We start from the raw sequence: 114824 nt of genomic DNA on the forward strand, positions 1-114824 counted from the left end.
GCGGGAAAGTCCCTAGTTGAATGACAACCGGCGCCTGAGGCGCCGGTCGGGGACTTGCAAGAGGCGCCTGGCCGGCTCCGGAGGAAGCGGCCAGGGCGGCGCTCAACGTTTGAGCTTGGCGAAGGCGTCGGCCATGGCGCTGTTCATCGCGCCACCGCCGCCGCCATTGCCGCGGCCGCTGTCGCCCTGCGGACGACGGCCCGGGCGGTCGCCGCCCTTGGGCGCGTCGGCGCCGCGGCGGGCTGGCACGGCGGCGTCGTTCATGCGCATGGTCAGCGCCACGCGCTTGCGCGCCACATCCACTTCCAGCACCTTCACGCTGACGGTCTGGCCCACGCGCACCACGTCGCGCGGATCCTTCACGAACTTCTCGGCCAGCGCGGAAATGTGGACCAGGCCGTCCTGGTGCACGCCGATGTCGACGAACGCGCCGAAGTTGGCGACGTTGGTCACCACGCCTTCGAGCACCATGCCGGGGTACAGGTCGTTGAGCGTCTCGACGCCTTCCTTGAACTGCGCCGTCTTGAACTCGGGACGCGGATCGCGGCCGGGCTTTTCCAGTTCGGCGAAGATGTCGCGCACCGTCGGCAGGCCGAAGCGTTCGTCCGTGAAATCAGACGGCGACACGCCCTTGAGCGCGTCGCGCTGGCCGATGATCTGCTTCACCTCGGCCTTGATCTTGGCGACGATGCGCTCGACCACCGGATAGGCTTCGGGGTGCACCGACGAGGCATCCAGCGGGTTGTCGCCGTTGGGAATGCGCAGGAAGCCGGCGGCCTGCTCGAAAGCCTTGTCGCCGAAGCGCGGCACCTTGCGCAGTTGCTCGCGGGTGGGGAAGGCGCCGTTCTCGTCGCGCCAGGCCACGATGTTCTTGGCCAGCAGCGAGTTCAGGCCCGACACGCGCGCCAGCAGCGCGGCGGAGGCGGTGTTGACGTCCACGCCGACCGCGTTCACGCAGTCCTCGACCACCGCGTCCAGCGAACGCGCCAGCTCGCGCTGGTTGACGTCGTGCTGGTACTGGCCCACGCCGATGGCCTTGGGATCGATCTTGACCAGCTCGGCCAGCGGATCCTGCAGGCGGCGCGCGATCGACACGGCGCCGCGCAGCGTCACGTCGAGGTCGGGGAATTCCTGCGCGGCGGTCTCGGAGGCCGAATACACCGACGCGCCGGCCTCGGACACCACCACGCGGGTCACCTTCAGGTCGGGGAAGCGTTCCTGCATGTCGCCCACCAGCTTCTCGCTTTCGCGCGAGGCGGTGCCGTTGCCGATGGCGATCAGGTCGACCTTGTGGCGCGCCACCAGCGCGGCCAGGGTGTTGATGGTGCCGTCGCGGTCGCGGCGCGGCTCGAACGGGTAGACGGTGGTGGTGTCGACGACCTTGCCGGTGCGGTCGATCACGGCCACCTTGCAGCCCGTGCGGATGCCAGGGTCCAGGCCCAGCACGGCCTTGGGGCCGGCCGGCGCGGCCAGCAGCAGGTCTTTCAGGTTGGCGGCGAACACGCGGATGGCCTCGGCCTCGGCGGTTTCGCGCAGGCGGCCGATCAGTTCGCTCTCGAAGGCCGTCACCAGCTTGACGCGCCAGGTCCAGCGGCACACTTCGCCCAGCCAGCGCGCGCGCGGCGAGGCATCCAGCGCGAACAGGCCGTTGCCCAGCTTGAGGAAGCTGGCGATGCGCGCGACGCAGGGGTGCGGGGTCTGCGCCTCCAGTTCGGCTTCCAGGCCCAGGCGGATTTCCAGCACGCCTTGCTGGCGGCCGCGCAGCAGCGCCAGGATGCGGTGCGACGGCAGCGTGCGCAGCGGTTCGTTGAAGTCGAACCAGTCGCGGAAGTTGGCGCCTTCGGTCTCCTTGCCGTCGACCATCTTGGAATACAGATAGCCGGTGGACCAGAGGTGCTCGCGCATGTCGGCCAGCAGGTCGGCGTTCTCGGCGTAGCGCTCGGCCAGGATGTCGCGGGCGCCGTCCAGCGCCGCCTTGGCGTCGTTGATCGAGGCTTCGGGATTCAGGTACTGCGCGGCCAGCGCGGCCGGGTCGCAGGCGGCGTCGGCCAGGATGGCGTCGGCCAGCGGCTCCAGGCCCGCCTCGCGGGCGATCTGGGCGCGCGTGCGGCGCTTCGGTTTGTAGGGCGCGTACAGGTCTTCCAGGCGCTGCTTGGTGTCGGCGGTGGCGATTTCCTGCTGCAGTTCGGGCGTCAGCTTGCCTTGCTGCGAGATCGATTCGAGGATCGCGCCGCGGCGTTCTTCGAGTTCGCGCAGGTAACCCAGGCGCACTTCCAGGTTGCGCAGGACGGTGTCGTCCAGGCCGCCGGTGGCTTCCTTGCGGTAGCGCGCAATGAACGGCACGGTGGCGCCATCATCGAGCAGTTCCACCGCCGAGGCGATCTGGGAGGCGCGGGCGCCAAGCTCGGTGGCGAGCTGGGCCACGATACGGGCATTGTCGACGCCGGCGGCGACGTTCGTGATAACGGAAGTTTCAGACATCTCGATACGACGGCAAAAAGGAAAAACAAGGGGCGGATTGTGCCATAAGCCGCTGTTACAAAAAGTGCCAACCGGGATGCATCCGTCCCCATCGACTGTGCCGTTTGCGACGCGTTCGCCGTAAAAGGGCAGCGCCAGCGGGTATCATTTGATCCTTTCCCACCCTATCAGGGCCTGGCGCCCCCGCCGTCGACCCGCGCGGTCGATCGCGACGCCCGGCTGTTTCCATGCTGGACCTGGACATCTCCGAATTCTTCGCCGAGGACGGCCCGCTCGCGTCGGCCTTGCCCGGCTACAAGCCGCGCCCTTCCCAAGTGGAACTGGCCCAGGCCATCGGCCAGGCCATCCAGGACCGCGCCACGCTGGTGGCCGAGGCCGGCACCGGCATCGGCAAGACCTGGGCCTATCTTGTACCCGCCTTCATCCAGGGCGGCAAGGTGCTGATCTCCACCGGTACCCGCACCCTGCAGGACCAGTTGTTCACGCGCGACCTGCCGCGCGTGCGGGCGGCGCTGGCCGCGCCGGTGACGGCCGCCTTGCTCAAGGGCCGCGGCAACTACGTCTGCCATTACCACCTGGAACGCCTGCAGGGCGACGAACGCGCCTTGAAGTCGCGCACCGAGATCCAGCAGTTGCGCCAGATCCAGGTGTTCGCCGGCATTTCCAAGACCGGCGACCGTGGCGATCTGGCGCAGGTGCCCGAAGACGCCGACATCTGGCAGCGCGTCACCTCGACCCGCGAAAACTGCCTGGGCCAGGAATGCCCCCGCATTCGCGACTGCTTCGTGGTCAAGGCCCGCCGCCAGGCCCAGGAGGCCGACGTGGTGGTGGTCAACCACGCCCTGTTCATGGCCGACCTGGTGCTGCGCGAAGAAGGCGTCACCGACCTGCTGCCCGAGGCCGACACCGTCATCTTCGACGAAGCCCATCAGTTGCCCGACACCGCCACCCGCTTCCTGGGCAGCAGCGTGTCGACCCACCAATTGCTGGACTTCGGCCGGGCGCTGGAGGCCGCCGGCCTGGCCTATGCGCGCGAAGCGACCAAATGGAGCGACGTGGCGCGTCACCTGGAAACGGCGGCGCGCGAATTGCGCCTGGTCTGTGCGCCGCTGGACCGCATGCCGGGCCGCAAGGCCACCTTCGAGGCCATTCCCAATCCCGAGGAATTCGATGCCGCGCTGGCGGTGCTGCGCGAAGCGATCGACGTCGCCACCAACGCGCTAGGCTCGGTAGCCGAACGCCATCCCGACCTGGTGGCCGCCGCGCGCAGCGGCGCCGAAATCGCCGTGCGCCTGAAGCGCTGGGCCACGCCGGCGCGCGATGCATCGGGTGTCGACGATGAAGGCTGGGGCCGCGACGACCAGGCGCCCGGGCTGCCCGCGGCGCTGGGCGATGGCCTGTCGACGCCGGTCGCGATCCTTGAAGGCGCGGCGGCGGCGGGCGAATGGACCGGCCCGGCCGTGCGTTGGGTCGAACACGGCCAGCACCACGTGCGCCTGCACTCCGCGCCGCTGTCGGTGGCGCAGGCCTTCTCCAAGTACCGCAAGCCGGGCCAGGCCTGGATCATGACCTCGGCCACCCTGTCGGTGAATGGCGAATTCACCCACTTCACCGGCCAGTTGGGCCTGGATCAGGCCCGCACCGGCAAGTGGGAGTCGCCGTTCGATTATCCCGAGCAGGCGCTGCTGTTCGTGCCGCGCGGCATGCCCGAACCGCAATCGCCGCAGTTCCTGGACCGCTTCGTGCAGACGCTGCTGCCGCTGCTGGAGGCCAGTCCGGGCGGCACGCTGGTGCTGTGTACGACGCTGCGCGCCGTGGACAAGGTCGCCAACCTGCTGGCCGACGCGTTCGATGACGCCGGCCACGACTGGCCGCTGCTCAAGCAGGGCGAAGGCACGCGCCGCGACCTGCTGGACCGCTTCTGCAAGTTGACCCATCCGGTGCTGGTGGGCAGCGCCAGTTTCTGGGAGGGCATCGACCTGCCCGGCGACGTGCTGACGCTGGTGGCGATCGACAAGCTGCCGTTCGCGCCGCCGGACGATCCGGTGATCGAGGCTCGCCTGCGGGCCTGTCGCGCCCAGGGCGGCAATCCGTTCTCGGAATACCAGCTGCCCGAGGCCGCCATTTCGCTCAAGCAGGGCGCCGGCCGCCTGATCCGCACGGAATCGGACTGGGGCGTGCTGATGGTGGGCGATGCGCGCCTGGTCGAAAAGCCCTACGGCAAGCGCCTGTGGCGCGGCCTGCCGCCGTTCGCGCGCACGCGCGAACTGGAGGAAGTGCTGGCGTTCTACCGTCGCAAGCAGGCATAGCGCCGCCAGTCGCCACCACGACCGCCAGCCAACAAAAAGCCCCTCGATTGCTCGAGGGGCTTTTTCCCATGCGGTGGCCGGTCAGGTCAGTTGAACGGATTCCACCAGCTCTTGTCGGCCTTCAGGCCCTTGTTCTTGAACGTGCTGTTGGGGAAGTTCTTGTCGAGCACGCGTTCCGAGTCGTTCTTCAGCTCGGTCATGCCGAGCTTGTCGTACGAGGCGACCATCAGGTACAGCGCTTCCTCGGTGGCGGGCGCGCCTTCGAAGTCGGTGATGACCGTCTGCGCCCGGTTGGCCGCGGCCACGTAGGCGCCGCGCTCGAAGTAGTAGCGGGCCACGTGCACTTCGTTCATGGCGATGGTGTTGACCAGCCAGGCCACGCGCTTTTCGGCGTCCGGGGTGTACTTGCTGTCCGGGTAGCGCTTGATCAGCTCGTTGAAGGCGTCGTACGACGCGCGCAGGCCCTTGGGATCGCGCTCGGCGGGATCCTGGCCGGTGATGCTGCTCATGAAGGCGCTGGCCGGCGTGAAATTGATCAGGCCCTTCAGGTACAGCGCGTAGTCGGTTCCCGGATGGTTGGGATAGAGCTGCTGGAAGCGGTCGATCGCGGCCAGCGCCTGTTCGTTTTCGCCGTCCTTCCAGTTGACGTAGGCCAGTTCGAGCAGGGCTTGCTGGGCGTAGACGCCGAACGGATAGCGGCTTTCGATGGCGGTCAGGCGCTCGCGGGCTTCCTTCCAGCCCCCCGAGGAGATTTCGGCCTTGGCGTCGGCGTAGAGCTGTTCGGCGCTCCAGTTGGCGGTCTTGTCGTATTTGCTGTTGGTCGAACCGCAACCGGCGATCGCGATGACGGCAAATAGCGCGATAACCACGCGCAAGACCGACCCGCTTCGGGAGGCGGGGTTCGTGGGAGCTGCGGGGTGGTGAATCACGAGAATCGTATCCTTGGTGGTAGCATGGCAGGCTGATTATATGATTTGTCTCCATGTCCGCTACAGCCTTCAGCGCAGATCTCGTTTCCGACGATGAACTCCTGGACCTTTCCGATGGTGATTCCGGCGAAAACCCAGGTGGAAAATCGCGCGGCGGGTCGCTTGAAAACGCGCAACTTGTAACGGTGCCCGTGGGCACCCGGGCCGACCGGCTCGACAAGGTGCTGGCCGGCCTATTGCCAGACCACTCCCGCAGCCGTCTGCAGGGCTGGATCGAAGCCGGCAACGTCCATGTCAACGGCGCGCCCGGCAAGGTGCGCCAGACGGTCGGCCCGGGCGACGAGATCGCCGTCTGGCCCCAGCCCGCGCCGGAATCGCTGGCATTCGCGCCCGAACCCATCGACTTTCCGGTGGTGGACGAAAGCCCCGACTGGATCGTGGTGAACAAACCCGCCGGCCTGGTGGTGCATCCGGGCGCCGGCAACTGGCGCGGCACGCTGCTCAACGGCCTGTTGCACCGCTACCCGGAATTGGCCCAGGTGGCGCGCGCCGGCATCGTTCACCGGCTGGACAAGGACACCTCCGGCCTGATGGTGGTGGCGCGCAACGAAATCGCGCAGACCCACCTGGTGCGCCAGTTGCAGGCCCGCAGCATGGGCCGCGAATACGTGGCGCTGGCGCACGGCTGGCTGCCCGCCGCCGGCCGGGTCGACCGCGCCATCGGCCGCGATCCGCGCGTGCCGGTGCGCATGAGCGTCGAGCGTCCCGTGGCGCCCAAGCCGGCCGTCACCCACTACGCTCCCGCGCGGCGCGGCCAGGTCGACCCCGGCGGCCGCGTCAGCGAGGTGGTCTGTCGCCTGGAAACCGGCCGCACCCACCAGATCCGGGTGCACCTGGCCAGCCTGGGGCACCCACTGCTGGCCGACACCCTCTATGGCGGCAAGAACATCGCGGGCGCGCAGCGGCAGATGCTGCACGCCCGCGCCCTGCATTTCGACGATCCGGGCGGGCGTGGCGAGGTCCAGTTCGCCGCGCCGGTGCCGGCCGACATGACCCTGGTCCAGGAAGCGATCGCATGGAACGCGTGACGCAAGGCTTGCCCGTGGTGACCGGTCCCGCGTGGCCGGGCGTCAACTATTTCTGCACCACCCGCGCCGGTGGCGTGGGCGTGGCCCCGCACGACACGCTGAATCTCGGCCGCCGCGCCGGCGATAATCCCGACGCCGTGGCAGAGAACCGCCGCCGCCTGCGCGCGGCGCTGCCGGCCGAACCGCTGTGGCTGCGCCAGGTGCACGGCAGCGAGGTGGTCGACGCCGATGCCGCCGACCTGCCGGACGAGCCCGCGCTGGACGCCAGTGTCACCGCGCGTCCCGGCCGGGTGCTGGCGGTGATGGTGGCCGACTGCCTGCCGGTGGTCATTGCCGACGCCGACGGCCGGGTCCTGGGCGCCGCGCACGCCGGCTGGCGCGGCCTGTCCGGCGGCGTGCTGGAACACACCCTGGCGGCGATGCGCGCCAAGGCGCCGCAGGCCACCGCCTGGCGCGCCTGGGTCGGTCCCGGCATCGGGCCGGACGCCTTCGAGGTCGGGCGCGACGTGCTGGACGCCTTCCTGGGCGACGATCCCGCCGCCGAACGTTATTTCCGGCCGCGGCCCGGCGTGCCCGGAAAATGGCTGGCCGACCTGGCCGGCCTGGCCGAATTCCGCCTGCGCCGCGCCGGGGTGGAGGACGTCACCCTGAGTCGCCTGTGCACGGTCACGGACGCGGCGCGCTTCTTTTCCTACCGCCGCGACGGTGAAACCGGGCGGATGGCATTGCTGGCCTGGCTGGATCCGGCTTGATCCCGCGCAAGGCGGCCGCAAATGCCTTGCGCCCCTCATTGAATACCCGCATTGACAGCCCTTAACCCGACATGCAACATCAATCGGGAAGTCTCGATAACAAGGTGTCGAAGTGAATGCCAATCTCTCCGCTTCAGGGCCCCATCCGGTGAGCGTGGCTCCGGACGTCCTGGCCGATATCCAGGCTGAATTCTCGCGCGAATGGCAACGGCTGTGCGACGACGCCCGCCGTGGCGCGCTGGCTCCGCCGGCCGACCGCCGCTTCGCCGGCGCGGCCTGGGCCGCCAATGGCCAGCATCTGCTGATGGCGCACACCTACCTGCTGTCGGCCCGCGCCATGTCGCGCATGGTCGACGCGGCGCAGGTCAGCGAGCCGATGCGCGACCGCCTGCGGTTCTCGATCATGCAATGGGTCGACGCGCTGTCGCCGTCGAACTTCCTGGCGCTCAACCCCGATGCCCAGCAATCCATCGTCGAAAGCGCCGGCCGCGCCCTGAACGAAGGGCTGGCCAATCTGCTGGGCGACGTCAAGAAAGGCCGCATCACCCAGACCGACGAGACCCAGTTCGAGATCGGCCGCAACGTGGCGGTGACGCCCGGCGACGTGGTGTTCGAAAATGCGCTGTTCCAGCTGATCCAGTACAAGCCCGCCACCGCCACGGTGCACGAGCGGCCGCTGGTGATCGTGCCGCCGAACATCAACAAGTTCTATATCCTCGACCTGCAACCCGACAACTCGTTCGTGCGCCACGCGGTCGAGCAGGGCTTCACGGTGTTCCTGATCTCCTGGCGCAACCCGCTGGCCAGCGATACCGACGGCATCGATCGCGCGACCTGGTCCGACTACCTCGACGACGCGGTGCTGCAGGCCCTGCGCGTGGCCAGCGACATCTCCGGCCAGCCGCAGGTCAACGCGCTCGGCTTCTGTGTCGGCGGCACCATGCTGGCCTCGGCGCTGGCGCTGGCCGAAGCGCGCGGCGAGCATCCGGTGGCGGCGCTGACGCTGCTGACCTCGCTGCTCGATTTCCACGATACCGGCATCCTCAACGTCTTCGTCGACGAGGCCCACGCGCTGCTGCGCGACCATCAACTGGGCAACGGCGGCCTGATGCCCGGACGCGACCTTGCCACCACTTTCTCGTTCCTGCGGCCTAATGAACTGGTCTGGAACTACGTCGTCGGCAACTACCTGAAAGGCCAGAAGCCGCCAGCCTTCGACCTGCTGTTCTGGAACGGCGACAGCACCAATCTGCCGGGCCCGTTCTTTTCCTGGTACTTCCGCAACACGTATCTCGAAAACAACCTGAAGGTGCCCGGCCGCGCCCAGGCCGCCGGCCTGCCGCTGGACCTGACGCGCCTGTCGATGCCGGCGTATATTTTCGGTTCACGCGAAGACCATATCGTGCCGTGGGTGTCGGCCTATGCTTCCACCCAGGTGCTGCGCGGTCCGCAGCGCTTCGTGCTGGGCGCCTCGGGCCATATCGCCGGCGTGGTGAATCCGCCCGCCAAGAAGCGCCGCAGCTACTGGGTGGCGGACAATCTGGGCGGCGCCGGCCAGCCGCTGCCGGGCGACCCCAACGCCTGGCTGGAGCAGGCGCAGGAAATACCGGGCAGCTGGTGGCCCGATTGGGCCGCCTGGCTGGCGGGGCATTCCGGCAAGCAGGTCAAGGCGCGTGCAAAATCAGGTAACGCCCGGTATCGGCCGATAGAGCCGGCGCCGGGCAGGTATGTGAAGGTCAGGGCTGCCTGAAGCCGCGCACGCGGTGGGCCCAGGCCAATAAGAAGTCAATCAACGAGGCGTCCGTCGCACACAGGAGGAAGTCCAATGAGCGGAAAACTGGCTTACGTTACAGGCGGGATGGGCGGGATCGGCACCTCTATTTGCCAACGCCTGGCCAAAGAAGGCTTTCGCGTCGTGGCAGGCTGCGGCCCGAGCCGCAATTACCAGCAATGGCTGGATGAGCAGGCGGCGCAGGGATATACCTTCCATGCTTCCGTCGGCAATGTGTCCGACTGGGATTCCACCGTGGCCGCGTTCGAGCGCGTCACGGCGGAACTCGGCCCGGTCGACGTGCTGGTCAATAATGCGGGCATCACCCGCGACGGGCTGTTCCGCAAGATGACCGCCGACGATTGGCGCGCGGTCATCGACACCAACCTGAACAGCCTGTTCAACGTAACCAAGCAGGTCATCGACGGCATGGTCGAGCGCCAGTGGGGGCGCATCATCAACATCAGCTCGGTGAACGGGCAGAAAGGCCAGTTCGGCCAGACCAACTACTCCACCGCCAAGGCCGGCATCCACGGCTTCACCATGGCGCTGGCGCAGGAAGTCGCCAGCAAGGGCGTCACCGTCAACACCATCTCGCCCGGCTACATCGGGACCGACATGGTGCGCGCCATCCGTCCGGACGTGCTGGAAAAGATCGTCGCCACCATCCCGGTGCGCCGCCTGGGCACGCCCGAGGAAATCGCGTCGATGACGGCGTGGCTGGCTTCGGATGAATCCGGTTTTTCCACCGGGGCGGATTTCTCGCTCAACGGCGGCCTGCACATGGGCTGACGCCTCGCGGGCCGCCCGGCGGGCGGCCCTTCCGCGCCGCGGTGCCTCGGGGAGACGGCGTCGCGGCATTACACTTCACCCTATTCGAAGTCTTAGAGATCGCCCGATCCGGGGACAACCATGACGCAAGCACAAACCGGCGCCAGCCTGCGCCTGATTAAAAAGTACCCCAACCGTCGTCTGTACGACACCCGGACCAGCACCTACATCACCCTGGCGGATGTCAAGCAACTGGTTCTGGCCAACGAAGAATTCCAGGTGGTCGACGCCAAGAGCGCCGAAGACCTCACGCGCAGCATCCTGCTGCAGATCATTCTTGAAGAAGAAAGCGGCGGCATGCCCATGTTTTCGTCGAACATGCTGTCGCAGATCATCCGTTTCTACGGCCACGCGATGCAGGGCATCATGGGCTCGTACCTGGAAAAGAACATCCAGGCCTTCATGGAGATCCAGCAGCGCATGGCCGAGCAGTCCAAGGGCCTGTATGGCAGCCAGTTCGGTCCCGAAGCCTGGGCCCAGTTCATGAACGTGCAGACGCCGATGCTGCAGAACATGATGAACAACTACATCGACCAGAGCAAAAACCTGTTCGTGCAGATGCAGGACCAGATGCAGGACCAGACGCGCGCCATGTTCTCGAACTTCCCCTTCAACCCCGGGGGCGTGCAAGGCGGCGGACGCAAGTCGTAAAAAGGGAAGCGCGGCATTGCCGCGGATCCCACCTTAGTCAGCCGGCGTGGCATTGCCCGCCGGCTTTTGTTTGGCTTGATGGGACGCAAAAAACAGAGAATTTCAGACTGATGTGATTCAGGGAGATGTCAGATTTTTTCGTTACATTAATGCAAACGGTTCTTGTTTATGTTTTTAGAATCCGTCGTTTCAATCGAGCTTCGAGGATACCCAATGATGAAGAAAGCCTTGGCCCTGGCCATTGTCGCTTTGAGCGTGTCCGCCGCCCAAGCGGCTGAATACCCCATCGGCAAGCCGGTGGAAAAGGGCGGCATGGAGATCGGCGCGGTCTACCTGCAGCCGATCGAAATGGACCCGCCGGGCATGATGCGTCCCGCCAAGGATTCCGACATCCACCTCGAAGCCGACATCCACGCCACGGCCGGCAATCCCACCGGTTTTCCCGAAGGCGAGTGGATGCCCTACCTGGTCGTGAAATACGAAATCCAGAAGGTCGGCAGCCAGAACGTGCAGAAGGGCACCTTCATGCCCATGGTCGCCAATGATGGCCCGCATTATGGCGAGAACATCAAGCTCGAAGGCCCGGGCAAGTACAAGCTGAAGTACACCATCCTGCCGCCGACCGCCGACAAGATGAGCCACTTCGGTCGTCACATCGACAAAGAAACCGGCGTGGGCGACTGGTTCCAGCCGTTCGACCTCGAATATGAATTCGTCTATGCCGGCACCGGCAAGAAGGGCGGCTACTGATCGTGCATAGCATGCGTCCCCTGCGCCGCCTCTGCGTAGCGCTGCTGATCGGCCTGGCGGGCATGGCCGGCGCGCCCGCGCAGGCGGACGAACTGCCCACGTTCACGCTGACGTTCAAGCCCAATGGCACGTTTGAACCGGCCACGCTGGAAGTCCCGGCTGGCCGCTTCAAGATCGAACTGATCAACGAAAGCAACGAGCCGGTCGAATTCGAAAGCATTCCGCTGCGCAAGGAAAAAGTCCTGGGCCCCGGGGTCAAGTCGTTCGTGGTCATCACCATCTCGCGTCCGGGCGAGTATCCCTTCTTCGATGACTTTCACCAATCGGTGAAAGGCACGCTGATCGTCAAGCCCAAGGAATAGGCAGCCGCATTTCATGGAACAGGTTCTTTTCATCGTCTGGCGCGAAAGCGTCGAAGCCATGCTGGTGGTGGGCATTCTGTACACCTGGCTGCGCTCGACGCCGGAAGGCAAACGCGGACTGAAGTATCTGTGGGGTGGGGTGGGCGCCGGCCTGGCGCTGGCGATCGCGCTGGCGCTGGTGCTGCTGGGCGTGTCCACCTGGCTCAGCGACGAGGGCCAGGAATGGTTCCAGGCCATCATGTCGCTGGCGGCGTGCGCGCTGGTGGTGCAGATGGTCGTGTGGATGAAAAAGCACGGCCGCACGCTCAAGGGCGAGCTTGAAAGCGGCGCCCGCTCGTCGGTGGCCAACGACAACTGGTGGGGCCTGTTCTTGCTGGTGGCCATCGCGGTGGCCCGCGAAGGCAGCGAAACCGTGGTGTTCCTGTACGGCACAGTGGCGGCGGGCGAAGGCGGCAGCAACATGCTGATGCTGGCGCTGGCCGGCGTGGCGGGTTTCGTGGTGGCCCTGCTGACCTTCTGGCTGCTGCAGCTGGGCGGAAAGCTCATCACCTGGCGCCGTTTTTTCCGCGTCACCGAAATCCTGCTGCTGCTGCTGGCCGGTTCGCTGCTGGTGGGCGGGCTGGATCACCTGATCTCGCTGGACGTGCTGCCGACCATCATCGATCCGGTCTGGGACAGCTCGTGGCTGCTGAGCGACAGCACGGGCGTGGGCAAGATTCTGGCTGATTTCGCTGGCTATCGCGCCCTGCCGGCCCTGATCTCGGTACTGTTGTGGGTTGCTTACTGGATCGTGGTGTGGGCGATGCTGCGCTGGGTGGGCGGCAAGCCCGCTCCGGCGGCGGCGCGCGCCACGTCCTGATCGCGAAAACCGACGCATTCATCGGATTGAATTAATGAAGGTTTGACCATGGCAGCTGCACTCGGGAGGGCAACCTCCCGTATCGCCGACTTTCTCCGAGACCATGCCCCGCTGTTGCGCAAGCTGCAGTGGGGCATTGTTGCGATATACGCTTTCCTCCTGATCGTGCCGGCCATCATGCCGCTGCCGGACAATTCGGCCTCGGTATTCAACAACCTGACCATCGTGGCGCAGTTCGCGTTCTGGGGCGTGTGGTGGCCGTTCGTGCTGGTCTCCATGCCCATTCTGGGACGGGCATGGTGCGGTTGGTTCTGTCCGGAGGGCATGCTCACCGAGTGGGCCAGCGAACGCGGTCAGGGGCATGCCATTCCCAAATGGATGCGCTGGGGCGGCTGGCCCTTCGTGGCCTTCGCGCTGACTACCATCTATGGCCAGTTGGTCAGCGTCTACCAGTATCCGTTGGCGGTGCTCGCCGTGCTGGGCGGCTCCACGGTGGCGGCCATGATCGTCGGCTGGCGCTACGGCCGCAGCAAGCGGGTCTGGTGCAAGTACCTGTGTCCGGTCAATGGCGTGTTCAACCTGCTGGCCAAGCTGGCGCCCTGGCACTTCAAAGTGGACGAGGAAAAGTGGCGTCACCCGGTCATCCGCATCGAACCCATCAACTGTGCGCCGCTGGTGCCCTTGCGACACATGAAGGGCGCCGGCGACTGTCACGTATGCGGCCGTTGCAGCGGCTATCGCGGTGCCATTGCCTTGACGCCGCGCTCGCCCGAGGAAGAAGTCGTCAGCGTCACCGACGGCGAACCGTGGCAGACCGTGCTGCTGTGCTTTGGCCTGATGGGCATCGCCATGGGGGCCTTCCTGTGGAGCGCCAGTCCGTGGTACGTGACCGCCAAGCAATGGGCGGCGACCTGGCTGGTCGAGCACGACATCATGTGGCCGCTGCTGGACAATGCGCCGTGGTTCATCCTGACGCATTATCCGGAAGTGAACGACAGCTTCTCGTGGCTGGATGGCGCGGGCATCCTGATGTTCGTGGTCGGCGCCACCGTGTGCGTGGGCGGTGCCACTTTCCTGTCCTTGTGGATCGCCGACCGGCTGGCGCCGGCGGCCCCGGTGGACGGGCAGCCTGCGGGCGGTTGGTTCCGTCCAGGCCTGCACAAGCTGGCCCAGGGGCTGATTCCTTCGGCCGGCATCGGCGTATTCCTGGGCCTGTCCGCCACCACCATCAACCTGCTCAAGCACGAAGGCGTGCGCGCCGCGTGGGCCACGCCAGTGCGTTTCACGCTGCTGACGCTGGCGGTGCTGTGGACCCTGCGCCTGTTCGCGCGCCTGTTGAACCAGCGTCCGGTCGGCATGGTCAGGAAGACCACCGCATGGCTGGTGCTGGCGGCCGGCCTGGTGCCTTTCTGTTGGTCCTGGGTGCTGTTCTTCGCCATCTGGTAACGCCCGCGAGATAACAAGATCGCAGGCGAAAGCTACGTCCACACGGGTGATGGCGCACGAGCAGCATCTGACGCGTGGTGGTCCTGGCATCTAGAGGCGAGGCCTCTTTCCCGAGGGATCAGGCCGCCATCAAGCTGCTATGGCTGGCGCGACTCAACGTGCTGGCCAAGTCCGCCAGAGCGACCTTCGACTGGAAAGTCGCCATGAACCAGTTTGCTATTCTGTTCGGCGAACGATTTACCGCGGCGCGGAAATAACAACTTTTAGAATGCCTCATCCACAAAAATGCGGACAGGCTCGATGCGTTGGGTAGAAACGTTGGGTAGAAACAGACGATAGACCGTGCAGCACTGGGAGCGCCTCTTGCCCCGCCCATTGCGATAAAGTAATGGCCTTCCTCCCCACGGCAACTCCCCCCCCAGCCCATGGCCACCTACGCATTCCGTCTTCTCAACGTCTTCGCCTCCAGCACCTTCACCGGCAACCCCCTCTGTGTATTCGAAGACGCGCGTGGCATGGACGACGCCACCATGCGCGAGCTGGCGGCGCAGTTCAATCTTTCCGAAACCACTTTCATCCTGCCGTCCGACGTGGCCGATGCGCGGGTGCGCATTTTCACGCCTGGCTTCGAGATGGGTTTCGCGGGCCATCCGACCATCGGCACGTCGCAGGTGGTGCGCGACCTGCTCAAGCGCGGCGATGCGTTGACGCTGGAATTCAAGGCCGGCGTCGTGCCGGTCACCGCGCAGGGTGACGCCTGGACTTTCACCGCGCCTTGCCCGAATGGCGTGCGCACGGCGGCGCCGACGCTGCCGGCCACTGATATTGCCGCACTGATGGGGCTGGACCTGGATGACCTGGCGGATGATCCCCTCTGGGTGGATACGGGCGCGGACCAGCTACTGGTGCCGCTCAAGAATGTCGACGCGTTGCGGCGCGCGAATCCGGATGCCTCGCGGCTGGATCGCTGGCAGGCCAACAGCCTGGGGCGCAAGGTCTGCTATCTGTTCGCCTTCGACCCGAACCGCCGGCAGGACGGGCGCGATGTCGTGGTGACGCGTTATTTCTACGCCAAGCCCGGCGGCGGGGTGCAGGAAGATGCCGGCACCGGATCGGCCTGCGCCAACCTGGGCGGCTGGCTGCGGCATCGGCAGCATGCGCTGCCCGCCAGTTTCCTGGTGGAGCAGGGCGACCAGATGGGCCGTCCTTGCCGGTTGCTGCTGGATGTGCAGGCCGATGGCCGCATCCAGGTGGGCGGCCGCGCGCTGGAGATCGGGCGCGGCACGGTGGACGTCTGAGTGTGCGCGCGGGTCCGGCATGACCGGGCTGTGCCTGTCACGCGGGCCGCGGCGCCGCTGGCGGCAGAGCGGTCCGGTGCGGACTCTGGGCTGTCGGCTTCCCGCGCGCAATGAAAAACGGCGCCTGTGTGTGAGCACAGGCGCCGTTTTTCATTGCATGGCCATCAAGGCCCGGCGGGTTACTTCTTGTTCTTGGCCGGGTCGACCTTGATGTTGTTCATCACCTGCTTCACGCCCTCGACGCCGCGGGCGACGGTGGCGGCGTGGTCGGCTTCGGCGGCGGTGCCGACGGTGCCGGTCAGCTTGGCCACGCCATCGGTGGTTTCAACGGCGATGTCCAGCGCGCTCAGTTGCTTGTCGGCCACAAAGGCGGCCTTGACCTTGGTGGTCACGGTCGCGTCGGAGGCGTATTCGCCCACGGATTGCTTGGGCTTGCCGTCATTGGCGGCAAAGGCCATGGAAGTGAAGACAGCGCCCGTACCCAGTGCGGCGGCGGCGATCAGCTTGCGAAATTCCATAGTTGTGCTCCTTATGTATGTGGTTTTCAGCGCGTTCAGGACGCAACGGCTAAGCGAAAGTTCTTTGGGTGCGATGTTCTTCTTCTATTTCTTGCGGAATGCGCCGCCCAGAATGGACAGCAGCGCCAGAACCAGGAAGACGAAGAACAGGATCTTGGCGATGCCCGCGGCGCCGGCGGCGATGCCGCCGAAGCCCAGGACCGCCGCGATGATCGCAATGACGAAGAAAACTACGGCGTAGTGCAACATGTCGGCTTCTCCTGGTGGCTCGGGATCAGGGGTTGCGATCGAAGAAATCGCGCACTTCCTTTTCCGCCTGTTCCTTGGTCTTGCCGTAGCGCTCCTGGATCAGGCCAGCGAGGCGTTCGGCGTTGCCTTCGGTACGGGTCAATTCGTCGTCGGTGAGTTCACCCCAGGCCGCCTTGGCCTTACCGGTCAGTTGCTTCCACTTGCCAGCGATGATGTCGTTATTCATGGTGACCTCTCTTCTGTGGGGCGAATGCCGGGGCTTATGGCCGATAAGCTTGTGCATTCGCGGTTGAGTTGGACACTGATCAGCTTGGGTTCAAGGTACAGGGCGGCCGCGAGCCCTGTCAAAGGACGCTGTGGGTAAATGTAACTGCCGGGGACGGGGCAAATCGCGCGTCCTTCGACGAGGGGTAGCGCAGGCGTACCAAGAGCGGGAGTTACATCTGAGCAACGTATTGAGGCGTTTTGAGCGGGGCTGGTAACGGGACCTATACGCGTTTGGCGAGGCGGATCGTGAAGCCGTGCCGCGCATCGCGCCGCTGGTTGCGTGGCGGGCGCAACGGTATAGTCGAGGCACGTGCCGGCCATGGTCTCGTGGCCCGCGCGGCCAGGCGATTTCACTCAAAGGACAGGCATGACGCAACGATTCCTCGGCACGATCCTGCTGGCGCTGGCGTTGGTGGCCGCGCAGGGATGCACGCACGTGACGGACCGCTACCAGGCAGCCGCGCCGGACGCCCCGGCCCACGGCTAGGCGTTATCGGCGGGCAGAAAAAAACGGGGAGCTTGCGCGCCCCGTTTTCACATTCGAGCCGCTGACGGACTCAGGCTTCGCGGATGCGTTGGGCGATGTGTTCCAGCGCCTCTTCCACCTGGTCGACCAGGATCAGGCAGAGATCGCCCGCATTCAGGCGCGCCAATGCCTTGTCGATCGCCAGGAATTCGCCGTGGATCTCTTCGATGTGGCGGGCGCGGCTGGCGTTGACCAGGCCTTGCTGCAGCAGCGCCAGCACTTCGCCGTCGGCGCGGCCGCGCTGGCATTGGTCCTGGTACAGCAGCACGTCGTCGAAGGCCTCGCCGAGGATCTCGGTCTGCATGCGGATGTCTTCATCGCGCCGGTCGCCGGCGCCGCTGATGACCACCGAGCGGCGCTTGGCGGGCATGGCATCGACCGCGCGCACCAGGGCCTGGATGGCATCGGGGTTGTGGCCGTAGTCCGCGATCACGGTGGCGCCGCGGTAGTCGAACACGTTGAAGCGGCCGGGCGCGGTCTGGGCGTCGTTGACGAAAGTCGCCAGGGCCCGGCGGACGATGCTCCAGTCCAGGTTCAGCGCCCAGGCCGCGGCGATCGAGGCCATGGCGTTTTCGACCTGGAAGACGATGGTGCCATTGCGCGTGAGCGGAATCTCGGCCAGCGGGAACCGGGTTTCCTCGCTGCCCTGGGCCGCGACGATGGCGTCGCCATCACGATAGACCACGCGCAGCCCCTGGGCCCGGTGCGTCGCCATGATCGGATGGTTGCGATCCTCGGCGAAGTAGGTGACTGAACCGGGGCAGCTGGAGGCCATCTCCGCCACGATGGGGTCGGCGGCGTTGAGCACGGCGGTGCCGCTCGGATGCACGTGTTGCACGATGACGCGCTTGACCACGGCCAGGTCCTCGACGGTGCTGATGTAGCCCAGGCCGAGGTGGTCGCCCATGCCGATGTTGGTGACGATGGCGACGTTGCAGCGATCGAAGGCGAGGCCTTCGCGCAGGATGCCGCCCCGCGCGGTTTCGAACACCGCCGCATCGACGTCCGGATGCATCAGCACGCTGCGGGCGCTGCGCGGGCCGCTGCAGTCGCCGGTGTCGATGCGCAGGTTGTCGACGTAGACGCCGTCGGAGTTGGTCATGCCGACGCGGTTGCCGGCCACGCCGAGGATATGGGCGGTCAGGCGCACGGTGGTGGTCTTGCCGTTGGTGCCGGCCACCGCCACCAGCGGAATGCGGCCGTCCTCGCCGTCGGCGAACATGTTGGCGATGATGGCTTCGCCCACGGCGCGGCCCTTGCCGAACGAGGGGTTCAGGTGCATGCGCAGGCCGGGCGCGGCGTTGACTTCGACCACGCCGCCGTTCTGCTCTTCGAGCGGGTAGTGCACGCTTTCGGCCACCACGTCTACGCCGCAGATGTCCAGGCCGATCATGCGCGCGGCCGAAACGGCGCGCGCCGCCATCTCCGGATGGACCTCGTCCGTGACGTCCGTTGCCGATCCGCCCGTGCTGAGGTTGGCGTTGTTGCGCAGGAAGATCAGGGTGCCCGGCGCGGGCACGGACTCGGCATCGAAGCCTTGTTTTTTCAGCGTCGCGAGCGCGATGTCGTCGAAGCGGATCTTGGTCAGCGAGGTGGCGTGGCCATCGCCCCGCAGCGGGTCGGCGTTGACCTGCTCGACCAGCTGGCGGATGGTGTGCACGCCGTCGCCGGTGACCTGCGGCGGATCGCGGCGCGAGGCCGCGACCAGCGCGCCGCCTACCACCAGCAGGCGGAAGTCGTGGCCGGGAATGTAGCGCTCGACGATGACTTCGGAACTGATTTCCTCGGCCACTTCAAAAGCCTGGATCACGCGTTCACGCGTCTCGATATTGACCGCCACCCCGCGGCCCTGGCTGCCATCGCGCGGCTTGACCACGACCGGGCCGCCCAGTTCCTGGGCCGCGGCCCAGGCGTCTTCTGCGGTGGTGACCGAGCGGCCCAGCGGCACCGGCACGCCGGCGGCGTCCAGCAGCATCTTGGTCAGGTCCTTGTCCTGCGCGATCGATTCGGAGATGGCGCTGGTCAGGTCGGTCTCGGCGGCCTGGATGCGGCGCTGCTTGCTGCCCCAGCCGAACTGCACCATGCTGCCTTGTGTCAGGCGGCGGTACGGGATGTTGCGGGCGGTGGCGGCGTTGACGATGGCGCCGGTGCTGGGGCCCAGGCGCACGTCTTCGTCCAGTTCGCGCAGGCGCTTGAGGGCGTCGGCCAGGTCGAACGGCGTGTCGTCCAGCGCGGCCTGCACCAGCTGCTGCGCCAGATCCATGGCGAGACGGCCGACTTCTTCTTCGCTGTATTCCACCACCACCTGGAACACGCCGGGTTCGATGGTGGACGAGGCGCGGCCGAAGGTGACGGGGCAGCCGGCGTAGGCCTGCAGCGTCAACGCGACGATCTGCAGCACGTGCGCGATGGACACCGCGCCCTGGTGGCCCTCGGGGCGCAGCAGGCCGGTCTGGGGCAGGCGCGCGCGCAGGCGGGCTTCAAAGTCGGGCAGGTTGTCGATCGAGCATTCGGCGTCGGCGCACGACACGATGGCTTCGATCGCGGTGTTCTTGCTCCACAGATTGGGGCCGCGCAGCGCTCGGATACGGGAAACTTCCATGGCAGGTATTCCTGTCTAGCTTAGGCGCGCCGCGGCGATGAGCGCGGCGCGCGGTGATGTCAGTGTTGCTGGATCCAGCGGCGGACGAGATCGATGGTGGGGCCGGAAAATGCTTCGTCGGATTGCAGCAGCACGAAGTCGCCCGCGGCGATGCCGGACAGCTGGCTCTCGATGGCCTTGCCGTGGTCTGGCTCGTCGATGATCTGCTTGACGCGGCTGCCTTGCTCCAGCCCCCGGCGCAGCAGCGCGCGCGCCTGGCCGGCGGGACGCTTGCTGGTGACGGTGGTGTCGTCGTACAGCACGACGCGGTCGAAGGCGTCGCCCAGCAGCTTGCCCTGTTCGATCAGGTCCACGTCGCGGCGGTCGGCGCCGGCCGAATAGACGGCGGCGCTGGTGGTCGACGGGAACTGGTCGATGGCGGTGATCAGCGGACGCAGCGCGGAGGCGTTGTGGACGTCGTCCACCACCACGGTACTGCCGTTGCGTTCGAACAGCGTGAACTGCCAGGGCGCGTCGGCCTGGTCGATGTCGAAGGTCTCGATGCCGGCGCGGATCAGCTCGACGGGGATGTCGAGCGCCCAGGCGGCGCCGACCGCGGCCAGCACGTTCTCGACCTGGAAGGCGACGCGGCCGCCATGCGTCAGCGGGATCGCGGCGACGTCGGCCAGGCGTTCTTCGTGCGCGCCCCGCGCCAGCACGATGGCGCCGTCGCGCACGAACACCGCGCGGCCCTCCTGTTGCAGGTGGGCGGTGATGGCGGGCAGGGCGGGATCGATGCCGAAGAAGATCACGGCGCCGTCGGACAGCTCGGCCATTTCGACCACGCGCGGGTCGCGCGCATTGAGCACGGCGGCGCCGGTCGGCAGCACCACGTCGACCTGGGTGCGGAACACATTGAACATGCGCTCCGTTTCGTTGATGTCGAAATCGCCGAGGTGGTCGGCGTCGTCGATGTTGGTGACCACGCCGACCTGGCAGCGGTCGTAGGCCAGGCCCTGGCCGAGGATGACGCCGCTGTCGTTCTCGATGACGGCGGCGTCGACGTTGCGGTTCATCAGCACGCGAGTGCCGGACGCGAAATCGGCGCGGTCGCCCTTCTGCACCAGGCGGCGGTCGAGGTACAGGCCTTCGCTGCAGGCCAGGCCGGTGCGCTTGCCGGACAGGTGCAGCAGGCGCGCCACCAGGCGCGCGACCACGGTCTTGCCGTTGGTGCCGGTGACGCCGACGATCGGGATGCGGCCGGCATCGCCTTCGGGGAACAGGTGGTCGACAATGGCGCGGCCGACCGGGCGCGGGGTGCCGTCGGCAGGCTTGAGGTGCATCAGCAGGCCGGGGCCGGCATTGACCTCGACAATGGCGCCGCGCTGTTCGTCCAGCGGTCGCGAAATGTCCTCGGCCACCAGGTCGACACCGGCGATGTCCAGGCCGACCACGCGGGCCGCCAGGGTCACGGTAGCGGCGACGCTGGGGTGCACGCGGTCGGTGACGTCGAAGGCGACGTTGCCGCTGCGCTGCACCAGCACGCGCTGGCCGTCGGCCGGCACGCTGTCTTCCGACAGGCCCTGGCGGGCGATCTCGAGGCGCGCGGCCGAATCCAGCCGCACCGGATTGAGCGGATGGTTTTCGGTGCGGCCGCGGCGCGGGTCGGTGTTGATCTGGCTGTCGATCAGTTCGGTGATGGTGGACTTGCCGTCGCCCGTGACCCAGGCCGGCTCGCCGGCGGCGGCGGCCACCATGCGGTTGCCGACCACCAGCAGGCGGTGTTCGTTGCCGAGCACGAAGCGCTCGACGATGACGCCGCTGCCTTCGTCGACCGCGACGCGGTAGGCGGAAACCACTTCCTCGCGCGTGGTCAGGTTGGTGAATACGCCGCGGCCGTGGTTGCCGTCATACGGCTTGACCACCACCGGCAGGCCGATGTCCTCGGCGGCCGACCAGGCGTCGTCCTCGCTGTCGACCAGACGGCCTTCCGGCACCGGCACGCCGCAGGTCGAGAGCAGTTCCTTGGTCAGGTCCTTGTCGCGCGAAATGCCTTCGGCGATGGCGCTGGTGCGGTCGGTCTCGGCCGTCCAGATGCGGCGCTGGCGCGAGCCGTAGCCGAACTGCACCAGGTTGCCTTCGAACAGGCGGATGTAGGGGATGTCGCGGTCATCGGCGGCATCGACGATGCAGGCGGTGCTGGGGCCCAGGCAGTGCTTGTCGACCAGCCGGCGCAGGCGCGCCACGGCGGCGTCGACGTCGAACGGACGGTCTTCGATCGCGGCCATCACCAGGTCGCGGCCTTCGTTCAGGGCGGTGCGGGTGACCTGTTCCTGCCAGGCGCGCACGACGACTTTATACACGCCGCGGGTGGAGGTTTCACGGGCCTTGCCGAAGCCGCCGCGCAGGCCGGCCAGGTTCTGCAGCTCAAGGGTGACATGTTCGAGAATGTGGCCGGGCCAGGTGCCTTCCTTGACGCGGGACAGGAAGCCGCCGCGCACGCCCGGGCTGCAGCGGTGCTCGATCAGGGTCGGCAGCCAGGCAGTCAGCCGTTCGTAGAAGCCGGGGATCGTGTTGGAGGGGTAGTCCTCCAGCTCGCCGATATCCACCCACGCCTCAAGTACCGGACGGTACGTCCAAATGTTCGGGCCGCGCAAAGCCACGACATCGAGGAATTCAATGTCTTTCTTTTTCATGTTTTAATTTACTTGAGAAGCAGGTTGGCACGCGCGGACGCCCCTATGCAAGACCGCGAATTTATTGGGGTTGCGCCTTAAGAATAATGCCAACGAGTGGGGGATCCCAGATATTCCTAATTAGAAAAATCGGCTGATACTATACGACGCCTTCAAAGGCGTGAACTCGTTGTGTTGTAAGGAAGGGACACGTTGCCGGCCTCGGGCCGGCAGCCCGTCGCCGCCTTGTAGGGCAGAGTCCTGGCCCGGTATGCGTTCTAATGAAAAAACCACACCTGCTTTCCGGCCTAGCCGAAGCCTTTCCCGCCCGCTGGCGGGATGACATCCGCGCGGAACTCGCGCAGGATGAGACTCTGCTGGCCTGGCTCGAAATAGACCTGGACCAGCGGCTGAAGTTCCAGCCCGGGTTGGTCGCGGTCACCGACCGCCGCCTGATCGCCCGCAATCCGGCCGATACCGGCTGGGAATCCTGGGCCTACGGTCCCCAACTGTCCCTGAATCTTTCCGACCACGCTGGCGCCGCCGTGCTGGAATTGCACGACGACAGCGCGCGCCTGGGCATCTGGCGCTTCACGCTGGCCTGCAACCCGGCGGCGCTGCGGCTGCTGGGTCAGTTCGAGGCCCAGCAGGCGATCCGCCTGTCCGGCCAGCCGCAAGCCGAGGCGGGCGAGCGCCAGTGCACCATTTGCAACAACGCCATTCCCGCGGGCCAGGACGAATGCCCCACCTGCAACCAGGAACAGGCGGCGCCGTCCACCACCTGGGCGCTGCTGCGCCTGTGGCGTTTCGCGCGGCCCTACCGCCTGCCGTTGCTGGCCGGTTTCCTGCTGACCCTGATGGGGACGGCGGCGGCCCTGGTGCCGCCGTACCTGACCATGCCGCTGATGGACGACGTGCTGATCCCGTTCCAGAACGGCGCGCCCATCGACTACAGCAAGGTTCGCCTGTACCTGGGCGGGCTGCTCGGTTCGGCCTTCCTGGCCTGGGGACTGGGCTGGGCCCGCACCTACATCCTGGCCTGGGTCAGCGAGCGCATCGGCGCCGACCTGCGCACCACCACGTATGAACACCTGCAGCAGCTGTCGCTGGAGTATTTCGGCGGCAAGCGCACTGGCGACCTGATTTCCCGCATCGGCAGCGAGACCGATCGCATCTGCGTGTTCCTGTCGCTGCACCTGCTGGACTTCGCCAACGACATCCTGATGATCGCCATGACCGCCGCGATCCTGGTGTCGATCAATCCGTGGCTGGCGCTGGTCACGCTGGTGCCGCTGCCGTTCATCATCTGGATGATCCACGCGGTGCGCGACCGCCTGCGCCATGGCTTCGAGAAGGTCGACCGGATCTGGTCGGAGATCACCAACGTGCTGGCCGATACCATTCCCGGCATTCGCGTGGTCAAGGCGTTTGCCCAGGAAAAGCGCGAAGTGGCGCGCTTTCGCGAGGCCAACAACCGCAACCTGGAAGTGAACGACCGGGTCAATACCACGTGGTCGCTGTTTTCGCCCACCGTCACGCTGCTGACCGAGGTCGGGCTGCTGGTGGTGTGGATCTTCGGCATCTGGCAGGTCTCGCAGAAGCAGATCACGGTCGGGGTGCTGGCGGCGTTCCTGGCGTACATCGGGCGCTTCTACACGCGGCTGGATTCGATGAGCCGCATTGTGTCGGTGACGCAGAAGGCGGCCGCCGGCGCCAAGCGCATCTTCGACATCCTGGACCACGTTTCGAGCGTGCCGGAGCCGCAGAACCCGGCCAAGCTGCCGCAGATCAATGGCCGCATCGAATTGCGCGACGTCGGCTTCCGCTACGGCAACCGCCAGGTCATCCGCGGCCTGGACCTGAGCATCGCGCCCGGCGAAATGATCGGCCTGGTGGGGCATAGCGGTTCGGGCAAGAGCACCCTGATCAACCTGATCTGCCGCTTCTACGACGTGTCGGAAGGCGCGATCCTGGTGGACGGCGCCGACATCCGCTCGGTGCGGGTGGCGGATTACCGCCGCAACATCGGGCTGGTGCTGCAGGAACCTTTCCTGTTCTTCGGCACCATCGCCGAGAACATCGCCTACGGCAAGCCCAACGCCACCCGCGACGAGATCGTGGCCGCCGCGCGCGCCGCCCATGCCCATGAATTCATCCTGCGTCTGCCGCATGGCTACGACTCGCTGGTCGGCGAGCGCGGCCAGGCGCTGTCCGGCGGCGAGCGCCAGCGCATCTCGATCGCGCGCGCGCTGCTGATCGACCCGCGCATCCTGATCCTGGATGAAGCCACCTCGTCGGTGGACACCACCACCGAGAAGGAAATCCAGAAGGCGCTCGACAACCTGGTGCGCGGCCGCACCACCATCGCCATCGCCCACCGCCTGAGCACCTTGCGCAAGGCCGACCGGCTGGTGGTGCTGGACCGTGGCCAGATCGTCGAGCAGGGGCCGCACGAGGATCTGATGGCGCGCGAGGGCGCCTACTACCGGCTGTACCAGGCGCAGGCGCGCCAGAATGAGGCGGACGCGCAGTCCTCCGGCAGCGAAGACATGGCCGCCGTGGCCTGAGCGAGATAACCGTCATGACGCTTCCCGTTTTTCAGCTGCGACGCAATGCGTTCGGGCGTTTGGTGTTCCAGGGCGCCGACGGCGTCGCGCACGAAGGCGTGATTCCGGTGCGGGCCTTTCCGATCAGCGAGGCCGATCGCGGGCTGTCGCTGGTGACCGGAGAAGGCCGCGAGCTGCTGTGGATCGAAAGGCTGGCCGACGTGCCCGCCGCCGAGCGCGCGCTGATCGAAGAAGAACTGGCCGGGCGTGAATTCATGCCCGAGATCCGCAAGCTCGCCAGCGTGTCGACCTTCGCCACGCCCAGCGTCTGGAAGGTGGAGACCGACCGCGGGGCCACCAGCTTCACGTTGCGGGGCGAGGAGGACATCCGCCGCCTGAGCCCGCAGACGCTGCTGATCGCCGACAGCCACGGCATTTTCTACCTGGTGCGCGATATCCTGTCGCTCGACAAGCACAGCCGCAAGCTGCTGGATCGCTTCCTCTGACCGGTCAGTCCGGGGCCGCGCGCTTGAATGGCGTGTGGGCCTCGAGTTCGCCCAGGTAATCGTCCACGGCGGCGGTTTCCTCATCCAGAAAATGCTGGATCGCTGCCGCGAAGCGCGCGTCGGCGACCCAGTGCGCCGACCAGGTGGGCGTGGGCAGCAGCCCGCGCGCCATTTTGTGTTCCCCTTGCGCGCCGCCCTCGAAGCGCGTCATGCCATGGGCAATGCAATAGGCGATGGCCTGCAGGTAGCAGGTTTCGAAATGCAGCCCCGGCACGTATTCCGTCGCGCCCCAATAGCGCCCGTACAGCGTGTCGCCGCCCGCCAGGTTCAGGGCGGCGGCCACCGGCTGGCCGTCGCGCTCGGCCAGGATGAGCACGAAGGCATCGGGCTGGTCGCGATAGGCGCGCAGGAAGAACTCGCGGCTCAGGTAGGGCGGATTGCCGTGGTTGAAGTAGGTATGGCAATAGCACTGGTAGAAAAAATCCAGGTCGGCCGCCTCGATCTGCCCGCCGCGCAGCCAGCGGAACGCCAGCCCGGCCTGCGCCACCTTCTTGCGGTCCTGGCGGATCTTCTTGCGCTTGTCGTGGCTCATCGTGGCCAGGAAGGCGTCGAAGTCGGCGTAACCCGGGTTGGTCCAGTGGAACTGGACGCTTTCGCGCACCATGAAACCGGCCTCGCGCAAAGCGCGCAGATCGGCCGCGGCGGGAAACAGCAGGTGCAGCGAGGACACCTGGATCTCTTCGGCGAAGGCCACCAGCCCGCGCACCAGCGTATCGCGGTCTTCGTCGCTGGCGGCCAGCAGGCGCGGGCCCGAGACCGGGGTGAACGGCACGGCCGCCAGCAGCTTGGGATAGTAGCGCAGGCCATGGCGCTCGAAGGCGTCGGCCCAGGCGTAGTCGAATACGTACTCGCCGCGCGAATGCGATTTCAGATAGAGCGGCACGGCGCCGGCCAGCGCGGCGCCGCGCCACAGCATCAGGTAGTGCGGCGACCAGCCGGTGCGCGGCGCCGCGCAGCCGCTGTCGTGCAGGGCGTGCAGGAAGGCGTGCCGCAGGAACGGCTGGTCGCCGGCCAGCGCGTCCCACTGGCTGGCGTCGACGCGGGCAAGGTCGGTCTCGATGGTCAGGCGGAGCGGCGAATCCATGGACGAATGATAAAGTCTTCGTTGGCGCGTGGCGCACCGCGCCCGATGAGTGCGCAGGGTTATTGTCTTGCGGGCGGCGCGGGGTCGCCACGCAGCGGAAATTCTCATGGACAGCAATTCGATCCTTTCCCCGGGCGGGAGCGGCCCGGACGGCGGCGCGGCCTGCCTGCGGGCGCAGGCGCTGCAAGCGCTGGCCGCCACCGGCTGGGCGGACAAGCTGGCGCGGGTGCGCGCCATCGGCGCCGATGCGCCGCTGGATGGCGCGCGGCGCTACGTCGCGCATGCCGCCCTGCCGGGGCGGCCCGCCGCGCCCGCGCTGGTATCGCCGGCCGAGGTGCCGCAGCGTTCCATGGCCACGCTCGAGGGCCGCGCCGCGCTGCTGCACGCCTTGGCGCATATCGAGTTCAACGCGGTGAACCTGGCGCTGGATATTCTCTGGCGCTTCGCGGGGATGCCGGATGCCTTCTACCGCGACTGGTTGCGCGTGGCGCATGAAGAGGCCAGCCATTTCGAACTGCTGAACCGGCGCCTGGCCGACCTGGGGTACGCCTATGGCGATTTTCCCGGCCACAACGGCTTGTGGGAAATGGCCGAGCGCACCTGTGACGACCTGCTGGCGCGGCTGGCGCTGGTGCCGCGCACACTGGAGGCGCGCGGGCTGGATGCTTCGCCGCTGATCCGCAACAAGCTGGCGGGCGCCGGTGATGCGCAGAGCGCGGCCATTGTCGACATCATCCTGCGCGACGAGATCGGCCATGTGGCGATCGGCAATCATTGGTACAAGCATCTTTGCGCCGAGCAGGGCAGGGAGCCCGTGGCCTGCTATGCCGAACTGGCCGCGCGCTACAAGGCGCCACGCCTGCGCGGACCCTTTAACCTGCAGGCGCGGCGCGCCGCCGGCTTCGACGAGGCCGAGCTGGCCGCGTTGCTGGCTTGAGGACGCACGCGCATGGAAATCGTGATCGATGCGCTGCTGACGGGCGCGGTGCGCCCGCTGGGCGATTCCGGCCGCGACAGCGGCATCGACAAGCATCCGGCGGCCGCGCCGCTGTGGCTCGGCGCGCACGGGCTGCGCGGCGATGAACAGGCCGACCGGCGCTTCCACGGCGGCCCCGAGAAGGCGCTGCACCACTACGCGCGGGAACACTATGCGGCCTGGCTGCGCGACCTGGGTGAACGCGCCGTGTTGCGTGCGCCGGGCGCGTTTGGCGAGAACCTTTCCACCACGGGCATGACCGAGCATGACGTCTGCGTCGGCGACACCTATGCCGTGGGCCAGGCCCTGATCCAGGTGTCGCAGGCGCGCCAGCCGTGCTGGAAGCTGAACCACCGTTTCGACCACGCCGGCATGTCGGCCCGGGTGCAGGCCAGCGGCAGGACCGGTTGGTACTACCGCGTGCTGCGCGAGGGCTGGCTGGCGCCGGGCGATACGCTGTCGCTGCGTGACCGGCCCTATCCCCAATGGACGCTGGCCCGCATCCAGGACGTTCTCAACCGCCGGGTGCTGGACGTGCCCACGCTGACCGAGCTGGCCGCGCTGCCGGCGCTGTCTCCCAACTGGCGCGCGCTGTTCGAGAAGCGCGCCAGGCTGGGCCAGGTCGAAGACTGGCAACGGCGCCTGCAAGGCGACGCGGCCGATCCCTCCACAGGAACCTCCACGACATGAAAATCCGCTACACCGCGTCCCTGGCGGTCTTCGCCCTGGCGCTGTCCAGCGGCGCCGCGCAGGCCGCGGACGCCTTCGCGACCTGCCTGGCGGGCCTGCGCGCGCCCGCGGCCAAGGCCGGCGTGTCCGGCGCCACGTTCGACAGGCACACCGCCAGCCTGGCGCCCGACATGGCGGTGATCGGCCTGCTTGATGCCCAGCCCGAATTCAAGACGCCGATCTGGGATTACATGGCGGCCCTGGTCGATGACGAGCGTGTCGCCGACGGCAAGGACAGCATCGCGCGCTGGCGCGCCGAGCTCGATCGCGCCGCCTCGCGCTACGGCGTGGATCCCGCCACCATCGCGGCGGTGTGGGGCGTGGAGAGCAATTACGGCCGTACCCTGGGCGGACGGCCGCTGCTGACGTCGTTGTCGACGCTGTCGTGCTTCGGCCGCCGCCAGGCGTATTTTCGCGGCGAGTTCTACGCCACGCTCAAGATCATCCAGGACGAGCATATCGATCCGGACAAGCTCAAGGGCTCGTGGGCCGGGGCCTTTGGCCAGACCCAGTTCATGCCGTCCACCTATCTGCGGCTGGCGGTGGATTTCGACGGCGACGGCCGGCGCGATCTGATCGACAGCGTGCCGGACGCGCTGGCGTCCACGGCCAATTTCCTCAAGCGCGCCGGTTGGAACAGCGGGCTGGACTGGGGCTACGAGGTCAGGCTGCCGCCCGGCCTGGGCACCGCCGGCGCGGGACGCAAGAACAAGCGCCCGCTGGCATTCTGGCGCGGCCAGGGCGTGACGCGCGCCGATGGCACGCCGCTGCCGCCGGGCGAGACGCCGGCCGGCCTGCTGCTGCCGGCCGGCCCCCAGGGGCCGGCCTTCCTGGTGACGCGCAACTTCGACGCGCTCTACTCGTACAACGCGGCCGAGAGCTACGCGCTGGCGATCGCGCACCTGTCCGATCGCCTGCGCGGCGGCGGGCCGCTGGCGCAGGCCTGGCCAACTGACGATCCGGGCCTGTCGCGGGCCGAGCGGCGCGAGCTGCAGCGGCTGCTGATTGCCCGTGGCTATGAACTGGGCGAACCCGATGGCATGATTGGTGAGCGCACCCGCGAGGCCTTGCGCGCGGCGCAGCGCGCGCTGGGCCTGCCCGCCGACGGCCGCGCCGGCCAGAAGGCATTGCAGGCGCTGCGCGGCGCGGGCTGAGGCGCAGGCCAGTCCGCGGCAAAGGACAAGTTTTGCAAAGATCGGGGCCGGTATCCGTTGGATGACGGTGTCCGCGGCGCCATGGGCCTATACTGGATTTCCGATTTTCCTGGAGTACGGCGATGAGTCTATTGGATACCTTGGCCTCGATGGCCGGAGGCGGTCAGCAAGGGGGCTCGGCCTCGTTGCTGCCGGCCCTGATCGAACAACTGAACAAATACCCGGGCGGCCTGTCGGGCCTGATCGCCAGCTTCCAGCAGGGCGGCCTGGGGGAAATCGTCGCATCGTGGATTGGCAAGGGCCAGAACCTGCCGGTCAGCGCCGACCAGCTCGGCCAGGTGCTGGATCCGGGCGTGGTCAACGAACTGGCCGCCAAGACCGGCCAGGACACCGGTTCGGTGCTGGGCTCGCTGTCCTCGCTGTTGCCGCAACTGATCGACAAGGCCACGCCCGAAGGCGCCGTCCAGCCGGGCCAGTCCTTCAACCCGACCGACCTGCTGGCATCGCTGTCGGGCCTGTTCGGCAATCGCGGCTGATTCCGGCAAGGATTGTTCCCCTGACGCGCCCGCGGCTTCAATCCCTCGCGCGCCGCCGCCTGCTGCAGGCGGCGGCGCTGGGCGCGCTCATCCCGCTGGCGGCCTGTGCGCCGCCCATCTCGCTGAATGCGACTTTCCTGCAACTGTGGCTCAGCCACCGGGACCTGACGCGTGACGAATGGCGCCGCCGCCTCGCCGCTTGCCGGCGGCTGGGCTGCCGCGAGCTGTTCCTGCAGTGGGTCGGCCTGGAAGGCGGCCGGCCGGATGACTGGATGGCGCCGCCATCGATGCTGGACATCATCTTCGAGGAAGCCGACCACAACGGCCTGGGTGTGCACGTGGGCCTGCCCTATGACCAGCGCTGGTGGAACGTGCTGGCCGCGCCCGACGACACGGCGCTGGCGTCCTACCTGGACCATACCCGCGACCGTGGCGTGGCCTACATGCGCACCGCCGCCTGGCCCAAGCGCCGCAATTTCCGCGGCTGGTACGTGCCGTACGAGCTGGAGCAATACAACTGGGCCCGGCCCGAGCGCCAGGCGCTGCTGGTGCCGTGGCTGGACGCTTTCACCCGCGCCTCGCTGGCCAGTTGTCATCGCATTCCGTCCATTTCGACCTACCACAGCCGGCTTGCCGGCGACGGCTCGTTGATGCAGCTATGGTCGCGGGTGCTGGACGCGGTGCGCATCCACCCCATGATCCAGGACGGCGTGGGCGTGGCGGGCCTGGCCAACTACCGGGCGCTGGAGCCGCTGCACGACATGCTGCTCAAGCGCCGCGCCTCGTTCGACCTGATCATGGAGCTGTTCGAGGAACTGCCCTCGGGCAGCACGGACGGCACCACGTTCAAGGCGCGTTCCGCCGATTTCGGCCGGGTCAAGCAGCAGTGGGATGTGGCGCGCGGCTATGGCGCCAAGCGCATCGTGGCATTCACGATGGACCCGTGGGTGATCGGCGATACGCCCGAGGCCCGCGCGCTCAGGGATGCCTGGATGGCGGCGCGCGTCTGAGCCCGCGGGCGCTCAGAGGAAGCTGCGGCCGATGATTTCCCGCATGATTTCGCTGGTGCCGCCGAAGATGCGCAGCGCGCGCGCATCGACCCAGGCGCGGCCGATGCCGTATTCGGCCATGTAGCCATAGCCGCCGTACAGCTGCAGCAGGTCGTCCAGCACCGCGCCCTGCATTTCGGTGGCGTTGAGCTTGGCGATGGCGGCGCTGGTGGCGTCGAGTTCACCCGCCATGTGGCGCGCCAGGCAATCGTCCAGGAACACCCGCAGCATGGTGCTCTGGGCGCGCGCGCTGGCCAGCTTGAAGCGCGAGTTCTGGTAGTCGAACACCCGGCGGCCGAATACCTTGCGGTTGCGGGTGTATTCGGCGGCCTCGTCCAGCATGCCCTCGAGCGAGGCCCCGGCGCGCAGTGCGATCGCCAGGCGTTCGCGCGCGAGTTCCTGCGTCAGGTATTCGAAAGCGCCATTTTCCTGGCCCAGCAGGCAATCGGCGGGCAGGCGCACGTCATCGAAGTACAGCTCGCAGGTGTCCTGGCAGTGCTGGCCGATCTTGTTCAAGGCCGCGCCCTTGGTGTAGCCGGGCAGGTTTTCCTCGACGCAGAACAGCGACAGGCCGCGCGCGCCGAGGTCGGGGTCGGTGCTGGCCAGCACGATCGCCAGGCCGGCGTTGACGCCGTTGGTGATGAAGGTCTTCTGGCCGTTCAGGATGTAGTGGTCGCCCTCACGGCGGGCACGCGTGCGCACCGCCTTCAGGTCGCTGCCCGCGTCGGGTTCGGTCAGGGCGATGGCGCCGATGATGTCGCCGCGTGTCATGGCGGGCAGCCAGCGTTCCTTTTGCGCGGTCGTGCCGAAGGCGTTCAGATAGGGCGCGACCATGTCGGAATGGATCGAGAAGCCGATGCCCAGGAAATTGGCGCGCGCCAGTTCCTCGATCACCACGACGGCATGGCCGAAGTCGCCGCCGAGCCCGTAGGGCTCGGGCAGGGCGCAGTTGAGCAGGCCTTCCTCGCCGGCGCGGCGCCACAGCGCGCGCGGCACGATGCCGGCCTTTTCCCACTCGGCGTAGTGTGGCGCGATCTCCTCGGCGACGAAGCGCCGCACCTGGTCGCGAAAGAGTTCGTGGTCGTCCCGGAATACGCGGCGCATGCGGCCTCCTTACTTGCTATAGGGGTCGGTGGCGCTGGTCTGGCCGTGCAGCGTGGGCGCGGTGGCGCTGCCGGTGAGGAACAGGCTGTAGTGGTCGCCAGGCTGCAGGGCCGGCAGCGCCAGCGAGGGCGACAGCACCGTGCCGCAGCCGGCCGCCAGCGTGGCGCTGACCGGGTTGATGGCCCGCGCCGCCGAGGCGCCCGGTTTGATGTCCTGGAACAGCACGGGCCCGGTCGGGCTGACTTCGAGCCTGGCGCCGGGGCAAGCGGCCGCCAGGTTGTAGAAACGCAGTTCGGCCTTGAGCGCGTCCTGCGCGCCGTTGCTGTCGTCGATCGCCACATAGGTCACGTTGACGCCGTCGCGGCGCACCACCAGCGAAGTGAACGTATCCGGCTTGACCTGCAGGCTGGCGGCCGGCTTGCCGTCGATCAGCAGGTTGAACGGCTGGTTGCCCTTGACGATGGCGTAGGTGCTGGCGGGCTGGGTCGGGCTGATCTCCTGCGACGGGCCGTTGGCGATCTGCACGCGCACGGGGCCGGTTTCGGGATTGATGACGCGCACGAACGACGAGCCCGCCGGAGGGCGGGCGGCATACAGTTGGGCGAGCACGCCTTCGGCCTGGGTGGCGCCAGCGGCGGTGGCCAATGCCAGCGCCAATGCCATGGCGGGGAAAGGGATGCGACGGGTCATGCTTGCGGCTCCGGTTTCTTGCTGAGGCGGGCGTCGAGGTACATGCGCTCGAGCTGTTTGCGGTCCGCCTTGTCGGTGCTGGTCGTCGGGAAGCGATGGCAGGCTATCAGCTCGGACGGGATCATGTAGGGGGGCAGCCGGCGGCCCAGTACGGCCTTCCAGTCGGCCAGCGTCGCGGGCAGGGGCTGCAGGCCCTCGGGGCCGGCTTCGGCCGGTTCGACGAATCCTATGAGACGGATGATAGCGCCATCGGGCCGCCGCAGCGCGACGGTGGCCCCGGCGCGCGCGCCCGGCAGGGCGGCGACGGCGGCGTCGATCTCGGCCAGTTCGATGCGGTAGCCGTGCAGCTTGATCTGATCGTCGATGCGGCCGCGGAACGTCACCAGCCCGCGCGCGTCGATGTCGCCGAGGTCGCCGCTGCGGTACCCGCGCTTGCCGTTGCGCGTGAACATGCGCGAGGCATTCAGGTCAGGACGGTTGAGGTAACCGCGCATGACGTGGTCGCCGGCGATGCTGATCTCGCCGTTCTCGATGAAGACCTCGGCATACGGCTTGGCGCGGCCGATGGGGAAGGGGTTGGGCGCCTCGGCGCGCAGGGCCCGGTCGATCTCGACCCAGGTGGTGGAGCAGGTCGCCTCGGTGGGGCCGTACGAATTGATGATGCGCACATCGGGAAAGCGCTGCCATAGCTCCTCGGCCAGCGTCGGCGTGAGCGACTCGGCGCCGAACACGAAGACGCGCAGCCGCGGCAGATGGGCGTGGTCGAAGTCCGGGTTGAACAGCTGCTGGCGCACGAACGACGGGGTCGAGGCCCAGACATTGATGTGCGTGTCGGCCAGATATTGCACGAAGCGGTCGCGCTGGGCGATGGTCTCGCGCGGACACAGGACGCAGGCGCCCCCCAGTTCCAGCGCGCCGACCCAGTTGAACAGCGAGAAGTCGAAGCTGAACAGCATCTGGTCCATGAATGCGGGCGCCGCGCCCAGGTCCAGGCAGTCGCGGATCCAGCCGGCGAAGAGGCTGACGCTTTCGCGTCCGATCTGCACGCCCTTTGGATCGCCCGTGCTGCCGGAGGTGAACATGATGTAGGCCAGGCCGGCCTCGGCCAGCGGCGCGGGGCTGGCGCAGCCGGCGGCGAAGGTGCGGGCCTGGGCGTCATAGCGAAGGCCGGCGCGCACCAGTTCGCCGATGCGGGCGATGCGTTCGGGCGGGTTGATGACGTCGACCGGCACGAAAGGCACCCGCAACCGCAGGCAGCCCAGGATCGCCACCAGGAAGGCCGCTTCCTTGTGGCCGGAAATCACCAATGGCACGCCGGCGGTGACGCCGGCGCGCAAGGCTTCCTGCTCCCAGGCCAGCGTGGCGGCCCGCAGCGCGCCCCAGGTCAGCGCGCCCTGCGCGTCGACCACCGCGATGGCATCGGCGCCGACGGCCGTGTCGGCGAAATCGTAGGCATTGAAATCGAAACGCATGGTGCTGCCCCCAGGAGAATCGTCAGGCGCGGGCGCGCTCCGCGATGAACGTGGCCAGCGTGTGCACCGATTCCAGGTGCACGTCGATCTCGGTCGGCGGGATCTTGCAGCCGAACTGGCGTTCCACCGCCAGCGCCACGTCCACGGCGGCCAGCGAGTCCACCAGGCCGGAATCGATCAGCAGGGTGTCGGGATCGACTTTGGTGAGGATGATGCCTTCGATGAGGTCGGCCACCTTGGTTTCGATTTCTTTGATGTCCATCGCGTACTCCGCGACCGCGTCGCGGTCAGAATTGGAAATAGAGGAACCGGGTTTCCTTGTGCAGGTTAACCAGGCAGAAGAACAGCAGCGCCAGCATCACGCCCAGCCAGGCCAGGTTGGGGCGCCAGCGCATCCAGGGCGAGGGCGCTTCCTGGGGCTTGAACAGCGCGGGCGAGTAACGGCCCAGGATCTGGTGCGCGTTCGGCGCGAACCAGGCGATGCCCAGCAGCACCACAGCATAGATCAACTGCAGGTGATGGCCGACCAGCACGCGCCAGGCATCGCCCCAGGCCAGGCCGCTGACGTGGGTGGCCAGGTCCAGCGTTTCCACGCCGCGCAGCCCGATCATGCCCTGCATCAGCAGCATGGCGTCGCCGACGCCGTGGGCGCGGAAGAAGGCCTGCGCCACCAGCACCGCCACAAAGGTCAGCAGCACGCAGGCGGCACGCTTGACCACGTTCAGGTTGCGCGCGGCGGCGGGCTTGCGGCCGACCACGAAGATGCGCCAGGCGTGGTTCACCGACAGGTACATGGCATGGAGCAGGCCGAACACCAGGAACTGGAAACCGGCGCCGTGCCACACGCCCGCCAGCGCCATCGTGAACAGCGTCGGGGTGACGATGCTGGCCAGGAAGCCGCCCGCCGTGGCCACGCCCTGGGCGCCGACCGGCAGGTTGCGGTCGGTGCGCCACTTCGAGACGGCCATGGCCACCGGATAGTAGAGATAGGCGGTCAGGTAGCGCGTCAGCGTCATATGCCAGCGGGCCCAGAACTCGATGATGCTGCCGGCCTTGTAGGGCGAGTTGAAGTTCAGCGGGAAGCGGATGCCGAACATCTTGGCCAGGCCCAGCGCCATGTCCGAATAGCCGGAGAAGTCGAAATACAGCTGCAAGGCGTAGCACAGGCTGGCGCCCCACGAGCCCCAGAACTGCAACTCGCCCGGCGCGGCGAAACCGGCGTCGGCGTAGGGCGCGATACCGTCGGCCAGCAGCACCTTCTTGGCCAGTCCGATCACGAACAGCATCCCGCCCACCGACAGGTTCTCGGCCTTGAAGCGGTAATTCTCGGGTTGCGCGAACTGCGGCATCATCTCCTTGTGATGCAGAATCGGGCCGGCGATCAGATGCGGGAAGAAGGTCACGAACAACACGTAGCTGAGCAGGCTGCGTTCCTTGACCACGCCGGCGCGGCAATCCAGCAGATAGCCGATCTGCGTGAAGGTGAAGAACGAAATGCCCAGCGGCAGGATGATCGCGTCCATGGTCGAACTGGTCATGCCCAGGTCGGTCAGGAAATTGAGCAGCGTGGCAAAGTACTTGTAGTGGAACAGCAGCGCCAGGTCGGCGCCCACGCCCAGGCCCGTGATCAGCCCCTGCAGCTTCGGCCGCGCCGCCGTGTGCAGGATCAGCAGGCTGACCAGGAAGTTGAAGGCGATCGAGCCCGCCAGCAGCACCACGAATTGCGGATTCCACCAGCCGTAGAACACGAAGGACGTCAGGCACAGCCACAGCGCCGCCAGCCGCAGGTTGAAGCGGCCCGCGCCGTAGTACACGGCCAGCGTGACGGGCAGGAAGATCAGCAGGAACAGATAAGAGTTGAATAGCATCTCGGGTCAGGGCAGTCGGGCCAGCACGGATTTTTCGTCGTCGGTCAGCGGCAGCGACAGCGCCATTTCCGAAAACTCCCAGATCACCAGCTTCAGGCTCTTGGGCCATTGCTCGCGCTGCTTGAGCGCCACCAGCAAAGCCCCGGAAAACTGCCCGCCATCCAGGCTCAGGTTCCAGACCTCGCGGCCCAGCCCCATGCCCAGCCGCTCGGCGAAATTGCTGCGACGGCCGTTGGAGCTGCCGGCCAGCAACACTTCCACCGGTGGCGTGTCGTCGAGCAGCCCGCCGCCGCGCACCGGTTCGATCTTCTGCGGCGCGGCCAGGTCCAGCTCGGGACGCCAGCCAGGCCGCGCCTGTTCCAGCCCGGCCAGCACGATCAGGTCGCCCATGCGCGGCCGCGGCGCGCCCGCCGGATCTTCCTTGAAGGCCTGGGCGCCCGCGCCGCCCAGCAGCGGCAGCGCGGCTTGCGCCACGCGCGCGGCGGCGGCCTGCGCGCCGGTGGCGTTCATGTGCACGTCTGTGCGGAAGTAGCGCGGCGCCTCGGCCTGCGCCAGGGCATCGCGCAGATCGACGAACGGCACGCCCTGCGCGCGCAGCGCGGCCTGCCAGTCGTCCAGCGTGCGTCGCATCGGCAACGATACGGTCTGGCCGCACAGGTGATCGGCCTCGATGCGAGATTTGTCGGGCACGGCGACCACCAGCACCTGCACCTGACGCTGGCGCAGTTGGTCGACCCAGTGGCGCATCAGGCGCAGGCGTTCGTTGAATACATGCACACCGGGTTGCGGGCGCAGGCCATCACGATAGAACAGCCATTGCGGGCAGCCCATCGCGACCTGGTCGCCCAGGTCACCGAGCACACGGTAGCGGATCGCCGCGTTCCAGGTGTTGACCGCGCCCTGCGCCGGCAGGCGCAGCGACTGGTTCAACGCGGTCCCCGCGGTGCCGTTCATCCAGGCGGCGGGCGCGACATCGGCGGCGCTCAGCCTGGCCTGCGCCAGGCACCAGGCGCCCCAGCCCAGGCCGAGCGCCAGCAGCACGCCGATCACGATCGCGTTGCGCCGATGGCCCGATTCGGGCGGCGCGGTCTTCTCCGCTTGCGCCACGGCGTTATTGCCCCACCGCCGCCTTCATGCGGCCGCGCCAGGCGTCGGCGGTCATGATGGAGGCGTTGTCCCACAACCCCTTGGCGTCAGGACCCTGCGCATAGGTGGGCTCGAACATCTGCCATACCAGCACCTGCGGCTTGTTCTGCTTGAAGGCGGGCGATTCCAGGTACTCCAGCAGCATGATCCAGTGGCCGACGTTGCCCGGTTTCCAGTTCACTGAAACGGGCCGGTCCAGCACGTTGGACAGTTTCTGCGGAAAGCCGAAGTACGGCTGCACCATACTGTGGCCGGTCACGTGCACGGGGGCGGGCGCGTCGTCGATCAGGCTCTGGTTGTCGGCCTGGCGGCGCACGGTGAAGGTCTCGCGCCCGGCCTGCTTGCGCTGGTCGGGCGTCAAGAACAGCTCGGCCAGGTCGCCATAGCGGCGTTCATTGACCACGCTGCCCAGCGCCATGCCGGTGCCCGGCTTGCCGGCCAGCGTCTTCACGTCCTGCTTGATGCGCTGGGCCAGGGCCTCGGCGGTGGCGTCGGCGGCGGCCTGGGTCCAGTGCTGGTCGGTGCGGTAGAACACGTCCTGGCCGCCATCCTTCAGGCGGCGCAGCACCGCCTCGTCGTCGATGGTGGAGATGCCGGCGGCCTTGAGCTTGTCCTGGATGGTCTGGTAGCGCTTCTTGACCTCGGCGCTCAGCGCCGTGCCGTCCGGCAGCTTGTCCTGGTAGAACAGGGTCTTGTCGGGCAGGACCAGCACTTCCAGCTGGACGCCCTTGGCGGCGAGCGCGTCGCGGGTCTCGCGCACCAGCTGGGTGGCGGCGTCGATGCCGCGCGTGTCCACCTGAGTCAGGCTGCCCCAGCCGGGGAACAGCCAGTTATCCTTGCCCTGGATGACGATGGACGAGGCCTGCTGCGCCTGCGAGGCGCCGGCAGCCAGCGCCAGCAATGCGCCGCACAGGGCCGACGCCAGGCGCGGACGGCGGGTCAGGGATGGGGTCGGGGTAGTCATGTTGATGGATTCCTTCATGAATGCGTATCGATCGGCGCGGCTCAGTAGGACAGGGTCAGGTTGATGAACAGACCCTTGGCCCGGTCGGCCTGGCCGCCGCCGATGTTGAAACGGTATTGGGTGGTCAGGTCCAGGTAGGACCGGGGGGCGTTGTAGTGGTCTTCGCGGAACCAGTAGCGCAGGTTGAAACCGGGGCCGGCGCCCATCGACCACGACGAGCCGTCGCCCAGCTGGGAATACGAGTCCGAGCCATCGATGTCCAGGCCGACCATGCGGTTCCTGTTCCAGAGCCAGTCGGCGCCAACCACCGCGTAGGGGAAGAACACCAGGCGGTCACTGATCGCGTCCACCCGATAGCTGCGGCCCACTCGCAATTCGCCGGCGCCGAAGGCCTGGTCGCGCTTGATCTTGCCCGAGGTCTGGTCGGTATCGGCGCCGGTGGAATTGTTGCGCTTCCACAGGCGCGCGGACATGTCCTGCCAGGAATAGCCCGCCTGCACGTAGCCTTCCATGGTGAACCAGTCGGGACGGTCGATGCGCAGCGTGGTGCCTTCGTACAGGCCATACGTGACGTAGGCCAGCCAGCCGCCGCTGCCGGCGTCCGTCTTGTAGTAGGCGGTCTGGTTGTTGCGGTTCAGGCTGCAGCGCAGGTCCGCCGGCGCCGGGCTGAACGAACCCTTGCGCGTCGCGGTGCCCAGATTGAACTGGCGTTCCAGGCCGAAGGTCAGGCCCACCTCGGTGGAGGGCGTGAAACGCATGCCCAGCGAGCCCACGGTGGTGGGAATGCCGGAGATGCCCTGGTTCGAGGTTTCGGCCACGTCGATGGTGCCGCCGCAGGGATCCGAGACCGTCTGGCTGGTGGTCTTGCCGCCCTTGTTGTAGAGCGTGTTGGACAATCGTCCATACAGTTCGAACGTGCGCGTCGACGAATTAAGGAAGTCCGACGGACGCCAGAAGATCTCGGCGGTGCTGAACACCGCGTCGCCGGGCACGGTGATGGCCGCGCCGCCCAATCCCGAGGAGGCCGGCCGCGCGCCGCGATAGCCAGCCGAGACATAGCCGCCCCATTCGCGCGACAGTCCGGCGATGCCGCTGCGGGTGTCGAAACGCTGCTGTGGCGTCAGCTCGAGCCTGCCGGCGTCGGCTTCGTCGATGGCCTGTTTCAGTTTTTCCACCGCGCCGCGCTTGTCGCCGACGCCCGACAGGGCGTAGCCCTCGTCCAGGATCACGGTCGGCGGCGCCTTGCCGGTGGCGCGGGCCGCCTGGAAATCCTCCAGCGCCAGCCTGGGCTGTCCCATGCGCTGGTGCAGATAGCCGCGCTGCATCAACAGGGCGGGGTCGTCGGGTTGCGCGGCCAGCGCCTCGCCCATGCGTTTCTCGGCCTCCGCCAGTTGCGTCGCGTTGCCGGCCGCCAGCGTGGTGGTCAGCAGGCGCTGCAGTTCCTTGTTGGCGGGGTCCTGTTCGACCGCTTTGCGCGCCTGGGCGATGGCTTCCTGGTAGTCCTCGCGCGCATAGGCGGCATAGGCCAGCGCGGCCGGGCCGCCGCTGCCGGCGGCGTCCGACGGCAGCAGCTCGCAGGAGGTGCCATAGGGCGTATCGCGGCAGTCCTGCAGGGGCGCAGGGTAGTTGGCCAGCGTCAGCGTAGCCGGCACCGCCGGCTTCGAGCGCGCCCGCTTGACGCGCGCCGCGGCGGCTTCGTCCTTGCCGCCGAGCGGTTCCAGCAGCGCCAGCGCGCGCTTGGTCTCGCCGCCGGCAAGCGCGGCATCGGCCGCGATCAGGCGCACATTGCGGCGCTGGTCGTCGTCGAGCCAGTCCTGCTTGAGCGCGGCGTCGAAGTCGGCATTGGCCAGGTCGGTCTTGCCCTGGCGTTGGCGCAGGTAGGCGCGCATTACCTGCGCCACCGTGTTCTCGTCGTCCTGCTTGAGCGCGTCGGTGGCGGCGTCCTCGGCGGCGGCAAGCTGGTTGTCCAGCATCAGCGCGGTCATCAGCAACAGGCGATGGCTGGCGGTGTCGGGCGCCAGCGCCACGGCCTCGCGCGCCAGCGGCACGGCGTCGCCGGGGCGGTTGGCGATCAGCGCCTGGTAGCCTTGTTCGGCGGGCTTGATCGCCAGGCGGCGCTTCATGGTGGTGCGCCGCGCGGTCAGGTCGTTCTTGTTGGGGGCGCCCAGCGCGATGGCCTTGTCGGCCGCGGCCTCGGCCTCGGCGTACTTGCCTTGGGCTTCCAGCGCGTCCAGCCACAGCATGGCCCAGGCACCTTGCTTGGGATCGATGCGGAAGGCTTGTTCGGCGCCGCGCTGGGCGGCGGGGTAGTCGGCGCGGTTGTAGTCGGCATAGGCGCGCGTGGCGATCGGAAAGCCACGGCGGTAGGCGGCGGTGGTGCCGGGCGCGCCGCTGCCGCCGGCCGTGGCCGGTTGGGCGGCGCGCGGCCTCAGGTTGGCGCGCGCCTGGCGCAAGGCGGGGGTATCCAGGCCGCTCTTGATGGCGTCGGCGGCGGCCTTGTCGGCCTCTTGCAGCTTGCCTTGCTTCTGCAGCGCATAGATCAGCAGCAGGCGCAGCCGTTCCACGTCCGGGCGCAGCGCGATGGCGGATTCGGCCTGCCGCTGCGCCAGCGCGTAGTTGCCCGCGTCGTAGCTCTTGTAGCCCTCGTCGGCGAACTGATAGGCGGCGCCTTCCAGCGGCGCCTCGGCGGCGCGCGGCGCCGGTTGGGCGGCGGCGGGCCCGGCGCAGGCCAGCGCGGCGGACAGCAGGAGCGAACGGGTCAATGGCTTCATGGGGTCGCGGGTTTGTCTTTGGAGTGCGTCGGCGCGGTGTCGGCCTGCCCACCCTGCTGGAAATGGATGGCTTCCTTCAGCGTGCCTTCATCGAGCCAGCCCTGTTCCATCAGGATTTCGCCCAGCGGCCGCTTGTCGCGCGACTGGATCTCCAGCGCGAGCGCCAGCTTGTCCTCGTCGATCGCCTGCCAGGACAACAGCAATTCGCCCAGGCGCTGGCGTTGTTGCGCCAGCTGGTCGGTGGACGGGAAGTCGTGCATGGTCTTGTCCCAGGCCAGCCGCTTGCCGGTGATCAGGTGGCCGATGAACAGCTTCCAGGCGCGCGCGGCCGCCATGGCGTTGATGAAGTTGCCTACGATCATGCGCGGAATCGATAGCAGCGCGTGCTCCCAGCCGTACATGCGGCCGACGAAATAGGCACGCTGCACCACCCGCAACAGCAGCGCCACCGCGTTGATCCACATCAGCGTCACCAGCCAGCCGCCGGGACGGAAGTACGACGGGTAATACACGGTCCACCAGCCGAACAGGTCGGCCAGGTAGAACAGGAAGAAATTGGCCAGCAGCAGGTAGGCCAGGATCGCGATGAATGATGTCACCAGGCCCTTGCGGTCGCGGAACAGCAGGTACTTGGTGGCCAGCGAGCCGGTCCAGCCCACCTGTTGCCAGCCCTGCAGCCCGATGCCCAGCGTCCAGCGCGCCTTCTGCCGGTAGGCGGTGCGGAAGGTGTTGGGAAAGTACTCGCGCACCCCCAGTGGCATGTGGATGCTGGACACTTTCTCCCGGCCCAGGCCGAACCAGGCGCGGCGGCGGGTCACGTATTCCACGCCAAACTTGCCGAAGATCTGCCGCATGCCGCGCTGCGCCAGCCGCGCGCCGATATCGTAGTCTTCGGTCAGGGTGTCGGTGTTGAAGGGCTGGTTATTGGTTTCGGCGGCCAGTTCGACCAGCGCCTTGCGCGAAAAACACGTGCCCACGCCGGCGGAGGGCACCATTTTTGACAGGCTTTCGCGCACCACCAGGTCCTTGGTGTGCCATTCGGCGAACTCGTCCATGTAGGTGCCGGCCACCAGTTCGTACCAGTGGCGCTCCAGCGAGGTCACCGGCAGCTGGATGAAATCGATGCGCGGCAGCAGGTAGTTGTAGTACTTCAGTTCCAGCGGGTGCAGCACGTCCTCGCTGTCGTGCAGGATGACGCCGGCGAACGGCACCGGTTGCTTGGCGTCCTGGGCGAAGATGGCCTGCACGATCCAGTTCAGGCAGTCGGCCTTGCAGGTCGGGCCGTCGTGCGGCACTTCCACCCGGATCAACTGGCGGTAACGCCGCCGCATGCGCTCGACTTCCTTGATGGTGCGCTCGTCGTTCTGGTAAGTGCCGGCGAAGATCATGTAGTTCTTGTATTCGAGCGTGGACACCATCGTCTCGAGCATCGAGGCGATGACGTCATACTCGAGCCACGCGGGCACCATGATGGCCAGCGGCTGTTCCTCTTTCTCGCGCAATTGCGCCGCCGTCAGGGGCGCGTAACGGCGCTTGATCGTCAGCGAGCGGCGCAGTTCGCGCACCCAGTACCAGCCGTCGATGAACAGATCATCCAGGCTCGAAAGCAGGATGATCACGCCGACGACGGCGGTCACGATCTCAAGGCCGCGGTAATAGTCGGCGATGAGATAGGGCCAGTAAAGCGAGGACATGGGCAGCCGGATCCGGGTTTACTTGTTTTCCTTGTTCTTCCTGCGGCTCACGCGCATGGCGAAAATCAGGATCAGCAGCAGCACCAGCAGGCCGACGCTGATGGCCGGCACGCTCCACGAGATGTAGCGGCGCCATTCGAAGAAGGCGCTTTCGCCGGCGCCGGGCGGATGGCTGGCGTCGGGGTTGCCACTGTCGATCCAGGCCACCGGGCCGGCGGCGCCGATCAACGCGATGTTGCCGCGGTTCAACACGAACGGCGCATCCAGCATGCCGGCCTGCTGGCCCAGGGTGTGCCACAGCACGCCGTCCTGGCCGCCGGCGCTGACCACCTCGGCCGAGCTAAGATGGTCCAGTCCGGAAATATCCAGCCACGTGGTGTTCTTGCCATCCACGCGCAGCTGCTTGCGGTCGGTGACGGTCACCATTGGCTTGGCGCCTTCCACCGGCACTTCCATGGCCAGGAATGGGCGGGTCGGCTTGACGGCCTGGCCCCCGGCCGCCACCGACAGTTCGGCGCGGGTGGTCGAGATGCCACTGGCCGAGGCGATGCCGATCAGGCGCTTGAGGTTGTCCGGCGCACTGGCCAGGTAGCTGTCCGGCACGATCACTTGCGGGGTGCCGGCCAGCAGCGGCAGCAGGCCGACGAAGGTGCCGTCCGGCTCGGCCTTCTCAGGTTTCACGTAGCTGGTCGGCAGCACGTTGACCGGATAGCCCTGCGGGATTTCGTTGCAGTCCACCGAGACCGGCTGGCGCTGGAACGTGACGCGCACGGCGTTGGTGACCCCCAGCACGTAGCCGGGCACGCGCGCGCGCAGGCGCTCGGGGCGTCCGTCGGCGTCCAGTTGCTTGGCCGCCAGCAGGATGCCGTTCCAGAAGACCGAGGCCACCGGGCGCGTCGACGAGGCGCCGGGCGCGGCCGACACGTCCATGACCAGCTCGCCCGGCATCTGGCCGTCGGCCGAGACCGCGGCCAGCGGGAACGTCGTGTTCCAGTCGCCGCTGGCGACCACATTGAAACTGTTGGGCGAGCCACCCAGCGCCGTCAGGCGCAGGCCGCCGTCCTTGAAGGTTTCCGGCGGCGTGGCCGTCTTGACCTGCACCTGGCGTGTCACCAGGATGCGGCGCCAGGCGGTATCGAACGCGCCCGCCCCCTGCGCGCCGGCGTCCGCGGCCAGCGCGATCACCGCCTGCCGGCCCATCGCGGCCAGTCGGATCTCCTTGGAGGGCATCTCGGCGGCGGCCAGCGGCACGCGGCGCTCGCGCCAGGACTTGAACGCCGCCGCGGCGTCAGCGTCGTTGCCCAGTTGCGATTGCAAGGCGTCCAGCGCTTCGTTCAACCGGGCGCGCAGCGTGGCGTCGGCGATCACCACGTCGCCGGCTACCGCCGGCGCGCCCAGCACCAGCAAGGCGCCGATCTCGGCGGCATTGGCGATCTTGTGCTTGCCATTGTCCGCCAGCGCGGCGAAGGCCGGGATCTGTGCCAGCCCGGCCGGGGCCTGCAGGCCGCGTGTGTCGATTTCGTCGCCCACCGACGGGAAGGCGCGCACCGCCACGCGCTTGCCTGCGCGTTCCAGCGCCACGCCGACACGCCAGGCGCTGTCGAAGGCCTGCTGATCGAGCTTGGCGCTGCCCACGATGAGCGTCGGCTTGCCGGGCAGGGTGCCCCAGGCATCATCCAGGTTGCCGATGGCCGAGGCGTCGTAGCGGTAAGTCAGGCGTGTCTGTGGCGAGATGGTCAGCGCGTTGGCGGTGGCCCGGTTGCTCTCGCAGTGGCGCAGCGCGATTTCCGACTGCCAGTCCACGCCCACGCGCAGAAAGCCGGTCTCGCGGCTGCGCGGGTCCACCGTGTAGCCGTGGGCGATGTTGCCGTCGCCATCGGCGATGCGCTGTGCGTTCAGCGGCACGCCGTCGGCCCACAACACCAGGCTGGTGCGGCCGGGTTCGCCCTTGGTGTATTTGGCGTCGAAATTCAGGGTGGCGTCGGCGATCGGCACGCCGCGCGGCACCGGCACGTAGAACTCCTGGCGCGCATCGCTGTTGCTCAGGACCACGGGCTCGCTGATGCCCAGATCCGCCAGCGTGGTGTTGCGGGTGACCCAGTCGTCGCCCTGCAACTGCCGCAGCGCGTCACCGGCCGGGCTGGCCATCGCGCCCAGCGGCAACAGCAGGCCGGCGGCCATCAGTGCGCGGCAGAGCGCCTGGGCGGCGGGGAGGGAAGTGGGTTTTTGCATGGGTGCTCCGGGCAGCGGATTCAGGTCGAATGGCATCAGGCTGGCGTGCCGGCGGCCGTTCCGTAAGGATCGAATTCAGAAACGGGTCGGCCGCAAAGCGCGTCAACGATGCGCGCGCTGGCCTTGCCGTCGCCGTAGGGGTTGATGCGACGCGAAAACGAGGCATGCAACGCCGGGTCGTCCAGCAGCCGGTTGACCTCGGCGATGATGCGCTGCGTATCGGTGCCGACCAGTGCCACCGTGCCGGCCTGCACGGCTTCCGGACGTTCGGTGACCTCGCGCATCACCAGCACCGGCTTGCCCAGATACGGCGCCTCTTCCTGCACCCCGCCCGAATCGGTCAGGATGAGATAGGCGCGCTGCATGAACCAGACAAAGTCCAGGTAATCCAGCGGATCGATCAGGTGGACGTGCCGCAGGCCGGCCAGATCGGTCATCACGACATTGCGCACCTGCGGATTCAGGTGCACCGGGTAGACGATCTGCAGGTCTTCGCGGCGCGCCAGTTCGGCCAGCGCGGCGCAGATATTCTTGAAGCCCCCGCCGAAGCTCTCGCGCCGGTGGCCCGTCACCAGCAGCAGCCGGCGTCGCGCATCGAGCCAGTCGTAACGGGCCGCGAGCGCACGCGCCAGCGGCGCCTCCGGGGCCAGCTTGGCACAGGTCATGGCCAGTGCGTCGATGACGGTATTGCCGGTCACGGTGATACGGCCGGCCAGGTTTTCGCGCAGCAGATTGGCGCGCGATTCGGCGGTTGGCGCGAACAGCCAGTCGCCGATCGCGTCGACCACGCGGCGGTTCATTTCCTCGGGGAAGGGCATCGCCAGGTTGCCGGTGCGCAGGCCCGCCTCGACGTGGCCGATGCGGATGCGGCGGTGAAACGCGGCCAGCGCGCAGGCCGATGCGGTGCTGGTGTCGCCATGTACCAATACATAGTCCGGCTGCTCCTGTTCCAGCACCTCATCCACCCGGCTGATCAGGCGCGCGTACAAACCGGTCAAGGTCTGGTTGGGCACCATGATGTCGAGGTCGTGCTGCGCCCGCAAGTCGAACAAGGCCAGCACCTGATCCAGCATCTGGCGATGCTGGCCAGTCACGCAGACGACACTGTTCAATTGGGATTCATTCTGCAGGGCGGCGACCAGGGGGGCCATCTTGATGGCTTCAGGACGCGTTCCGAAAATGGAAAGTATCTTCATCGCAATCGAGCGGCCCGAGTCGGTGGCATTTTCTTGCGTTTATTATGTCTTGAGAGCATTCGTAATATGTGACGGAGTATTTCCCCAGATTCCGAATGGCTGGCAATAGTTCGCGAGATCGTTCTGACGGTGGTGAAAGGGACGGGCCCCGCGAGCCATAAATTGGGGCCATATCTGGTTTCAATTGCCTGTCAGTTGTGTGTCGGCTGTTATCTTATTCCGTTTCTTTCAGTTACTAATACCTTGCATTATCCCTCTGTAGATAATGCATTAAGTAATCCACGAGCCTGTTTCGGACGCGTCAAGTTTCCAAAACACTTGCAATCTTTGAATGCCTCAAGGGCGCCTGAACACCGCTTGACCTTGCAGTGACTTCAGGCTTTCTCATACGGCCATGGCACCCCCGCCACGGTGCCGCCCCACCTCAGCCGGAGCGTAGCGCCATGGATTCGCCGAAAACCCTGTTGGAAAGCCACCACATCCACGCCCGCGCCACGGCCGTTTCGGGGGAGCGGGCATGAGCGGCGGCCATGAGCACGCCGACGCGCGGGCGCTGCCCGAATCCCGGCTATGGCTCGCGTTCGGGCTGACCAGCACCTTCATGGTGGTGGAGATCGTCGGAGGCCTGTGGACCGGTAGCCTGGCGCTGATCTCCGACGCCATGCACATGATGACCGACGCCATCGCGCTGTTGCTGGCGCTGATCGCGATCCGCGCGGGCCGCAAGGCCGCGGACCTGATGCGCACGTACGGCTATGCGCGCTTCGAGATCCTGGCGGCCGCGGTCAATGCATTGGTGTTGCTGGGCGTGGCGTTCTATATCCTGTACGAAGCCTGGCGGCGTATCGAGACGCCGCCGGATATCCAGTCCGCGGGCATGCTGGCCGTCGCCATCGCCGGGCTGGTGATCAACCTGGTGTCGATGCGGCTGCTGGCCGGCTCCAAGGACGACAGCCTGAACGTGAAAGGCGCCTATCTCGAAGTCTGGGCCGACATGCTGGGCTCGGTCGCCGTCATCGCGGGGGCCGTGATCATCTGGCTGACCGACTGGCGCTGGGTCGATTCGGCGCTGGCCGTGGCGATCGGTTTCATGGTGTTCCCGCGCACCTGGGTGCTGCTGCGCGAATGTATCAACCTGCTGCTCGAAGGCGTGCCGCCCGGCATGAGCCTGAATGCGGTGCGCGACGCCATTGCCGGCACCGATGGCGTTGCCAGCGTGCATGACATCCATCTGTGGGCGATCACGCAGAAGCAGCCGCTCCTGACCGGCCACGTGGTGCTGGCCGCGGGCGCCGACGGCGAGGCTGTCCGGCTGGAGATCGAGCGCCGCCTGCAGGCGGGCTTCGACCTGCATCACACGACGCTGCAGGTGGAGCGTTCGGACCGTTCGGAACAGGAGCATATCCACTGAGCACGGCGGGCGGACAGCAAGCGTTGTGGACGCCCGCTCGGTGGCGGCCGCCAAAAAAAATGGCCGACCCGTGAAGGTCGGCCATTTGGCGCTATGGCGGAAATTTGGTGGAGCCGGGGGGAATTGAACCCCCGTCCGCAAGCCCTCCGCAACCAGTTCTACATGCGTAGTCGATTTATTTGGTTTTAACCCTGGACTTAGCCAACCGACAGGCCGGACCAGAGCGATTCACGTAATTTAAATTTGAACCGTGTGACCCCAGTTCAAACCGATTCCTTGTGAATGTCGCTGCTGCGGTTCGAGGGTTGCCCCCCTGGGAAGTTGCCTTCCCCCGCCTGACCCAAGGACAGATCAGTGCAGCGGCTCACCGCTTAAGCGGCGAGAGCGAAACGCTCGTCGTTGGCGTTTGTAGTGTTCCAGTGGTTTAACGAGCGTACTGGTGCTCGGCATGCCCTGAGTTGTTTCGCGACCCACGTCGAATCCGGATCGGCCCCAAGAACTTCCTATTGTACTGGTAAACGCGATAGTCCGCTGTGTTTCCGCGCCCGCCGGGTGAGGCGTGGCGCGCAGGCCTCAATCGGAGGTCAGGCGTTGGCGCAGGCCGCCTTGCCGGCGGGGCGCGCGCGTGAAGCCGCCATCAGCACGAAGGCCAGGGCGACCGAGATCGCCACGATGACCGCCGCCGCCCAACCGAGCGAAGCCAGCCCGTATTGGTCGATCACGTGGCCGCCGACCACCGCGCCCAGGCCGATGCCGATATTGGCGCCCGAGATGTTGAGCGAGGCGGCGAAGGCGGGCGCTTCGGGCGCCGACTTCATCAGCCGCACGTGGCAGACGATGAAGAGGGCTGCCTGGGCGATGCCCCAGATCGTCAGGGCCACGGCCAGTAGGCCGTGCGATTGCATCACCGGCGCCACGAACGCCAGGCCGACCGCCATCAGCGACGAGAACAGGGCGGTGGCGCCCAGCGGGCTGCGGTCGACCATGCGGCCGCCCAGGGTGTTGCCGATCAGGCCGACGGCGCCAAACGCCATCATGGTCCAGCCGACGATCTGGCCATTGAAGCCGGCCAGTCGTTCCAGCATGTCCGCCAGATAGGTATAGGCGGTGAACATGCCCGTGAACACCAGCAGCGACAGCAGCACGTGGCCGACCACGATCGGACTGCGCAGGATGCGCAGCTGCGTCACCAATTTCACGTTCTCGGCGCGGATGCGAGTGCTGGGGAAGGCCAGCAGCAACAACAGCGCTTTGGCGAATGCCACCGCGGACAGCACGCCGAAGGCCGCGCGCCAGCCGAACGCATCGGAAATCAGCACGCCGATGGGAATGCCGAAGACGGTCGCGGCGACGATGCCGAACGCCACCATCGAGATGGCGCGGCCGGCGCGGGCCGGGCCCACCAGTTCCACCGCGGTGGCGCTGGCCAGCGACCAGAAAACCGGCAGCGCCAGCGCCGGCACGAAGCGGGCCACTGCCATGACCCAGATATTCGGCGCCACGGCGGCCAGGGCATTGGACAGCCCGAACAGCACCAGCACGCTGATGAACAGGCGCTTGCGCTCGATATTGGCCATGAGCGCGGTCAGCAGCGGGCCGGTGGCGGCCACGGTGAAGGCGAATAGCGACACCAGCAGGCCGGCCTGGGACACCGTCACATCAAGGTCGCGGGCCAGGCTGGGCAGCAGGCCGACGATCAGAAATTCGGTGGTCAGGATGGTGAAGCCGGCGGCCGAAAGTAACAGGATGGGCAAAAGCATGGGCAATTCCAGGTACGCGCGAAGCCGTGAGGCAACACGCGGTGAGTGGATGAAAGGTCTAAAAGGTCCAGGTTGCGCGCCGGGGAGACGTCGGCGCGCGGGCGCATGAGGGCGGCAAGCCGTCGATGCGTAACGAGAATCGCCGTGCGGGCGTGGCCGCGCGGCATCCGGCCTTGGCCGGGAAAGGCAATCGGGAGGCACCCGCATTGCCCTGCATTGAAGGTACTTTAATTCACCGGCCGCCAGGGATAAACCCTTTTGGGCCGGATAAATTGTTCGGTCAGGCCAACTAATCCGACCGTGCTCCTGTCATGCCGGCCCGCATGCCGCCGGGCAGGGCGGCGATGCGAGTCGGGGGAGATCAGCGCGGATGACGATGCTTCAACGCAGATCGCGCGGCAGCAGCGGCGCGATCGCCGTCCACAGCTCGGCTGGCGTGTTGGCGCAGGTCTCGGCTTCCCAGGTGCTGATGTTGTCTTCTTCGCCGACATAGCCGTAGGCGGCGGCAACCGCCGGCATCCCGGCCGCGTGCGCCGCCTGGATGTCGCGCAGGTCGTCGCCGACGTAGACGCAGCGGTCGGTGGCGAATCCCGCCTCGCGCGCGGCGTGCTGCAGCGGCAGCGGATGCGGCTTGGCGTGGGCGGTGGTGTCGCCGCAGACCAGCACGGCGCTGTCACGGGTCAGGTTCAGGTGCTCGACGATCGGCAGGGTCAGGTAGGTGACTTTGTTGGTGACGATGCCCCATGACAGGCCGCGCTGGCGGATATCGGACAGCAACGCCTCGATGCCCGGGAACAGCTTGCTGTGGACCGTGGAGCTGGCGGCGTAGTCTTCCAGGAACTGCAGGCGGGTCGGCTCGTACTCGTCATCGCCCGGCTTCAGCCCCAACGCCACGCGCAGCAGGCCGCGCGCGCCCTGTGACGCGACCGGGCGCAGCGTTTCGTAGGGCAGGGGTTCCAGCCCGCGGCGGGTGCGCTGCTGGTTGGCGGCGGCGGCCAGGTCGGGGGCGGTGTCGGCCAGCGTGCCGTCGAAATCAAACAGGATCAGGGCGCTCATTTGCGGGTAGCCATCAGGTAGTTGACCGAAGTGTCGGACGTCAGCGAATAGATCTGGGTGATCGGGTTGTATTCCATGCCGCGCATGCCGACCGGTTCCAGGCCGGCGCCGCGGGCGGCTGATGCCAGTTCGCTCGGCTTGATGAACATGTCGTAGGTGTGGGTGCCGCGCGGTAGCAGGCGCAGCACGTATTCGGCACCGATGATGGCGAACAGGAACGACTTCGGATTGCGGTTCAGGGTCGAGAAGAACACCCAGCCGCCCGGCTTGGCCAGCGCGGCGCAGGCGCGCACGATGGAGGCCGGGTCCGGCACGTGTTCCAGCATTTCCATGCAGGTGACCACGTCGTATTGGCCCGGCTGCTCGGCCGCCAATTGCTCCACGGGCACCTTGCGGTACTCGACCTTGACGCCTGATTCCAGTCCGTGCAATTTGGCGATCTTGAGCGACTTGTCGGCCAGGTCGATGCCCGTGACGTCCGCCCCGCCGCGGGCCATGGCTTCCGACAGGATGCCGCCGCCGCAGCCGACATCCAGCACCTTCTTGCCCGCCAGGCTGCCCACGCTTTCCTGGATCCATTCCAGGCGCAAGGGGTTGATGGCGTGCAGGGGCTTGAATTCGCTTTCGGGGTCCCACCAACGGCTGGCCAGCGCGGCGAACTTGTCCAGTTCGGCCTGGTCGGCGTTGATGGTGGCTTGGGCGGAGTCGGAAGTGTGGGGGCTCATGGGCGGTCCAGCATAAGGCGGCACTCTATATATAGAGCGGGACGGCGGCGCTCGCGGGCGCCGGGTTGATTGCACCGTGTTGGTGCAAGCCGGGCGAAAAAAAGGGCCTCGCTATGCGAGGCCCTTTATTGTAGCTAGTCCGGCAATTACTTGCGGCTACCCACGATTTCGATTTCAACGCGACGGTTCTGGGCGCGGCCTTCCTTCGTCTTGTTGGAAGCGATCGGGTTCTTCTTACCCTTGCCTTCCGTGTAGATACGGTTCGGATCGATGCCCTTGCTGACCAGGTAGGCCTTGACCGAAGCGGCACGACGCTCGGACAGCTTCTGGTTGTAGGCGTCCGTACCGATCGAGTCGGTGTGGCCGACGGCGATGATGGTTTCCAGCTCGATACCGCGAGCTTGCTGGGCGACTTGGTCCAGCAGTTGACGGCCTTCGGGCTTCAGGGTCGACTTGTCGAAGTCGAAGAACGTGTCAGCGTTGAACACGACCTTGGCCGCCATCGGGGCCGGCTTCGCCTTCTGTTGAGCGACCGGAACGCCGTCGCAACCGGGGATGCCGGTGGCCGGGGTCCAGAACGCATCGCGCCAGCACAGTTCGTTCGTACCGTTCTTCCAAACGTTACCGAACGGATTGCGCCAGTTGTCCACCGTCTGCGGATAGGACTGGGCCGAGGCTACACCCGAGGCCGTGACGGCGGCGAAGGCGAGCGCCAGAGCGAATTTGGAGGGTTTGTTCATGTTTCTCCTCGTTGAGCTTGAAGCTGGATAAGTGACTCGCAGCGAACCCCCGCCGCATATCAGGAAAACGGGGCCAGTATAGCAACGCCAAGAGCTGGTTCAAAGGAATAGCTACTGGGTTTCCTGCGTGCTGGAAACAATCTTAAGGCATTTGGGGGGCTTTGGCTTCCCTGGACAGCCGCATTGGTGCTGGATATGACGTTTTCCGCGCTCCATCCGTTTGCCATGTTGGTTTTTGACAACAGGCTCGCCGGACGTTGGCGAACGTGCCGGTGCCGCTTGCCGCCGACATCCGCGTGCGGGGCCGCGCCGATGGCCGCTCGGGGCCCTTGGGGCCGCGATCCCAATCGAATGATAGAATTTCCTGTTTACCCGGCCCGGGTTCCTCCTTACACGATTCTGTCGTTATATATATGGATTCCTTTGCCAAGGAGACGCTTCCGGTATCGCTGGAAGAAGAGATGCGCCGCAGTTACCTCGATTACGCGATGAGCGTGATCGTCGGGCGGGCGCTACCGGATGTGCGGGACGGGCTCAAGCCCGTCCACCGGCGCGTGCTCTACGCGATGCACGAGCTCAACAACGACTGGAACCGCGCCTATAAGAAGTCCGCGCGTATCGTCGGGGACGTCATCGGTAAGTACCACCCCCACGGCGACCAGTCCGTCTACGACACCATCGTCCGCATGGCGCAGGATTTCTCCATGCGCTACATGCTGGTCGACGGCCAGGGCAACTTCGGTTCCATCGACGGCGACAACGCCGCCGCGATGCGCTACACCGAAATCCGCCTGGCCAAGATCGCCCATGAGCTGCTCGCGGACATCGACCAGGAAACGGTCGACTTCGGTCCCAACTACGATGGCAGCGAGCAAGAACCCCTGCTGCTGCCCTCGCGCCTGCCGAACCTGCTGGTCAACGGCAGTTCGGGCATCGCGGTCGGCATGGCCACCAACATTCCGCCCCACAACCTCCAGGAAGTGGTCGACGGCTGCCTTTACTGCCTGCGCAATCCCGCGTGCTCGGTCGATGAACTCATGGAGATCATCCCGGCGCCGGACTTCCCCACGGGCGGCGTCATCTATGGCATGTCCGGCGTGCGCGAAGGCTATCGCACCGGTCGCGGCCGCGTCATCATGCGCGCCAAGACCCACTTCGAGGACATGGAGAAGGGCAACCGCCAGGCCATCGTGGTCGACGCGATCCCCTACCAGGTCAACAAGAAGACGCTGCAGGAACGCATCGCCGAGCTGGTCAACGACAAGAAGATCGAAGGCATTTCCGACATCCGCGACGAGTCCGACAAGGACGGCATGCGCCTGGTGATCGAGCTCAAGCGCGGCGAAGTGCCCGAGGTGGTGCTGAACAACCTCTACAAGAACACGCAGCTGCAGGACACCTTCGGGATGAACCTGGTGGCGCTGGTCGACGGCCAGCCCCGCCTGCTCAACCTGAAGCAGATGATCGACTACTTCCTGCAGCATCGCCGCGAAGTGGTCACCCGCCGCACCGTGTTCCAGCTGCGCAAGGCCCGCGAACGCGGCCACGTGCTGGAAGGCCTGGCCGTGGCGCTGGCCAACATCGACGACTTCATCGCCATCATCAAGGCCGCGCCGACGCCTCCCGTCGCGCGCCAGGAACTGATGGCCAAGTCGTGGGATTCCTCGCTGGTGCGCGAAATGCTGTCGCGCGCCGACGGCGATACGCCGGGAGGCCGCGCGGCCTTCCGTCCGGACGACCTGGGCGCCGAGTTTGGCCTGCAGGGCGACGGCCTGTACCGCCTGAGCGATACCCAGGCCCAGGAAATCCTGAACATGCGCCTGCAGCGCCTGACCGGCCTGGAGCAGGACAAGATCGTTGGCGAATACAAGGACGTCATGTCCGCCATCGCCGACCTGCTGGACATCCTGGCCCGTCCCGAGCGCATCACGACCATCATCGGCGAAGAGCTGCAGGCCATCAAGGCCGAGTTCTCCACCGGCGCCAAGGACACGCGCCGCTCGGAAATCGAGCTGAACGCGACCGAACTCGACACCGAAGACCTGATCACGCCCACCGACATGGTCGTGACGCTGTCGCACGGCGGCTACATCAAGAGCCAGCCGCTGTCCGAGTACCGCTCGCAGAAGCGCGGCGGCCGCGGCAAGCAGGCCACGGCGATGAAGGAAAACGACTGGATCGACCAGTTGTTCATCGCCAACACCCATGACTTCCTGCTGTGCTTCTCGAACCGTGGCCGGGTCTACTGGCTCAAGGTCTGGGAAGTGCCACAAGGCACGCGCAACTCGCGCGGCAAGCCGATCGTCAACATGTTCCCGCTGGCCGAAGGCGAGAAGATCACGGTGGTGCTGCCGGTCAAGGAATTCAGCGAAGACCACTACGTCTTCATGGCGACCTCGCGCGGCACGGTCAAGAAGACCCCGCTGTCCGACTTCTCCAACCCGCGCAAGGCCGGCATCATCGCGGTCGACCTGGACGATGGCGACTACCTGATCGGCGCTGATCTCACCGACGGCAAGCACGACGTCATGCTGTTCTCGGACGCCGGCAAGGCCGTGCGCTTCGACGAGAACGACGTGCGCCCGATGGGCCGCAACGCCCGCGGCGTGCGCGGCATGATGCTCGAGGACACGCAGAACGTGATCGCGCTGCTGGTGGCCGGGGACGAAACGCAGAGCGTGCTGACCGCCACCGAAAACGGCTACGGCAAGCGCACCCCGATCACCGAGTACACGCGCCATGGCCGCGGCACCAAGGGCATGATCGCCATCCAGACCAGCTCGCGCAATGGCAAGGTGGTCGGCGCCGTGCTGGTGATGCCGTCGGATGAAATCATGCTGATCACCACCGGCGGCGTGCTGGTGCGCACCCGGGTCGCGGAAATCCGCGAAATGGGCCGCGCCACGCAAGGCGTCACCCTCATCAACGTCGACGACGGCAGCTCGCTGTCCGGCGTGCGCCGCGTGGTCGAAAGCGATGCGGACGATGACAGCGAAGACCTGGACGACGGCCAGGAAGAGGGCAACGGCGACGCCGCTGCAACGGATTCGACGGAACCTACGGAGCAATAATGGCCCGCCCCTGGAACTTCTCGGCAGGCCCCTCGGCCTTGCCCGAGGTGGTACTGCAGCAAGCCGCTGCGGAAATGCTGGACTGGCACGGCAGTGGCATGTCCGTGATGGAAATGAGCCATCGCGGCAAGCACTTCGTGCAGATCTGCGACGAAGCGGAAAGCGACCTGCGCGATCTGCTCGGCCTGTCTCCCGACTACGCGGTGATGTTCATGCAGGGCGGGGGTTCCGGGGAGAACGCCATCGTTCCCATGAATCTCATGGGGCGGCGCGGCACGCCGGCGGCCGACTTCGTCGTGACCGGCCACTGGTCTTCGCGTTCCCACAAGGAAGCCGGCCGCTATGGTGACGCGCAGGTCGCGGCCACCAGCGGCCAGGCAACGCAGCTGGACGGGCGCGAACAGGCGCCGTTCACCTGGGTGCCGCCGGTCGACACCTGGAAGGTGCGCAAGGAATCGGCGTACCTGCACCTGTGCAGCAACGAGACCATCGGCGGCGTCGAATTCCTGGACTGGCCCGACACGGCCGCGCTCGGCGCGCCCGACGTGCCGCTGGTGGTCGACGCCTCCTCGCATTTCCTGTCGCGTCCGATGGACGTGAGCCGCTGCGGCATGATGTACGCCGGCGCCCAGAAGAACGCCGGCCCGGCCGGCGTGACCATGGCCATCTGCCGCCGCGACCTGATCGGCCATGCGCTGCCGATCTGCCCGTCGGCCTTTGACTACGCCAACGTGGCCGCCGAGCATTCGCGCTACAACACGCCGCCGACCTTCGCGATCTACATCGCCGGGCTGGTGTTCAAGTGGGTCAAGGCCAATGGCGGCGTGGCCGGCATGGAAGCGGCCAACAAGGCCAAGGCCGAACTGCTCTACGGCTACCTCGATAGCACCAGCTTCTACCGCAATCCGATCCACGCCCCCGTGCGCTCGCGCATGAACGTGCCGTTCGTGCTGCGCGACGAATCGCTCAACGACGCCTTCCTGCAAGGCGCCGACGCGGCCGGCCTGACCCAGCTCAAGGGCCACAAGAGCGTGGGCGGCATGCGCGCCTCGATCTACAACGCCGTGCCGCTGGCCGCCGTGGCCGCGCTGGTTGAGTACCTGAAGGAATTCGAGCGCCGCTATGGATGACGACCTGCAGCGCAAGCTGCGCCCCTTGCGCGACCGCATCGACGCGCTCGATGCCCAGATCCTGGACCTCCTGTCGCAGCGCGCCCGCGCCGCGCAGGAAGTGGGCGAAGCCAAGCATGCCGCCCATGCCGACGGCCCGGTGCTGCGCCCCGAGCGTGAAGCCGAGGTCATCCGTCGGCTGCAGCAACTCAACCCCGGTCCGTTTCCCGCGGCCGGCGTCGCCTCGGTCTGGACCGAGATCATCTCGGCCTGCCGTGGCCTGGAGCGCGGCATGACCGTCGCCTACCTGGGCCCGCAGGGCTCGTTTTCCGAGCAGGCCGCGCTGGAGCATTTCGGCCACGCGGTGCAGAAGCTGCCGTGCGTGTCGTTCGACGAAGTCTTCCGCGCCGTCGAGGCGGGGCAGGCCGACGTCGGCATGGTGCCGGTCGAGAACTCGACCGAGGGCGCGGTCAACCGCAGCCTGGACCTGCTGCTGAACACGCCGCTACGCATCCTGGGCGAGCGTTCCCTGGTCATCCGCCATTGCCTGATGTCGCAGTCCGGCAACATGGACGGCATCAAGACGATCTCTGCCCATCCGCAGGCGCTGGCCCAATGCCAGGGCTGGCTGACGCGCAATTACCCGGACCTGGAACGCGTCGCCGCGGCCAGCAATTCCGAGGCCGCGCGCGTGGCCGCGTCCGATCCGACCATCGCCGCCATCGCTGGCGAAGTGGCCGCGCCGGCCTGGAACCTGCAGGTCGTCAGCGCCGGCATCCAGGACGATCCGCACAACCGCACGCGCTTCCTGGCCATCGGCAACATCGAGCCGCTGGTCAGCGGCAAGGACAAGACCAGCCTGATCCTGGCGGTGCCGAATCGCGCGGGCGCGGTCTATGAAATGCTGGCGCCGCTGGCGGCCAACGGCGTGTCGATGACGCGCTTCGAGTCGCGGCCGGCCCGCACCGGCGAGTGGGAATACTATTTCTACGTCGATGTCCTGGGACATCGCAACGATCCGAATGTCGCGCTCGCCCTGGATACCCTGCGGGCGCAGGTTGCCTACCTGAAAGTGCTGGGTTCCTACCCGGCGCCGTGAGTCCTCCATGACCAACACCTCCAAGCCTCTCGCCGCTCCCGCGCACGTCAGCGCCATCGCGCCTTACCAGGCAGGCAAGCCCATCGAGGAACTGGCCCGCGAATTCGGGCTGGATCCGGCCGGGATCGTCAAGCTGGCCTCCAACGAGAACCCGCTGGGCATGCCGCAGTCGGCGCGCGCCGCCATGCTGGCCGCCGCCGAGTCGCTGGCGCGCTATCCGGACCCCAACGGCTTCGATCTGAAGGCCGCGCTGGCCGCGCGCTACGAAGTGCCGATGAACTGGATCACGCTGGGCAACGGCTCCAACGACATCCTGGAAATCGCAGCGCTGGCGCTGCTGGAGCCGGGTACGTCGGCGGTCTACGCGCAACATTCGTTCGCGGTCTACCGCCTGGCCACGCAGGCCCGCGGCGCGCGCCACATCGTGGTGCCGGCCAAGGACTACGGCCATGACCTGGACGCCATGTTCGAGGCCATCGCCGACGACACGCGCCTTTTGTTCATCGCCAACCCCAACAACCCCACCGGCACCTTCGTGCCGGGCGACCAGGTGGCCGCGTTCCTGGAGCGCGTCCACGCCGCCCACGGCGATCGCGTCACGGTGGTGCTGGACGAGGCCTACAACGAATACCTGGAACCGCAATTCCGGTTCGACAGCACCGCGCTGGTGCGCCGCTATCCCAACCTGATCGTCTCGCGCACCTTCTCCAAGGCCTACGGCCTGGCCGGCCTGCGCGTGGGCTTCGCGGTGGCGCAGCCGGCCCTGACCGACCTGCTCAACCGCGTGCGCCAGCCGTTCAACGTCAACACGCTGGCGCAGGCCGCCGCCGTGGCGGCGCTGGGCGATGCCGCCTACCTGGAACAGGCGTACACGTCCAACAAGGCCGGCAAGGCGCAGCTGTGCGAAGCCTTCGACCGCCTCAAGCTGCGCTACGTGCCCAGCTACGGCAACTTCGTGCTGGTGCACGTGGGCGATGCGCCGCGCATCAATCTGGCGCTGCTCAAGCGCGGCGTGATCGTGCGCCCCGTGGCCGGCGACGGCCTGCCCGAGTGGCTGCGCGTGTCCATCGGCCTGCCGCAGGAAAACGCCCGCTTCATCGACGCGCTGACCGCCATCCTGTCCGAATGAACGGCGCTTCCTCCAAGCCGAATCAGGGGGCCGCTGGCCCCCTGATTCCTGTGTTGGCCGTTGTCGGCGTGGGCCTGATCGGCGGTTCCTTCGCCGCGGCCTTGCGCCGGGCGGGGCAGGTGGGACGGGTGCTGGGCGTGGGCCGCAATGCCGCGTCGCTGGCGCGCGCGGTGGAGCTGGGCCTGATCGACGAAGCCGTCAGCGCCGAAGAGGCCGCCGCCCGCGCCGACCTGGTGTTCCTGGCCACGCCCGTGGGCGGCCTGAAGGACATGCTGGCGCGCATGCTGCCGCATCTGCGTGATGCGACGCTGCTGACCGACGGCGGCAGCACCAAGGCCGAGGTGGTCGATGCCGCCCGCCTGGCGCTGGGCGCGCGCATCGGCCAGTTCGTGCCGGGCCATCCCATCGCCGGCGCCGAGCGCAGCGGCCCCGAGGCCGCCGATGCCGACCTGTACCAGGCGCGTTGCGTCATCCTGACGCCGCTGGCCGAGAACAGTGCCGCCGCCATTGCCCTGGTGCGCGACGCGTGGCGGGCCTGTGGCGCGCAAGTGATCGACATGGAGCCCGGCGCGCATGACCGGGTGCTGGCGTCGGTCAGCCACCTGCCGCACCTGCTGTCGTCGGTGTACATGGAACAGGTCGCGACCGCCGAGGACGCCGCCACGCGGCTGGCGCTGGCCGGCAGCGGTTTTCGCGATTTCACCCGCATCGCGGCGGGATCGCCCGAGATGTGGCGCGATATCTTTCTATCCAACCGCAACGCCATGCTGGCCGAGCTGGCGGCCGTGCGCGCCGTGCTGGATCGGGCCGAGCGCGCGATCGATGGCGGCGACGGCGCGGCCTTGCTGGCATTGCTGGACACGGCGGCGCAGGCGCGCCGCAACTGGCGCAAGGAGTAATCGACATGGGCGCGTTGCCTTTCCTGGATCTGCCGCGCGTGCGGCGCGCGCAGGGCGTCATGGCCTTGCCCGGCTCCAAGAGCATTTCCAACCGCGTGTTGCTGCTCGCAGCCATCGCCGAGGGCGAGACCGCCATCACGGGGCTGCTGGATTCGGATGACACCCGCGTGATGCTGGCCGCCCTGCGGCAGTTGGGCGTGGCGGTGTCCGAGCTGGCCGAGGGCCGCGTCACCGTGCGCGGCGTGAGCCGCTTTCCGGTCGACAGCGCCGACCTGTTCATGGGCAACGCCGGCACCGCCATCCGGCCGCTGACGGCGGCCTTGGCGCTGATGGGCGGCGACTACCGCCTGTCCGGCGTGCCGCGCATGCACGAGCGTCCCATCGGCGACCTGGTCGATGCGCTCAAGGCGCTCGGCGCCCGCATTGACTACCTGGGGCAGCCTGGCTACCCGCCGCTGCATATCGGCCGCGGCGAGATCGCGACGTCGGCCGTGACGCAGGTGCAAGGTTCGGTCTCCAGCCAGTTCCTGACCGCCTTGCTGATGGCCGCGCCGCTGCAGGCCGGCCAGAGCGGCCAGCCGGTGGTGATCGAGGTGCTGGGCGAACTGATCTCCAAGCCCTACATTGAAATCACCCTGAATCTCATGGCGCGTTTCGGCGTGACCGTGCAGCGCGATGGCTGGAGCCGCTTCACCATCGCCGGCGGCGCCCGCTACCGCAGCCCGGGCCGCATCGCGGTCGAGGGCGATGCCTCCACCGCGTCGTATTTCCTGGCGCTGGGCGCCATCGGCGGCGGTCCGCTGCGGGTGACCGGCGTGGGCGCCGGCAGCATCCAGGGCGACGTCAAATTCGCCGAGACCCTGGCTGCCATGGGCGCGAGCGTGACCTACGGCGACGGCTGGATCGAAGTGACCGGCGTGCGCGTGGCCGAGGGCGGTCGGCTGAAGGCCTTCGACACCGATTTCAACCTGATTCCCGACGCCGCCATGACGGCCGCCGCGCTGGCGCTGTACGCCGATGGCCCCTGCCGCCTGCGCAATATCGGCAGCTGGCGCGTCAAGGAAACCGATCGCATCCACGCCATGCAGACCGAGCTGGAGAAGCTGGGCGCGCGGGTGGAATCGGGGCCGGATTGGCTGAGCGTGACGCCGCCCGCCGAGGGGGGCTGGGGCGATGCGCACATCGGCACCTGGGACGACCACCGCATGGCGATGTGCTTCTCGCTGGCCGCGTTTGGCCCGGCGGCGGTGCGGATTCTGGATCCGGGTTGCGTCAGCAAGACGTTCCCGGGTTACTTTGATGTCTACGCCGGCCTGGTGTCGGCGTAGCGACCACGGGCTCCGGCCCATTTTCCCTACATGACTTCGACTGATCCGATCGTGACTTCCGCTGCTCCCGTCATCACCATCGACGGCCCGACCGCCTCGGGCAAGGGCACCGTCGCCCACCGCGTCGCCAAGGCGCTGGGCTGGGCGGTGCTGGACAGCGGCGCGCTCTACCGGCTGACCGCCCTGGCGGCGATCAACCGCGGCGTCGACGCGGCCGACGAGCCCGCCGTGGCCCGCGTGGCCGAGACGCTGGACGTGCGTTTCGACGGCCCCCATGTCTACCTGGAGGGCGCCGACGTCGGCCATGAGATCCGGCGCGAGGCCGTTGGCAATTTCGCTTCCCGCGTGGCCGCTTTTCCCGGGGTGCGGCAGGCGCTGCTCGAGCGCCAGCGCGCTTTCCGCCTGCTTCCCGGGCTGGTCGCGGACGGCCGCGACATGGGCACGGTGGTGTTCCCTGATGCGTCCCTGAAGGTGTTCCTGGTGGCCGATGTGGTCGCGCGGGCTGAGCGGCGGCGTAAGCAGTTGATCGAAAAGGGAATTTCTGCTAATCTAGACGACCTTTTGCGGGATATGCGCGAGCGGGATGCCCGCGACACGCAGCGCGCCACGGCGCCCTTGGCTCCCGCAGCGGATGCACACGTGCTGGATTCGTCGAATCTGACGATTGCGGAAACCGTGCAGGCAATACTGGATCTCTGGCAGGCCCGCCCGACGCATTAAGCGTATCAAGTGTGGCGTATCAAGTGTGGCGTATCGAGCGCGGTGTATCAAGCGCATGAGTCGATGCACATGAATCGACGCACATGAATCGACGCACATGAAACGCATGAGGCTTACGGCGCAGGCACCCGCCAGTCTTTTTTATCGGCCCTGTCCTGGCCAGGCGACACCCCCACGGGACACCCCGCAAGGGCAAACCGGCAGGCAGGTATTTTGACTCCACTGTGGCGGGCAATCCGCTGCGGTGTGTTTTTAACGGCCATTTCGGCCCAATGGATTTCAACCCCATGTCTTCCGTTTCCACTACCGCCACCGGCGGCGAAAGCTTCGCCGACCTTTTCGCCCAGAGCCTCAAGAGCCAGGACATGAAGTCCGGCGAGGTCATCAGCGCCGAAGTCGTGCGCGTCGACCACAACTTCGTCGTCGTCAACGCCGGCCTGAAGTCCGAAGCGCTGATCCCCCTGGAAGAGTTCCTGAATGACCAGGGCGAGCTCGAAGTGCAACCCGGCGATTTCGTCTCGGTGGCCATCGATTCCCTGGAAAACGGCTACGGCGACACCATCCTGTCGCGTGACCGCGCCAAGCGCCTGTCGGCCTGGCTGCAACTGGAAAAGGCCCTGGAAAACGGCGAGCTGGTCACCGGCACCATCACCGGCAAGGTCAAGGGCGGCCTGACCGTCATGACCAACGGCATCCGCGCGTTCCTGCCGGGTTCGCTGGTGGACCTGCGTCCGGTCAAGGACACCACCCCGTACGAAGGCAAGACCCTCGAATTCAAGGTCATCAAGCTCGACCGCAAGCGCAACAACGTCGTGCTGTCGCGTCGCCAGGTGCTGGAAGCCAGCATGGGCGAAGAGCGCCAGAAGCTGCTCGAAACCCTGCACGAAGGTGCGGTGGTCAAGGGCGTGGTCAAGAACATCACCGATTACGGCGCGTTCGTGGACCTGGGCGGCATCGACGGCCTGCTGCACATCACCGACATGGCCTGGCGCCGTGTGCGTCACCCGTCCGAAGTCCTGCAAGTGGGTCAGGAAGTCGAAGCCAAGGTCCTCAAGTTCGACCAGGAAAAGAGCCGCGTCTCGCTGGGCGTCAAGCAACTGGGCGAAGATCCGTGGGTGGGCCTGGCTCGCCGCTACCCGCAAGGCACCCGCCTGTTCGGCAAGGTTACCAACCTGACCGACTACGGCGCGTTCGTTGAAGTCGAAGCCGGCATCGAAGGCCTGGTGCACGTCTCCGAAATGGACTGGACCAACAAGAACGTTGATCCGCGCAAGGTCGTGACCCTGGGCGAAGAAGTCGAAGTCATGGTCCTGGAAATCGACGAAGACCGTCGTCGCATCTCGCTGGGCATGAAGCAGTGCCGCCAGAACCCGTGGGAAGAGTTCGCCACCAACTTCAAGCGTGGTGACAAGGTCCGCGGCGCCATCAAGTCGATCACCGACTTCGGCGTGTTCGTCGGCCTGCCCGGCGGCATCGATGGCCTGGTTCACCTGTCCGACCTGTCGTGGACGGAAACCGGCGAAGAAGCCGTGCGCAACTTCAAGAAGGGCGACGAGATCGAAGCCGTGGTTCTGGGCATCGATACCGACAAGGAACGCATCTCGCTGGGCATCAAGCAGCTGGAAGGCGACCCCTTCAACAACTTCGTTGCCACGTTCGACAAGGGCGCCGTGGTTCCGGGCACCATCAAGTCGGTCGAAGCCAAGGGCGCCGTCGTGACGCTGTCCGTGGACGTCGAGGGCTACCTGCGCGCTTCCGAGATCTCCTCGGGCCGCGTCGAAGATGCCACCACCGTGCTGACCGCCGGCGAGAACATCGAAGCCATGATCGTCAACATCGACCGCAAGACGCGTTCGATCCAGCTGTCGATCAAGGCCCGCGACAACGCCGAAACCGCCGAAACGATCCAGCGCATGTCCGACGCCAGCGCTTCGTCCGGCACCACCAACCTCGGCGCGCTGCTGAAGGCCAAGCTGGACCAACAGCGCAACGACGGTTAATTCGTGACCAAGTCGGAGCTGATCGCCGCCTTGGCGGCCCGCTATCCTCAGCTGGCCGCCCGCGACACCGATTACGCGGTCAAGACCGTGCTCGATGCGATGACCCAGGCCCTGGCCTCGGGCCAGCGCATCGAAATCCGCGGTTTTGGCAGCTTCTCGCTGTCGCAGCGGTCTCCCCGTATCGGCCGCAACCCGAAGTCCGGCGAACAAGTGCTGGTGCCTGGCAAACAGGTGCCGCACTTCAAGGCGGGCAAGGAATTGCGCGAGCGGGTGGACTTGGTCGGCGGCAACGACGAGGACGCTCAATCCTCTGGATCGAGCGAACCGATGCCGTCCATGGCAAGCTTGCACGCCATGCATTGACGGCACGGCCAGCAAGCCGCCTGCGGGCGGATCGGACCGCGAGCAAAGCCCCTTGAGCAATCAAGGGGCTTTGTTTTTGGGCTTCCCGCCCACGGGCGTGGCGACCATCGAAGGCGTGCCTTTGAAGGGCGATACACGAGGTGTGGAGGTCGCTTACAATTGACCCTCTCGAATTTTTAGGAGCATGCGTCATGCGCTACCTTGTCTGGGCCCTGCGATTGCTCGTGTTCGTGGCGGTACTGATGTTCGCGTTGAAGAACACCGATCCCGTCGCCGTGAAGTTCTATGCCGATTACGTGGTGCAGGATGTGCCGCTGATCGTCGTCATGCTGGTGGTGTTCGTGGTCGGCGCCCTGTTCGGCCTGCTGCTGACCGTGCCCGCCGCCATGCGCCGCCGCCGCGAGGCCATCCGCCTGCGCCGCGAACTCGACCGCGTGCAGGCCGCCGTGGCCGGCACCACGCCGGCCGTGCCGCCGGAAGCCGTCGCGCCCATGTCGCCGCTGTGACGGCGCCGCGCTGTCCGCAGGCCTTTCTTTTCCGCATTGAATCTACGCAAGAGCCCGCATAGTGGATTTTGAACCTTGGTGGTTGATATTCGTGCCGGTGTTGTTCGCGCTGGGCTGGCTGGCCGCGCGCTTCGACATCCGGCAGATGCTGCGGGAAACCCGCAGCCTGCCCGATTCGTATTTCCGGGGCCTGAACTTCCTGCTCAACGAGCAGCCCGACCGCGCCATCGACGCGTTCGTCGAGGTGGCCAAGCTCGATCCCGAAACCACCGAACTGCACTTCGCGCTGGGCAGCCTGTTCCGCCGCCGCGGTGAAATGGAGCGCGCCATCCGCGTGCACCAGAGCCTGCTGAACCGTTCCGACCTGCCCGCCGCCGAGCGCGAGCACGCCCAGCATGAACTGGCGCAGGATTTCCTCAAGGCCGGCATGCTCGACCGCGCCGAAAGCGGCTTCGAGCAGCTCAAGGACACCCGCTATGCCTTGCCGGCACTGCGCTCGCTGATCCGCATCTACGAATCCGAGCACGACTGGCCGCGCGCCATCGAGGCCGTCAAGACGCTGCATGGCCTGGTCGACGAGCCGGTGCCGCAGATCGTGCATTACTACTGTGAGCAGGCCGCGACCGCGCTGGCCGCCAAGCCGCCCAATGTCGATGCCGCGCACGCCGCCCTGGATGCCGCCGACCACGCCCTCTCGACCGCAGATGCCGGCATGTCGAGCAAGGGCGCCATGGTGCGCACCGCGATGCTGCGCGCGCGCCTGGCGCTGATCGAGCAGGATCCCAAGCGCGAGCGCCTGTACCTGGAGTCGGTCATGACCGACGCCCCCGAGTACGCCGGCCTGGTGGCCGAGCAGTTGCTGGCCAACTACCGCGCCGCGGGCCAGGCTGAGGCCGGGCTGGAGTTGTTGCAGCGCCAGTACGCCCGCCATGCCTCGCTCGACCTGTTCAATGTTGTGTTCCGCGAGTTGCGCGTGCAGCAGGGCTCGGCGCCGGCCTGGGCCTTTGCCCGCGGCGCCCTGCGCAGCCATCCCTCGCTGCTTGGCCTGGACCGTCTGCTGGAGGCCGAACTGGCCAACTCGGAAGGCGCCACCGAAGAGGGCCCCGTGCCCGGAGCCGACCTCACGCTGCTGCGCAGCCTGATCCACAAGCATACGCAACGACTGGACCGCTACGCGTGCCGGAGCTGCGGTTTTCAAGCGCGCCGTTTCTACTGGCAATGTCCTGGCTGCAATGCCTGGGAAACCTACGCGCCGCGTCGTCTGGAAGAACTTGAATGAGCCAATTTCCCGCCGAATCCATTTCGCATAGCCGCGTGCTCGTGGTGGGCGATGTCATGCTGGACCGTTACTGGTTTGGCGAGGTGGAGCGTATTTCCCCCGAGGCGCCGGTGCCGGTGGTGCGCGTCGCGCGCCGCGAGGACCGCCTGGGCGGCGCGGCCAATGTGGCGCGCAACGTCGCCGCGCTGGGCGGTCATGTCACGCTGGTGGGCGTGCTGGGCGAGGACGAGGCTGGCGACAGCGTGCGCCGCCTGGCCGCCGAGGCCGGCATCCAGGCCGACCTGATCACCGACCTGAGCCTGCACACCACGTTGAAGATGCGCGTGCTGGGCCGCCAGCAGCAGTTGCTGCGCGTCGACTTCGAACAGCATCCGGCGCCGGAAGCGCTCGACAGCATCGATGCCGCCCTGGCGCGTCACCTGGCCAATCACGACATCGTGGTGCTGTCCGACTACGCCAAGGGCGTGCTGACGCGGGTCGAGTCGCTGATCGCGCTGGCCCGCAGCGCCGGCATCCCGGTGCTGGTCGATCCCAAGGGCGATGACTATTCGCGCTATCGCGGCGCCACGCTGGTCACGCCCAACCGTTCCGAAATGCAGCAGGCCGTGGGCCGCTGGAATTCCGAATCCGAACTGACCGATCGGGCGCAGCGCCTGCGCGCCGATCTGGACCTGGAAGCCTTGCTCGTGACGCGTTCCGAGCAGGGCATGACTTTGTTTACCGACACGGGCCGCGAGCACATCGACGCGCAGGCGCACGAGGTGTTCGACGTGTCCGGCGCGGGCGATACCGTGCTGGCGACGCTGGCCGTCTCGCGCGCCATCGGCCTGCCGTGGGCGGATGCCATGGGCTGGGCCAACCGGGCCGGCGGCATCGCCGTGGGCAAGCTGGGCACGTCCGTTGTCACCGCCGCCGAACTGGCAGGAGAACTCTCATGATCGTTGTTACCGGAGCCGCGGGCTTCATTGGCAGCAACCTGGTGCGCGGCCTGAACCGCCGCGGGATCGAAGACATCATCGCGGTCGATGACCTGACCGAGGGCGACAAGTTCGTCAATCTTGTTGACTGCAAGATCGCCGACTACCTGGACAAGGACGACTTTCGCCGCCGCGTCGCCGATGGCAGCCTGCCGGAGATCCGCGCCGTTTTGCATCAGGGCGCCTGCTCGGACACCACCGAGCGCAATGGCCGCTACATGCTCGACAACAACTACCGCGTCACGCTGGAGCTGTTCGAGTTCTGTCAGGCGCGCCGCATTCCTTTCCTGTATGCCTCGTCGGCCGCGGTCTACGGCGGCTCCTCGGTCTACGTGGAAGACCCGGCCAATGAAGGTCCGCTGAATGTCTACGGCTATTCGAAACTGCTGTTCGACCAGGTGCTGCGCAAGCGCATGGACAGCCTGACCGCGCAGGTCGTGGGCCTGCGCTATTTCAACGTTTACGGCCCGCACGAGCAGCACAAGGGCCGCATGGCCTCGGTGGCTTTCCACAACATGAACCAGTTCCTGGAACATGGCCACGTGCGCCTGTTCGCCGGCTGGGACGGCTATGTGGATGGCGGCCAGAGCCGCGACTTCATTTCGGTGGAGGATGTGGTGGCGGTGAATCTGCATTTCCTCGACCATCCCGAACAATCGGGCATCTTCAATTGCGGCACGGGCCGCGCCCAGCCGTTCAATGACGTCGCGGCGGCCGTGGTCAATACCCTGCGCGCCGAACGCGGCGAAGCGCAATTGACGCTGGCACAACTGGTGGAGCTGGACCTGATCCGCTACATCCCGTTCCCCGACGACCTGAAAGGGCGCTACCAGAGCTACACGCAGGCCGACGTCACCCGCCTGCGCGCGGCCGGCTTCAAGGCGCCCATGCGCGATGTGCAGACCGGCGTGTCCGAGTACGTGCGTTATTGGCGCGCCCGCAAGTAAGCCGGCACGTGGCCGTCCCGGGGGGGGGGCGCCCGGGGTAAGAAGCCGCCGCGACAGGCGGCTTTTTTCTTGCCTGCGTGGTTGCCGAGGTGGATCAAACCGTTCACTGCGCGCCCGCCGGCCTGTTCCGGCGGGCCATGATCCGGAGGTGGCGCCACAGCCGTTGCGCCGCTTTTTTTCCGGAGACCTGTCCATGAATCCCTTCCTCTATTCCCCCATCGCCCGTCGCCTGCCGGCGTTGCCGTGGCGGCGTTCGTGCGCCGCCGTCACAGGACGCTGCCAGCCCGGCCTGCGCCGGGCGTTGGGCGCCGCCCTGCTGGCCGCCGGCGTGGCGCACGCGCCGGCGCAGGCGCTCGATCTGAACGACGCCACCGCGCAACAGCTTGAGGCCATTCGCGGCATCGGCCCGCGCACGGCGCAGATGATCGTCAGCGAGCGCGAACGAGCCGGCCGGTTCGAGTCCTTGCAGGACCTGGCCGAGCGGGTGCGCGGCATCAGCCAGAAGAAGGCCGAGGCCCTGGGCGCCGCCGGCTTGACGGTGGGCGAGGCCGGTTCCGCGTCCAAGGCCGCGGATGGCGTGACCAAGCCGGCCGGTGCCCGACCCGTCGGCCATCCGCCCGCGGCCGCGGCGGCGGTCAAGCCGCCCGTGGCCGCGAAGGCGGCGGGGGCGACGCGGGCGGGTGGGCCGGCCGCGGCCCGGCCACGCCCCTGATCCGCGCCGGCCCGATCCCGGCGCTGTGTTGAACCCCTGGCGCGAGCGCGGCTTTTGGCGGCGCCCGGCGCCGGGCGGGGTTATGATCGGCGGCATGACTACTACCTATCCCACCATCGAGCAGACCGTCGGCAATACACCGCTGGTGCGCCTGCAGCGCATTCCCGGAGCCGCCGGTGCGGCGCGGGGCAACGTCATTCTTGCCAAGCTGGAAGGCAATAATCCGGCCGGTTCGGTCAAGGACCGTCCCGCGCTGTCCATGATCAAGCATGCCGAGGAGCGCGGCGACATCAAGCCGGGCGACACGCTGATCGAGGCGACCAGCGGCAACACCGGCATCGCGCTGGCCATGGCTGCCGCCATGCGCGGCTACCGCATGATCCTGATCATGCCCGACAACCTGTCGGTGGAACGGCGCGCGGCCATGACGGCCTATGGCGCCGAGCTGATCCTGACGCCGGCCGACAAGGGCGGCATGGAATACGCCCGCGACCTGGCCACCGAAATGCAGGCCGATGGCCGTGGCGTGGTGCTGGACCAGTTCGCCAACCCGGACAATCCGCGCGCGCACATCGAGACCACCGGCCCCGAGATCTGGAACCAGACCGAAGGCCGCGTCACGCACTTCGTCAGCGCGATGGGAACCACCGGCACCATCATGGGGGTATCCACGTACCTGAAATCGCGCAACCCCGCGGTGCAGGTGGTGGGGGCGCAGCCCGCCGAGGGTTCGTCCATCCCCGGCATCCGCAAGTGGCCGGAAGCCTACCTGCCCAAGATCTTCGACCGCAGCCGCGTGGATGCCTACGAATCGATCGAGCAGGCCGAGGCCGAGGCCATGGCGCGGCGCCTGGCTTCGGAAGAAGGCATCTTCGGCGGCATCTCGTCGGCCGGCGCGCTGGTCGCGGCCTTGCGCGTGGCCGAGCGCGTCAATGACGCGACCATCGTGTTCATCGTCTGCGATCGCGGCGACCGCTACCTGTCCACGGGCGTCTTCAACGCCTGATGCCGACCGCGGGCGGCTGCCCGTGCCCAGAAAAAACGCCCCACGTCCCGGAACCGTCCGGGGCGTGGGGCGTTCGCGTCGAAGGCCCGGCCATGTGGCGCGGGCCGTCGCCAGGCCTTACTCGGGCTGGATGTTGGCGTCCTTCATGACCTTGATCCAGCGCGCGCTTTCGGCCAGGTTGAAGGCTTCGGCTTCCTGGTAGGTCATGGTGCTGGGCAGGGTGCCCTGCGACTTCAGCGCCTCGACGACCTTGGGCGATTGCGACGCCTCGATCATGGCCTTGTTGAGCTTGGCGATGATGGGTTCCGGCGTGTCCTTGGGCACCCACATGCCATACCAGGTGACGATGTCGAAACCGGGCAGGCCGTTCTCGGCGATGGTGGGCACGTCCGGCAGTTCGGCCAGGCGGGTCTTGGTGGTGACGGCGATCGGACGCACCTTGCCGCTCTGGATCAAGGGCAGGGCGGGGGCCAGCGGCGCGTACATCAGGTCGACGTGGCCGCCGGCGACGTCGGTCAGGGCCGGGCTGCTGCCACGGTAGCCCACGTGCGAGATCGACGCCTTGGTGGTGGTGTTGATCAGCTCGCCGGCCAGGTGCGGCAACGTGGCCACGCCGGGCGAGGCGAAGCTGAGCGAACCCGGCTGGGCCTTGGCCTGCGCCAGCAGTTCGCCGAAGGTCTTGAACCTGGAGTCCGGCGGTACCACCGCCACCATCGGCACCGTGCCGAGCACGCCGACCATGCGGAAGTCCTTGATCGGATCGAAGGTCAGGCTCTTGAACTGGGCCGGGTAGATGCCCTGCACGGACGGGTTCATCAGCACCGTGTAGCCATCGGCCGGCGCGCGCGCCACCTGGGCGGCGCCAATCGTGCCGCTGGCGCCAGGGCGGCTTTCGATCACCAGCGGCTGGCCCAGGATCTCGCCCATGCGCACCGCGATCACGCGGCCCACCACGTCGGTCGGGCCACCGGCCGCCCACGGCATGATCACGCGGATCGGCTTGTCCGGATAGGTGTCCTGCGCCTGCGCGCTGGCGAGCGGCAAGGTCCCGATGGCGATTGCCGAGCATGCCGCGGCGAGCAAAGTGCGCTTGTTCATCTGCTGTCTTCTCCTACAAAGGTGAGGTTGGCCGAGGGCAGGGCCGCGTACAGCAGCGCCTTGACCTCTTTGAGTTGCTGGCCAGTGGTGGCTTCGTTTTTCTGCATGCGCCCCAGGGGGCCGGCCACCACGATGGCGAAGGGTTGTTCATAGGCCTTGAAGCCGAGCGAGATGGACATCACGTCCTCGACGTTCTCGCCAAGCGAGCGTTGCCAACCGCGCTGGATGCCGGCCTGCAGGTCGCGGTCGAAGGCGGCCTGGCTGGTGAGCGTGGTCTCGGTATACGAGGCAAAACCGGGGTAGGTCTTGAACCATTTCTGGCGCTCGTCCTCGGACAGCACCGACAGCAGGGCCTTGCCCGAACTGGTGGCGTGCACCGCCTTGAAGCCGCCCGGCTGGTGAGAGAAGCGGATGGTCTGCTTGGATTCGGCAACGATCAGGTAGACCACCTTGTCGTCCGCCAACTTGGCCAGCAGGGCCGTTTCGCCGGTGAGATCGCGCACCCGCGCCAGTACCGGCTCGATCACCGCGTTCAGTGGATCGCTGCGGCAGATCAGGGTGGCGACGTGGATCAGCTTCTGTGTCGGGTAATAACCGTGCTTCTTGCCGATCTCGTACAGATAGCCGCGCGCCACCATGGTCTTGAGCAAGCCATGGCAGCTGGACAGCGGGATCTCCATCTGCGCGGCGATTTCGCTGTACAGCAACGGCTTCTGCGCCTCGGCGAAGAGGTTCAGGACATCCAGGACTCTGGCAGCTGTTTTCACATCCATGATGTTATTATCCTATATGTGATAAATTTGTGTCAAATTCTTAATTCCAGCCAAGGAGCCGCGCCGCATGAGATGGAAGAACCGTCCCGAAGGGTCGAACTGGGGAGACTTCGGTCCTGATGACCAACGGGGTTGCCTGAATTACATCACTCCCGCGAACGTGATGAAGGGAATCCAGGAGGTCCGCGAGGGGTTGAACTTCTGTCTGTCGCTGCCGCTGGATTATCCCGGCGGCAACGGCGTCAATGTGCGCCGCCATCCTCCGAAGCTGCGCCCCACCGAACGCGACGGCGACCAGTACCTGAACTTCCCCCTGGGCCGGCTGCGTCCGGGCTGTGTCGACGTGCTGAGCGATGACATCGTCGAAATGAGCCTGCAGTACTCGACCCAGTGGGATTCGCTGGCGCACGTGGGCGCGTTGTTCGACGCCAACGGCGACGGCCTGCCCGAACGCGTCTATTACAACGGCTACCGACCGAACGAGCACGTTGTCGGCCCGGTCGACTATGACGTCGACAACGGCTTTGCCAAGACCGACCTGGGCCAGGGCGGCGCCTCGCATGCCAAGAAACTGGACATTACCCAGTTGGCCGAGTCCTGTCTGCAGAGCCGCGGGGTGATGATCGACCTGGCGCGGCATTATGGACGCGAGCAGAAGTCCGTGGGCTACGACGACCTGATGCGGATCATCGAGGCCGACCGCATCGAGATCGAGCAGGGCGACATCTTGCTGTTCCATACCGAGTTCGGCGATGCGCTGCTGGAAAAGCAGCGCCAGCCGGATCATCACACCTTGCACGAGATCTGCGCCGGGCTGGATGGCAGCGACGAGAAGCTGCTGCAGTGGATCACCGATTCCAGGGTGGCCGCGATGGCCTCGGACAACCATGCGCTGGAAATCTACCCGACGCAAAAACCCAACGCCTGCTGCGCGGCGTTGCCGCTGCATCACCATTGCATCTTCAAGCTCGGCCTGCCGATCGGCGAGATGTGGTACCTCGGGGCGCTGGCGCGCTGGCTGACGGCCCACGGGCGCAGCCGTTTCCTGCTGACCGCGCCGCCGCTGAACCTGCCGGGGGCGGTGGGTTCGCCCGCCACGCCGGTGGCCACGGTCTGAGCCTGAGGGCGACGCAATCGGGCAGGCCTCTGGATCGGGTCTGCGCCGGGCGAGCCGGCGCCGCTCGGAACGGCGCGGCACGCGCCGACCCAGGACGAGCTAACCGGCACTGCGCCGACTTCACAGCCCGGGGCCTCCCGGGCCTTGGGCAGTGGCTCCCGGGCGCTCAGCGGCCGACGCGCGCCTCGATCTCGGCGGCCAGGTCGGCCACCGCGGTGGCATAGAAGTAGCTGCGGTTGTATTTCGTCAGGGCAAAGAAGTTGGGCGTGCCAACGCGGTATTGCGCGGTGCCGCGGGCTTCTTCCACCAGGTCGACGACGCCCATGGGCTGGCTGCCCCAGCCGTTGGCCGAGGCGCCGGGCTGCAGGCGCGCGCCCGCTGCGGTCAGGGTGCCCCAGGTCTGCTTGGGTTCCAGGCCGCCGTCCACCAGCGCGGTGGGATCGGCCGGCAACGTCACCGGCGCGAATACCGGCAGTCCGCGCTGCCAGCCGTGCTGCGACAGGAAGCTGCCGACCGACATGATGGCATCGCGGGTGTTGTTGGTCAGGTCGATATGACCGCTGTCATCGCCGTCCACCGCGTAGTGCTTGATGCTGGTGGGCATGAATTGCGGCATGCCGATGGCCCCGGCGTATGAGCCGCGGGTTTCCATGTCCAGCTTGCCTTTCATCACCAGCGTGAGGAAGTCGGCCAGTTGGCCGCGGAACATGGTGGCGCGCTCGGGCTTGGCCGGGTCCGGATAATCGAAGGCCAGCGTGGTCAGCGCGTCCAGCACGCGGAAATTGCCCATGTTGCGGCCATAGAGCGTTTCAACGCCGATGATCGAGGCGATGATGGGGGCCGGCACGCCGAAGCGCTGCGCGGCCTGGTTGAGCTGGTCGCGGTGCTCGTTGTAGAACTCCACGCCCCAGCCGATGCGCTTGGGCTCGACGAAGCGCGAACGGTAGGTCAGCCAGCTGCGCCAGATCTTCTTGCCGGGCGGCGACGGGGCGATCAGCCGCGCCACGGTGGCGTTGTAGCGGGCGCCCTCGAGCGCCGCGACCATGGGTTTGAGCGGCAGGTCGCGCTCGGCGGCCAGGCTTTCGACGAAGGCGCGCACCTCCGGCCGCAGGGCGCCGCTAGGCGTCAGGGCGGCCGGGCCGTCGTCCGCGGGCTCGGCACCGAGTGTCGGCGTACTGGGTCCGATGCGGATGGGCGTGGTGCCGGTTGTGGCGGCCGGCGGTTGGCCGGCGGGCGGATTGGGGGAGGTGGGAGCGGTGGTGGCACAGCCGGCCAGGAGGGCCGACAAGGTGCCGAGTTGCAGTAATCGCCGACAGGTGAACATAATCTTCCTTATGGAGACCATGTATCTTACCCACCCGGCATGCCGCTTGCATGAAATGGGCAGTTGGCATCCGGAGAGCCCGCAGAGGCTGGATGCCATTTCCGACCAATTGCTCGCCAGCGGTTTGATGCCCTATCTGGATGACCGGCAGGCGCCGCAGGCGTCGCGCCATGACGTGCTGCGGGTGCACACTGTCCAGTATCTGGACAGTCTGCGCGAACATACCCCGGAACACGGGTATTACCCGATAGATCCCGACACCCTCATGAACCCCCACACCTACGAGGCCGCGCTGTACGCGGCCGGCGCGGGCGTGGCGGCCGTGGACGCGGTGATCGGCGGCGAGGCGCGCACGGCGTTTTGTGCGGTGCGTCCTCCCGGACACCACGCCTGCCGTTCGCAGGCCATGGGCTTCTGCTTCCTGAACAACGTGGCCATCGCGGCCCGCCACGCCATGGACTTCCACGGCCTGTCGCGGGTGGCGATCGTCGATTTCGACGTGCACCACGGCAACGGCACCGAGGACGTCTTCGCGGGCGATGAGCGGGTGCTGATGTGCAGCATTTTCCAGCATCCCTTCTTTCCCAACAGCGGCACCGAACATCCGGCGGCCAACATGGTCAACGTGCCTGTGGCCGCCTATACGGCGGGCGCTGCTGTCCGTGCCATCGTCACGGACACCTGGCTGCCGCGGCTGGAGGCGCACCGCCCGGAACTTATTCTGATTTCGGCCGGTTTCGATGCCCACCGCGAGGACGACATGGGTCAAATGGGGCTGGTGGAGGCCGACTATGCATGGATCACCGAGCAGCTCGTGGAGGTGGCGGAACGCCATTGCCAGGGGCGCATCGTCAGCACGCTCGAGGGCGGTTACAACCTGTCCGCCCTGGGTCGCAGCGTCGTGGCCCATATACGGGCGCTGGCGAAGCTGTAGAATCAGGAAAAAATTGTGCAATGCGATCCCGGCGGGTCGTTGATCCGCCGGGAATTTATTTCCATTTGGAGGCAGCGGGATGAAGGTGTTGGTACCTGTCAAGCGCGTCGTTGACTACAACGTCAAGGTGCGCGTCAAGTCTGATCAGACCGGCGTGGATATCGCCAATGTGAAGATGTCGATGAACCCCTTTGACGAGATCGCCGTCGAGGAAGCCACCCGCCTGAAGGAAAAGGGCGCCGTGGCCGAAGTCGTGGCGGTTTCTTGCGGCGTTGCGCAATGCCAGGAAACCCTGCGCACCGCCATGGCCATCGGCGCCGACCGTGGCGTGCTGGTCCAGACCGACGCCGAACTGCAACCGCTGGCCGTGGCCAAGCTGCTCAAGGCCCTCGTCGACAAGGAACAGCCGCAACTGGTGATCCTGGGCAAGCAGGCCATCGACGACGACGCCAACCAGACCGGCCAAATGCTGGCCGCGCTGCTGGACTGGCCGCAAGCCACGTTCGCCAGCAAGGTCGAGCTGGCCGATGGCAAGGCCACGGTCACGCGCGAAGTCGACGGCGGCCTGGAAACGCTGACGCTCAAGCTGCCGGCCATCATCACCACCGACCTGCGCCTGAACGAGCCGCGTTACGTCACGCTGCCGAACATCATGAAGGCCAAGAAGAAGCAGCTGGACACCGTCACCCCGGAAGAACTGGGTGTCGATCCGGCGCCGCGCCTGAAGACGCTCAAGGTCAGCGAGCCGCCCGCCCGCAAGGCCGGCATCAAGGTGGCCGATGTCGCGGCCCTGGTGGACAAACTCAAGAACGAAGCGAAGGTGGTTTGAGATGACGACGCTGGTTATTGCCGAACACGATAACGCCCAGCTCAAGGGCGCAACCCTGAACGCCGTCGCCGCCGCCGCCAAGATCGGAGGCGACGTCCACGTGCTGGTCGCCGGCGCCAATGCCCGTGCCGTGGCCGACCAGGCCGCGCAGGCGGCTGGCGTGTCCAAGGTGCTGCTGGCCGACGCGCCGCAACTGGCCGACGGCCTGGCCGAGAACGTCGCCGCCCAGGTGCTGGCCGTGGCCTCCGGCTACAGCCACATCCTGTTCCCGGCCACCGCCTCGGGCAAGAACGTCGCCCCGCGCGTGGCCGCCAAGCTCGACGTGGCCCAGATTTCCGACATCATCGGCGTGGAATCCGCCGATACCTTCCAGCGCCCGATCTACGCCGGCAACGCCATCGCCACCGTGCAGTCGGCCGACCCGGTCAAGGTCATCACCGTGCGCACCACCGGCTTTGACGCCGTGGCCGCGCAGGGCGGCTCGGCTGCCGTGGAAGACGTTGCCGCCGTGGCCGATTCCGGCCTGTCGAGCTTCGTCGGCCGCGAAGTCGCCAAGAGCGACCGTCCCGAACTGGCCGGCGCCCGCGTCGTCGTGTCCGGCGGCCGTGGCCTGGGCAGCGCCGAGAACTTCAAGATCCTGGATCCGCTGGCCGACAAGCTCGGCGCCGCCCTGGGCGCTTCGCGCGCCGCGGTCGACGCCGGCTATGCGCCCAACGACTGGCAGGTCGGGCAGACCGGCAAGATTGTTGCGCCGCAACTGTACGTGGCCGTCGGTATCTCGGGCGCCATCCAGCATCTGGCCGGCATGAAGGATTCCAAGGTCATCGTCGCCATCAACAAGGATCCCGAAGCGCCGATTTTCGGCGTGGCCGATTATGGCCTGGTGGGCGATCTGTTCCAGGTGGTTCCCGAACTGACCGGCGCGCTGTAAGCCGACGCGCCCCGGCGTTAATGCCAAAAGCCCGCGGACATTATGTGTCCGCGGGCTTTTTTATTGCACCTGACAAACGAAACTATTTGATATTTGTAGTGGGAATTTTTTGATCTTTGGAAAGATTCTGATAATGTATGCCGCGCGCAGCTAGGATTCGCGCAAGTGCTTGGCCGGTACATAACGAAGGAGATTCGGGATGGAATGGTTATTTGACACTCTGCGGAAATACCCTGAACTGGCCATATTCCTTACCCTCGGGCTGGGGTATTGGATAGGCGCCAAGAAGATATTCGGATTCAACCTGGGGGCGGTGACCGGCACCTTGCTGGTCGGTGTGCTGGTCGGCCAGCTCAATATCACGATCGCCCCGATCGTCAAACAGGTTTTCTTCCTGCTGTTCCTGTTCGGCCTGGGCTATGGCGTCGGGCCGCAATTCTTCCGCGGCATGAAAAGCGATGGCCTGCCGCAAGTCATTTTCGCCGTGATCATCTGCGTCATCTGCCTGCTGGTGACCTGGGGCACTGCCGTGGGCTTCGGCTTCGATGCCGGCACCGGCGCGGGGCTGCTGTCCGGCGCGCAGACCATTTCGGCGGTGATGGGGGTGGCGACCGATACCATCAACGGCCTGGGCATCGACGCGGCCACCAAGAAGAAATGGATCGACAGCATCCCGGTGGCGTACGCGGTCTGCTACATCTTCGGCACGGTGGGCAGCGCCTGGCTGCTGGCCTCGCTTGGCCCCAAGCTGATGCGCGTGGACATCGTCAAGGAGTGCAAGGAGTACGAAGCCAAGATGTCCGGCGGGGCGGATTCGATGGAGCTGTCGGGCTATCGCAAGTTCATTTCCCGCGCCTACAGGCTGGACCATCCCGAATTCGTCGGCAAGACAGTGGGCGAGATTGAATCGCGCTTCGTCGAAGCGCGCGTATTCATCGAACGCATCCGCCGCGGCGACCAGATCCTCGACGCCGATTCCACCACCGTGCTGCAGGCCGGCGACGTGCTGGGCGTGGCCGGCAGGCATGACGCGCTGGTGCTGCAGGCGGCCGGGATCATCGGTACCGAGGTCGAGGACCGTGACCTGATCAACCTGCCCGCCGAGATTGTCGAGGTGGTGCTCACCAACAAGAACCTGGCCGGCAAGACCGTCAAGGAAATATCCGAAATGGAACAGGTGCGCGAGCTGGGTCGCGGCGTGTTCCTGCGCAAAGTGGTGCGCGGCGGTCACGAAATGCCGGTCAACTGGGGCCTGAAGCTCGACCGGGGCGATCGCCTGTTCATCCTCGGCGCCAAGCGCGACGTCGAACGGGTGGTGAGCAAGCTGGGCTACGTGGACCGCGCCACCGAGCAGACCGACATGGTGTTCGTGGGCTTCGGCATCCTGCTGGGCGGCCTGTTCGGTACGCTGGTGCTGACGGTCGGCGGCATTCCCATCACGCTGTCGACCTCGGGCGGCTCGCTGATCGCCGGCCTGATCTTCGGCTATCTGCGGTCGGTGCATCCCACCTTCGGGCGAGTGCCGGAACCGGTGCATTGGTTCCTGACCTCGGTCGGCCTGACGGCCTTCGTGGCGGTAGTGGGCATCAGTTCCGGGCCGGGCTTCGTGCAGGGCTTCCAGCAGCTCGGCGCCAAGCTGTTCATCGCCGGCATCATCGCCACCAGCGTACCCATGATCCTGGGGGTGTACATCGCGCGCTACGTCTTCAAGTTCCACCCGGGCATCGTGCTGGGCGTGTGCGCAGGGGCCCGCACCACCACGGCCGCCATCGGCCAGATCACCGAGACCGCGAAGAGCCAGGTGCCCGCCCTGGGCTATACCGTGCCCTACGCCATCGGCAATACCCTGCTCATCATCTGGGGCATTGTCATCGTCATGCTCATGACCTAGCGGGATTCCCGCCCGCGCGCATGCGGGCGGGCCTGCGGATTCCGGGAGCCGCGCCCCCGGGCAAGCGCCTGTCAATCGCAAACCAGGAGTACTGAATAATGGCTTCCACCGCGCCTCTCACCGTCAGCCTGGCTTCGGCCCTCAAGACCACCCGTTCGCGCCAGCGCGACCTGGAGCAACTGTCGCCCTTCGAATTGAAGGACTACCTGATCACGTTGGCCAAGGAAAGCCAGCAGACCGCCGTGCTGACCATGCTGAACGCCGGGCGTGGCAATCCGAACTGGATCGCCACCGAGCCGCGCGACGCTTTCTTTCTGCTGGGCCAGTTCGCGATGAAGGAAGCGCGCCGGGTGCGCGACGACGTCATCCTGGCGGGCATGCCGCCCAAGAAGGGCTGCGCCGACCGCCTGCGCAAGTTCCTGTCCAAGAACAAGGGCGCGGCGGGAGCGGACTTCCTGGCCGGCGTCCTGGAGTATGGCGTGAAGGTCAAGAACTTCGTGCCGGATGAGTGGATCCACGAGCTGACCGACGGCATCATCGGCGATAACTATCCGGTGCCGCCGCGCGCACTGGTGCACCTTGAACAGATCCTGCACGATTACCTGATCAAGGAAATGTGCGATGGCCGTCCGCCCAAGGGCAAGTTCGACCTGTTCCCGGTCGAAGGCGGCACGGCGGCCATGTGCTACATCTTCGATTCGCTGATGCAGAACGGCCTGCTCAAGCAGGGCGACACCATTGCGCTGTTCCTGCCGACCTTCACGCCGTATATCGAGATCGCGCATCTGGAGCGCTTCCAGTTCAAGATTGTCGCCATCAATGCCAGCAGCGTGCGCGCTGATGGCACCCACGACTGGCACTATCCCGCCTCGGAAATCGCCAAGCTGGAGAACCCCAAGATCAAGCTGGCGGTGACCGTCAATCCCAGCAATCCGCCGTCGGTGGCTTTCAGCCCGGTAGAGATGAAACAGATCGTGGGGTTGATCCGCAAGAATCCGGACCTGGTGCTGGTGACGGACGATGTGTATGGCACCTTCGTGCCCAACTTCCGTTCGCTGATGGCCGAGGTGCCGCACAACACTATCTGCGTATATTCGTTCTCGAAGAACTTCGGTTGCACCGGCTGGCGCCTGGGCGTGATCGCGACCCACGAGAAGAACACCATGGACCGCCGCATCGCCGAATTGCCGGCATCCTGGAAAAACCGGCTGAACAAGCGCTACGGCGCCATGACCATGGAGCCCGAGAAGCTCAAGTTCATCGACCGGCTGGTGGCCGACAGCCGCAATGTGGCGTTGAACCACACCGCCGGCTTGTCGTTGCCGCAGCAGGTGCAGATGGGCTTTTTCGCGCTATCTCATCTGCTGGACCTGAAGGACGCGTACAAACACCTGACCATGCAGATCGTGCGCGCCCGCCGCGATGCGTTGTGGCGTGGCCTGGGGGCGCCGTTGCCGCCGGAAGATCCGATGCGTGGCTGGTACTACGTCGAACTGGACTTCATGGTGTGGGCCAAGAATACCTATGGCGACGCGTTCTGCAAGTACATGGCGTCGAACTACGAGCCGGTCGACTTCCTGTTCCGCCTGGCCGAGAAATCCGGCGTGGTGCTCATGGATGGCGGCGGCTTCGGCGGCCCGCCGTGGTCGATCCGCATTTCCCTGGCCAACCTGGATGATGGCGACTATTCCAAGATCGGCAAGCATATGGTCGAGGCCGCCACGGAATACGTCGAGGCCTGGAAGGCCGGCCAACTGGTGCGTTCGGGTCCGACCGCCGGCAAGGGCCAGAAGGTCAAGCCCGCCGCCGCCAAGCGCAAGGCCGCCGGCAAGCAAGCCGCCAAGAAGGCGGTGAAGCAGGCGGTCAAGCAGGCCGCCAAGGCCGAGCGCTCGGCCACCAAAGGGGCGAAGTAGCCGCCATCGTCCGCCAGATCCAGGGTGACATGACCTCATGACGTGCTCAGTCGGGTTTTTCAATAACGTTCCCATCGCGGTGCTGTTTCTGACGGTGGGGTTGGGATACCTGATCGGCAAGCTCAAGGTCGGGCCGATCCAGCTCGGGGGCGTGTGCGGCACGCTCATCGTCGCCCTGCTGATTGGCCAGACCGGCTGCCAGATGCGCGGCGACCTGAAGGAGGTCGCGTTCGCCCTGTTCATCTTCGCCATGGGCTATTCCGGCGGGCCGCAGTTCTTCGCCAACCTGAACCGCTCCAGCCTGCGCTACATCGTGCTGCCGGTCATCGAGGCGCTGCTGGTGCTGACCGTCGTGCTGCTGGCGGTGCCGCTGTTCGGGCTTGACGCGGGCACGGCGGCGGGGCTGGCGGCGGGGGCGGCAACCGAGTCGGCCGTGGTCGGGACCGCGGCGGAGGCGCTCAAGCACCTGGGTCTGCCCGACGCCGACGTGCAGCGCATGGAGGCCAATATCGCCACCGCCTACACGCTGACTTATCTGGTGGGCCTGATCAGCATCGTGTTCTTCACCAGCCAGGTGGCGCCAGCCCTGTTGCGCATCAACCTGCGCGAAGCCTCGAAAGCGCTTGAGGAAAAACTGGGCGGGGGACCGGGCGAGCCCGACGAGAACCTGCTTCCGACCCTGCCGCGGCTGGTGGGCCGCTCGCACGTGGTCAAGGACGCGGACGGCAGGACGGTGGGGGAGGTCGAAGCCGAATTGGGCGGACGCACCGCCATCAGCCGCATCCTGCGCAATGGCGAGGCGATCGCGCCCACGCCTGAGGACCGCCTGGCCACCGGCGACATCGTCGTCGTGCTGGGCCTGCGCCGCTTCGCGTTGCGGGCCGGCTCGGTCGTCGGGCCGGAGATCCAGTTGCCGGAGGCGCATGCCGATGACCTGCAGTTGGCCGAGCTGCAGGTCATCGTCAACAGGAAGACGGCCAATGGCCGCACCCTGGGCGAATTGGCCAAGGGGCCGCGCGCGCAGCGGGCGCGGGGCGTGTTCCTGCAGTCGATCCAGCGGTCCGGTCACATGCTGCCGCTCACGCCTGCCACCGTGGTGCAGTATGGCGACCTGGTGACGCTGGTGGGCGCCGAGCCCGAGTTGTCGCAGGCCGGCGCAGGGCTGGGCAACGAACTGCGGCGCAGCGGCGTGACCGACCTGGTGTTCCTGGCCTTCGGCATTCTCGCGGGCTTGATGATCGGCGCGCTGGGGGCACGCCTCTGGGGCATTCCGGTGTCGCTGGGCAGCGGTGGCGGCGCCCTGGTCAGTGGCCTGGTGTGCGGCTGGATCAACGCCAAGCGGCCCGCATTGGGGCACATGCCGGACCAGGCGGGGCAATTGCTCAAAGATCTGGGGCTGGCGGTGTTCGTCGCCTGCGTCGGCCTGTCGGCCGGGCCGGAGGCGGTGGCGCTGATCCGCGAGCACGGCGCGGTGCTGCCGCTGATCGGCCTGCTGGTATCGCTCGGGCCGGCCTGCCTGTCGCTGTGGGTCGGGCACAAGCTGCTCAAGATAGAGGGGCCGCTGCTGGTCGGCGCCATCGCGGGCCAGCACGTCAGCACGCCGGCGATCAGCGCCATCCTGGGCGCCAGCGGCAGCGCGGTGCCGCTGCTGGGCTACACCGTGACCTACGCCATCGCCAATGTGCTGTTGCCGGTGCTGGGACCGATCATTGTGTCGCTGGCGCATCACCTCGGTGGATGAGGCCGGCAGCGCGCGTTGCCCCATGAGGCGGAGCCAGGGTTTAACATAGGCTAGGGAAACTACCGAGACCGCCATCGACCGCGCCATGCGTGTCGCCCAAGGCGGCATCCCATCGCACCCCGCCGCCCCCGCCGTCACGGGCGCAGGCTCATGGAGACAAGATGCCCTACCTTACCCCGCTGCAGGATTTCCGCTTCGCGCTGAAGGAACTGGCCGGCCTGGACGATGTCCTCAAACTGCCCGGATTCGAAGAGGTGACGCCCGATCTGGTGGACGCCATCCTGGAAGAGAACGGCCGCTTCGTCGAACAGGCGATCGCGCCGCTGAACGTACCCGGCGATACCCGCCCGCCCGTCTGGAACGACGGCCATGTAACCGCGACGCCAGGTTACGCCCAGGGATTCAAGGACTATGCCGCCGGTGGCTGGCAGGGACTGCAGCATCCGCAGGCCTGGGGCGGGCAGGGGCTGCCCAAGCTGGTCGCGGCCGCGCCTGGCGAAAACATCCAGGCCGCCAGCCTGGCGTTTTCGTTGTGCCCGATGCTGACCGACGGCGTGATCGAGGCCATCCTCACCGTCGGCTCGGAAGAACAGCGCAAGACGTTCGTGCCCAACCTGATCGGCGGTAAATGGACCGGCACCATGAACCTGACCGAGCCGCAGGCCGGCTCGGACCTGGCCCAGGTGGCCACGCGCGCGGTGCGCCAGGAGGACGGCAGCTATCGCCTGTCGGGTCAGAAGATCTTCATCACCTACGGCGAGCATGACCTGGCCGAGAACATCATCCACCTGGTGCTGGCGCGCACGCCGGACGCGCCGCCCGGGGTCAAGGGCATCTCGCTGTTCATCGTGCCCAAGTTCCTGGTCGGCGCTGATGGCACCCTGGGCGCGCGCAACGACGTCTGGTGCGCCTCGCTGGAGCACAAGCTGGGCATCCATGGCAGTCCCACGGCCGTGCTGCTGTACGGTTCGGGCAAGGGCGAGGCGGGCGAGGGCGCGGTCGGCTATCTGGTGGGCGAGTTGAATCGCGGCCTGGAATACATGTTCATCATGATGAACGCGGCCCGCTATTCGGTCGGGCAGCAGGGCATCGGCGTGTCCGAGCGGGCTTACCAGCACGCGCTGGCCTATGCGCGCGAACGGGTGCAGGGCAGGGCGGTGGAAGGTTCCTCCGCGGCGGTCGCGATCGCGCGCCATCCGGACGTGCAGCGCATGCTGCTGACCATGAAGGCGCTCACCGAGGCGGCGCGCGCCGTGTCGTACGTGACCGCCGCCGCGCACGACAAAGGCACGCATCACCCGGATCCCGAGCAGCGCGCCCGCAACCGCGCGTTCTACGAATACATGGTGCCCATCGTCAAGGGCTTCTCGACCGAATCGGCGGTGGAGGTAGCCTCGCTCGGCATCCAGGTGCATGGGGGCATGGGCTATATCGAGGAGACCGGGGCCGCGCAGTATTACCGTGACGCGCGCATCCTGCCGATCTACGAGGGCACCACCGCGATCCAGGCCAACGACCTGGTCAGCCGCAAGACGCAGCGCGATGGCGGCGCCACCGCCTACACCGCCATCTCGGCCATGCGCGAGACCTTGCGGGCGGTCGAGGCCGAGTCGTCGCGGGCAGCCGCCGCCGACCGCGACGGCCTGCGCTTGCTGCGCGACAACCTCGACAGCGCCATCCAGGCCTATGAATCGGGCGTGGAATTCATCCTTGAACAATCCGCGGCGAATATCCGGGCGGTATACGCTAGCAGTGTGCCGTACCTGATGCTGGCCGGCGTGGTGCATGGCGGCTGGCAGATGGCGCGCGCGGTGCTGGCGTGCCGCCGGCACCTGGCGGGGGGATCAACCGATCCGTTCCATCGCGAGAAGCTGGCGACCGGATTGTTCTACGCCGCTCACATTCTGCCGCGCGCCCTGGCGCTATCGGCGGCGGTGCGCGCCGGCGTGGTGGCGGACGCCTGCGGCGCGGCCGCGAATATTGCATAAGGTTATATGTCTTGCGTATTTCCCCTGCAACAGGTTTGATGGAAGAATCGTTTCCAGGGGCGGCACAGGCCGCCGCCGAAACGTTTTTCAGGCCGGCCCCCGGACTTGGCGGCCGGTCGATTCCGTAACCCGAATCCGCAAGCAGGAGACACCATGAGCCATCTACGCCTGGGCGACACCGCGCCCGATTTCGAACAGGAATCCTCCGCCGGCCCGATCCGTTTCCATGAGTATCTGGGCAATAGCTGGGGCGTGCTGTTCTCGCATCCGGCCGACTTCACGCCTGTCTGCACCACCGAGCTGGGCTACACCGCCAAGCTGGCCGACGAATTCGCCAAGCGCAACGTGAAGGTGCTGGCGCTGTCGGTGGACGGCACCGACTCGCACACCAAGTGGATCGAGGACATCAACGACACCCAGTCGACCAAGGTCAATTTCCCGATCCTGGCCGACAAGGACCGCAAGGTGTCCGAGCTGTACGACATGATCCACCCGAACGCCAACGCCACGCTGACGGTGCGCTCGGTCTTCATCATCGACCCGAACAAGAAGGTGCGCCTGATCATCACGTATCCGGCCAGCACCGGCCGCAACTTCAACGAGATCCTGCGCGTCATCGATTCGCTGCAGCTGACCGACAGCCACAGCGTGGCCACGCCGGTCAACTGGGAAGACGGCGACGACGTCATCATCGTGCCGTCGCTGCAGGACGAAGCGGTGATCAAGCAGAAGTTCCCGAAGGGCTACAAGGCGGTGCGTCCCTATCTGCGCATTACTCCCCAACCGAATAAGTAAATAAGAAATCCGTGCGCAAGGCGGTGCGTCGCCGCTTGCCCGGATTCTGGCGCCAGCCACCCGCAAAGCCGCGTATTCCCTGGGAATGCGCGGCTTTTTCACAGGGGGCGGCGGCCGCGCTATATGCCTGGGAGCGATGAGCAATCAAAGAATGATTCGTTCCGTTCAGAACAGGCCCCCGGCAAACTTGCTCCACATTGCCAAACACGCGAAGGGAGCAGGGAATGTCTTTCAGGAAAGCCGGATGGTTGGCCGCCTTGGCCGCAGTGACGATGTCTCTCGCCGCGATCGCGCCGGCGCAGGCGCAGCAGAAGCAGACTCTTTTGAACGTGTCGTACGACCCGACGCGAGAACTGTATCGCGCCATCGATGACGCCTTTATCAAGCAGTACAAGGAAAAAGCCAACGTCGACCTGACCATCCGTCAGTCGCACGGCGGCTCCGGCCGCCAGGCGCGCTCGGTCATCGACGGCCTGGAAGCCGACGTGGTGACGCTGGCGCTGGCCTACGATATCGATGCCATCGCCGACCGCGGCCTCTTGCCCGAGAACTGGCAGGCGCGCCTGCCGCAAAACAGCTCGCCCTACACCTCGACCATCGTGTTCCTGGTGCGCAAGGGCAATCCCAAGCACATCAAGGACTGGGACGACCTGGTCAAGGACGGCGTGCAGGTGATCACGCCCAATCCCAAGACCTCGGGCGGCGCACGCTGGAACTATCTGGCCGCCTGGGCCTACGCGCTGGAAAAGAACGGCGGCAGCGAAGAGAAGGCGCGCGCCTATGTCGGCGAGCTGCTCAAGCACGTGCCGGTGCTCGATACCGGCGCCCGCGGCGCCACCACCACCTTCGTCGAGCGCGGCGTGGGCGACGTGCTGCTGGCCTGGGAAAACGAAGCCTTCCTGGCGCTGGAGGAACTGGGCCCGGACAAGTTCGACATCGTGGTGCCGTCGCTGTCGATCCTGGCCGAACCGCCCGTGGCCATCGTCGACAAGATCGTCGACAAGAAGGGCACCCGTGCCGCGGCCCAGGCCTACCTGGAATTCCTCTACACCCCGGTGGCCCAGGAGATCATCGCCAAGAACTACTACCGGCCGATCGACAAGACCGTGGCCGCCAAGTACGAAAGCAAGTTCCCCAAGGTCAAGCTGGTGACCATCGACGACAAGATCTTCGGCGGCTGGCGCAAGGCGCAGAAGGACCACTTCAGCGACGGCGGCACCTTCGACCAGATCTACCAGCCGCAGAAGAAGTAAGCGGACAACCAGCGGACGACGGCCATGACTTCAGCCTCGATTCCGACGGCAAAGGGCGCGCGGGCGCCTTTTGCCGTTCGGCGCAACAGCCCGGGCGTGCTGCCCGGTTTCGGCATTTCCATGGGCTACGCGGTGCTGTACCTGAGCGTGCTCGTGTTGATTCCCCTGGCGGCGCTGCCGATCAAGAGCGCCTCGCTGGGCTGGCAGGGCTTCTGGGACGCGGTCACGGCGCCACGGGTGCTGGCGTCCTATCAGCTCACCTTCGGCGCCTCGCTGCTGGCGGCGCTGGTGAACCTGGTGTTCGGCACCATCGTGGCCTGGGTGCTGGTGCGCTACCGCTTTCCCGGCAAGAAGATCCTGGATGCGCTGGTGGATCTGCCGTTCGCGCTGCCCACCGCCGTGGCCGGCATCGCCCTGACCGCGCTGTACGCCGAAAAGGGCTGGCTGGGCGCGCCGCTGGCCAACTGGTTCGGCCTGAAGGTGGCGTTCACGCCGCTGGGCATCGTGATCGCGCTGATCTTCATCGGCGTGCCGTTCGTGGTGCGCACGGTGCAGCCGGTGCTGGAAGACATCGAGCGCGAAATCGAGGAGGCCGCCGCCAGCCTTGGCGCCGATCGCTGGCAGACCATCCGCCGCGTGCTGCTGCCGACCCTGTTGCCGGCGCTGATGACCGGCTTCGCGCTGGCGTTCGCCCGCGCCGTCGGGGAGTATGGCTCGGTGGTTTTCATCGCCGGCAACATGCCGATGGTGTCCGAGATCACGCCGCTGCTGATCATCGCCAAGCTGGAGCAGTTCGACTACGCCGGCGCCGCCGCCATCGCCACCGTGATGCTGGTGCTGTCGTTCGTGCTGCTTTTCGTCATCAATCTGCTGCAGGGCTGGCAGGCCCGTCGCGGCCTGGGGAGACAGGCATGAGCTTTGTTGACCGTCCCGCCCACCTGACCGAGCCGCGCTGGGTGCGCGGCATTCTGCTGTTCCTGGCGCTGGGCTTTCTGGCGCTGTTTCTGCTGGTGCCGCTGGCCGCGGTGTTCTACGAAGCATTCCGCAAAGGCTGGGCGCTCTACCTGGAAGCGATCGTCGAGCCGGACGCCCTGGCCGCGATCCGCCTGACCTTGCTGGTGGCGGCGATCGCCTTGCCCGTCAATCTGGTGTTCGGGGTGGCCGCCGCCTGGGCCATCACCAAGTTCCAGTTCCGCGGCAAGCAGTTCCTCATCACGCTGATCGACCTGCCGTTCTCGGTGTCGCCGGTGGTGGCCGGCCTGGTGTTCGTGCTGCTGTTCGGCACCCAGGGCTGGTTCGGCGGCTGGTTGCAGGCGCACGACCTGAAGATCGTCTACGCCGTGCCCGGCATCATCCTGGCCTCGCTGTTCGTGACCTTTCCCTTCGTCGCGCGCGAGCTGATTCCGCTGATGCAGGCGCAGGGTAGCGAGGAAGAACAGGCCGCGCTGACGCTGGGCGCGAACGGCTGGCAGATCTTCTGGCGGGTGACGCTGCCGAACATCAAGTGGGGCCTGCTGTACGGCGCCATCCTGTGCAACGCGCGCGCCATGGGCGAGTTCGGCGCGGTGTCGGTGGTGTCGGGCCAGATCCGCGGCCTGACCAACACCATGACCCTGCATGTGGAGATTCTCTACAACGAATACCAGTATTCGGCGGCGTTCGCGGTGGCCTCGCTGTTGGCGCTATTGGCATTGGTGACGCTGGTGGCCAAGAACGTGGTCGAGTGGCGCAACGCGCGCTACCTGAAGGCGGCGGAGCTGCCGGTCGAGTATCCCGGGCCGGCGACGGCCATCAAGCCGGCCGTCGCCTGACGCGGCCGGCCAGACGGAGACAAGCATGAGTATCGAGGTTCGCAATCTATCCAAGCGCTTCGGCCAGTTCCGCGCGCTCAATGACGTATCGCTGCACATCGAGACGGGCGAACTGGTGGCGCTGCTGGGGCCTTCGGGCTGCGGCAAGACCACGCTGTTGCGCATCATCGCCGGGCTGGAATCGGCCGACACGGGCAGCGTGCTGTTCGCCGGCGAGGACGCCACCGCGGTGGACGTGCGCCAGCGCCAGGTCGGTTTCGTGTTCCAGCACTACGCGCTGTTCAAGCACATGACGGTGTTCGAGAACGTTGCCTTCGGCCTGCGCGTCAAGCATCGCTCGCAGCGGCCGCCGGAAGACCAGATCCGGCGCAAGGTGCATGACCTGCTCAACCTGGTGCAGCTCGATTGGCTGGCCGACCGCTACCCGGCGCAGCTGTCGGGCGGCCAGCGCCAGCGTATCGCCCTGGCGCGCGCGCTGGCGGTGGAACCGCGCGTGTTGCTGCTGGACGAGCCGTTCGGCGCGCTCGACGCCAAGGTGCGCAAGGAGCTGCGCCGCTGGCTGCGCCGCCTGCACGATGAGCTGAACGTGGCCAGCGTGTTCGTCACCCACGACCAGGAAGAAGCGCTGGAAGTGGCCGACCGCGTGGTGCTGATGAACGCCGGCAGGATCGAACAGGTCGGCACCCCGCGCGAGGTCTGGGAAGGACCGGCCACGCCGTTCGTCTACGGCTTCCTGGGTGACGTCAATCAATTGCAGGGCGTGGCGAGCCGCGGCGTCTGGGAAGGCGCCGGGCTGTCGTTGCCGGCGCCTGAACTGGCGCAGGCCGAGTCGCAACGCGCCACCGCCTACGTGCGGCCGCACGAATTCGATATCGAACGCTATCACGCTGGCGGCGCCGGCATCCCGGTGCGCCTGTCGCATGCCTACCTGGCCGGCCCCAGCGCCTACCTGGAATTGGCCAGCCAGGATTCCGACGCCGTCATCGAGGCCGAGGTGCCCGAGCATCTCTATCGCGAACTGGCGCTGCGCGATGGCGATATCCTGCTGGCCCGCCCGCGCCGGGCGCGTGTCTTCGCGGTGCAAGCATGACGGCCGCCGATCTCGCCGCCGGCCTGGCGCCGGCCCTTGCGGTTCGCTGGCACGAACTGATCGCGCGGCTGGCGGACGCGCGCCAGCGCTATCCCGACGCGGCGCTGGCCTCGTCGCTGGCGGCCGAGGACATGGTACTGACGCACGCCATCTACAGCGCCGGCCTGGACCTGGAGGTCTTTACGCTGGACACCGGCCGGCTGCACGCGGAAACGCTGGGCGTGCTGGATGCGGTGCGCGAACGCTACGGACGCGAGATCACCGTGTATCGACCCGAGTCCGGGGCGGTCGAGCGCCATGTGGCCGAGCACGGCGCCTACGCCTTCTACGAGAGCGTCGAGCTGCGCAAGGCCTGTTGCCAGATCCGCAAGGTCGAGCCGCTCAAGCGCGCGCTGGCCGGACGCGGCGCCTGGATCACCGGGCAGCGGCGCGCGCAATCGACCACGCGCGGTGAACTGCACCTGGAAGAGGACGACGCCACCTTCGGCCTCTACAAGTTCAACCCGCTGGCCGAATGGCGCGAAGAGGATGTCTGGGGCGTGATCCGCGGCCTGGGCATTCCCTACAACCCGCTGCACGACCAGGGCTATCCGTCCATCGGCTGCGAGCCCTGTACCCGCGCCATCCGCCCTGGCGAAGACCTGCGGGCCGGGCGCTGGTGGTGGGAGTCGTCGGACTCCAAGGAATGCGGCCTGCACGCAGGCAACCGGGTCATTGGCATCGTCGCGGAAACCACGCGCGCCTGACGCCCGTCACGTATCAAGAATTCGTTTTAGGGGAATACCTATGTCCGCAGTGATTCAACGCAGCCACCTGGACTGGCTGGAATCGGAAGCCATTTTCATCATGCGCGAGGTGGCGGCCGAGAGCGAGAAGCCCGTGTTGCTGTTCTCGGGCGGCAAGGATTCGGTGGTGCTGCTGCGCCTTGCCGAAAAGGCGTTCCGGCCGGGGCGCTTTCCGTTTCCGCTGATGCACATCGACACCGGCCACAATTTCGACGAGGTCATCGCCTTCCGCGACGCCCGCGCGGCCGAACTGGGCGAGACCCTGATCGTGCGCAGCGTGGAAGACTCGATCAAGCGCGGCAGCGTGGTGCTGCGGCGCGAGACCGACTCGCGCAACGCGGCGCAGGCCGTGACGCTGCTGGAGGCGATCGAGGAATTCGGCTTCGACGCCTGCATCGGCGGCGCCCGCCGCGACGAGGAAAAGGCGCGCGCCAAGGAGCGCATCTTCTCGTTCCGCGACGAGTTCGGCCAGTGGGACCCCAAGGCCCAGCGCCCGGAACTGTGGAACCTGTTCAACACCAAGGTGCACCGCGGCGAGAACATGCGGGTGTTCCCGATCTCCAACTGGACCGAGCTGGACGTCTGGCAGTACATCCAGCGCGAACAGCTGGCGCTGCCGTCGATCTACTTCAGTCACGAGCGCGAGGTGGTGCGGCGCAAGGGCCTGCTGGTGCCGGTCACGCGCCTGACGCCGCCGCGGGACGGCGACACCGTCGAGCGCCTGTCGGTGCGCTTTCGCACCGTGGGCGACATTTCCTGCACCTGCCCGGTGGCCTCGGATGCCGCCGACACCGCCGCCATCATCGCCGAGACAGCGGTGACCGATATCACCGAGCGCGGCGCCACGCGCATGGACGACCAGACTTCCGAGGCCTCGATGGAGCGCCGCAAGAAGGAAGGCTATTTCTGATCGCACGAGTGGCCGGCGCCTGGCCGGCCGACAGGGGACGCATATGAACGCAGTAAACGATTCTTTTCTTTCGGGCGCCGACTCGGGCGTGCTGCGCCTGATCACCGCGGGTTCGGTGGACGACGGCAAATCAACGCTGATCGGCCGCCTGCTGTATGACAGCAAGGGCGTGTTCGCCGACCAGCTCGACGCCATCTCGCGCGCCAAGTACAAGCGCGTGGCCGAAGGCGGCATCGACTTCTCCCTGCTGACCGACGGCCTGGAAGCCGAGCGCGAGCAGGGCATCACCATCGACGTGGCCTACCGCTACTTCTCGACCCCGGCGCGCAAGTTCATCATCGCCGACGCGCCCGGCCATGAGCAGTACACCCGCAACATGGTGACGGGCGCATCGACCGCCGACGTCGCCGTGATCCTGATCGATGCCACCCGCGCCGCCGACGGCAATCTGCTGCCGCAGACCAAGCGCCACAGCACCATCGCCCGCCTGCTGGGCATCCGCCACATCGTGGTGGCCGTCAACAAGATGGACCTGGTGGATTGGGACCAGGCCGTGTTCGAGCGCATCCGCGCCGCCTACGCCGATCTGGCGTCCCGGCTTGGCATCGCGCACTTCCACGCGCTGCCGCTATCGGCGTTGAACGGCGACAACGTGGTGACGCGGTCGGACAAGACGCCGTGGTACGCCGGCCAGCCGCTGTTGACGCTGCTGGAATCGCTGGAACTGGCCGGTGACGGCGGCGCGGGGCCGCTGCGTTTTCCCGTGCAGTGGGTGTCGCGCCACGACGGCAGCAGCAGGGACGATTTCCGCGGCTACGCGGGCCGCATCGCCAGCGGCGTGCTGCGTCCCGGCGACGAGATCGTGGTGCAGCCGTCGGGCGTGACGGCGCGCGTGCAGGAAGTGCGGCTGTTCGATCGCGCGCTCGATGAAGCGGTGGCGGGCGACTCGGTGACGCTGGTACTGGACCGCGACGTCGACGTCTCGCGCGGTGACGTGATCGTGCACGCGGCCGCGCCGGCGCAAGTCGCGCGCGAATTCGAGGCGGAACTGTGCTGGCTCGATGCGCAGGTGCTCAACCCCGCGCGCAAGTATCTGCTCAAGCATGGCACGCGACTGACGTCGGCGAAGATCCGCGCGGTGCTCTCGCATCGCGACATCCACGAACTGCAGGAAGTGGAGAACACCGAAGGCACGCTGCGCATGAATGACATTGGCCGCGTCGCGTTCACCACGCGTGAGTCGTTGGCGGTCGATCGATACGCCGATGTGCCCGCCACCGGCGCCTTCATCCTGATCGACGAAGCCACGCATCAGACCGCGGCGGCGGGCATGCTCCGGTAAACCGCAAGTCGGGGCGGGAAGAGTCCGCCCCGCACCGGTTTTTGGGTGTTGTTTTTATTCCAAACCCAATGCCGGCGCGGGTTTCCGGGCGATATCGCAACATGAAATCGAATTGTCCGGACGCCGTCTTCGTCTTGCGGTAAAGTGGGGCTGTCTTACGAAAAGGCTTTTGGTGCTTGTCAAAACCACTGTGTTTTTGTACAGTAGTTTTCATGGCACGCACCGATCATTCTTTTCCCGCCGGTTCTGGGTCCCCGGCTGCCGCCCCCGCCGCCTTGCGCGGTCGGGGTGCGGTTACTAATGTTCGGCATCGCTTCCAGAAAGACGACCGCGCGCAGGTCGACGACGGCTGGTCCGGCTCGGGTCTCCCGGCTGATTTCGTCGATGCTGTCCCCGATATTTCCCCTGACGATTCCATCGATAAGACCGGCCTGGCCGATCAGGCCGATGCCCCGGCCTTGGGGGCTGCCACGGTCATCCCCATCCTGCCCGACGTCCGCCGGGCGCCCGCGGTTCCCAAGACCACCGTCACCGCCGAAGAAGCCCGCAAGATCCTGTCGCGCAACGATTCGCCCGACATCCCCTTCGACGTGGCCGTCAATCCCTACCGTGGCTGCGAGCATGGCTGCGTCTATTGCTACGCCCGTCCCACCCATTCCTACCTGGGCTATTCCCCCGGCCTCGACTTCGAAACCCGGCTGGTGGCCAAGGCCAACGCGGTCCAGGCGCTGCGGGCGGAAATCAGCCGGCCCGGCTACAAGCCGTCGCCCATCAACATCGGCTCGGCCACCGACGCCTACCAGCCCATCGAGCGCGACTGGCGCCTGACGCGCGGCATGCTCGAGCTGATGCTCGAGACCCGCCACCCCCTCACCATCGTCACCAAGAACGCCCTGGTGGCGCGCGACCTCGACCTGCTGGCCGCGCTGGCCGAGCAGAAGCTGGTGGTGGTCTACATGAGCATCACCACGCTGGACGCCGACATGGCCCGCACGCTCGAGCCGCGCGCCGCCGCTCCGTGGCGCCGCCTGGAGGCCGTGCGCACCCTGACCGCCGCCGGCGTGCCGGTCGGCGTGCTGGTGGCGCCCGTGATCCCGTTCATCAACGATGACGCCATGGAACACATCCTGCAGGAATCGAAGGCGGCCGGCGCGCACTACGCCAGCTACACCGTCATCCGCCTGCCCTGGGAAGTCAAGACGCTGTTCGAAGACTGGCTCAACGCCCATTTCCCGGACCGCGCCCAGCGGGTGCTCCATCGCATCGAAGACCTGCGCAACGGCCGCCGCAACGATCCCAACTTCGGTTCGCGCATGCGCGGCACCGGCATCTGGGCCGACCTGCTGCGCCAGCGCTTCGCCGTCGCGACGCGCAAGCTGGGCCTGAATCGCCACCGCCTGTCGCTCGACTGCGACCGCTTCCAGCCGCCCGCGTCCGCCGGCGCTTCCGCCTCGTTGTTCACGGCCGCCGCCGGTACGGCCGAAGTCTCCGTTTTTCCATCCCCGGTTGGCGCGCAAGCGTCTTCAGGGGTCCCTTTTCCCAGTGCCATGCCCGTGGCCGGCGCCTACGGGCGCGGTGCGCGCCAACTGCGCGCCATGGTCGCGGGGCAATTGTCGTTGTTCGACTGACCCGTGGCTCGCCCACGGGTTGCCGCCGTGGCGAATTGCCGCGGTTCCTGATTGCGTTACAAGGAGTTCCTCATGAACACCGCTCAACTTTCCGTCCTGCCGGATGAACTTGCCGTCGTCTCGTTGACGCCGCTGCGCCGTGCGGTGCAGCGCGTCCGCGCCCAGGGTGCCCGTTACACCGGCTTGGCCATGCCCTGGGGGGGGGGGCCGGCGGGGCGCCACGCCAGCGCCACGACCGGGGATCTGCTGTCGCCTGCTGGTGGCGAGGCGGGGGCACCCGCCGCAACCGCGCCGCGCCAACGTGAGCGCGCCGGCACGCTGCCGGGCAAGTGGCCGTTTCCGCCGGCAGCCGAGCAGGCCGCGTCCACTGTTCGTGGCCCGCGCGAGCGCAGTCTGGGCAACGCCACGGTGGAACCCGTGTCGGATCAGGTCAGCGTGAAAAGCATGGTGCTGGATGTGGTGCTGGTGCTGGCGTGGGGAGCAATGATCCCGGCGCTCATGTGGCTGGGCGTGGCTGGCGGCTTCTGAGGTTGCGCCACCGTCCGCGCCGGTGCGCGGACGCATCCAGGCGCTTCACGCCGCCGGCCCGCGCGAGGGCCGGCGCGCTTTCAGCTCGAACCCAGCAGCACCACGCCGGCCAGGATAGACAGGCAGCCGGCCAGACGGCCGGGGCCGACTTTCTCGCGCAGCAGGAACATGCCAGCCAAGGTGCCCAGCATCATCGACATTTCCCGTGCCGGAGCCACCAGACTGAGCGGCGCGCCATTGCGCAGCGCGTACAGCACCAGGATGTAGCCCAGCGGCGACAGCAGGCCCACCGCCAGGGCCAGGTGCCAATGGCCGCGCATCAGTTCCCACGCCTGCGCGCGGCGCTTCACCATATGGGGGGTCATCATGGCGGTGCGGGTGACACAGGTGAACCAGTCGAACAGCACCGGGCTGATCAGCAGCACCTTGACGCCATAGGCATCCACTACGGTATAGGCGGCGATGAACAGGCCGATCACCATGCCCCAGCGCACGCCCACCCAGGCCTGCGCGTTGCGGAAGATCGCCAGCCGCCCCTGGGTGGCGATCAACAGCACCCCGATCACCACGCAGAGCATGCCGGCGATGCCCGTGGCGGTGGCCGGTTCACGCAGCAGCAGGAAGGCGCCGGTGGTGGAAAGCAGTGGACCGGTACCCCGGGCGATGGGGTAGACCACCGACAGGTCGGCCACCTGATAGCCGCGTTGCAGGCACAGGCTGTAGCCCAGGTGCAACAGGCTGGAGGTCAGGATCGCCCCGACCACGGGCCAGGTCCAGGTCATGCCGTCATGCAGCAGCACCCACACGACCCAAGGCGCATACAGCACCGAGGCGCACAGCCCATAGGCGAACACAAAGGGAGCGCCCACCATGGCCGCGCGCTTGGCGAGCAGATTCCACGTTGCGTGGGCCATCGCCGCCAGGACGACCAATAACAGGGACGAGTACGACATGAGGGGAACAGCGTCTTATGACGTGTTTGTTACAGAAACCGCTAGGGTACCGCAAACCTGCGGGCAGGGCGCCATGTTACCTGAGGCATCCGCCAATTTTTGGTGTAGAATCATTGGTTTGCCAAATCTCATCCTCTGCTTGCGGTACACGGCCAGGCGCATTTTTCAGCCCCGGCCCGAACAACATCGAACGGCAAAGCGCTTTAGTCCGCAAAGGCATGATGATCTAGGAGTTCTCAATGAACCTTATCGCTATCCTGGAACAGGAAGAGATTGCCCGCCTGACCGGCGGCCAAGCCAAGCCTGAATTTGCTCCTGGTGACACCGTCATCGTGAGCGTGAACGTCGTTGAAGGCACCCGCAAGCGCGTGCAGGCCTTCGAAGGCGTCGTGATCGCCAAGCGCAACCGCGGCCTGAACTCCGCGTTCACCGTGCGCAAGATTTCGTCGGGTGAAGCCGTGGAACGTACGTTCCAGCTGTACTCGCCGCAAATCGCCGGCATCGAAGTCAAGCGCCGCGGCGACGTGCGCCGCGCCAAGCTGTACTACCTGCGCAACCGCTCGGGCAAGTCGGCGCGTATCAAGGAAAAGCTGGTCAGCAAGCAAGCCTCGGCGGCTTGATCGCTTATCGGCACACGGCCCCACCAGTGTCGGACGCTCACTCCATCCAGCGTTTTCGTTCGGCACGGGTTTCCGGGTTAAAAAGGCACCTGCGAGGGTGCCTTTTTTCTTTTTGAAAAGCCGAATGTCTGATTCCTCGTCTTCTGCGCGGCCGCGCCGGCCGCTGGCGCGTCCCGGGTTCGATCCGGCGTCGCAACCCTGGGTGGTCGCCAACGATTCCCTGCCGGCAGTGCCGGCCGGCCTGCTGACGCCCGACCTGCTGCGCGGCACGCTCAGCCAGCCATCCACCTGGACGCTGGAACTGTCGCGCGACAACGACCTGCGTTATCCCGGGCGCGAGGGCGCGCCAGTTCCCGCCGCCGTGCTGATCCCGTTGGTGACGCGCGACGACGGCGTGCACATCATGCTGACCCAGCGCGCGGCGCACCTGCATGATCACGCGGGCCAGATCAGTTTTCCCGGCGGCCGCATCGAAACCAGCGACGCCACGCCGGTCGCGGCGGCGTTGCGCGAGGCGCAAGAGGAAACCGGTCTGCCGGCCAATCATGTCGAGGTGCTGGGCAGCATGCCCCCGTACCTGACCGCCACCGGTTTTTCGATCATTCCCGTGGTGTCGCTGGTGACGCCCGGCTTCCAGCTGGCGCCGGATGCGTTCGAAGTGGCCGAGGTGTTCGAAGTGCCGTTGGCGTTCCTGATGGATCCGGCCAACCATCGCCTGTACGAGGCGCGGCTGGAGGACGGCCGTGTGCGCCATTATTACGGCATGCCGTATGGCCGGCATTTCATCTGGGGCGCCACCGCGGGCATGCTGCGCAACCTTTACCACTTGCTGCGCAACGGCTTCGAGCCGCGTTGAGACCCCCGCTGGCTGGCGGCTCGCCAGGCAGCCGCCCGCCGCTTCAACTGCCGCGAGCCGATCTGCCCTGCGCCCGCCGATCGGATGGCGCGCGCGCCGCGGCGGTGCCTGCCCGTCAATGGCGCCGCTTGCGCGGGCCACGCCGGGAGGCCGCCAACCGGCGGCTCAATACCGCTGTTGTCCCGCCAGGTTCTCGTCCAGGATGCGCAGGTAGAGCGCGTAGCGGGCCGGGTCGATCGCGCCCGCGTCCAGCGCCGCGACCACGCCGCAGCCTGGCTCATGGCGATGGGTGCAGTTGTAGAAGCGGCAGGATTCGATCGGCTTGGTGAATTCCGGGAAGCCGCGAATGATGTCTTCGCGGCTCAGGTGCTGCAGGCCGAAGGCCTGGAATCCGGGGGAATCGATCAGGTCGCCGCCCGGCGCGGGCAGGTGATAGAGGCGGGTGCTGGTGGTGGTGTGCTTGCCCATGTCCAGCGCGGTCGAGTGCTCGCGGGTGGGCGCGGCGGCATCCGGCACCAGCGCGTTCAGCAGGGTCGACTTGCCCATGCCGCTCTGCCCCAGCAGCAGGTTGGTGCGCCCGGCCAGGCGCGGCGCCAGCAGCGTGTGGACCTTTTCGGGTTCGAGCGCGCTCAGTTCGATGATGTCCACGCCCAGCGCGGCGATCGGCGCCAGGCGCGCGCGGGCGGCGGGCAGCGCGTCGACGATGTCGGTCTTGTTCAGGATGATCAACGGCGCGATGCCGGCGCTCCAGGCGCCGGCCAGCGCGCGGCCGGTGAGATCGTCGGAGAAGGTCGGCTGCACCGCCACCACGATCAGCAACTGGTCGACGTTGGAGGCGAACTGCTTGGACCGCATTTCATCGGAGCGGTACAGCAGGTTGCGGCGCGGCAGGATGGCGTCAATGGCGCCTTCGTCCTGGCCCTGGGGCGTGATGCGGACGCGGTCGCCGACGGCGGCGCCGGCTTTCTTGCCGCGCGGGAAGCATTTGCGCAGGCTGCCATCGGCCAGCTCGACGGTGTAGTGGCGGCCGTGCGCCGCGATGATGCGGCCTTCGTTGGCGGCGTTGGCTGGCGCGCTGCCTTGGGGCGCGTCCTGGAAGGCGGCCTTGTTGCGGTCGTTGCTGCTCATGCCGCAGGCGCCGTCAGGTGGCGGATGCGCACGGCGGCGGGGGGGTGACTATCGTAGAAGGCAGAGTGCACGGGATCGGGCGTCAGGGTGGCGGCGTTGTCGTCGTAGAGCTTGACCAGGGCGGAGACCAGGCGGTCGGGCGAGCTCTGCTCGGCCGCGTAGCGGTCGGCCTCGAACTCGTCGCGGCGCGAGTACCAGCTGGCCAGCGGTGTGAAGACGAAAGTGAAAACAGGAATGGCCAGGAAGAACAGCAGCAGCGCCATGGCGTCGTTGCGGCCGCCCAGCTGCGGCAGCACGCCCAGGCCCACGTAGAACCACGGCTGCTGCGCGACCCATCCCAGGATGGCGAAAAAGCCCAGCGCGGCGGCGAAGCTGAACAGGATGCGCTTGATGATGTGGCGCTTGGCGAAGTGGCCGAGTTCGTGCGCCAGCACGGCTTCGATCTCGTCGGCGTTCAAGCGCGCCAGCAGCGTGTCGAAGAACACGATGCGGCGCGAGCGGCCGAAGCCGGTGAAATAGGCGTTGCCGTGGGCCGAGCGGCGCGAGCCGTCCATCACGAACAGGCCGTTGAGGGCAAAGCCGCAGCGCTGGGCCAGGCGCTGGATGCGGCCGGCCAGTTCGGGATCGGACAGCGGCGTGAACTTGTTGAACAGGGGCGCGATGAACATCGGGTAGACGATAAGCAGCGCCAGGTTGAAGGCGGTCCACAACGCCCAGGCCCAGATCCACCAGTATTGTCCCGCGCTGCCCATCAGCCACAGCACCGCTGCCGCCAGCGGCAGCCCCAGCACCGCGGCCACCAGCAGGCCCTTGGCCGCGTCGGAGATGAACAGCTCGGGCGTCATGCGGTTGAAACCGAAGCGCGCTTCCAGCTTGAACTGCCGCCACAGGGTGAAGGGCAGCCCCAGCAGGCCCAGCAGCAGCGCCACGGCCACCAGCAGCAGCATCTGGCGCAGGAAGTCGTTGCTGGTAAGCTGGCCCACCCACAGGTCGATGAGCTGCAGGCCGCCCATCAGCGTCAGGCAGATCAGCAGGATGGCATCATAGGTGCGTTCGAACATGCCCAGCCTGACCCGGGCCACCGTGTAGTCGGCGGCGCGCTGGTGGCTGGCCAGGCCGATACGGCGGGAGAATTCCGGTGGCACCTGGTCGCGATGGCGCGCCACATGGCGGATCTGGCGGCTGGCCAGCCACATGCGCACGGCGATATCGGTCAGCAGGAAGGCAACGAACAGCAGAGTGAACATGGGCGATGCGGCCTGCTCAAATGGGTATGTGCGAAAATCGCGTGTTTGAAAACGCGTGTTTTATAGGCAAATTATATGGCTGTGAACGAAAACCGCCTGGTCTGGCTGGATATGGAAATGACCGGCCTGGACCCTGAAAAAGAACGCATCATCGAGGTCGCCGTGGTGGTCACCGAGGCCGACCTGACCGTGGTGGCCGAAGGCCCCGTGCTGGTGGTGCATCAGCCCGACAGCCTGCTCGACGCCATGGACAACTGGAACAAATCCACCCATGGCAAGAGCGGCCTGATCGACAAGGTTCGCGCTTCGACGATTTCCGAAGCGCAGGCAGAGGATACGCTGTTGGCGTTTCTCGCGCAGCACGTGCCGGCCGGCAAGTCGCCGCTGTGCGGCAACACCATCAGCCAGGACCGCCGGTTCATGTTTGCTTACATGCCGCGCCTGGAACAGTTTTTCCACTACCGCAATCTGGACGTCAGCACGCTCAAGGAGCTGGCGCGCCGTTGGGCGCCGGCCGTGTACAAGGGATTCGAGAAGAAGAGCCGCCACGAAGCGCTGGCCGACATCTACGAGTCGATCGACGAACTGAAGTACTACCGCGAACACTTCCTGAAGGTGTAAGCCGCCGCCGAGCCGGCGGCGCCCGCCAGCGAGCCGCCATGCCGTCGTCCTATCCCGTTGCCGTCATTCGCGCGGCCGAACACGAGGCCCTGGCCCAGGGGCGGCGGCTCATGCCGCTGGCCGGCGCGGCCGCGGCGCGTTTCGTCGCGGCCCGCTACGCGCCGCAAACCAGGGTGCTGGCGCTGGCCGGCCCGGGCAACAATGGCGGCGATGCCCTGGAAGCGGCGACCCGTCTGCTTGAGCTCGGGTACGACTTGCTGGTTGTGCTTCCCTCGGGCCCCCAATCCCTGCCCGCCGACGCCGCGCGGGCCTACGCCGGCTGGATCGCGGCCGGTGGCGCCACCTGCCGGGAATTGACGGCGGATGCGCCGCCGGACCTGGTCATCGACGGCCTGTTCGGCATCGGCCTGAATCGTCCCCTGGGGCCGGCGTGGCAGGCATTGGTGGACCGCGTCAACGCCTGGAATGTGCCCGTGCTGGCGCTGGACGTGCCCAGCGGCATCGACGCCGACACTGGCGCGGCCTTGGGCCGGCCAGTCCGGGCGCGCTGGACGCTGTCCTTCATCGGCCGGGCAAGGGGGCTGGCGCGGGCGGGGGCGGATGTCGTCGGCGAATCCTGCCTGGAGACGCTGGGCGTGACCCTGCCGCGGGCTGGCGAAGGCGTTTGATCTCCGGGGCGCGTCTTTCATCGTCACGAGGCGTCATCGCCGGTATTCCAGATCCGCCGCGCGGCTGGATGGTCCGCGCCGAGGGCAGGGAGGCCCGCTTCGCGTTTCAGGCCGGCCGTCCGCCGAAACGCGTGGCGATGTCGGCGGCCAAGGGGGTGTAGCGCTCATTGTCGCGGCCGGCCAGCGCGTTCAGATGTGCCTCCGAGGCGTCGAACACCTGCCAATAGACGCGCCCGCAGATCTCGCGCGCCGCATGGCCGGGCCAGTCGTCGGGCAGCATGGGGCCGGGCAGGTGCGGGTCGTGCAGCACGATCCGGCGCCAATTGTGCAGCAATATCACGCGGGTGACGAAGGCGTCCGACGGCGACGGCGGGGTCTCCAGCAGTTTTTCCAGCGGTCCGAAATTCCTGCTGAACTGGCGGTACTGTTCGGCCACATCGTCCAGGTTCCAGCACTGCGTGGCCAGGCTGGCTATCGGCAGGCCGCCGGCGCCGGCCAGGTCGCGCGCCGACAGCACCAGCGCCTTGTCCGGAATGCCCAGTTTTTCCAGGATGTCGTGGGCGGCGCGCGCCTCGGTGTGCGGATGGGCGAACAGCCCCGGCGCGATCATGCCGAACCCTTCCCAGACCAGTTCACGGCGCAGTTCCGCGCGCTCGGCGAGCCCGTTGCCGGTGCGCGGCAGCGCCACCAGCGTCCATTGCCCGTTCCATTCCCGCGGCGCGCCCACGTAGATGCGCTGCGACGCGTGCGCCGTGTGGCGCAGGCCCTGCTCGGAAATCAGGTACAGGCTGCGGCGGCCATGGCGCTCGGACTGCAGCCAATTCTGCGCGACCAGCCGGAACACGCTGGTGCGCAACAGGCGTTCGTTGATGCCCAGGGGCGCCAGCAGCTCGATCAGGTCGCCCAGCCAGATGGCGCCGCCGTGCGGCGCCAGGGCGTCCCCCAGCAGGCTGACGCAAAGCGACTTCGCGCGCGGCGGATCGCTTTTGAGCAGGCGTGACAGGTAACGGTCCAGGGGCGACTGAGGGTTTGCCATAAGGGGGGCCGCAAGCGGCCGATATCGGGATCCTGGATATGATACATAAATCCAATGTGATACAGATTTGAGTTTGACAATGGTTTTTTTGTATTAAATAATCCGCCTATGACATGACGGCCCTGCGCGGCGTTCGCTTTGCGCTATCGCAAACCGTCTCAAGGAGACAACCATGTACGCTCAACTCGTCGAAACCGGCGTCAAGCAGGTCAAGACCGCGGACCAGCTCGAAGGCCGCGAACAGACGTTCCAGCGCCGCATCGACGAAGGCGTGCGGATCGAGGCCAAGGACTGGATGCCCGAGGCCTACCGCAAGACCCTGGTGCGCCAGATCTCGCAGCACGCCCACTCCGAAATCGTCGGCATGCTGCCCGAAGGCAACTGGATCACCCGCGCGCCGTCGCTCAAGCGCAAGGCCATCCTGCTGGCCAAGGTGCAGGACGAAGCCGGCCACGGCCTCTACCTCTACAGCGCCGCCGAGACCCTGGGCGTGTCGCGCGACGACCTGATCGACGACCTGCATGCCGGCCGCGCCAAGTACTCCAGCATCTTCAATTACCCCACGCTCAGTTGGGCCGACATCGGCATGATCGGCTGGCTGGTCGACGGCTCGGCCATCATCAACCAGATCCCGCTGTGCCGTTGCTCCTACGGCCCCTACGCCCGCGCCATGGTGCGCGTCTGTAAGGAGGAGTCCTTCCACCAGCGCCAGGGCTACGACCTGCTGATGCAGATGTGCCTGCACGGCACGCCCGAACAGAAGGCGATGGTGCAGGACTCGCTGAACCGCTGGTGGTGGCCGGCGCTCATGATGTTCGGCCCGTCCGACGCCGACTCGCCCAACAGCGCCCAGTCCATGGCCTGGAAGATCAAGCTGTTCTCCAACGACGAGCTGCGCCAGAAGATGGTCGACCAGACCGTGCCGCAGGCCGAATACCTGGGCCTGACCATTCCCGATCCCGAATTGAAGTGGAACGCCGAGCGCGGCCACTACGACTTCGGCGAGATCGACTGGGCCGAGTTCTACGCCGTGCTCAAGGGCAATGGCCCGTGCAACCGCGAGCGCCTGGCGGCGCGCGTCAAGGCGCACGAAGACGGCGCCTGGGTGCGCGAGGCGCTGGTCGCCTACGCCGACAAGCAGGCCGAGCGCAAGGCGGCCTGAGTCCTGGCCGGGCGGCGCCCGGCCTTCCAACTCCTTACTCATCCAATACCCGGGGCGCCACGCGCGCCCGGCATCCGAGGATATCCATCATGAGCAAAGACTGGCCTCTGTGGGAAGTGTTCATCCGCAGCCAGCACGGCCTGGCGCACAAGCACGTCGGCAGCCTGCACGCGCCCGACGCCGAAATGGCGATCAACCACGCCCGCGACGTCTACACCCGCCGCAACGAAGGCCTGAGCATCTGGGTGGTGCGGGCCTCCGACATTTCCGCCAGCAGCCCGGGCGACAAGGATCCCTTGTTCGAGCCGGCCAACAGCAAGGTCTACCGGCATCCCACGTTCTTTCCGATGCCTGAAGAAATCAAGCACATGTAAGGCGGCGGGGGAGACATGGACAAGACTTTCTTCGAATACCTGCTGCGCCTGGGCGACACCACGCTGATCCTGTCGCAACGCCTGGGCGCCTGGACCGGTCACGGTCCGATCCTGGAAGAGGACCTGGCGCTGACCAACACCGCGCTCGACCTGCTGGGCCAGGCCCGCATGTGGCTGACGCTGGCCGGCGAGGTCGAAGGCGCGGGCCGCGACGAGGACGCGCTGGCCTATCTGCGCGATGCCCATCAGTTCCACAATGCGCTGCTGGTCGAGCGGCCCAACGGCAATTACGCCGACACCATGGCGCGCCAGTTCCTGTTCGACGTCTGGCACTACTTCCTCTTGCAGCGCCTGGCGCAATCGTCGGACGAGCGGGTGGCCGGCATCGCCGCCAAGTCGCTCAAGGAAGTGACCTACCACGTGCGCCGTTCGTCGGACATGGTGGTGCGCCTGGGCGATGGCACCGAGACCAGCCACGCCAGGATGCAGGCGGCGATCGACGACGCCTGGCGCTTCACCGGTGAGCTGTTCACCGACGACGCGATCGACCAGGACATGGCGGCGCGCGGCATCGGCTGTGAACTGGCCGCGCTGCGCACGCCCTGGGAACAGCATGTGTGCGAAGTGCTTGAGGAAGCCACGCTGAAGGTGCCCGACGCCGCGGCGGCGAACCATCCGGCCCATAGCGGCGGCCGCCAGGGCCGGCACACCGAGGAGCTGGGCTACGTGCTGGCGGAAATGCAGTACCTGCCGCGCGCCTATCCGGGAGCCAAGTGGTGAACGCCGTCGTGCCCGTGTCCATCGAGCAGGTCTACGCCTGGCTGCAGGAGGTCCCCGATCCGGAGATCCCCGTGCTGTCGGTGGTGGACCTGGGCGTGGTGCGGGACGTCGCGTTCGAGGGCGACGCCTGCGTCGTCGTCATCACGCCGACCTACTCCGGCTGCCCCGCGATGCGCGAGATCACCGAAGACATCCGCCAGGTGCTGGCGCGCCACGGCATCGGCGAGGTGCGCGTCGAGACGCGCCTGTCGCCCGCCTGGACCACCGACTGGATGAGCGAGAAGGGCCGCGCCGCGCTCAAGGACTACGGCATCGCCGCGCCCGCGCAACAGGCCATCGACATCTCGGGCATCAGCCGGCGCAACGCCGGGCCCGCCATCGAGTGCCCGCGCTGCGGTTCGCGCGACACGCGCCTGGTCAGCAATTTCGGATCGACCTCGTGCAAGGCGCTGTACCGCTGCGTCAGCTGCCGCGAGCCGTTCGATTACTTCAAGACTCACTGAGAGTGGTTTCGAGAATGAGCCTGAACCAATTCCACCCCCTGAAAGTGGCCTCGGTGGCGCGCAACACGCGCGACGCGGTGGTCGTGACGTTCGACCTGCCCGACACGCTGGCCGATGAATTCGCTTTCCTGCCGGGCCAGTACCTGACGCTGCGCACGCAGCTCAACGGCGAGGAACTGCGCCGTTCCTATTCGATCTGTTCGGCGCCGCGCGACAAGCTGCTGCGCGTGGCGATCAAGAAGGTCGACGAGGGCGTTTTCTCGAGCTGGGCCAACCACGAGCTGCAGCCGGGCCAGACCCTGGAAGTGATGGCGCCGGCCGGCAACTTCACCGTCGACTTCTCGCCTGAAAACCAGCGCCACTACGTGGCATTCGCCGTCGGCAGCGGCATCACCCCGGTGTTCTCGCTGGTCAAGACCGCGCTGTCGACAGAGCCGAACAGCAAGTTCACCTTGTTCTTCGGCAACCGCGCCTCGTCCGCCGTGCTGTTCCGCGAAGAAATCGAGGACCTGAAGAACCTGTACATGGACCGCTTCTCGCTGGTCTACGTCATGAGCCGTGAAACCCAGGATATCGAGCTGTTCAACGGCCGCCTGGACGGCGACAAGGTCGACCAGCTGATGTCGGCGTGGATGAGCCCCGAGGATATCGACTACGCTTTTGTCTGCGGTCCGCAGACCATGACCGAGAGCGTGGTCGAGCGGCTGCAGGCCCGCGGCATCCCGAAGGCGAACATCAAGTTCGAACTGTTCGGCGCCCCGAAGGGGCCGCGCGCGTTGCGCACGGGGCAGGACGCCCGCCAGGCGCCCGGCAAGGGCCAGTGCGAGGTGACCGTGGTGCAGGACGGCCACAGCCGCAAGTTCGTGATCGACAAGAACAAAGACAGCGTGCTGGATTCGGCGCTGGCGCAGGGCATCGAGCTGCCGTATTCGTGCAAGGGCGGGGTGTGTTCCACCTGCCGCTGCAAGGTGGTCGAGGGCGAAGTGGACATGGATGCCAACTTCGCCCTGGAAGACTACGAAGTGGCGCGAGGCTTTATCCTGAGCTGCCAGAGCTTTCCGGTCAGCGACCGCCTGGTGATCGACTTCGACCAGGAAACCTGACCCGGCGCGCGCCAGTCAGACCCCCATTCCATTTGGAGAGACGCAGTGTCCCAGAAATTCTTCGAACGCCATCAGCCCCTGCTGGAACAAGCCCTGGCCGCCGCCGCGCTGCGCGGCTACTGGAGCCCGTTCGCCGAGTCGCCCAGCCCCCGCAACTATGGCGAGACCGCCAATGACGACGGCCGCGCCGCCTTCGAGGCGCTGCGCGGCAAGCCGTTCCCGCTGAATCTGCACGACGCCGACGGCACCGTCGGCGGCGAAAAGTCGCCCTACGGCTTCGACCTGGGCATCACCTATCCGCACGTGCCCGCCGCCAAGCTGGTGGCCGCATCCAAGCGCGCGCTGCAGGACTGGCGCCGCGCCGGCCCGCAGGCCTGGGTGGGCGTGTCGCTGGAAATCCTGGCGCGCCTGAACAAGCTGAGCTTCGAGATGGCCTACGCCGTGCAGCACACCACCGGCCAGGGCTTCATGATGGCCTTCCAGGCCGGCGGCCCGCACGCGCAGGACCGCGGCTTCGAGGCCGTGGCCTACGCCTGGCAGGAAATGTCGCGCATTCCCGGCGTCGCCATCTGGGAAAAGCCGCAGGGCAAGAATGATCCCATCCGCATGGAAAAGCACTTCACCGTGGTGCCGCGCGGCGTGGCGCTGGTGATCGGCTGCTCGACCTTCCCGACCTGGAACGGCTATCCCGGCCTGTTCGCCAGCCTGGCCACGGGCAACACCGTCATCGTCAAGCCGCACCCGGGCGCGATCCTGCCGCTGGCGCTGACCGTCAAGGTGGCGCGCGAAGTGCTGCAGGAAGCCGGCTTCGATCCGGATGTGGTGCTGCTGGCCGCGCACACCGCTGAGGAAGACACCGCGCGCCAGCTGGCGCTGGATCCCGCGGTCAAGATCATCGACTTCACCGGCAGCACCGCCAACGGCGACTGGCTGGAAAACAATGCCCGCCAGGCGCTGGTCTACACCGAGAAGGCCGGCGTCAACCAGGTCATCATCGATTCGGCCGCCGACCTGAAGGGCGTGGCGCGCAACCTGGCGTTCTCGCTGGCGTTGTATTCGGGCCAGATGTGCACGGCGCCGCAGAACATCTACGTGCCGCGCGACGGCATCCAGACGCCGGAAGGCCGTGTCAGCTTCGATGAGGTCGCCGCCGCCCTGGGCGCCGCGGTCGACAAGCTCGGCGCCGACGCCGCCAAGGCCGTCGAACTGACCGGCGCGATCCAGAACGAAGGCATCGTCGAACGCATCGAGAAGGCCCGCGCGCTGGGCCTGCCGGTGGTGGCCGACAGCAAGACGCTGACGCATCCGCAGTTCGAGAATGCCCGCGTGCGCACGCCGCTGCTGCTGCGCGCCGAGGCCGGCAATCCCGCCATCAGCCAGGAATGGTTCGGCCCGATCGCCTTCGTGGTCGCCACCGATTCCACCGCGCACAGCATCCAGATCGCGCGCGACAGCGTGATCGAGCACGGCGCGTTGTCGCTGTCGGCCTACACCACCAGCAACGAGGTGGCCGAGCAGGTGCAGGAAGCGGCGGAAGAGTCCGGCGTGTCGCTGTCGCTGAACCTGACTGGCGCGGTGTTCGTCAACCAGACCGCGGCATTCAGCGACTTCCACGGCACCGGCGCCAACCCGGCGGCCAACGCGGCGCTGTCCGACTCGGCCTACGTGTCCAACCGCTTCCGCGTGGTGCAGACGCGCCGTCACATTTGAGCGGTGGACCGGACATGACCTACCAAGACATCCAATTCGAACTGGCCGACGGCATCGCCCGCCTGACGCTGAACCGTCCGGACAAGCTCAACAGCTTCACCGCCAACATGCACGCTGAAGTGGCGGATGCGCTGACCCGCGTCGAGACCGAGGGCGCGCGCGTGCTGGTGCTGACCGGCGCCGGCCGCGGCTTTTGCGCCGGCCAGGACCTGAGCGAGCGCAAACCCGCGCCCGACGGCACGCCGCCCGACCTGGGCGAGACCGTCGACAAGTTCTACGCGCCGCTGGTGCGGCGCCTGAACGCGCTGCCGCTGCCGGTGGTGGTCGGGGTCAACGGCGTGGCGGCGGGGGCGGGCGCCAACCTGGCATTTGCCGGCGACATCGTCATCGCCAAGGAATCGGCCAATTTCATCCAGTCGTTCTGCAAGCTGGGGCTGATCCCCGACACGGGTGGCACCTTCGTGCTGCCGCGCCTGGTGGGCCGCGCCCGCGCCTTGGGGCTGGCGATGCTGGGCGACAAGCTCAGCGCGCGCCAGGCCGAGGCCTGGGGCCTGATCTGGCAATGCGTGGCCGACGACGCGTTCGACGCCACGCTGGAGAACCTGGCGCAGCACTTCTCGCGCGCGCCGACCAAGGGCCTGGCCTTCACCAAGCGCGCCTTGCAGGCCAGCCTGGGTAACGACCTGGCGACCCAGCTGGACCTGGAGCGCGACATGATGCGCGAACTGGGCCGCAGCGCCGACTACGCCGAAGGCGTGGCCGCGTTCCTGGGCAAACGCGAACCGCGGTTCAAGGGGCAATGATGAGCAGCACGCACGTTCCGCCCGTGGAGGCGCCGACCGATCCGCAGGAACTGGCGCAGGCCGTGGGCACGGTGATGTACGCCGGCGACGCGGCCTCGCAGGGCCTGGACATGAAGGTCGAGGAGATGGCGCCCGGTTATGCGCGCCTGACCATGCGGGTCCGTCCCGACATGCTCAACGGCCACAAGACCTGCCATGGCGGCTTCATCTTCGCGCTGGCCGACAGCGCCTTCGCCTTTTCCTGCAATTCGCGCAACGTCAGCACCGTGGCGTCGGGCTGCACCATCGATTACCTGGCCCCCGGCTTCGAGGGCGACCTGCTGACCGCGGTGGCGCAGGAGCGCTCGCTGGCAGGACGCACCGGGGTGTACGACGTGACGGTCACCAACCAGGATGGCCGCAACGTCGCCCTGTTCCGGGGCCGGTCCTATCGCATCAAGGGGCAGATCGTCGGCACGCCGGCCGAGGCTTGAACGCGTCAACCAACCAGAGACAAGACCACCGGCCGAGGCGGGCGCGCGGCGCGCCCCCCGGATCGGAGGATGCATTCCAGGAGAGAGATAACCATGTCCAACACCATGAGCAAGCCGGGGCTGGACCCCATCGAGCATGCCAGCCAGGATGAGCTGCGCGCGCTGCAGCTTGAGCGCCTGAAGTGGTCGCTCAAGCACGCCTACGAGAACGTGCCGCACTACAAGAAGGCGTTTGACGAGATCGGCGTGCATCCGGACGACCTGAAACAGCTGTCCGACATTTCGAAGTTCCCGTTCACCACCAAGAAGGAACTGCGCGAGAACTATCCGTTCGACATGTTCGCGGTGCCGCGCGAGCGCATCTCGCGCATCCACGCCTCCAGCGGCACGACCGGCAAGCCGACCGTGGTGGGCTACACCCAGCGCGACCTGGACAACTGGGCCAACCTGGTGGCGCGCTCGATCCGCGCGGCCGGCGGCAAGCCCGGCGACACGGTGCACGTGGCCTACGGCTACGGCCTGTTCACCGGCGGCCTGGGCGCGCATTACGGCGCCGAACGCCTGGGTTGCACCGTCATCCCGATGTCGGGCGGGCAGACCGAAAAGCAGGTGCAGCTGATCAACGATTTCCGTCCGGACATCATCATGGTCACGCCCTCCTATTTCTGCAATATTCTGGAGGAGCAGCGCCGCCAGGGGATTGATCCGCGTCAAAGTTCGCTGCGCATCGGCATCTTCGGCGCCGAGCCCTGGACCGGGCAGATGCGCGCCGATATCGAGGCCGAGGCCGGCATCGACGCGGTCGACATCTATGGCCTGTCCGAAGTGATGGGCCCGGGCGTGGCCAGCGAGTGCGTCGAGACCAAGGACGGCCCGGTGGTGTGGGAAGACCACTTCTACGCCGAGATCATCAATCCGGACACGGGCGAGCCCGTGGCGGACGGCGAGCCGGGCGAGCTGGTGTTCACCTCGCTCACCAAGGAAGCGATGCCCATCATCCGCTACCGCACCCGCGACCTGACCCGTCTGTTGCCGCCCACGGCGCGCAGCATGCGCCGCATCGGCAAGATCACCGGCCGCAGCGATGACATGCTGATCGTGCGCGGCGTGAACATGTTCCCGACCCAGGTCGAGGAACTGGTGCTCAAGATCGCGCAACTGGCGCCGCATTATCAGTTGGTGCTGTCGCGCACCGGCAATATGGACGAGCTCGAGATCCTGACGGAAGTCCGCGCCGAGTTCTCGACCCTGTCGGACGCCGAGCGCGCCGCGCTGGGCAAGCAGCTGCAGCATGCGGTCAAGACGCACATCGGCGTCAGCGCCCGCATCCAGGTGTCGGACGCCGGCCACGTCGAGCGCACGCTGACCGGCAAGGCCCGCCGCGTGATCGACAAGCGCCCCAAGGGCTGAGCGCGTTGCGCGTCCCCGCCCGCCGGCAACGGGGGGGGGGGCGGCCACACCGCCATGAAAAAAGCAGCCCTCGGGCTGCTTTTTTTCGCGCCGTCGCTGCCCGTCGGGCGCGCCGTTCAGGCCTGGCGCGCCACGTCGCGCACGATGTGACGGTACCAGAAGTGCAGCAGCGTGGCCGACAGCGCCAGACCGACCATGGCCATCAGCCACATGCTGCCCGCCCCCTGCGGCGAGCCGGGCACCAGGATCTCGCGCAGCCCGTCCAGGCCGCCGCGCCCCGGTCCGAAGCCGAACCACCAGCCGCCGACCAGGCCGACGCCGGCCAGCGCCACTGTCTGCAGCAGCAGTGGCACCACCGCGACCTTATAGGCCCGCAGCAGGTAGGAGTTGATGCACTGCATGGAGTCGAACAGGTGGAACAGCGGCAGCACCGCCAGCAGCGTGGTCGCCACCGCGGCCACCTGGGAATTATCGGTGTAGGCCGCCAGGATCAGCGGGCGACCGGCCAGCAGCACTACCGCGGTCAGCAGGGCGCCCATCAGCCCCAGCGCCAGGCCCGCCATGCCGGTGCGGTGGGCATGCGCCAGGTTGCCCGCGCCGATCGCCTGCGCCGTCAGGGCGGCGGTGGCCACGCCCAGCGCCATCGGCATCATGTAGCACAATGCCGCCAGGTTCGACATGATCTGGTGGCCGCCGGTCACGAAGGTGCCTTCGCGTGCCACCAGCAGGGCCATGAAGGTGAAGGCCGACACTTCGACCAGGTAGGATCCGCCCATGGGAATGCCCAGGCGCAGCAGTTCTTTCAGCGTCTTCCAGTCGGGCCGGCCGACGTGCAGGTGAAAACGGCGGTAATAGCGGTCGTGGGTGATGACCCACAGGCCCAGCCCCAGGCTCATCCACGACACCACGGCGGTCGCCAGCCCGGCGCCGGTGGCGCCCATCGCCGGCAGGCCCAGGCTGCCGTAGATGAACAGCCAGTTAAAGAAGGCCTTGAAGCCGATGGCGGTGAGGTTGATCGCCATCACCAGCTTGGGCCGCGAGACCGAGGTGCCGAGCGCGTAGATGGTGCGGAACACCAGCGCGGCCGGCAGCGCCAGGATCAGCGCCCGCAGGTACGAGGCGATGCGCTCGCGAACGCCGGGATCGACGTCGCCCGACATCGATAGCCAGAAATCCGGAAACAGCATCAGGATGGCGCCCACCGCCGACAGGCCCAACGCCAGCCACACGCCCTGGCCCCAACTGCGGCCGACTTCGCGATTGTTGCCGGCGCCGAAGTGCTGCGCCAGGATCGGGATGAGGGCGTGAACCACGCCCATCAGGCCCACGAAGACGGTGATGTAGATCGACGCGGACAGCGCCATTGCCGCCAGGTCGTTGGCGCTGGCGTGGCCGGTCATGGCGGTGTCCAGCACGCCGAAAGAGATGCCGGCCCACTGGCTCACCAGGACCGGCCACGCCTGTTTGGCGATGTTGCGCAGGGTGGCGCCGAAACCGGGCACCGCCGGTTGGGCGGGCGTCATCGGTTGGGGCCGACTCGCAGCAGGCGGAACACTTCTTGGCGGTCGGCGCGGCGTCCGCCCTGCCACAGCACGTCGGCGCTGTCGCTGTAGGCGGCGGTGTTGTCGCGCAAGCTCTGGTTGGTGGTCTGCTGCAGCACCAGCGTGCACTTCGAATCGAACGTGAACGTCAGGTTATTGAAGATCAGGAACGAGGCGCGCTGGCCGCTGCCCAGGCTCAGGCCGCGCACGCATTCGCCCGGCCGGATGTTCTGTTCAATTGCCTGCGCCAGTTCGCCGGATACCGTGCGGTAGCTGCGGGCGTAGTCGACCGCCGGCTGCCACAGCAGCACCAGCAGGATCCAGGTAACGGTCAGGCCGCCGGCCGATAGCACGGTGCCGCGCCACAGCGCCTGGGGCTTGACCCGCAGGCGCCAGACCACCAGCGCGATCCAGCCGATGGTGAAGGCCACGCCCAGGGCGAAGGCGGTCCAGGAAATGACGGGTTCGTAGCCGGTGGTCTGGCGGCCGATGTTGCGGGCGATCTGCGCCGGCCATTGAAAGTGCAGCGCGACCCAGCCGAGCCAGGCCGTGGCCGCCGTCAGCGAAAAACACATCACCGCGAACCAGTCCAGCGTATTGACCACGCCGCGCCGCAAGGTCGGCAGCGAGAACGCGCCCAGCACGGCGCAGGGCACGGCCATCAGCACGTATTCGGAGTCGCTGGCTTCGTCGAGCCCGAACAGCGTCAGCGCCGCGAACACCAGCAGCATCAGCGGCAGCCAGATGTGCGGCGCATAGATCCAGGCGCGCCAGCGCCAGATGGCCACCAGCGCCAGCGGCCAGGTGGGCCACAGGTACCAGGGCAGGTCGCGCAGCGTGCGGCCGACATCGTGCCAGGACGGCACCGCGAACGAGGACAGGTTCCAGCTCTTCCAGTTGCGGATCCAGTATTCGCTGCTGTGGCTGGCGGGGATCCACCAGGCCAGGATCAACGCGGCGGCCAGCAGGGCGGCCCACGGCAGCCAGCGCTTGCACTTCCACAGCGGGCCGCGCGGATAGAACGCCAGCAGGGCGGCGACCATGATCGGCAGGGCGCCGACCCAGCCGCGCGTCAGGAAGCTGGCGGCCAGCGCGATACCCAGGGTGGTGGAGCCGGTGAACGGGCGATCGACGGTGCGCGCCAGCGAGTAGAAGGCCAACGCCTGGCAGGCCATGATGGCCGGCACGACCGTGGTTTCATGGGTGCGCTGCAGGATGCCGACGGTGGCCAGCAGCAGCAGCAAGGCGGCGTCGGCCAGCATGCGGCCGTAGTCGCGCGGTTCCGGCTCGCCGCCGAAGGGCAGCGCCAGCGGTTGGGCCTCGGCGCGGCGGCCGAGCAGATAGGTGCCATACCAGACGCTCATCGCCGTGATGCCGAACCACAGCAGGTTTGGCAGGCGGCCGGCGGTGATGTCGCCGATGAAGGGGCCGAACAGCCAGATGCAGATCGCGCCGATCCAGGTGATCAGCGGGCCTTCCTCGGCATGCGCCAGGTGCCCCACTTGCGGCAGCAGCCAGGTGATCCCACCCTCGCGGATGGCGGTGATCATCGTCGCCAGGCCGACCGCGTCGTCGGTTTTCCACGGGTCGCGCATGAACAGGCCGGCAACGATGTATGCCAGCGCCAGCCCGAGCAGGATCAGCCTGGGCAGTTTTGCGGTGGCCACGGACGTCAGCCGGGCCGGAGTGGAAATGGAAAGTGGGGACACGGGCGTTAATGTAACCGAGAGATCGGGAAGCGCCAGCCCCCGGCGGCCCGACGAGCAGGGTCAGGGGAAAAAAAAGCAGCCCGGAGGCTGCCTTTTTGCTGTGACTCCCGTAGGAGCAACAGGATCAGGAAGCGGACTTGACCGTGCCAGCGGTGCGGGCGAAACGGGCGCGGAACTTTTCCACGCGGCCGGTCTCGACGATGCGCGTCTGGGCGCCCGTGTAGAACGGGTGCGATTCGGAGGTCACGTCGCACTTGAAGAGCGGGTACGTCTTGCCATCGAGTTCGATGGTTTCACGCGTCTGGACGGTCGAGCGGGTGATGAACTTGCTGCCCGTTTGCAGGTCGGCGAAGACGACTTCGCGGTATTCGGGGTGAATGCCTTCTTTCATGGTGCTTTCCTAGGACTCCCGAGGGAGTCATGTCAAAAGTTAGGGTCGCCAGCACGAACCGCTTTCAGGCGTTCTTGCCACGTATCCGAAAAGTAACTGCGCATTCTAGCATGGGAATCGCCGGCACGGTCACGCAATCCGGGCCGCTCTGTCAGGGAGCGCCCGGCTTTTCATCTGGGGACGGATGATATCGCCGATCACAGATCGGTGCGCAGTTTCCAGATTTCCGGGAACAGCACCACTTCCAGCATGCGCCGCAGATAATCCACGCCAGAAGTGCCGCCGGTGCCGCGCTTGAAGCCGATGACGCGCTCGACCGTGGTGACGTGGCGGAAACGCCACAGGCGGAAGGCGTCTTCCAGGTCGGTCAGCTTTTCGCCCAGCTGGTACAGGTCCCAGTAGCGCTCGGTGTCGCGGTAGACCGTCAGCCAAGCCTGCTCGACGCCTTCCGAGGCCTGGTAGGGTTGGGTCCAGTCGCGCTCCAGGCGGTCCGCCGGCACCGTCACGCCGTGCCGCGCCAGCAGGCGCAGCGATTCGTCGTACAGCGAGGGCGCCTCGTAAGCGCGCTGCACCTGCGCCAGCAGGTCGGCGCGGTGCGCGTGCGGCTTGAGCATGGCGGCGTTCTTGTTGCCCAGCAGGAATTCGATCTGGCGGTACTGGTAGCTCTGGAAGCCGCTGGAGCGCGCCAGGTAGGGACGCAGGGCGGAGTACTCGGGCGGCGTCATGGTCGCCAGCACGTCCCAGGCGTGGACCAGCTGTTCCATGATCTTGCTGACCCGCGCCAGCATCTTGAAGGCCGGCTGCGGACGGTCCGCCGCCAGGTTGGCGATGGCGCCGCGCAGCTCATGCAGCATCAGCTTCATCCAGAGTTCGCTGGTCTGGTGCTGGATGATGAACAGCATTTCGTTGTGCTCGGGCGACAGCGGGTGCTGCGCGCCCAGCAGTTCGTCCAGGTGCAAGTAATCGCCGTAGGTCATGTCGCGCGTGAAATCCAGCTGCGCTTTTTCCTCGTGGACAATGTCTTCGGGGCGTTGGGCTTGGCTCATGCGAGGCCTCCCTGGCAGGGCGGGGCGGCGCGGCGGGCGGACGCGGGCAGGCTGCGCCAGCCGTTGAACGGCAGGTGGGCGCAGGCGAGCGCCATGCGCGGGTTGAGCGGTGTGGTCATGATCTTGCTTCTCGAATGGGGACGGCCGGACGGGCGGCGTGAACGTCGCGCCGCGTTGCGCACGGCCGGCCCGTGGCCGGTGTTTCAGCCCAATTCGCGCAGGACGGCGCGCACCGGGCTGGCGTCAGCCTGGATCAAAGCCAGCGGCAGTGCGATCAGTTCGTAATCGCCCTCCGGCACATCGTCGAGCACCAGGTTCTCCAGTACTCGCATGTCGTGCCGCAGGATGGTGTGATGGCTGTCCAGGGTCTTGCTGGACGCGGGGTCGATGCTGGGGGTATCCAGCCCGATCAGCATGACGCCGCGTTCGGCCAGCCATTCGATGGTCTGGGGCGCGTAGGCGGAGAAGTCGTCCGTCCACCACTCCTGCGCGGCATGCTTGGCGGTACGCACCAGGACGCGCGGGGGCAGATTGTTGGCGGCGTGGAGCAGGTGCTCCGGCGTGATCAGGGGGCCGCAGTCGATGGCATGGATGACGCGACAGGGCCCCAGGAAGGGTTCGAGCGAGACCGCGCCGATGGCGGCGGCGCCGTTCTGGTAGTGCAGCGGCGCATCGGCGTGCGCGCCCACGTGGGGCGACAGCGTGATTTCACTGACGTTGACCGGACAGCCGGGCGCGAGCGACCACTTCCATTCCTGGCGATACGGGGTATCGCCGGGAAACACGGGCGAGGCCGTGGACACGGGAGGGGAGATATCCCACAGGCGTTTCATGGAAGGCGCGGATCGCGAAAGCGGAATTAGGTTAAGCCTAAAGCAATATCGGGCCGTAGTCTAACGAATTCCCGCAGGGCGCGCAGCCCCTCAGATGCGGCCGAGTTCCGCCATCGAGCTGACCGCGTCGCCGGCGACGATCAGGTGGTCGACCAGGGCGACATCCACCAGCGCCAGCGCTTGCTTCAGGTGACGCGTGAAGGCCAGGTCGGCGGCGCT

The 114824-nt window shown here is 66.9% G+C and carries 102 protein-coding genes, 1 other RNA gene and 1 pseudogene (1 of these 104 only partly in view); 66 read left to right on the top strand and 38 right to left on the bottom strand.

What is annotated here, in order from left to right:
- Window positions 1–102: 102 nt before the first annotated feature.
- The gene (gene tex / locus HV742_RS01760; RefSeq protein ID WP_068950480.1) at window positions 103–2481 is read right to left on the bottom strand and encodes an RNA-binding transcriptional accessory protein Tex; all 2379 of its coding nucleotides are present in this window, start codon (window positions 2479–2481) and stop codon (window positions 103–105) included.
- A 227-nt stretch (window positions 2482–2708) separates the two neighbouring features.
- On the opposite strand from tex, the gene yoaA reads away from it, so the two are divergent.
- The gene (yoaA, locus tag HV742_RS01765; protein WP_049072286.1) at window positions 2709–4790 is read left to right on the top strand and encodes a DNA repair helicase YoaA; all 2082 of its coding nucleotides are present in this window, start codon (window positions 2709–2711) and stop codon (window positions 4788–4790) included.
- Window positions 4791–4876: 86 nt separating this feature from the next.
- On the opposite strand, the gene HV742_RS01770 is transcribed toward yoaA, so the two are convergent.
- Complete coding sequence (locus HV742_RS01770; protein ID WP_049072287.1) at window positions 4877–5665, bottom strand: outer membrane protein assembly factor BamD; 789 nt, start codon at window positions 5663–5665, stop codon at window positions 4877–4879.
- A gap of 107 nt (window positions 5666–5772) precedes the next feature.
- Between HV742_RS01770 and HV742_RS01775 the strand changes: the two genes are divergently transcribed.
- The 11 genes and pseudogenes from HV742_RS01775 (at window position 5773) to HV742_RS01825 (ending at window position 15527) form a co-directional block, all read left to right on the top strand.
- Entirely contained in the window at window positions 5773–6807 is a 1035-nt protein-coding gene (locus tag HV742_RS01775) for an RluA family pseudouridine synthase (protein ID WP_254600905.1), read from the top strand.
- Window positions 6795–7559, top strand: coding sequence for a peptidoglycan editing factor PgeF (gene pgeF / locus HV742_RS01780; RefSeq protein WP_175144343.1), 765 nt, complete (start codon window positions 6795–6797; stop codon window positions 7557–7559). Before HV742_RS01775 ends, pgeF begins: the two co-directional genes overlap by 13 nt.
- 112 nt (window positions 7560–7671) lie before the next feature.
- The gene (gene phaC / locus HV742_RS01785) at window positions 7672–9309 is read left to right on the top strand and encodes a class I poly(R)-hydroxyalkanoic acid synthase (RefSeq protein ID WP_175144344.1); all 1638 of its coding nucleotides are present in this window, start codon (window positions 7672–7674) and stop codon (window positions 9307–9309) included.
- A gap of 75 nt (window positions 9310–9384) precedes the next feature.
- Window positions 9385–10122, top strand: coding sequence for a 3-ketoacyl-ACP reductase (locus tag HV742_RS01790; RefSeq protein ID WP_006389399.1), 738 nt, complete (start codon window positions 9385–9387; stop codon window positions 10120–10122).
- A 120-nt stretch (window positions 10123–10242) separates the two neighbouring features.
- A complete protein-coding gene (gene phaR / locus HV742_RS01795) occupies window positions 10243–10812 on the top strand; it encodes a polyhydroxyalkanoate synthesis repressor PhaR (protein WP_049072291.1) in 570 nt (189 codons plus the stop codon).
- Between the two features lie 213 nt (window positions 10813–11025).
- On the top strand, window positions 11026–11562 hold the full coding sequence (locus HV742_RS01800) for an iron transporter (protein ID WP_006389401.1): 537 nt from the start codon (window positions 11026–11028) through the stop codon (window positions 11560–11562).
- A gap of 11 nt (window positions 11563–11573) precedes the next feature.
- Window positions 11574–11924 (top strand): cupredoxin domain-containing protein, encoded by a 351-nt coding sequence (locus HV742_RS01805; RefSeq protein WP_049072292.1) that lies wholly within the window; start codon window positions 11574–11576, stop codon window positions 11922–11924.
- A 13-nt stretch (window positions 11925–11937) separates the two neighbouring features.
- The gene (locus tag HV742_RS01810) at window positions 11938–12783 is read left to right on the top strand and encodes an FTR1 family iron permease (RefSeq protein WP_049072293.1); all 846 of its coding nucleotides are present in this window, start codon (window positions 11938–11940) and stop codon (window positions 12781–12783) included.
- Between the two features lie 48 nt (window positions 12784–12831).
- A complete protein-coding gene (locus tag HV742_RS01815) occupies window positions 12832–14229 on the top strand; it encodes a 4Fe-4S binding protein (protein WP_049077546.1) in 1398 nt (465 codons plus the stop codon).
- A 92-nt stretch (window positions 14230–14321) separates the two neighbouring features.
- Window positions 14322–14486: pseudogene (locus tag HV742_RS01820) on the top strand (IS256 family transposase); the annotation flags it as partial.
- A 168-nt stretch (window positions 14487–14654) separates the two neighbouring features.
- The gene (locus HV742_RS01825; protein WP_175144345.1) at window positions 14655–15527 is read left to right on the top strand and encodes a PhzF family phenazine biosynthesis protein; all 873 of its coding nucleotides are present in this window, start codon (window positions 14655–14657) and stop codon (window positions 15525–15527) included.
- A gap of 179 nt (window positions 15528–15706) precedes the next feature.
- On the opposite strand, the gene HV742_RS01830 is transcribed toward HV742_RS01825, so the two are convergent.
- The 5 genes from HV742_RS01830 to cphA (HV742_RS01850) form a co-directional block, all read right to left on the bottom strand.
- On the bottom strand, window positions 15707–16045 hold the full coding sequence (locus HV742_RS01830) for a BON domain-containing protein (RefSeq protein ID WP_024068163.1): 339 nt from the start codon (window positions 16043–16045) through the stop codon (window positions 15707–15709).
- Window positions 16046–16129: 84 nt separating this feature from the next.
- The gene (locus tag HV742_RS01835) at window positions 16130–16294 is read right to left on the bottom strand and encodes a DUF1328 domain-containing protein (RefSeq protein ID WP_006389411.1); all 165 of its coding nucleotides are present in this window, start codon (window positions 16292–16294) and stop codon (window positions 16130–16132) included.
- A 25-nt stretch (window positions 16295–16319) separates the two neighbouring features.
- Window positions 16320–16520, bottom strand: coding sequence for a CsbD family protein (locus tag HV742_RS01840; protein ID WP_006389412.1), 201 nt, complete (start codon window positions 16518–16520; stop codon window positions 16320–16322).
- Between the two features lie 598 nt (window positions 16521–17118).
- A complete protein-coding gene (gene cphA / locus HV742_RS01845; protein ID WP_063581201.1) occupies window positions 17119–19689 on the bottom strand; it encodes a cyanophycin synthetase in 2571 nt (856 codons plus the stop codon).
- Window positions 19690–19748: 59 nt separating this feature from the next.
- The gene (gene cphA / locus HV742_RS01850; RefSeq protein WP_175144346.1) at window positions 19749–22364 is read right to left on the bottom strand and encodes a cyanophycin synthetase; all 2616 of its coding nucleotides are present in this window, start codon (window positions 22362–22364) and stop codon (window positions 19749–19751) included.
- A gap of 260 nt (window positions 22365–22624) precedes the next feature.
- Between cphA (HV742_RS01850) and HV742_RS01855 the strand changes: the two genes are divergently transcribed.
- A complete protein-coding gene (locus tag HV742_RS01855) occupies window positions 22625–24910 on the top strand; it encodes a cyanophycin metabolism-associated ABC transporter (RefSeq protein WP_175144347.1) in 2286 nt (761 codons plus the stop codon).
- A gap of 14 nt (window positions 24911–24924) precedes the next feature.
- On the top strand, window positions 24925–25395 hold the full coding sequence (locus tag HV742_RS01860) for a cyanophycin metabolism-associated DUF1854 family protein (protein ID WP_049072299.1): 471 nt from the start codon (window positions 24925–24927) through the stop codon (window positions 25393–25395).
- 4 nt (window positions 25396–25399) lie between these two features.
- On the opposite strand, the gene HV742_RS01865 is transcribed toward HV742_RS01860, so the two are convergent.
- Window positions 25400–26539 carry a GNAT family N-acetyltransferase gene (locus tag HV742_RS01865; RefSeq protein ID WP_175144348.1) on the bottom strand — a complete coding sequence of 380 codons (1140 nt, stop codon included), beginning with the start codon at window positions 26537–26539 and terminating at the stop codon, window positions 25400–25402.
- A gap of 106 nt (window positions 26540–26645) precedes the next feature.
- Here HV742_RS01865 and HV742_RS01870 point away from each other — a divergent pair, with 106 nt between their 5' ends.
- The 5 genes from HV742_RS01870 to HV742_RS01890 all read left to right on the top strand — a co-directional run bounded on the left by HV742_RS01870 (window position 26646) and on the right by HV742_RS01890 (window position 30944).
- Window positions 26646–27476, top strand: coding sequence for a ferritin-like domain-containing protein (locus HV742_RS01870; RefSeq protein WP_049072301.1), 831 nt, complete (start codon window positions 26646–26648; stop codon window positions 27474–27476).
- Between the two features lie 12 nt (window positions 27477–27488).
- Window positions 27489–28205 (top strand): MOSC domain-containing protein, encoded by a 717-nt coding sequence (locus tag HV742_RS01875; RefSeq protein WP_175144349.1) that lies wholly within the window; start codon window positions 27489–27491, stop codon window positions 28203–28205.
- Entirely contained in the window at window positions 28202–29398 is a 1197-nt protein-coding gene (locus HV742_RS01880; RefSeq protein WP_144419091.1) for a lytic murein transglycosylase, read from the top strand. Before HV742_RS01875 ends, HV742_RS01880 begins: the two co-directional genes overlap by 4 nt.
- Before the next feature lie 122 nt (window positions 29399–29520).
- Window positions 29521–29934, top strand: a complete 414-nt coding sequence (locus HV742_RS01885; protein WP_049072304.1) for a YidB family protein — start codon at window positions 29521–29523, stop codon at window positions 29932–29934.
- A gap of 143 nt (window positions 29935–30077) precedes the next feature.
- Window positions 30078–30944, top strand: coding sequence for a DUF4434 domain-containing protein (locus HV742_RS01890; protein WP_269449565.1), 867 nt, complete (start codon window positions 30078–30080; stop codon window positions 30942–30944).
- A gap of 12 nt (window positions 30945–30956) precedes the next feature.
- Here the strand turns inward: HV742_RS01890 and HV742_RS01895 are convergent, their stop codons facing one another.
- Genes HV742_RS01895 through wecB form a run of 11 tightly spaced genes read right to left on the bottom strand, consistent with a single transcriptional unit; the run spans window position 30957 to window position 46120 of the window.
- Entirely contained in the window at window positions 30957–32087 is a 1131-nt protein-coding gene (locus HV742_RS01895) for an acyl-CoA dehydrogenase family protein (protein ID WP_054416832.1), read from the bottom strand.
- 9 nt (window positions 32088–32096) lie between these two features.
- Entirely contained in the window at window positions 32097–32777 is a 681-nt protein-coding gene (locus HV742_RS01900) for an alginate O-acetyltransferase AlgF (protein ID WP_054416833.1), read from the bottom strand.
- The gene (locus HV742_RS01905) at window positions 32774–34249 is read right to left on the bottom strand and encodes an AMP-binding protein (RefSeq protein ID WP_175144350.1); all 1476 of its coding nucleotides are present in this window, start codon (window positions 34247–34249) and stop codon (window positions 32774–32776) included. Before HV742_RS01905 ends, HV742_RS01900 begins: the two co-directional genes overlap by 4 nt.
- Before the next feature lie 22 nt (window positions 34250–34271).
- Window positions 34272–34511, bottom strand: a complete 240-nt coding sequence (locus HV742_RS01910; RefSeq protein WP_049072309.1) for an acyl carrier protein — start codon at window positions 34509–34511, stop codon at window positions 34272–34274.
- Window positions 34512–34536: 25 nt separating this feature from the next.
- Window positions 34537–36117, bottom strand: coding sequence for an MBOAT family O-acyltransferase (locus tag HV742_RS01915; protein ID WP_063581207.1), 1581 nt, complete (start codon window positions 36115–36117; stop codon window positions 34537–34539).
- Window positions 36118–36123: 6 nt separating this feature from the next.
- Window positions 36124–37224 (bottom strand): alginate O-acetyltransferase AlgX-related protein, encoded by a 1101-nt coding sequence (locus HV742_RS01920; RefSeq protein WP_175144351.1) that lies wholly within the window; start codon window positions 37222–37224, stop codon window positions 36124–36126.
- Between the two features lie 4 nt (window positions 37225–37228).
- Window positions 37229–38227, bottom strand: coding sequence for an alginate O-acetyltransferase AlgX-related protein (locus tag HV742_RS01925; RefSeq protein ID WP_053086038.1), 999 nt, complete (start codon window positions 38225–38227; stop codon window positions 37229–37231).
- Between the two features lie 41 nt (window positions 38228–38268).
- Window positions 38269–40998 (bottom strand): NfrA family protein, encoded by a 2730-nt coding sequence (locus HV742_RS01930; RefSeq protein WP_175144352.1) that lies wholly within the window; start codon window positions 40996–40998, stop codon window positions 38269–38271.
- Window positions 40995–42692 (bottom strand): glycosyl transferase family protein, encoded by a 1698-nt coding sequence (locus HV742_RS01935; RefSeq protein WP_175144353.1) that lies wholly within the window; start codon window positions 42690–42692, stop codon window positions 40995–40997. The genes HV742_RS01930 and HV742_RS01935 overlap by 4 nt, the downstream gene beginning before the upstream one ends.
- Before the next feature lie 18 nt (window positions 42693–42710).
- On the bottom strand, window positions 42711–44924 hold the full coding sequence (locus tag HV742_RS01940; protein ID WP_254600907.1) for a cellulose biosynthesis cyclic di-GMP-binding regulatory protein BcsB: 2214 nt from the start codon (window positions 44922–44924) through the stop codon (window positions 42711–42713).
- A gap of 35 nt (window positions 44925–44959) precedes the next feature.
- A complete protein-coding gene (gene wecB, locus HV742_RS01945; protein WP_175144354.1) occupies window positions 44960–46120 on the bottom strand; it encodes a non-hydrolyzing UDP-N-acetylglucosamine 2-epimerase in 1161 nt (386 codons plus the stop codon).
- 517 nt (window positions 46121–46637) lie between these two features.
- Between wecB and HV742_RS01950 the strand changes: the two genes are divergently transcribed.
- The gene (locus tag HV742_RS01950; RefSeq protein WP_175144355.1) at window positions 46638–47531 is read left to right on the top strand and encodes a cation diffusion facilitator family transporter; all 894 of its coding nucleotides are present in this window, start codon (window positions 46638–46640) and stop codon (window positions 47529–47531) included.
- Between the two features lie 105 nt (window positions 47532–47636).
- Here the strand turns inward: HV742_RS01950 and ssrA are convergent.
- The 5 genes from ssrA to ompA form a co-directional block, all read right to left on the bottom strand.
- Window positions 47637–48025, bottom strand: a transfer-messenger RNA (tmRNA) gene (ssrA, locus tag HV742_RS01955).
- 90 nt (window positions 48026–48115) lie between these two features.
- The gene (locus HV742_RS01960) at window positions 48116–49291 is read right to left on the bottom strand and encodes an MFS transporter (protein ID WP_175144356.1); all 1176 of its coding nucleotides are present in this window, start codon (window positions 49289–49291) and stop codon (window positions 48116–48118) included.
- Between the two features lie 381 nt (window positions 49292–49672).
- Window positions 49673–50347, bottom strand: a complete 675-nt coding sequence (locus tag HV742_RS01965; RefSeq protein ID WP_049072332.1) for an HAD-IA family hydrolase — start codon at window positions 50345–50347, stop codon at window positions 49673–49675.
- Window positions 50344–51072 carry a bifunctional 2-polyprenyl-6-hydroxyphenol methylase/3-demethylubiquinol 3-O-methyltransferase UbiG gene (gene ubiG, locus HV742_RS01970; protein WP_063584881.1) on the bottom strand — a complete coding sequence of 243 codons (729 nt, stop codon included), beginning with the start codon at window positions 51070–51072 and terminating at the stop codon, window positions 50344–50346. The genes HV742_RS01965 and ubiG overlap by 4 nt, the downstream gene beginning before the upstream one ends.
- A gap of 146 nt (window positions 51073–51218) precedes the next feature.
- Window positions 51219–51812 (bottom strand): outer membrane protein OmpA, encoded by a 594-nt coding sequence (ompA, locus tag HV742_RS01975; protein ID WP_049072334.1) that lies wholly within the window; start codon window positions 51810–51812, stop codon window positions 51219–51221.
- Window positions 51813–52225: 413 nt separating this feature from the next.
- Here ompA and gyrA point away from each other — a divergent pair, with 413 nt between their 5' ends.
- The 15 genes from gyrA (at window position 52226) to cysM (ending at window position 68957) form a co-directional block, all read left to right on the top strand.
- Window positions 52226–54883: a DNA gyrase subunit A gene (gyrA, locus tag HV742_RS01980; protein WP_049072335.1), complete on the top strand. Its 2658-nt coding sequence runs from the start codon at window positions 52226–52228 to the stop codon at window positions 54881–54883.
- The gene (gene serC, locus HV742_RS01985; protein WP_063581213.1) at window positions 54883–56013 is read left to right on the top strand and encodes a 3-phosphoserine/phosphohydroxythreonine transaminase; all 1131 of its coding nucleotides are present in this window, start codon (window positions 54883–54885) and stop codon (window positions 56011–56013) included. The genes gyrA and serC overlap by 1 nt, the downstream gene beginning before the upstream one ends.
- Entirely contained in the window at window positions 56006–57091 is a 1086-nt protein-coding gene (gene pheA, locus HV742_RS01990; protein WP_054416843.1) for a prephenate dehydratase, read from the top strand. Before serC ends, pheA begins: the two co-directional genes overlap by 8 nt.
- A 7-nt stretch (window positions 57092–57098) precedes the next feature.
- Window positions 57099–58220 (top strand): histidinol-phosphate transaminase, encoded by a 1122-nt coding sequence (gene hisC, locus HV742_RS01995; protein WP_049072339.1) that lies wholly within the window; start codon window positions 57099–57101, stop codon window positions 58218–58220.
- Window positions 58217–59119, top strand: coding sequence for a prephenate dehydrogenase (locus tag HV742_RS02000; protein ID WP_100504031.1), 903 nt, complete (start codon window positions 58217–58219; stop codon window positions 59117–59119). The genes hisC and HV742_RS02000 overlap by 4 nt, the downstream gene beginning before the upstream one ends.
- Window positions 59120–59124: 5 nt before the next feature.
- Window positions 59125–60447 (top strand): 3-phosphoshikimate 1-carboxyvinyltransferase, encoded by a 1323-nt coding sequence (aroA, locus tag HV742_RS02005; protein WP_175144357.1) that lies wholly within the window; start codon window positions 59125–59127, stop codon window positions 60445–60447.
- A 30-nt stretch (window positions 60448–60477) separates the two neighbouring features.
- The gene (gene cmk / locus HV742_RS02010) at window positions 60478–61167 is read left to right on the top strand and encodes a (d)CMP kinase (RefSeq protein ID WP_054416847.1); all 690 of its coding nucleotides are present in this window, start codon (window positions 60478–60480) and stop codon (window positions 61165–61167) included.
- A 287-nt stretch (window positions 61168–61454) separates the two neighbouring features.
- Window positions 61455–63167 (top strand): 30S ribosomal protein S1, encoded by a 1713-nt coding sequence (rpsA, locus tag HV742_RS02015; RefSeq protein ID WP_026382780.1) that lies wholly within the window; start codon window positions 61455–61457, stop codon window positions 63165–63167.
- A gap of 3 nt (window positions 63168–63170) precedes the next feature.
- On the top strand, window positions 63171–63530 hold the full coding sequence (locus HV742_RS02020; protein ID WP_049072346.1) for an integration host factor subunit beta: 360 nt from the start codon (window positions 63171–63173) through the stop codon (window positions 63528–63530).
- 191 nt (window positions 63531–63721) lie between these two features.
- Entirely contained in the window at window positions 63722–64036 is a 315-nt protein-coding gene (locus HV742_RS02025; RefSeq protein WP_049072347.1) for a lipopolysaccharide assembly protein LapA domain-containing protein, read from the top strand.
- A 61-nt stretch (window positions 64037–64097) separates the two neighbouring features.
- Entirely contained in the window at window positions 64098–65315 is a 1218-nt protein-coding gene (lapB, locus tag HV742_RS02030) for a lipopolysaccharide assembly protein LapB (protein WP_068979908.1), read from the top strand.
- Entirely contained in the window at window positions 65312–66253 is a 942-nt protein-coding gene (gene rfaE1 / locus HV742_RS02035) for a D-glycero-beta-D-manno-heptose-7-phosphate kinase (RefSeq protein ID WP_053085994.1), read from the top strand. Before lapB ends, rfaE1 begins: the two co-directional genes overlap by 4 nt.
- Window positions 66250–67239 (top strand): ADP-glyceromanno-heptose 6-epimerase, encoded by a 990-nt coding sequence (gene rfaD, locus HV742_RS02040; protein WP_049072350.1) that lies wholly within the window; start codon window positions 66250–66252, stop codon window positions 67237–67239. Before rfaE1 ends, rfaD begins: the two co-directional genes overlap by 4 nt.
- 193 nt (window positions 67240–67432) lie before the next feature.
- Window positions 67433–67951: a ComEA family DNA-binding protein gene (locus tag HV742_RS02045; protein ID WP_175144358.1), complete on the top strand. Its 519-nt coding sequence runs from the start codon at window positions 67433–67435 to the stop codon at window positions 67949–67951.
- 94 nt (window positions 67952–68045) lie between these two features.
- The gene (gene cysM / locus HV742_RS02050; protein WP_049077573.1) at window positions 68046–68957 is read left to right on the top strand and encodes a cysteine synthase CysM; all 912 of its coding nucleotides are present in this window, start codon (window positions 68046–68048) and stop codon (window positions 68955–68957) included.
- Between the two features lie 117 nt (window positions 68958–69074).
- Here the strand turns inward: cysM and HV742_RS02055 are convergent, their stop codons facing one another.
- Together HV742_RS02055 and HV742_RS02060 are read right to left on the bottom strand one after the other, a co-directional pair.
- Window positions 69075–70055 (bottom strand): Bug family tripartite tricarboxylate transporter substrate binding protein, encoded by a 981-nt coding sequence (locus HV742_RS02055; RefSeq protein WP_049072351.1) that lies wholly within the window; start codon window positions 70053–70055, stop codon window positions 69075–69077.
- Window positions 70052–70828, bottom strand: coding sequence for an IclR family transcriptional regulator (locus HV742_RS02060; RefSeq protein WP_049072353.1), 777 nt, complete (start codon window positions 70826–70828; stop codon window positions 70052–70054). Before HV742_RS02060 ends, HV742_RS02055 begins: the two co-directional genes overlap by 4 nt.
- Window positions 70829–70895: 67 nt before the next feature.
- Between HV742_RS02060 and HV742_RS02065 the strand changes: the two genes are divergently transcribed.
- Window positions 70896–71945, top strand: coding sequence for a cyclase family protein (locus HV742_RS02065; RefSeq protein ID WP_049072354.1), 1050 nt, complete (start codon window positions 70896–70898; stop codon window positions 71943–71945).
- 166 nt (window positions 71946–72111) lie between these two features.
- Here the strand turns inward: HV742_RS02065 and mltB are convergent, their stop codons facing one another.
- Window positions 72112–73269, bottom strand: a complete 1158-nt coding sequence (mltB, locus tag HV742_RS02070) for a lytic murein transglycosylase B (RefSeq protein WP_175144359.1) — start codon at window positions 73267–73269, stop codon at window positions 72112–72114.
- A 10-nt stretch (window positions 73270–73279) separates the two neighbouring features.
- On the opposite strand from mltB, the gene HV742_RS02075 reads away from it, so the two are divergent.
- The 17 genes from HV742_RS02075 to HV742_RS02155 all read left to right on the top strand — a co-directional run bounded on the left by HV742_RS02075 (window position 73280) and on the right by HV742_RS02155 (window position 93638).
- Entirely contained in the window at window positions 73280–74203 is a 924-nt protein-coding gene (locus HV742_RS02075) for a histone deacetylase family protein (protein ID WP_080977347.1), read from the top strand.
- A gap of 79 nt (window positions 74204–74282) precedes the next feature.
- The gene (locus tag HV742_RS02080) at window positions 74283–75032 is read left to right on the top strand and encodes an electron transfer flavoprotein subunit beta/FixA family protein (protein ID WP_006388274.1); all 750 of its coding nucleotides are present in this window, start codon (window positions 74283–74285) and stop codon (window positions 75030–75032) included.
- Window position 75033: 1 nt separating this feature from the next.
- On the top strand, window positions 75034–75963 hold the full coding sequence (locus tag HV742_RS02085) for an electron transfer flavoprotein subunit alpha/FixB family protein (protein WP_175144360.1): 930 nt from the start codon (window positions 75034–75036) through the stop codon (window positions 75961–75963).
- A 199-nt stretch (window positions 75964–76162) separates the two neighbouring features.
- Window positions 76163–77854, top strand: a complete 1692-nt coding sequence (gene aspT, locus HV742_RS02090; protein ID WP_049072359.1) for an aspartate-alanine antiporter — start codon at window positions 76163–76165, stop codon at window positions 77852–77854.
- Between the two features lie 98 nt (window positions 77855–77952).
- The gene (locus HV742_RS02095; RefSeq protein ID WP_049072360.1) at window positions 77953–79767 is read left to right on the top strand and encodes a bifunctional aspartate transaminase/aspartate 4-decarboxylase; all 1815 of its coding nucleotides are present in this window, start codon (window positions 77953–77955) and stop codon (window positions 79765–79767) included.
- A gap of 37 nt (window positions 79768–79804) precedes the next feature.
- Entirely contained in the window at window positions 79805–81508 is a 1704-nt protein-coding gene (gene aspT / locus HV742_RS02100) for an aspartate-alanine antiporter (protein WP_175144361.1), read from the top strand.
- Between the two features lie 161 nt (window positions 81509–81669).
- Window positions 81670–83496 carry an acyl-CoA dehydrogenase gene (locus HV742_RS02105; RefSeq protein ID WP_175144362.1) on the top strand — a complete coding sequence of 609 codons (1827 nt, stop codon included), beginning with the start codon at window positions 81670–81672 and terminating at the stop codon, window positions 83494–83496.
- Between the two features lie 153 nt (window positions 83497–83649).
- Complete coding sequence (locus HV742_RS02110) at window positions 83650–84291, top strand: peroxiredoxin (RefSeq protein WP_006388282.1); 642 nt, start codon at window positions 83650–83652, stop codon at window positions 84289–84291.
- Between the two features lie 224 nt (window positions 84292–84515).
- Window positions 84516–85544 carry a sulfate ABC transporter substrate-binding protein gene (locus tag HV742_RS02115; RefSeq protein WP_175144363.1) on the top strand — a complete coding sequence of 343 codons (1029 nt, stop codon included), beginning with the start codon at window positions 84516–84518 and terminating at the stop codon, window positions 85542–85544.
- A gap of 24 nt (window positions 85545–85568) precedes the next feature.
- Window positions 85569–86459: a sulfate ABC transporter permease subunit CysT gene (cysT, locus tag HV742_RS02120; protein WP_059269600.1), complete on the top strand. Its 891-nt coding sequence runs from the start codon at window positions 85569–85571 to the stop codon at window positions 86457–86459.
- Window positions 86456–87355 carry a sulfate ABC transporter permease subunit CysW gene (gene cysW, locus HV742_RS02125; RefSeq protein WP_049072367.1) on the top strand — a complete coding sequence of 300 codons (900 nt, stop codon included), beginning with the start codon at window positions 86456–86458 and terminating at the stop codon, window positions 87353–87355. Before cysT ends, cysW begins: the two co-directional genes overlap by 4 nt.
- 25 nt (window positions 87356–87380) lie before the next feature.
- Window positions 87381–88445 (top strand): sulfate/molybdate ABC transporter ATP-binding protein, encoded by a 1065-nt coding sequence (locus HV742_RS02130; protein ID WP_049072368.1) that lies wholly within the window; start codon window positions 87381–87383, stop codon window positions 88443–88445.
- Complete coding sequence (locus tag HV742_RS02135) at window positions 88442–89191, top strand: phosphoadenylyl-sulfate reductase (protein ID WP_063584889.1); 750 nt, start codon at window positions 88442–88444, stop codon at window positions 89189–89191. Before HV742_RS02130 ends, HV742_RS02135 begins: the two co-directional genes overlap by 4 nt.
- A 40-nt stretch (window positions 89192–89231) precedes the next feature.
- Entirely contained in the window at window positions 89232–90140 is a 909-nt protein-coding gene (cysD, locus tag HV742_RS02140) for a sulfate adenylyltransferase subunit CysD (protein WP_059269604.1), read from the top strand.
- 43 nt (window positions 90141–90183) lie between these two features.
- Window positions 90184–91482, top strand: coding sequence for a sulfate adenylyltransferase subunit 1 (locus HV742_RS02145; RefSeq protein WP_175144364.1), 1299 nt, complete (start codon window positions 90184–90186; stop codon window positions 91480–91482).
- A gap of 212 nt (window positions 91483–91694) precedes the next feature.
- The gene (locus tag HV742_RS02150) at window positions 91695–93110 is read left to right on the top strand and encodes a PA0069 family radical SAM protein (protein WP_175144365.1); all 1416 of its coding nucleotides are present in this window, start codon (window positions 91695–91697) and stop codon (window positions 93108–93110) included.
- Between the two features lie 72 nt (window positions 93111–93182).
- On the top strand, window positions 93183–93638 hold the full coding sequence (locus HV742_RS02155) for a hypothetical protein (RefSeq protein ID WP_175144366.1): 456 nt from the start codon (window positions 93183–93185) through the stop codon (window positions 93636–93638).
- An 80-nt stretch (window positions 93639–93718) separates the two neighbouring features.
- On the opposite strand, the gene HV742_RS02160 is transcribed toward HV742_RS02155, so the two are convergent.
- Window positions 93719–94591, bottom strand: a complete 873-nt coding sequence (locus HV742_RS02160; RefSeq protein ID WP_049072375.1) for an EamA family transporter — start codon at window positions 94589–94591, stop codon at window positions 93719–93721.
- Window positions 94592–94830: 239 nt separating this feature from the next.
- Between HV742_RS02160 and rplS the strand changes: the two genes are divergently transcribed.
- The gene (gene rplS / locus HV742_RS02165) at window positions 94831–95211 is read left to right on the top strand and encodes a 50S ribosomal protein L19 (protein ID WP_006218237.1); all 381 of its coding nucleotides are present in this window, start codon (window positions 94831–94833) and stop codon (window positions 95209–95211) included.
- Window positions 95212–95335: 124 nt separating this feature from the next.
- On the top strand, window positions 95336–96067 hold the full coding sequence (locus tag HV742_RS02170) for a CoA pyrophosphatase (protein ID WP_049072377.1): 732 nt from the start codon (window positions 95336–95338) through the stop codon (window positions 96065–96067).
- Window positions 96068–96232: 165 nt separating this feature from the next.
- Here HV742_RS02170 and rsgA read toward each other — a convergent pair whose 3' ends face one another.
- Together rsgA and HV742_RS02180 are read right to left on the bottom strand one after the other, a co-directional pair.
- Window positions 96233–97195: a ribosome small subunit-dependent GTPase A gene (gene rsgA, locus HV742_RS02175; protein WP_059269608.1), complete on the bottom strand. Its 963-nt coding sequence runs from the start codon at window positions 97193–97195 to the stop codon at window positions 96233–96235.
- On the bottom strand, window positions 97192–98442 hold the full coding sequence (locus HV742_RS02180; RefSeq protein ID WP_175144367.1) for a M48 family metallopeptidase: 1251 nt from the start codon (window positions 98440–98442) through the stop codon (window positions 97192–97194). The genes rsgA and HV742_RS02180 overlap by 4 nt, the downstream gene beginning before the upstream one ends.
- A 75-nt stretch (window positions 98443–98517) precedes the next feature.
- Between HV742_RS02180 and orn the strand changes: the two genes are divergently transcribed.
- Window positions 98518–99063: an oligoribonuclease gene (gene orn, locus HV742_RS02185; RefSeq protein ID WP_049072382.1), complete on the top strand. Its 546-nt coding sequence runs from the start codon at window positions 98518–98520 to the stop codon at window positions 99061–99063.
- 38 nt (window positions 99064–99101) lie between these two features.
- A complete protein-coding gene (locus tag HV742_RS02190; protein WP_059269609.1) occupies window positions 99102–99731 on the top strand; it encodes an NAD(P)H-hydrate epimerase in 630 nt (209 codons plus the stop codon).
- A gap of 106 nt (window positions 99732–99837) precedes the next feature.
- Here HV742_RS02190 and paaX read toward each other — a convergent pair whose 3' ends face one another.
- Window positions 99838–100767 (bottom strand): phenylacetic acid degradation operon negative regulatory protein PaaX, encoded by a 930-nt coding sequence (gene paaX / locus HV742_RS02195; RefSeq protein ID WP_049072386.1) that lies wholly within the window; start codon window positions 100765–100767, stop codon window positions 99838–99840.
- Between the two features lie 172 nt (window positions 100768–100939).
- Here paaX and paaA point away from each other — a divergent pair, with 172 nt between their 5' ends.
- The 9 genes from paaA (at window position 100940) to paaK (ending at window position 109085) form a co-directional block, all read left to right on the top strand.
- The gene (gene paaA / locus HV742_RS02200; protein ID WP_049072388.1) at window positions 100940–101929 is read left to right on the top strand and encodes a 1,2-phenylacetyl-CoA epoxidase subunit PaaA; all 990 of its coding nucleotides are present in this window, start codon (window positions 100940–100942) and stop codon (window positions 101927–101929) included.
- Between the two features lie 89 nt (window positions 101930–102018).
- A complete protein-coding gene (gene paaB / locus HV742_RS02205; protein ID WP_006388300.1) occupies window positions 102019–102303 on the top strand; it encodes a 1,2-phenylacetyl-CoA epoxidase subunit PaaB in 285 nt (94 codons plus the stop codon).
- A gap of 15 nt (window positions 102304–102318) precedes the next feature.
- Window positions 102319–103083 (top strand): 1,2-phenylacetyl-CoA epoxidase subunit PaaC, encoded by a 765-nt coding sequence (gene paaC / locus HV742_RS02210; protein WP_059269611.1) that lies wholly within the window; start codon window positions 102319–102321, stop codon window positions 103081–103083.
- The gene (gene paaD / locus HV742_RS02215; protein WP_049077577.1) at window positions 103080–103586 is read left to right on the top strand and encodes a 1,2-phenylacetyl-CoA epoxidase subunit PaaD; all 507 of its coding nucleotides are present in this window, start codon (window positions 103080–103082) and stop codon (window positions 103584–103586) included. The genes paaC and paaD overlap by 4 nt, the downstream gene beginning before the upstream one ends.
- Before the next feature lie 14 nt (window positions 103587–103600).
- On the top strand, window positions 103601–104689 hold the full coding sequence (gene paaE, locus HV742_RS02220) for a 1,2-phenylacetyl-CoA epoxidase subunit PaaE (protein WP_054501431.1): 1089 nt from the start codon (window positions 103601–103603) through the stop codon (window positions 104687–104689).
- 45 nt (window positions 104690–104734) lie between these two features.
- Window positions 104735–106399 (top strand): phenylacetic acid degradation protein PaaN, encoded by a 1665-nt coding sequence (paaN, locus tag HV742_RS02225; RefSeq protein ID WP_054416865.1) that lies wholly within the window; start codon window positions 104735–104737, stop codon window positions 106397–106399.
- 14 nt (window positions 106400–106413) lie between these two features.
- The gene (gene paaG, locus HV742_RS02230) at window positions 106414–107202 is read left to right on the top strand and encodes a 2-(1,2-epoxy-1,2-dihydrophenyl)acetyl-CoA isomerase PaaG (protein ID WP_049072391.1); all 789 of its coding nucleotides are present in this window, start codon (window positions 106414–106416) and stop codon (window positions 107200–107202) included.
- Window positions 107202–107675, top strand: a complete 474-nt coding sequence (gene paaI, locus HV742_RS02235; protein WP_049072392.1) for a hydroxyphenylacetyl-CoA thioesterase PaaI — start codon at window positions 107202–107204, stop codon at window positions 107673–107675. Before paaG ends, paaI begins: the two co-directional genes overlap by 1 nt.
- A 93-nt stretch (window positions 107676–107768) precedes the next feature.
- A complete protein-coding gene (gene paaK, locus HV742_RS02240) occupies window positions 107769–109085 on the top strand; it encodes a phenylacetate--CoA ligase PaaK (RefSeq protein ID WP_175144368.1) in 1317 nt (438 codons plus the stop codon).
- Between the two features lie 116 nt (window positions 109086–109201).
- On the opposite strand, the gene HV742_RS02245 is transcribed toward paaK, so the two are convergent.
- The 7 genes from HV742_RS02245 to radC form a co-directional block, all read right to left on the bottom strand.
- A complete protein-coding gene (locus HV742_RS02245) occupies window positions 109202–110608 on the bottom strand; it encodes an MATE family efflux transporter (protein ID WP_049072394.1) in 1407 nt (468 codons plus the stop codon).
- On the bottom strand, window positions 110605–112335 hold the full coding sequence (locus HV742_RS02250) for an ArnT family glycosyltransferase (RefSeq protein WP_063581892.1): 1731 nt from the start codon (window positions 112333–112335) through the stop codon (window positions 110605–110607). Before HV742_RS02250 ends, HV742_RS02245 begins: the two co-directional genes overlap by 4 nt.
- Before the next feature lie 124 nt (window positions 112336–112459).
- Window positions 112460–112726 carry a type B 50S ribosomal protein L31 gene (locus HV742_RS02255; protein WP_006388310.1) on the bottom strand — a complete coding sequence of 89 codons (267 nt, stop codon included), beginning with the start codon at window positions 112724–112726 and terminating at the stop codon, window positions 112460–112462.
- A 197-nt stretch (window positions 112727–112923) separates the two neighbouring features.
- Complete coding sequence (kynA, locus tag HV742_RS02260) at window positions 112924–113772, bottom strand: tryptophan 2,3-dioxygenase (RefSeq protein WP_049072396.1); 849 nt, start codon at window positions 113770–113772, stop codon at window positions 112924–112926.
- Window positions 113769–113891, bottom strand: a complete 123-nt coding sequence (locus HV742_RS32425; RefSeq protein ID WP_275299881.1) for a hypothetical protein — start codon at window positions 113889–113891, stop codon at window positions 113769–113771. Before HV742_RS32425 ends, kynA begins: the two co-directional genes overlap by 4 nt.
- Before the next feature lie 84 nt (window positions 113892–113975).
- Window positions 113976–114605 carry an arylformamidase gene (kynB, locus tag HV742_RS02265; protein WP_049072397.1) on the bottom strand — a complete coding sequence of 210 codons (630 nt, stop codon included), beginning with the start codon at window positions 114603–114605 and terminating at the stop codon, window positions 113976–113978.
- 90 nt (window positions 114606–114695) lie between these two features.
- On the bottom strand, window positions 114696–114824 hold the end of the coding sequence (gene radC / locus HV742_RS02270; RefSeq protein ID WP_175144369.1) for a RadC family protein. 549 nt of this gene lie beyond the right edge of the window; only the last 129 of its 678 coding nucleotides appear in the window; its start codon lies beyond the right edge, outside the window; it ends in the stop codon at window positions 114696–114698.

Origin of the sequence: Achromobacter ruhlandii, assembly GCF_902859695.1 — a bacterium.
In the GTDB taxonomy this organism is placed as follows: domain Bacteria; phylum Pseudomonadota; class Gammaproteobacteria; order Burkholderiales; family Burkholderiaceae_B; genus Achromobacter; species Achromobacter ruhlandii.

Coding starts and splice junctions, on each gene's coding strand:
- tex (WP_068950480.1), bottom strand. CDS start 2,481: ATGTCTGAAACTTCCGTTATCACGAACGTCGCCGCCGGCGTCGACAAT.
- yoaA (WP_049072286.1), top strand. CDS start 2,709: ATGCTGGACCTGGACATCTCCGAATTCTTCGCCGAGGACGGCCCGCTC.
- HV742_RS01775 (WP_254600905.1), top strand. CDS start 5,773: ATGTCCGCTACAGCCTTCAGCGCAGATCTCGTTTCCGACGATGAACTC.
- pgeF (WP_175144343.1), top strand. CDS start 6,795: ATGGAACGCGTGACGCAAGGCTTGCCCGTGGTGACCGGTCCCGCGTGG.
- HV742_RS01790 (WP_006389399.1), top strand. CDS start 9,385: ATGAGCGGAAAACTGGCTTACGTTACAGGCGGGATGGGCGGGATCGGC.
- phaR (WP_049072291.1), top strand. CDS start 10,243: ATGACGCAAGCACAAACCGGCGCCAGCCTGCGCCTGATTAAAAAGTAC.
- HV742_RS01800 (WP_006389401.1), top strand. CDS start 11,026: ATGATGAAGAAAGCCTTGGCCCTGGCCATTGTCGCTTTGAGCGTGTCC.
- HV742_RS01805 (WP_049072292.1), top strand. CDS start 11,574: ATGCGTCCCCTGCGCCGCCTCTGCGTAGCGCTGCTGATCGGCCTGGCG.
- HV742_RS01810 (WP_049072293.1), top strand. CDS start 11,938: ATGGAACAGGTTCTTTTCATCGTCTGGCGCGAAAGCGTCGAAGCCATG.
- HV742_RS01815 (WP_049077546.1), top strand. CDS start 12,832: ATGGCAGCTGCACTCGGGAGGGCAACCTCCCGTATCGCCGACTTTCTC.
- HV742_RS01825 (WP_175144345.1), top strand. CDS start 14,655: ATGGCCACCTACGCATTCCGTCTTCTCAACGTCTTCGCCTCCAGCACC.
- HV742_RS01830 (WP_024068163.1), bottom strand. CDS start 16,045: ATGGAATTTCGCAAGCTGATCGCCGCCGCCGCACTGGGTACGGGCGCT.
- HV742_RS01835 (WP_006389411.1), bottom strand. CDS start 16,294: ATGTTGCACTACGCCGTAGTTTTCTTCGTCATTGCGATCATCGCGGCG.
- HV742_RS01840 (WP_006389412.1), bottom strand. CDS start 16,520: ATGAATAACGACATCATCGCTGGCAAGTGGAAGCAACTGACCGGTAAG.
- cphA (WP_063581201.1), bottom strand. CDS start 19,689: ATGGAAGTTTCCCGTATCCGAGCGCTGCGCGGCCCCAATCTGTGGAGC.
- cphA (WP_175144346.1), bottom strand. CDS start 22,364: ATGAAAAAGAAAGACATTGAATTCCTCGATGTCGTGGCTTTGCGCGGC.
- HV742_RS01855 (WP_175144347.1), top strand. CDS start 22,625: ATGAAAAAACCACACCTGCTTTCCGGCCTAGCCGAAGCCTTTCCCGCC.
- HV742_RS01860 (WP_049072299.1), top strand. CDS start 24,925: ATGACGCTTCCCGTTTTTCAGCTGCGACGCAATGCGTTCGGGCGTTTG.
- HV742_RS01865 (WP_175144348.1), bottom strand. CDS start 26,539: ATGGATTCGCCGCTCCGCCTGACCATCGAGACCGACCTTGCCCGCGTC.
- HV742_RS01870 (WP_049072301.1), top strand. CDS start 26,646: ATGGACAGCAATTCGATCCTTTCCCCGGGCGGGAGCGGCCCGGACGGC.
- HV742_RS01875 (WP_175144349.1), top strand. CDS start 27,489: ATGGAAATCGTGATCGATGCGCTGCTGACGGGCGCGGTGCGCCCGCTG.
- HV742_RS01880 (WP_144419091.1), top strand. CDS start 28,202: ATGAAAATCCGCTACACCGCGTCCCTGGCGGTCTTCGCCCTGGCGCTG.
- HV742_RS01885 (WP_049072304.1), top strand. CDS start 29,521: ATGAGTCTATTGGATACCTTGGCCTCGATGGCCGGAGGCGGTCAGCAA.
- HV742_RS01895 (WP_054416832.1), bottom strand. CDS start 32,087: ATGCGCCGCGTATTCCGGGACGACCACGAACTCTTTCGCGACCAGGTG.
- HV742_RS01900 (WP_054416833.1), bottom strand. CDS start 32,777: ATGACCCGTCGCATCCCTTTCCCCGCCATGGCATTGGCGCTGGCATTG.
- HV742_RS01905 (WP_175144350.1), bottom strand. CDS start 34,249: ATGCGTTTCGATTTCAATGCCTACGATTTCGCCGACACGGCCGTCGGC.
- HV742_RS01910 (WP_049072309.1), bottom strand. CDS start 34,511: ATGGACATCAAAGAAATCGAAACCAAGGTGGCCGACCTCATCGAAGGC.
- HV742_RS01915 (WP_063581207.1), bottom strand. CDS start 36,117: ATGCTATTCAACTCTTATCTGTTCCTGCTGATCTTCCTGCCCGTCACG.
- HV742_RS01925 (WP_053086038.1), bottom strand. CDS start 38,227: ATGACTACCCCGACCCCATCCCTGACCCGCCGTCCGCGCCTGGCGTCG.
- HV742_RS01930 (WP_175144352.1), bottom strand. CDS start 40,998: ATGAAGCCATTGACCCGTTCGCTCCTGCTGTCCGCCGCGCTGGCCTGC.
- HV742_RS01935 (WP_175144353.1), bottom strand. CDS start 42,692: ATGTCCTCGCTTTACTGGCCCTATCTCATCGCCGACTATTACCGCGGC.
- HV742_RS01940 (WP_254600907.1), bottom strand. CDS start 44,924: ATGCAAAAACCCACTTCCCTCCCCGCCGCCCAGGCGCTCTGCCGCGCA.
- wecB (WP_175144354.1), bottom strand. CDS start 46,120: ATGAAGATACTTTCCATTTTCGGAACGCGTCCTGAAGCCATCAAGATG.
- HV742_RS01950 (WP_175144355.1), top strand. CDS start 46,638: ATGAGCGGCGGCCATGAGCACGCCGACGCGCGGGCGCTGCCCGAATCC.
- HV742_RS01960 (WP_175144356.1), bottom strand. CDS start 49,291: ATGCTTTTGCCCATCCTGTTACTTTCGGCCGCCGGCTTCACCATCCTG.
- HV742_RS01965 (WP_049072332.1), bottom strand. CDS start 50,347: ATGAGCGCCCTGATCCTGTTTGATTTCGACGGCACGCTGGCCGACACC.
- ubiG (WP_063584881.1), bottom strand. CDS start 51,072: ATGAGCCCCCACACTTCCGACTCCGCCCAAGCCACCATCAACGCCGAC.
- ompA (WP_049072334.1), bottom strand. CDS start 51,812: ATGAACAAACCCTCCAAATTCGCTCTGGCGCTCGCCTTCGCCGCCGTC.
- gyrA (WP_049072335.1), top strand. CDS start 52,226: ATGGATTCCTTTGCCAAGGAGACGCTTCCGGTATCGCTGGAAGAAGAG.
- serC (WP_063581213.1), top strand. CDS start 54,883: ATGGCCCGCCCCTGGAACTTCTCGGCAGGCCCCTCGGCCTTGCCCGAG.
- pheA (WP_054416843.1), top strand. CDS start 56,006: ATGGATGACGACCTGCAGCGCAAGCTGCGCCCCTTGCGCGACCGCATC.
- hisC (WP_049072339.1), top strand. CDS start 57,099: ATGACCAACACCTCCAAGCCTCTCGCCGCTCCCGCGCACGTCAGCGCC.
- HV742_RS02000 (WP_100504031.1), top strand. CDS start 58,217: ATGAACGGCGCTTCCTCCAAGCCGAATCAGGGGGCCGCTGGCCCCCTG.
- aroA (WP_175144357.1), top strand. CDS start 59,125: ATGGGCGCGTTGCCTTTCCTGGATCTGCCGCGCGTGCGGCGCGCGCAG.
- cmk (WP_054416847.1), top strand. CDS start 60,478: ATGACTTCGACTGATCCGATCGTGACTTCCGCTGCTCCCGTCATCACC.
- rpsA (WP_026382780.1), top strand. CDS start 61,455: ATGTCTTCCGTTTCCACTACCGCCACCGGCGGCGAAAGCTTCGCCGAC.
- HV742_RS02025 (WP_049072347.1), top strand. CDS start 63,722: ATGCGCTACCTTGTCTGGGCCCTGCGATTGCTCGTGTTCGTGGCGGTA.
- rfaE1 (WP_053085994.1), top strand. CDS start 65,312: ATGAGCCAATTTCCCGCCGAATCCATTTCGCATAGCCGCGTGCTCGTG.
- rfaD (WP_049072350.1), top strand. CDS start 66,250: ATGATCGTTGTTACCGGAGCCGCGGGCTTCATTGGCAGCAACCTGGTG.
- HV742_RS02045 (WP_175144358.1), top strand. CDS start 67,433: ATGAATCCCTTCCTCTATTCCCCCATCGCCCGTCGCCTGCCGGCGTTG.
- cysM (WP_049077573.1), top strand. CDS start 68,046: ATGACTACTACCTATCCCACCATCGAGCAGACCGTCGGCAATACACCG.
- HV742_RS02055 (WP_049072351.1), bottom strand. CDS start 70,055: ATGAACAAGCGCACTTTGCTCGCCGCGGCATGCTCGGCAATCGCCATC.
- HV742_RS02060 (WP_049072353.1), bottom strand. CDS start 70,828: ATGGATGTGAAAACAGCTGCCAGAGTCCTGGATGTCCTGAACCTCTTC.
- HV742_RS02065 (WP_049072354.1), top strand. CDS start 70,896: ATGAGATGGAAGAACCGTCCCGAAGGGTCGAACTGGGGAGACTTCGGT.
- mltB (WP_175144359.1), bottom strand. CDS start 73,269: ATGTTCACCTGTCGGCGATTACTGCAACTCGGCACCTTGTCGGCCCTC.
- HV742_RS02075 (WP_080977347.1), top strand. CDS start 73,280: ATGGAGACCATGTATCTTACCCACCCGGCATGCCGCTTGCATGAAATG.
- HV742_RS02080 (WP_006388274.1), top strand. CDS start 74,283: ATGAAGGTGTTGGTACCTGTCAAGCGCGTCGTTGACTACAACGTCAAG.
- HV742_RS02085 (WP_175144360.1), top strand. CDS start 75,034: ATGACGACGCTGGTTATTGCCGAACACGATAACGCCCAGCTCAAGGGC.
- aspT (WP_049072359.1), top strand. CDS start 76,163: ATGGAATGGTTATTTGACACTCTGCGGAAATACCCTGAACTGGCCATA.
- HV742_RS02095 (WP_049072360.1), top strand. CDS start 77,953: ATGGCTTCCACCGCGCCTCTCACCGTCAGCCTGGCTTCGGCCCTCAAG.
- aspT (WP_175144361.1), top strand. CDS start 79,805: ATGACGTGCTCAGTCGGGTTTTTCAATAACGTTCCCATCGCGGTGCTG.
- HV742_RS02105 (WP_175144362.1), top strand. CDS start 81,670: ATGCCCTACCTTACCCCGCTGCAGGATTTCCGCTTCGCGCTGAAGGAA.
- HV742_RS02110 (WP_006388282.1), top strand. CDS start 83,650: ATGAGCCATCTACGCCTGGGCGACACCGCGCCCGATTTCGAACAGGAA.
- HV742_RS02115 (WP_175144363.1), top strand. CDS start 84,516: ATGTCTTTCAGGAAAGCCGGATGGTTGGCCGCCTTGGCCGCAGTGACG.
- cysT (WP_059269600.1), top strand. CDS start 85,569: ATGACTTCAGCCTCGATTCCGACGGCAAAGGGCGCGCGGGCGCCTTTT.
- cysW (WP_049072367.1), top strand. CDS start 86,456: ATGAGCTTTGTTGACCGTCCCGCCCACCTGACCGAGCCGCGCTGGGTG.
- HV742_RS02130 (WP_049072368.1), top strand. CDS start 87,381: ATGAGTATCGAGGTTCGCAATCTATCCAAGCGCTTCGGCCAGTTCCGC.
- HV742_RS02135 (WP_063584889.1), top strand. CDS start 88,442: ATGACGGCCGCCGATCTCGCCGCCGGCCTGGCGCCGGCCCTTGCGGTT.
- cysD (WP_059269604.1), top strand. CDS start 89,232: ATGTCCGCAGTGATTCAACGCAGCCACCTGGACTGGCTGGAATCGGAA.
- HV742_RS02145 (WP_175144364.1), top strand. CDS start 90,184: ATGAACGCAGTAAACGATTCTTTTCTTTCGGGCGCCGACTCGGGCGTG.
- HV742_RS02150 (WP_175144365.1), top strand. CDS start 91,695: ATGGCACGCACCGATCATTCTTTTCCCGCCGGTTCTGGGTCCCCGGCT.
- HV742_RS02155 (WP_175144366.1), top strand. CDS start 93,183: ATGAACACCGCTCAACTTTCCGTCCTGCCGGATGAACTTGCCGTCGTC.
- HV742_RS02160 (WP_049072375.1), bottom strand. CDS start 94,591: ATGTCGTACTCGTCCCTGTTATTGGTCGTCCTGGCGGCGATGGCCCAC.
- rplS (WP_006218237.1), top strand. CDS start 94,831: ATGAACCTTATCGCTATCCTGGAACAGGAAGAGATTGCCCGCCTGACC.
- HV742_RS02170 (WP_049072377.1), top strand. CDS start 95,336: ATGTCTGATTCCTCGTCTTCTGCGCGGCCGCGCCGGCCGCTGGCGCGT.
- rsgA (WP_059269608.1), bottom strand. CDS start 97,195: ATGAGCAGCAACGACCGCAACAAGGCCGCCTTCCAGGACGCGCCCCAA.
- HV742_RS02180 (WP_175144367.1), bottom strand. CDS start 98,442: ATGTTCACTCTGCTGTTCGTTGCCTTCCTGCTGACCGATATCGCCGTG.
- orn (WP_049072382.1), top strand. CDS start 98,518: ATGGCTGTGAACGAAAACCGCCTGGTCTGGCTGGATATGGAAATGACC.
- HV742_RS02190 (WP_059269609.1), top strand. CDS start 99,102: ATGCCGTCGTCCTATCCCGTTGCCGTCATTCGCGCGGCCGAACACGAG.
- paaX (WP_049072386.1), bottom strand. CDS start 100,767: ATGGCAAACCCTCAGTCGCCCCTGGACCGTTACCTGTCACGCCTGCTC.
- paaA (WP_049072388.1), top strand. CDS start 100,940: ATGTACGCTCAACTCGTCGAAACCGGCGTCAAGCAGGTCAAGACCGCG.
- paaB (WP_006388300.1), top strand. CDS start 102,019: ATGAGCAAAGACTGGCCTCTGTGGGAAGTGTTCATCCGCAGCCAGCAC.
- paaC (WP_059269611.1), top strand. CDS start 102,319: ATGGACAAGACTTTCTTCGAATACCTGCTGCGCCTGGGCGACACCACG.
- paaE (WP_054501431.1), top strand. CDS start 103,601: ATGAGCCTGAACCAATTCCACCCCCTGAAAGTGGCCTCGGTGGCGCGC.
- paaG (WP_049072391.1), top strand. CDS start 106,414: ATGACCTACCAAGACATCCAATTCGAACTGGCCGACGGCATCGCCCGC.
- paaI (WP_049072392.1), top strand. CDS start 107,202: ATGAGCAGCACGCACGTTCCGCCCGTGGAGGCGCCGACCGATCCGCAG.
- paaK (WP_175144368.1), top strand. CDS start 107,769: ATGTCCAACACCATGAGCAAGCCGGGGCTGGACCCCATCGAGCATGCC.
- HV742_RS02245 (WP_049072394.1), bottom strand. CDS start 110,608: ATGACGCCCGCCCAACCGGCGGTGCCCGGTTTCGGCGCCACCCTGCGC.
- HV742_RS02255 (WP_006388310.1), bottom strand. CDS start 112,726: ATGAAAGAAGGCATTCACCCCGAATACCGCGAAGTCGTCTTCGCCGAC.
- kynA (WP_049072396.1), bottom strand. CDS start 113,772: ATGAGCCAAGCCCAACGCCCCGAAGACATTGTCCACGAGGAAAAAGCG.
- HV742_RS32425 (WP_275299881.1), bottom strand. CDS start 113,891: ATGACCACACCGCTCAACCCGCGCATGGCGCTCGCCTGCGCCCACCTG.
- kynB (WP_049072397.1), bottom strand. CDS start 114,605: ATGAAACGCCTGTGGGATATCTCCCCTCCCGTGTCCACGGCCTCGCCC.